Here is a 94,808-nt window from a genome sequence, read left to right on the forward strand (position 1 = left end):
GATTCCCTATTTCTGTTCGGGGTGCCCGCACAACACCTCGACCAAGCTGCCGGAGGGCGCGCGCGCCTATGCCGGGATCGGCTGTCACTTCATGGTGCAGTGGATGGACCGCGAGACGTCCGGCTTCACCCACATGGGCGGCGAGGGGGCGAACTGGATCGGCGAGGCACCGTTCTCGACGCGGGGGCACGTCTTCCAGAACCTTGGCGACGGGACCTACAATCACTCGGGGCTGATGGCCGTCCGGGCCGCCATCGCGGCGGGTGTGAACATCACCTACAAGGTGCTCTACAACGACGCCGTCGCCATGACGGGCGGCCAGAAGAACGACGGCGACCTGCCGCCGGAGCGCGTCGCGCGCGAGCTTCTGGCGGCGGGGGTCAAGGACCTGGCCGTCGTCTACGACGCGAAGGAAGAGCCCGAGCGGAGCCTGTTCCCGAAAGAAGCGAGTTGGGACGAGCGCGCCGACCTTCTGACCGTCGAAAAGCGCATGGCCGAGACCGAGGGCGTCACGGCGATCCTCTATATTCAGACCTGCGCGGCCGAGAAGCGGCGGCGGCGCAAGCGCGGCACATTCCCCGAGATCGGAACGCGGGTCTTCATCGACACCGACGTCTGCGAGGGTTGCGGTGATTGCGGAGTGCAGTCGAATTGCGTCAGCCTCGTGCCGGTCGAGACCGAACTCGGCCGGAAGCGCGCCATCGACCAGTCGTCCTGCAATAAGGACTTCTCGTGCCTGAACGGCTTCTGCCCGTCCTTCGTCACCATCGAGGGAGGCGTACCTCGCAGGGCCGAGACCGTCGACATCGACACCGGACATCTTCCCGAACCCGCGCTCCCCGGGATTGCGCTGACCCACAACATCGTCATCACCGGCGTGGGCGGCACGGGCGTCGTGACCATCGGCGCGGTGCTGGCGATGGCCGCGCACCTCGACGGCAAGGGCGTCGGCATGATGGAGATGGCGGGCCTCGCGCAGAAGGGCGGCGCGGTCCACATCCACTGCCGGATCGGCAAGTCGCCAGCCGACATCAGCGCCATTCGCGTGGCCGTCGGCGAGGCGGATACGCTGATCGGCGGCGATCTGGTGGTGTCGGCGGGGTCGAAGACGCTTCAGCTTCTGACGCCGGGCCGGACGCAGGGTGTCGTGAACACGCACGAGGTCGTAACCGGCGACTTCACCCGCAAGCCCGACCTGACGATCCCCGTCGACCGGCTGGTCCTGTCGCTGGAGCGCAAGCTGGGCGGGGGGATGGCGCGGTTCGATGCCTCGGACCTCGCGGTCAAGGTCCTTGGCGATGCCATATATTCCAACATGATCGTCCTTGGCGCGGCCTGGCAGTTTGGCCAGGTGCCGGTCTCGGGTGAGGCGCTGCGCCGCGCGATCGAGTTGAATGGCGCGAAGGTGGCCGAAAACACGCGCGCCTTCGAGATCGGCAGGTGGGCCGCGCTGAACGCCGACGAGGTCTCGCGGATCCTCGCCGCCGAAGTCATCGGGTTGCCGAAGTCGCTGGACGAGAAGATCGCCTTCCGCGAGCGGCATCTCGAAGCCTATCAGAACGCACGTCTGGCGCGTCGGTATCGTGCGATGGTCGACAGTTTCGAGGACCCGGCGATGAAGGAGGCAGTGGCAACATCCTATCACAAGCTGTTGGCCTACAAGGACGAATACGAAGTCGCGCGGCTCCTGAAGGACACGCGCGACAAGGCGTCGGCGGTCTTCGAGGGTGACTTGAAGATGACCTATCACCTGTCGCCTCCCATTCTTGCACGCGAAGGGGCGGACGGCCGCCCGAAGAAGCGGGCGTTCGGCCAGTGGATGGAGCGTCTGTGGCCGGTTCTCGCGCGGATGAAGGTGCTGCGCGGCACGCCTTTCGATCCCTTCGGATACACCGCCGAGCGCAGGATGGAGCGGCGGCTGATCCGCGACTACGAGGCCGACATGAAACGCCTGGCGACGGCCGGCGACCGCGATGCGGCGCTCGACCTCGCGAAGCTGCCCCTGTCCATCCGAGGCTTCGGTCCCGTGAAGGAAAAGGCGGCGCGTGCGGCAGCCGAACGGCGCGCGGCGCTTCTCTCGGCGCTCGACCGCCCGCCAGCTCGACACGCGGCGGAGTGACGGGCGCGCCACGGCGCGGAGGGCTTCGTCACCTGACCGTCACGAAAGCTCGTGAAACTCGGGCGCAGCCGGTAGGCAGGCGCCAGGGACAGGGAAGCGCGCATGGAGAGACAGGTCGCCCGCGACATTAGCTATGCCTTTTCGGCGCGAAGCCGGGGAGGTCGCGCGCTGATCCGGACGGTCGAGAACGCCACGGGACGCCTGCGCCTGATCCGACGCGCGGACGGGTATCACCAGGCAGTCGCCGGGGGACGCGACTTCTGGGAGGAGATGGTCAGCCGCTATGGCCTCTCGCTCGAGATCGCCGGAGGATCGCTCGACCTCATCCCGCAGGACGGCCCGCTCGTCATGGTGGCGAACCATCCCTACGGCATCCTCGACGGACTGATGATGGGCTACATCCTGAGCCGCCTGAGGTCCGGCGACTTTCGCATCCTTGCAAACAGCGTCTTTCGCAATTCGCCCGAACTCGACCGTGTGGTGCTGCCGATCGACTTCGGCGAAAGCCGCGCCGCGGTCGAGACGAACCTCGCCACGCGGGCCGAGGCGCTGCGCTATCTGGGGCAGGGCGGCGCCATCGGCGTCTTTCCGGGCGGCACGGTCTCGACCTCGGCCAAGCCTTTTTCGCGGCCGCTCGATCCGGTCTGGCGCGCCTTCACGGCAAAGATGATCCAGAAAAGCGGGGCGACGGTGATTCCGATCTTCTTCGAGGGCGCCAATTCGCGGCTGTTCCAGATCGCGAGCCATCTTCATACGACCCTGCGCCTGGCGCTTCTGATACAGGAGTTCCGACGTCGCGTGGACGAACCGGTCCGCGTGGTGATCGGCGCGCCGATCTCGCGCACCGATATGTCGCCCTACGGCGGCGACCAGAAAGCCCTGATGGACTTTCTCAGGGCCCGGACCTATGCCCTGTCGCCGGGAATGCTCGATTCACGCGCCTACGGGTTCGAGTTCGAAGCGAAGCACAAGGCCAACAACAGGCGGGCAGAGGGCGATGTCGGTCGGGATTTTCGATAGCGGACTGGGCGGGCTCACGGTCTATCGGGCCGTTGCGGCGCGGCTGCCCGATCTGCCGGTGGTCTACTACGGCGACAACGCCCATACCCCTTACGGCACGCGCGACGCGGACGACATCTATGATCTGACGACGAAGGGTGTGCAGCGCCTGTTCGAGGCCGGTTGCACCCTTGTCATCCTCGCCTGCAACACCGCGAGTGCGGCGGCCCTGCGGCGGATGCAAGAGTCCTGGGTGCCGCGCGACAAGAGGGTCCTGGGGGTCTTCGTGCCGCTGATCGAGGCTTTGACCGAGCGTCACTGGGGCGACAACTCTCCTCCCCGCGAGGTGGGCGTGAAGCATGTGGCCCTCTTCGCCACGCCCGCCACAGTCGCCAGCCGCGCGTTTCAGCGCGAGCTTGCCTTCCGCGCCATCGGCGTCGATGTCGAGGCGCAGGCCTGCGCGGGGGTCGTCGACGCCATCGAGGATGGCGACATGATTCTCGCCGAAGCGCTGGTGCGGAGCCACGTCGACGCGCTGAAGCGCAAGATGCCGAGACCGGACGCGGCGGTGCTGGGCTGTACGCATTATCCCATCGTCGAGGACGACTTCCGCAAGGCGCTCGGGCCCGGCGTGACGGTGTTCAGCCAGCCCGAACTGGTGGCGGCGAGCCTCGCCGATTATCTCGAGCGGCATCCCGCGATGAAGGGGTCGGGGCAGGTGACGATGTTCCTCACCACCGGCGACCCGGGGCGGGTCAGCGACCAGGCGACTCGATTCCTTCGGCGGCGGATCGACTTCCACAAGGCATGACGGCGACCCGACGTCTCTGAAGGTCGATGGAGAGGGCGGTTTGCCGCGTTGCATTCGCTCGCGCGGATCGCCAAATCTGTCGGGAAGGGAGAGACGTCGATGAAGAGCCTGAAGAAACAGCGGCGCATCCAGGTTCTGGCCTTGGCTGGGCTTTGCCTTCTGGGCGTGCTTGCGGTGCTCTGGTTCCTCCCGAAGGACGCCTTCCAGTTCTTCCGTTCACCGACCGAGGTGATCGCGGCCCCGCCCTCCGACGACGAGTATTTCCAGATCGGCGGCCTGGTGAAGGACGGCTCGATCACGCCCGTCGAGGGCGTGCGGTTCCGCTTCGTCGTGACGGACGGGGCGACCGAAGTGCCGGTGGCCTATGTCGGCGACGATCCTGCGCCCGACCTCTTCAAGGAGGGGCAGGGCACCATCGCCAAGGGCTATTACCGCGCCGGCGTCTTCGAGGCCTCGGAGCTTCTGGCGAAGCACGACGAGAGCTACATGCCCAGGGAAGTGATCGACGCGCTCAAGGAGCAGGGCGTGTACCAGGACCCGAACGGCTAGTTTCTCGAACGTTAACCGCCCCCGCGCACCTTCCCGCCCGCAACGATCGGGCGAGGGACCATGCGGCGCGTCGAACAGATCGCAGACGAGATCATCGCCCGCGAGGGCGGCTATGTGAACGACCCGGACGATCCGGGCGGGGCCACCAAGCACGGCGTGACAATCGGTACGCTTCAGCGGCTTGGCCTTGATCTGACGGGGGACGGGCGGGTCGACGTCAACGATGTGCGACGCGTCACCCCGGCTGAGGCGCGGCGCATCTTCGTCGAGGACTACTTCCGCAAACCGCGGCTCGACCGTCTTCCCGAGGCGCTTCAGGCGCAGATGTTCGACATGCAGGTGAACGCGGGGGCCGAAGCCGTGCGCATCCTCCGGCGGCTTCTCGCCCGGATGGGCTACCCCTGCGCGGTGGACGGGATCGTCGGTCCCGAGACCGAGCGCGCCGCACGGGCCGCCGCCGCCGCCGCGCCGGACCACTTTGCCGATGCCTACGGGATCGCCCGGCGCAACTGGTACTACGACCTTGCCGACCGTCGTCCGTCCAGCCGCAAGTACGCGCGCCGCCGCGATGGCGGCAAGGGCGGCTGGATCCTGCGGGCGGAAAGCTTCATCTCGCCGCGCTTCCATCTCACCGAAGCCCAGCACCGCGAGAGGACGTCGGCATGGGCCTGATCGGGGACCTGTTCGGCGTCGTCCTTGGCGGCGGGCGCAACGCGGTGCGCGAGACGGTCGAGGTCTTCCGGCCCAATGCCGAGGCTCAGGCCGTGCGCGACGCGGCGCAGGAGACGGCCGCGTTGGCGCAGTTCGCCTCGGAGTTCGCTTTGCCTCGACAGGGGTGGTTCGACCGTCTGATGGACGGTCTGAACCGCCTGCCGCGCCCGATGATGGCGCTCGGCACGCTGGCGCTGTTGGTCTCGGCCATGTTCGACCCGATGTGGTTCGCCGCTCGGATGCAGGGCATCGCGCTGGTGCCCGAGCCGCTCTGGTGGCTGATGGGGGCCATCGTGTCGTACTACTTCGGCGCACGCCACCAGTCGAAGTCGCAGGACTTCCAGCGCGGCCTCGCCCTGACACTGGCCGCGGCGCCGCAGGTGGTTCGGAACGTGCGCGCGCTCGAGGCGCTGGCGGCAGGTTATGGCGGACGCGACGAGGCTGAGGATACGCCGAACGCGGCCCTCGACGAGTGGAGGGCCGGAGGTGAGCGGTGACCTTCTCCTTCAACTCGTCGCCGAACACGGTCCCTGGGCGGTGATGGTGTTCTTCCTGCTGTGGCGGGATTCCGAGAAGGACAAGGCGACGCGCGTCATCCTCGACCGCAATGCGCTGATCCTGACCGAGATCTCGACCGTCATCCGCGAACGCCTGCCGAGGAGCTGACGATGAGCCTTTTCCTCGCGGCGCTCCGCCGCCGTCTCGCCGGCCGCCGCTTCACCCGCGCCGTCGAGCGCCACGCCCGAGCGGCCGACGATCTCGACCGCGCTCTCCGAGAGGTGCTGTCCCGATGACCAGACCGCTGATTCTGCTGGCACTGGCGAGCCTCGTCTTCCTCGCATCGAACGAAGCCTTCGGCTATGGGGCGGCCTACCGGATCGCCTATGGCGCCTTTACGCTGATGGCGGCGATGATCTCGCTGACCTTCCTGTGGCTTTGGGCGCGTCGCGCGACGCCGCTTGCCATCGGCATGTCGTTCGGATGGGCGGGCGCCGCGTCCGTCATGGGCTGGTGGTGGACCTTCAACGTCCTGCACGGGCCCAAGTGGATGGTCGACAACCCCCTTCTGCTGGTCTTTCTCTCGATCTACTTCGTCGGCGCGACCCTTCATTTCCAGGTGATCTCGCGGTCCTTCGGTTCTGACGGACGCGGCTGGATCTGGCCCGTCGCGGCCAGTCTCGCCGTGTCGCTGGCCGTCCACTTCCTGGCCTGAGGCTCACGGGCCCGCGACCTGTCGTCTCGCGCCCTTGGCGCGGACGAGCGGGCGGCATAGTGTCGGCGGCATGATCGTCGAGCTTGGCCATTTCACACTACTCCTCGCACTGGCCGTGGCGCTGGTGCAGACCGTCCTGCCGCTGGTCGGCGCGCAGATGCGCTGGACATCGTGGATGACGGTGGCCGGACCTGCGGCCATCGCGCAGGCCCTGCTTCTGGCGTTTTCGTTCTCGACGCTGGTCTGGGCCTTCGTGACCTCGGACTTCTCGGTCCGCCTCGTGGTCGAGAACTCTCATACGCTGAAGCCGATGCTCTACAAGGTCACCGGCGTCTGGGGAAACCACGAGGGCTCGATGCTGCTGTGGTGTTTCATCGTGGCGGTCTTCGGAGGCCTTGTCGCCTTGTTCGGCGGCAACCTGCCCGACAGGCTCAAGGCGCGTGTCCTGGGCGTCCAGGGATCGATCGGCGTCGCGTTCCTCAGCTTCCTGATCTTCACGTCTAACCCCTTCGTCCGACTGGCCTTTCCGCCGATGAACGGACAGGATCTGAACCCGCTGTTGCAGGATCCCGGCCTCGCCTTCCATCCGCCCTTCCTCTACCTCGGCTACGTCGGTCTCTCGACGTCCTTCTCCTTCGCCGTCGCCGCCCTGATCGAGGGGCGCGTCGACGCCGCCTGGGGCCGGTGGGTCAGGCCCTGGACGCTTCTCGCCTGGATCATGTTGACCATCGGCATCGCGCTCGGCTCGTGGTGGGCCTACTACGAGCTTGGCTGGGGCGGCTTCTGGTTCTGGGATCCGGTCGAGAACGCCTCGTTCATGCCCTGGCTCATCTCGGCCGCGCTCCTGCATTCGGCCATCGTGGTCGAGAAGCGCGAGGCTCTGAAAAGCTGGACCATCCTGCTGGCCATCCTCGCCTTCGGCTTCTCGCTGATCGGCGCCTTCATCGTGCGGTCGGGCGTCCTGACCTCGGTCCACGCCTTCGCGACGGATCCCGAGAGGGGCGTCTACCTTCTCGCCATCACGGCGTTTTTCATGGGCGGGGCGCTGACGCTCTATGCCGCGCGGGCGGGCGAGATGCAGGCCAAGGGCGTCTTCGGCGTCGTCAGCCGGGAAAGTGCGCTCGTCCTCAACAACGTGTTGCTTGCCGTCGCGGCCTTCGTCGTGTTCCTGGGCACGGTCTGGCCGCTCATCGCCGAGATGGCGTTCGGCCGAAAGCTGTCCGTCGGCGCGCCGTTCTTCGACGCGGCCTTCACGCCCTTCATGGTCATTCTCGCCGCCGTGTTGCCGATAGGCTCTCTCCTGGCGTGGAAGCGCGCCACGTTCGGTCGGGTGCTGCGGTCGCTCTGGCTGGCCTTCGCGGGCGTCGCGGTCCTGTCAGCCCTGGCCTGGGGGTTCGGCAGCGGCCGCGGGCTTCTGGCGCCGATTGGCGTGGCGCTTGGAAGCTGGCTGATCTTCGGCGCGGCGACCGACCTCTGGGGCCGGACAGGGCGCGAGGGGCTTGCGGTCAGGGCGCGCCGGGCGCTTCGGCTGCCGCGCGCGGACTGGGGCCGGGTCACGGCCCACTCGGGCCTAGGCGTCACCATCATCGGCATCGCGCTGATGACGGCATGGCAAGTCGAGGACATCCGGGTGGCGAACGAGGGCGACACCTTCGCCGTCGGCGGCTACGACATCACGCTTGCGTCGGTCGAGGATATCCGCGGACCGAACTATCTCTCGACCATGGCCGAGATGCGGGTGGCGAGGAACGGACGCGAGGTCGCCGTCCTTCATCCCGAAAAGCGCGTCTATCCCGTCGCCGCCATGCCCACGACCGAGGCGGCCATCGACAACGGGGTCTTCCGCGACATCTACCTCGTTATCGGCGACGCGCAGGCGGGCGGAGGCTGGGCCGTGCGGGCCTACGTAAAGCCCTTCGCCAACTGGATCTGGGCGGGCGCGATCATCATGGCGCTCGGCGGCGGTCTGTCGCTGTCGGACCGCCGCTTCCGGGTGGCCGCCGGCGCCCGGAAGGCGCCGAGCGGGGTGCCGGCGGAATGATCCGCGTCGCTGTTCTTCTGTGGCTGGCATTCGCAGGCGCGGCGGCGGCGGTCCAGCCGGGCGAGATGCTGACGGACCCGGCGCTTGAGGAGCGGGCGCGCGAGCTTTCGCGGGGGCTGCGCTGCCTCGTCTGCCGCAACGAATCCATCGACGAATCGAACGCCGACCTGGCCCGCGATCTGCGCGTCCTCGTGCGCGAACGCATCGCGGCAGGCGACAGCGATGCCGAAGTCATCGACTTCGTCGTGGCGCGCTACGGCGAATATGTCCTTCTCAACCCCACGACCTCGGGCGCGAACATCGTTCTGTGGATCGCAGGCCCCGTCCTCCTGCTCTCCGGTCTCGGGATCGCCGCGCTTTACCTGCGCCGACGCAGGTCGGACGCCCCGGCCGAAAGCCTGAGCAGCGACGAGGAAGCGCGTCTGAAGGCGCTTCTGGGCGACTGATACGCTGCGTCCGCCTTTCCTGAACCGATCCGTTCAGTTATGCCGGGCGGAAAGCAGGGAAGGACGCGCCTCATGGACTACCAGACCATCCGCCTGACGTATCGCGACGGCTATGCCGAGATCACGCTGAATCGGCCCGAGGTGAAGAACGCCTTGAACCGGCAGATGCGGGCCGAGCTTCTGCACGCCGTGCAGGCTGCCGGCAAGGAAGCGCGGGCGGTCGTGCTGACGGGGGCGGGCGGCGCCTTCTGCTCGGGGCAGGACCTGTCGGACCGCAACCAGTCGCTGGCCTCGGCCAACCTCGAGCGCACGCTGAGGGACGAATACGAGCCTCTCCTGCGCGCGATCTACGACTGTCCGGTGCCGACGATCTCGGCCGTGGGCGGGGCGGCGGCGGGGGCAGGGGCCAACATCGCGCTGGCGGCAGATGTTGTCATCGCCACCGAAAGCGCGGTCTTCCTCCAGGCCTTCACGCGCATCGGCCTGATTCCCGATGCGGGCGGCACCTACTGGCTGCCGCGCCAGGTGGGCTTTGCCCGCGCCATGGGGGCTGCCCTTTTCGCCGAACCCGTGCCCGCCCGGCAGGCGGCGGAGTGGGGCATGATCTGGGAGGCGGTGCCAGATGCCGACTTCGAGGCGCACTGGCGTGGCCGGACCGCGAAGCTCGCCAAGGGCCCGACCGTCGCCTATGCCGCCGCGAAGGAGGCGATCCGGGGCACCTACGGCAACACACTCGACGAGCAGCTTCTCCTCGAGGCGAAGCTTCAGGGCCGCTGCGGCCAGTCCCGAGACTTCCAAGAAGGCGTGATGGCCTTCCTCGAGAAAAGGCCGGCCGACTACGAGGGCCGCTGACGCCCTAGAGCCAGCGGCGCGTCCGGTCGCACAAGGCCGTGTAATCGGACCCGAACTTCGCGGACAGGTAGGCTTCCTCGCGCCGCACGACGAAGACGTCGAGGAGAATGCCGAGACCAACCGCCACGATCGGTCCCCATAGGGTGACAAGCGTCAGACCGAAGCCCGCCGTGAAGACGATCATGCCGAGGTACATGGGGTTGCGCGTGAACCTGTAGGGTCCCGTCGCGACGATCCCGAGCGCTGGCTTGTAGGGGTTCACGTTGGTTCCCCTCCGCCGGAAGGTCAGGGCGCCCGTCGCCGCGAGGGCTAGGCCCGCCGCCATCACCACCCAGCCTATGCCCGATACGTCCCGTCCAAGGACGCCGAGGGGCAGGTAGCGCGACAGGAGCCAGGTTGCTGCCAGCGCGGCAGCGAAGGCCAGGGGCGGCGGGAAGGCGATGAGGGGGTGATCGTCTGTCATGGGCCTCATCCTAACGCAAACCGGCGGCGCCGTAACGCCGCCGGTTGGTTTCGTCCGCTGACCGTCAGATCAGGTTGAAGAAGTCGCCGCCCTCGGCGTCGATCGGCGGAAGATCGATCCCGCCGCCACCGTCCCCGGCGTTCGGGGTGACGAGAATGGTGATCGTGGCGGTGTCGCCGCCCTCGATGGTGTATTCGAACGTCGTTTCCTTCTCCTCGTCGCCGAACTCTCCGTTTGCGCTGAAGTCGACGGAGCCGTTCTCGTAGACCCTCAGCAGACCTCCGGCCGAACCCGGCACCTCGACGAAATCGAGCTCGTCGGTCTGATCTAGGGTCTCGTCGTTCACGGCGAGGACGTCGCCCTCGTACATTCCGCCCGTATCGGTCATGTCGTTGTCGAGCAGGCTGAACGGGCCGGAGCCGAGTTCGAAGAATTCGTCCACGACGCCGAAGATCGCATCCGGCGAGGCGGTCAGGAAGTCGTCGATCGCGTCGTTGCCGGATTGCTCTTCACCGTCGCCGCCGTCGCCGCCGTCAGAACCGTCGCCGCCGTCGCCGCCGTCAGAACCGTCGCCGCCGTCGCCGCCGTCAGAACCGTCGCCGCCGTCGCCGCCGTCAGAACCATCTCCGCCGTCGCCACCATCCGTTCCGTCGCCACCGTCGCCGCCGTCCGAACCATCTCCGCCGTCGCCGCCGTCCGATCCGTCCCCACCGTCGCCGCCGTCCGAACCATCTCCGCCGTCGCCGCCGTCCGGTCCGTCGCCACCGTCGGACCCGTCGCCACCGTTTCCGCCATCCGAACCGTCGCCGCCGCCTTCGCCGCCGTCGGTCGGATCCTCGATCTCGTCGTCGGGCTCTTCAGGTGCCGTCGTGCCCAGCTTCAGCGAGCCGCTGCGCGACCCGTCGGGGTCGCCGACGGAAGTCAGGCGCACCGCGAAGTCCTGCAGCGCCACGTCGGCCAGCGTCAGAGGATCGTCCGCGTCGAGTGTGAAGGTGATGTCCTGAAGGTCGCCGTTGCCGAGGCCGGTCGGGTCGAGGAGGACCCCCACGTCGAAGGCGCCGAATTCCTTCAGGACCTCTCCGTTGATGTTGATGCCGCCGCCCAGGTTCGACACCGAGCCCTCGTCGACGACCGTGAACAGGCTGCCGCCGTCCTCATCAGTCGAGGACATCCCGACAAAGCCCGAGACGTCTGCGCTGAGGTCGAAGAAGAGACCGTTGATCTCTCCGATCTGGCCCGTATAGCCCTCTTCGCCGGGCTGGAGGACGTGGACGTTGAACTCGAGATTGCCGTCGATCTCGGTCACCGTCACGCGTACGTTGACGCCGCCCTCGATCAGAAATTCCATGCTTGTCATGCTGTCCCTCCGCGTGAGTCAAAGCCCCGTTCCGCGGTCAGCATTTCCTCCCGGTTCCGTCACATTCGTGACGACCGGGAGGCAAAAACATGGCGAATGTCCAGAAACCCCAACAATTGAAGGGGCTTAGAAACTATCTGTCCTCGACGTCGACATAATCTCGCCGTGTGGCGCCCACGTAAAGCTGACGCGGGCGGCCGATCTTCATCGCCGGGTCGGCGATCATCTCTTTCCACTGGCTGATCCAGCCGACGGTGCGCGCGACAGCGAAGATGGGCGTGAACATCGAAGTCGGGAAGCCGATCGCGTCGAGGATGATGCCGGAATAGAAATCGACGTTCGGATAGAGCTTCTTCTCGATGAAGTAGTCGTCCTTGACGGCGATCTCTTCCAGTTGCTTGGCGACCTGGAGCGTCGGGTTGTTCTCGATCCCCAGCAGATCGAGCACCTCGTCCGCCGACTGCTTCATCACCTTCGCGCGCGGGTCGAAGTTCTTGTAGACGCGGTGTCCGAAGCCCATCAGGCGGAAGGGGTCGTTCTTGTCCTTCGCGCGCTCGATGAATTCGGGGATGCGGTTCGGCGAGCCGATCTCGCGCAGCATCTCCAGCGCGGCCTGGTTCGCGCCGCCATGCGCCGGGCCCCAGAGGCAGGCGATGCCGGCGGCGATGCAGGCGAAGGGGTTGGCGCCCGAGGACGACGCCAGCCGCACCGTCGAGGTCGAGGCGTTCTGCTCGTGGTCGGCGTGGAGCGTGAAGATGCGGTCCATCGCGCGGGCGACGATCGGGTTGACCTCATAGGTCTCGGCCGGGACGGCGAAGCACATGTGCAGGAAGTTCGCCGCGTAGTCGAGGTCGTTCCTCGGATACACGAAGGGCTGGCCGATGGAGTACTTGTAGGCCCAGGCCGCAATCGTCGGCATCTTGGCGATCAGGCGGATCGAGGCGACCTCGCGCTGCCAGGGGTCCGCGATGTCGGTCGAGTCGTGATAGAAGGCCGACATGGCGCCGACGACGCCGACCATGGTCGCCATCGGGTGCGCGTCGCGCCGGAAGCCGCGGAAGAAGTACTGCATCTGCTCGTGCAGCATGGTGTGCTTGGTGACGCGGCCCTCGAAATCCTCAAGCTGCTCGGCGCTCGGCAATTCGCCGTAGAGCAGGAGGTAGCAGACCTCGAGGAAGTGCGACTTCTCGGCAAGCTGGTCGATGGGATAGCCGCGGTGCAGAAGCTCGCCCTTGTCGCCGTCGATGAAGGTGATCGTCGACTCGCAGGAAGCGGTCGAGGTGAAGCCGGGGTCATAGGTGAAAATATCGGCCTGGCCGTAGAGCTTGCGGATGTCCACGACGTCCGGTCCGGCGGTCGGCGACATCATGGGAAGATCGTAATCCTTGCCATCGAAGGAGAGTTTGGCGGTCTTTGTCGTCTCAGCCATGTCGTTCCCTGTCCTTGGTGTCCCGCGGAATGGCGGGCGCGTGTTCGTCGTCGCGGACCGGCTCAGGCCGCCGGAGGTCGGGCGGCGTCTTCAAGCCGGGCGACCGTTTCCTCGCGCCCGAGGACCAGCATCATGTCGAAGACACTGGGAGAGACGGAGCGTCCGGATAGAGCGGCCCGAAGCGGGCCCGCAAGCTTGCCGAGCTTGGTCTGGTGCGCCGTGGCGACGCCCCCCACCACAGCTTCGAGCGTGTCGCGGTTCCAGCTAGCATTTCGCAGGTGCGGCGTCAATTCAAGCAGTATACTACGGGATACCGCGTCGAGCGCCGCCGCCGATTTCTCGTCCGGCTCGACGGGTCTGCCGGTGAGCACAAAGAACGCCTTTTCAAGGAGTTCCGGATAGGTCTTTGCGCGGTCCTTCAGACAGTACATGGCGCGGTTCAAGTCCGATTGCTGGGTCGGCGTCAGCGCCTTTTGACCGGAAAGGCTCAAATATTCCTGAATCTGCGCTACGAGTGCAGCATCGTCGGTCGCCGCGATGTGCTGACCCGAGAGATTGGCCAGCTTCTTGGTATCAAACCGGGCGGGCGCCTGACGAATGCCGTCGAGGTCGAACCATTGGATCGCCTGCGCATCGGTGAAGAACTCGTCGTCCCCATGGGACCACCCGAGCCGCGCCAGATAGTTGCGCATCGCGGACGCGGGCCAGCCCTCGGCCGCCCACTCCTCGACCCCAAGCGCGCCGTGACGCTTCGACAGCTTCTTGCCGTCCTCACCGTGGATCAGCGGGATATGCGCCCAGACCGGCACCTCCCATCCCATGGCGTCGTAGACCAGCATCTGGCGGGCGGCGTTGTTGAGGTGGTCGTCGCCCCGGATGACGTGGGTCACCCCCATGTCGTGATCGTCAACCACGACGGCCAGCATGTAGACGGGTGTGCCGTCCGACCGCAGGACGATCATGTCGTCGAGCTGGTCGTTTCGGATGGTCACGTCGCCCTGCACGCGGTCGCGGATCACCGTCTGTCCCTCGCGCGGCGCCTTCACGCGGATGGCGAAAGGCGCGTCCGGATGATCGGCCTCGGGCACGTCGCGCCAGGGCGAGCGGAAGAGGGTGCTTTCGTTCTTCGCGCGCGCCGCCTCGCGGAAGGCCTCGATCTCGTCCTGCGTCGAGAAGCACTTGTAGGCCGCACCCCGCGCCAGCATCTCGCGTGCGACCTCGGCGTGGCGGTCCGCACGCTCGAATTGGCTGACGGCCTCGCCGTCCCAGTCGAGCCCGAGCCATGTGAGGCCCTTCAGGATCGCCTCGGTCGCCTCGGGCGTGGAGCGTGCGCGGTCGGTGTCCTCGATCCGCAGCAGGAATTTGCCCCCGCAATGCCGGGCATAGAGCCAGTTGAACAGCGCCGTCCGCGCGCCCCCGATGTGCAGATAGCCTGTGGGCGAGGGCGCGAAGCGGGTGACGACGGGACGCTCGGACATGCGGGCCTTAACCTTCTGGAAACCATGAAAGCCCTAAGGCTCGCCGTGGTGTAGCCAAGCCGCCGGGATGTCTCAAGGGTGCCGCCGAATTCGATCCTGACCGCTCTCGACCGCCAAAGGGGGCACCTTTTCCCGTGGATCGCGGTTCTCTATGCGACCGGGATCGCGATCTACTTCGGTCTGAGGGTCGAGCCAAATGCGCAGCACTGGTGGGGAATCCTCGCGTTGGCAGTATGTTGCGCGGCGATATTCAGGTTTGGGGCCGAGACGCTTCGCCTTCTGCTCATGGCCATTCTCGTCACCCTGGCCGGTTTCTCCACGGCTGGCCTGCGCGCGCACCAGGTAGCGGACGTCACGCTCGGCTGGCGCTATTACGGTTCGGTCGAGGGCAGGATCGTCGAGATCGACCGCTCGGCGTCGGACGCGGTCCGCGTGACGCTCGACCGCGTGCGGCTGTCGAGCGTGCCGCCTGCCCGGACACCCGGCAGGGTGCGTATCGCCCTCCACGGTGAACGGGTATTCGTCACGCCGGAACCCGGGCAGACCGTGATCCTGACCGCCAACCTCTCGCCGCCCGGCGGCGCGGTCGAGCCAGGCGGCTATGATTTCCGACGCCAGGCATGGTTCGACGGGCTGGGGGCGGTCGGATATACCCGGACGCCGCTTCTCCTGCTGGCCGAACCCGAGCGGGATGGCCTGACCCTTGCCCTCTACCGTCTGCGCATGAGGATCAGCGCGGCGGTCCAGGCAGCGCTGCCGGGTCGGGCCGGCGCCTTCGCCTCGGCGATCACGACAGGAGACCGGGCCGGGCTCGACCGGCCGACGCTCGACGCGCTCCGCGCCTCGAACCTTGCGCATCTGCTCGCCATTTCGGGTCTGCACATGGGCCTTCTCACAGGCTTCGTCTTCGGCGCGCTGCGTCTGACGCTCGCGGCCATTCCGGGGGCGGCGCTGCGCCTGCCGTCGAAGAAGATCGCCGCCGTGGGTGCGCTCGTGGCGGGCGTCGTCTATCTGGCGCTCTCGGGCGGGAATGTCGCGACCGAGCGCGCCTTCGTCATGGTCGCGATGATGTTCGCCGCCGTCCTGATCGACCGCCGCGCGATCACGTTGCGGGCCGTCGCGATGGCCGCCCTCGTGGTGCTTGCGTTGCGCCCCGAGGCGCTGACCGGGCCCGGCTTCCAAATGTCCTTCGCGGCCACCATTGCGTTGGTTGCGGTCTATGGCGCGCTCCGCGATCGGGCCTGGCGCGGTCCGAAATGGGCGTATTGGGCCGGGGGCGTCGTCCTGTCGTCCTTCGTCGCCGGGCTTGCGACGGCCCCCGTCGCCGCGGCGCATTTCAACCAGGTGCCGCACTACGGTCTTCTGGCGAACGTCGTGTCGGTGCCGTTGATGGGCCTCGTCGTGATGCCGGCTGCGGTGCTGGCAGCCCTTCTCTGGCCCTTCGGGCTGTCCGGGCTCGGCCTTGGCCTGATGAAGCCCGCGATCCTGTGGATCCTCGGCGTGGCCGAGACGGTCGCCGGCTGGCCGGGGGCGTTGAGCTTCGTCATCTCGCCGCCGGGCACGGTCCTTCCGCTTCTGACGGTCGGAGGTCTCTGGATCGTGCTCTGGCAAGGGCGCTGGCGGGTTTTGGGGGGGCCAGTCGTCGTCGCGGCGATGATGCTCTGGGCTGCGGCGGTCCGGCCAGAGGCGCTCGTGTCCGAGACGGGCGGGCTCGTAGGCGTGATGACGGATCAGGGCAGGGCGCTCTCGAAGGGAAAAGGCGACGGCTTCGCTGCCAAAAGCTGGCTCGAGAACGACGGTGACGGCGCGACGCAGGCGCAAGCGGCCGAGAGGCTTGCGTTCCGCACCGAAGGTCGTCTGCGCCGCTTCGAGGTGGGAGGGGGCACGATCCTCCACGCCACCGGAAAGGTCGCAGCGGCCGAGGCGCTGGCTGCCTGCGGTGAGGCGGCGCTGGTGGTTGTGAACATCCGCGCCGAGACGCCACCCGGATGCGATGTCTACGACGCCCGGCGTCTGGCACTGATCGGTGCGCTAGCCATTGAGGCGGGAGAGGACGGGCCGAAGGTCGTTTCGGCCCGGGACCGGACGGGAGACAGGCTGTGGTCGCGTCAGCCTCAGTAGGTACGGATAAGCCCGACGAGACGGCCCTGAACCTTGACCTGGTCATCGCGGTAAAGCCGCGTCTCGTAGGCGGGGTTGGCGGCCTCGAGAGCGATCGAGCTTCCGGAACGGCGGAACCGCTTGAGGGTCGCCTCCTGATCCTCGACCAGCGCCACGACGATGTCGCCTGTCTCGGCGGTCGATGTCTCGCGGATCACCACGATGTCGCCGTCGTTGATACCTGCCTCGATCATCGAGTCGCCCTTCACCTCGAGCGCGTAATGGTGCCCCTTGCCGACCATCTGGTTTGGGACAGAGACGGTGTGGCTGACCTCGCTGATCGCCTCGATCGGAACGCCGGCGGCGATGCGGCCCATGACGGGCAGGTCCATCGCCCCGGAGTCGACCGACATGGCGGATGCGGGCCGCGAGGTGGGACGGTCGCCTTCGATCACGCGAGGGCGGAACCCGCCCGGCGACCCGACCGACGACAGCGCGGCGCTCTTCCTCTCGAGCGCCTCTGGCAGCTTGACGATTTCGATGGCGCGCGCGCGGTGTGCGAGGCGGCGGATGAAGCCGCGTTCCTCGAGCGCCGTGATGAGCCGGTGGATGCCGGACTTCGAGCGGAGGTCCAGCGCCTCCTTCATTTCGTCGAACGAGGGCGGAACGCCGTCACGCTGTAAACGCTTGTTGATGAAATCCAACAAATCCAGTTGCTTGCGGGTCAGCATCGACGTGAACCTCCTCTGATCGATCCACCGGCTGTGGCCATGTGTTCAGGCGATGTTCTAGTCGCGTTCCCGTTTTGTGTCAAACTCTTTAAAGGTTTATGTACCTAACCTGCTCCCCGACGTGGCGTGCGGGATCGTGCGGCGGACGCACGATCAGCACGTTCGCACCCGCGAGGACGGTGAGAAGCGAACTGTCCTGCCGCTCGGCCGCCCGGATGCCGTCGTCGTCGCGGCAAGCGCGCATGTAATGCTGACGCGGACCGTTCGGCCCAAGCGGAGCGGACAGGATGGCCTCGCCTTCGCGCAGTCTCTCGGCGGGCAGGCCCTGCATCGCGCGCAGCATCGGCCGAAGGAAAAGATGCCCGCAGACCATGGCTGAAACCGGGTTCCCTGGCAGCCCGACCATCGCCGCCTGTCCCATACGCCCAGCCATCAGCGGCTTTCCGGGCCGCATCGCGATCTTGTAGAAGGCACGTTCCATCCCGAGGTCGGCGGCGACCTCGCCGACAAGGTCGTGGTCGCCCACGGACGCCCCACCGATGGTCACGACAAGGTCGGCGTCGCGTGCAAGGCCGAAGACCGTCGTGAGCGAGGCGCGGGTGTCGCGCGCGACCGGAAGTAGCCTGACTTCGGCGCCCTCCGCCTCGGCCATCGCGGCGAGGCCGAAGCTGTTCGACGCGATGATCTGGTCGGGACGAGGGTCTTCGCCCGGCATCACCAGTTCGTCGCCGGTGGCGATGATCGCGAGGCGGGGACGCCGCGCGACCGTCACACGGGGCACGTTCATCGACGCGGCAAGCGCCACGTCGGCGGGCGTCAGGCGGCGCGGCGCGGCCAGGCGGTCGCCCACCTTGAAGTCCGCCCCTATCTCCCTGATGTAGCGTTCTGAATCCGGACCTGCACCAAGCGAAATCCGTTCGCCGGTGACGACGACATCCTCCTGGATCACGACCCTGTCGGCACCTTCGGGCACGACGCCGCCCGTGAAGATCCGCACCGCATCGCCGTCAGCGACCGAGCCCGCAAAGGCGTGACCCGCCGCCGCCTGGCCCACGACGCGCCAGGGCCCGTCGCCCGCGACGGCATAGCCGTCCATGACCGAGGCGCGGAACGGCGGCTGGTTCCGGAGCGCCACCACATCTGCCGCCAGAACGCGGCCCGCGGCGTTCCGCAGGGGCACCTCTTCGGAGTCCACTCGCGTGACCAGCGCGAAGACATGGGCCAGCGCCTCGTCGACCGAAATCACCCGGCCGCCTCGTAGCGGCCCGATTTGCCGCCGTCCTTGAGCAGAAGGCGCACGTCCTCGATCACCATGCCCTTCTCGACCGCCTTCACCATGTCGTAGACGGTGAGGCAGGCCACGGCGACGGCGGTCAGCGCCTCCATCTCGACGCCGGTCTGGCCCGAGGTCTTGACGCTTGCCTCGACGCGGATGCCGGGCCGCGAGGGGTCGGCGGTCAGGTCCAGTGCGACCTTGGTGATCGGTAGGGGATGGCAGAGCGGGATCAGCTCGGCCGTCTTCTTCGCGCCCATGATGCCCGCCAGCCGCGAGACGGACAGGACGTCGCCCTTCTTCGCACGACCTTCGGTAATGAGATCAAGAGTTTCGGCACGCATCCTCACCCAGCCCTCTGCGACCGCAAGGCGGTCTGTGACGGCCTTGCCGGACACGTCGACCATATGCGCGTGGCCCTGTCCGTCGAAGTGGGTCAGCCCGCTCATGCTGGTACGGGGTCGGCAAGGATCGCGCGGGTGGCGGCCGTCACATCGGCCTGCCGCATCAGGCTTTCGCCGATCAGGAACGTCCGCGCCCCGACGCGGGCGAGACGTGCCAGGTCGTCCGGCGTGACAAGCCCGCTTTCTGCCACCAGCATCTTGCCCCCGGGCACGCGGGCAGCCAGCCTCTCGGTCGTGCCGAGGTCGGTCTCGAAGGTGCGGAGGTTGCGGTTGTTCACGCCGAGAAGCGGCGACTTCAGCGCAAGCGCGCGGTCGAGATCGGCCTCGTCGTGGACCTCGACGAGGACGTCCATGCCCCAGTCGGTCGCTGCGGCCTCCAGCTCGGCGGCCTGCGCGTCGGACACGCTCGCCATGATGATGAGGATGCAATCCGCGCCCCAGGCCCGCGCCTCGGCGACCTGGTAGGTGTCGTAGAGGAAGTCCTTCCTGAGGCAGGGCAACGCCACAGCGTCTCGCGCCGCCGTCAGAAAGCCAGGTGCGCCCTGGAACGACGGCGCATCGGTCAGGACGGACAGGCAGGTAGCCCCTCCGGCCTCATAGGCGCGGGCCAGCGCGGGCGGATCGAAGTCGGGCCGGATCAGGCCCTTCGACGGGCTCGCCTTCTTGATCTCGGCGATGAGGCCATAGCCGGTCCGGGAGGCCTGCACGAGCGCATGCGCGAACCCCCTCGGCGCGGAGGCGGCCCGCGCGGCGTCCTCGACGCCGGACAGCGGCCGCGCGACCTTGGCGGCGGCGATCTCGTCCAGCTTGTAGGCCTTGATGTGGTCCAGAACGTCGGTCATGGCCCGTGGATAACCTGTTCGCCGGCCCGAGGAAAGCGCCGGCGGCGCGGGACTTGTCCGCGTATTTTCGGCAAGATGAAGGGCAGGGCGCGCCTTCCGCTTCATCTTGCCCCAAATACGCATCAGTCCGATGCGTCAGGCCCAGTCGACCGGCGTCTCACCCCGCCCGTCGAGCCAGGTGTTGACCCGGCTGAACGGGCGCGAGCCGAAGAACCCGCGATAGGCCGACAGGGGCGAGGGGTGCGGACTTTCCAGGAAGAGATGGCCGTCTCCGGTCACGAACCGCCGGAAGGACTGCGCCGGCGCGCCCCAGAGGACGAAGGCGCGAGGGCGGTCCGACAGGCGCGCCATCACCTCCTCGGTCAGTCGACGCCAGCCGAGGGAGGCGTGGCCGTTCTTGACGCCTGCCGGGACCGAAAGCGCGGTGTTGAGGAGGAGAACGCCCTGGTCGGCCCAGGGCGACAGGTCTCCGCTCGCCGGTGCGCGGCCCAGATCGTCCTTCATCTCGCGGAAGATGTTCTTCAGCGACGGGGGCAGCTTCACACCCTCGGCGACCGAGAAGGCGAGGCCGTTGGCGTGGCCCGGGGTCGGGTAGGGGTCCTGCCCCAGGATCACGACGCGGGTGGCGTCGGGCTGGCAGCGGGAGAGGGCGGCGAAGCGTTGATCTTCTGGCGGCAGGATCAGTCGCGTCTCGACGGCGATCGCCGCCTGGAGCCGCGGCCAGTCGCGGTCGAAGAAGGGCAGGTCGGCCCAGTCGCCAAGGTCCGGCGAAATCACGCGCCGGAGGTGACGCGCGCCAGCCCCTCGAGCTTGCCGCGCGCCGCGCCCGAGTCGATGCTTTCGGCGGCGATCGCCGCGCCCTCGTGCAGGTCGGCCGCCTTTTCGGCGATCACGAGGGCAGCGGCGGCGTTCAGAATGACCGCGTCGCGGTAGGCGCCGGGCTGACCGTCGAGCAGCGCGCGGAAGGCGGTCGCGTTCTCCTCGGGCGTGCCGCCCAGGATGTCGCGGAAGGGGTGAACGGGCAGGCCTGCATCCTCGGGGTGGATCTCGGCCGAAGTGATCTCGCCGTCCTTCAGGATCGCGGCAGAGGTGGTGCCGGAGATCGAGATCTCGTCGGTGCCGTCCGCGCCGTGGACCAGCCAGGCGGCCTCGGACCCCAGAAGCTGCAGCGTCTCGGCCATCGGATGGATCAGGTCGATGGCGAAGGCGCCGGTAAGCTGGCGCTTGACGCCTGCCGGATTCGTCAGGGGTCCCAGGATGTTGAAGATCGTCTTGCATCCGAGTTCCTGGCGGACGGGCATGACGTGCTTCATCGCCGGGTGGTGCATGGGCGCCATCATGAAGCCGATGCCGACCTCCTGCAGCGCGCGCTCGACGACCTCGGGGCCGACCATGACGTCGATGCCCATCTGGCCCTGAACGTCGGCCGCTCCCGACTTCGACGACAGGTTGCGGTTGCCGTGCTTCGCCACCGGCACGCCCGCGCCCGCGACGACGAAGGCGGTCGCGGTCGAGATGTTGAGCGTGCCCTTGCCGTCGCCGCCGGTGCCGACGATGTCCATTGCACCTTCGGGCGCGCGGACCGCCGAGCATTTCGAGCGCATGACGGCGGCGGCGGCGGCGTATTCCGACACGGCCTCGCCCCGGGCGCGCATCGCCATCAGAAGGCCCGCCATCTGCGCGGGCGTCGCGGCGCCCTCGAAGATGATGCGGAAGGCCTCGGTCGCCTGCGAGCGGGACAGCGGCCCTTCGGAGGCGGCGTAGATCAGGGGTTTCATCGCGTCGCTCATGCGGGCTCCGGCACGCGGGAGAGGAAATTCTTCAGAAGGGTGTGACCATGCTCGGAGCGGATCGACTCGGGGTGGAACTGAACGCCTTCGATCGGCTTCTCGCGGTGACGCAGGCCCATGATCGTGCCGTCCTCCAACCAGGCGGTGACCTCGAGGCTGTCCGGCAGGCTCGCGCGCTCGACGACGAGCGAATGGTAGCGCGTGCCTTTCAGGGGGGACGGAAGCCCGGCGAAGACGCCGCGACCTTCGTGCAGGATGTGGCCCATCTTGCCGTGAACGATCTCGCCCGCGCGCACGACCTTGCCGCCGAAGGCCTGGCCAATGGCCTGGTGCCCGAGGCAGACGCCGAAGAGCGGGGTGTTCGTCTCGGCCGCGGCCTCGATCAGGGCAAGGCAGATGCCGGCGCGGTCGGGGTCGCAGGGACCGGGGGACAGGATGATGCCGGAGGGGTTCAGCGCCATCGCCTCCTGCACGTTCAGCGCGTCGTTGCGTTTCACGACGCAGTCCGCCCCCAACTCGCCCAGGTAGTGGACGAGGTTGAAGGTAAAGCTGTCGTAGTTGTCGATCAGCAGCAGCATTTCGTCACGCCTTGCGGCCCTATGCAGATATGGGGTGTCAGCGCCCGAAAGCGCGGGTATACTTCGACCAGAGGCGCCACCTTACGTCAAGGCGCCCGCGGGCATTAGAGCAGATCGGAGGAAAGACCGGTGGGACGCGGCTTTCTTGCAGGGATTTTCTGGGGCGGAATCGTCGGGCTTGGCCTGCTTCTGGTGTCGAGCCAGACGATGGAGCGACAGCAGTTGTCTTTCCCCCGGCCCGAGGCGGCCGAGGTTCAGGTGCCGGGCGGCAGCGAATTCGACCAGGCGCGGCCCGAGACCGATCCGGTCGTGCCCGCGCCCGAGACGCGGCCCGCCGCCGAGATCACGGGCAGCGTGACCGTCCCCGAGACGCCGTCCGAGACCGCGCCCTCGCTCGATACCGCGTCTCTCGACGTGCCCACACCCGCGATCGACGCGCCCGAGGCTCTGGGCGACGCGCCCGAGGCATCGGAGGCCACGGCTGAAACACCGTCGACCGACGTCGCGCCCGACAGCGGAAACCCGTCGTTGACGGTCCCCGAGACGCCGGTCGATGCGCCCGATACGCAGACCGCCGCGCCCGTCGAAGCCGATGCGCCAGGCGAGAGCGCCGACTCCGACGCGGTCGAGGCGGCTTCGTCGACGCCTCCCGTCGTCGAGACCGAGATAGCGGCCTTGCCGACTGCGCAGGCCGAAACACCGACGAGCCCGGCCGCCGATCCCGCGCCGCAGGTCTCGACAGCAGGAACCGAGCCGGCGGAGCAGGCAGCGCCCGAAGTGGGCGGCGAGCCGTCGCTTCCCGGCATGGCGGAGGTCGAGGACGGCCCCAGCCTGCCGTCGCCCGCGGTCGAGGCGGTCGAGCAGCCGGAGGCAGATATCGTCGCGGCGGCCCCAGAGCCCGCCCCGGAACCTGAACCGGAACCCGAGCCTCAACCGGAGCAGGAGCCCGCGGCGGAGCCTGTGCCCGCGCCTGCGGCGGAGCCTGCGCCCGAACCCCAGCCTGCACCTCAGCCCGTGATCGTCGAGACGGCGCCCGGCAGCGGCAACGGCGCCGCCACCGTCACCGTCGACGGAAGCGACTCCTCGTTCTTCTCGCCGGTGGATACGCTCACCGACACGGACCAGGGCGCCTCCACCAGCCGGTTGCCGCAGATCGGCGGCACGGTCGTCGCTCCGACCCCCGGCGCCGAAGTTGCCGCCGAGGTGACCGAAGACGCTGAGATGGCCGAGAGCGATGCGCCCCAGGGACCGGCTCTGGAAGCCTTCGCCGTGCCGTTCGAGAACCCCGAGAACGCCGCGCTCGTCTCGGTCGTTCTCGTGCAGGACGGGCCGATCCTGACCGAGGCGCAACTGGCCCAGCTTCCGCCGTTCGTGTCCTTCGCCATCGACGCCGCCACGCCCGACGCCGCCGAGGCCGCGCGCCGCTATCGTGCGGCGGGCCGCGAAGTCGTGCTGATCCCGTCGCTGCCCGAGAACGCGCAGCCCCAGGACGTCGAGCAGGCCTTGCGCGCGAACCTCGACCTTGTCCCCGAGGCGGTCGCGCTGATGGACGTTTCAGGCGCGAGCTTCCAATCCGACCGCGCCGCCGTGCAACAGATCGTCGATGCGATCTCGGACACCGGCCACGGCCTCGTCACCTTTCCGCGCGGGCTGAACGCCGCCCACCAGATCGCGGGACGGGCCGGGATAAAGACCGGGCTCGTGTTCCGCAACATCGACGGCGACGGCGAAACGGGCGAGCAGATCCGCCGCACCCTTGACCGGGCCGCCTTCCGGGCGCGCCAGGACGACGCGGTGATCCTCGTCGGCACGACGCGGCCCGACACGCTGGTCGCGGTGGTGGAATGGGCCATCGGCAACCGGAACGTCACGCTTGCCCCGATCTCGGCAGCGCTGGCCTCGCAGTAGTACCGGACGTCAGTGCGCGGGGGCGTCGGCGGCGTCGACGAGGGTGCGTCCGCCGTCCACGGTCAGGACGCGGCCGGTCATGAAGCCCGAGGCCTCGGAGGCGAGGAAATGCGCGACCTCGGCCACTTCCGAGGCGCTGGCGATCCGGTTCAGCGGCGTCGCCGCGAGGATCCGGCCCCTGAGGTCGTCCTGAGACTTGAGCGAAGACTGAAGCCCCGTGGTCATCACTGAGCCGAGGGCGATGCCATTGACCCGGATGCGGTGCGGGGCAAGCGACACGGCCATCGACCGGGTGAGTTGGTCGATCGCCGCCGAGGTCACCGAAAAGGCCATCAGCCCGGGCTGGGTCCGGCGCGCGGCGATGGACGACAGGTTGATGATCGAGCCCGCGGGCGCGTCGTCGTCGTCCTCCTCGGCCTGGCGGATCATCCGGCGCGCGAAGGTCTGCGTGACGCGAAGCGTGGGCAGGAGGTTCTGCTGGAGCGTCGCCTCGAAGCCGTCTTCGTCGGAATCCAGCGGATCGCCGACCAGAAGCTTGCGCGAGCCGTTCACCAGGATGTCGACACGGTCGAAGCGGTCGAGCGTCGCCGACAGAAGATTGGCCAGCGTCAGTTTCTGGCGCAGGTCGCCGGCAAACCAGGCGACGCTGTCCTCTTCGTCGGTGCCGGAGCCGAGTTCGGCCTGAAGCCTCTCCTCGTCCATGTCCGCAAACATGACGCGCGCGCCCTTCTCGACGAAGTGGCGCGCGATGGCGAGGCCGACCCCGTTGGCCGCGCCGGTGACGACGGCGGTCTTGCCCGCGATGGAGAACGACATGGAGGCTATCCTTTCCGGGGGGCGCGCGGCCGGCTTGCGGCATAAAGCTTGAACGGACCGGAGGGGTCCAGGGCACGGACCTCGCGGAAGGCCTCGTCCAGCGTCTTTTCGTAGGGCAGATGGCGGTTCGCCACAAGCCAGAGCGTGCCGTGAGGTTTCAGCATCTGGGCGGCAGCGCGGATGAAGTCACGGCCCAGTTCGGGATCGGCCCGGCGCGAGGCATGAAAGGGCGGATTGGTGACGACGTGATCGGCCGGGGTCTCGGGCCGCCAGTCGCGCGCATCGGCCCAGTGGAAGTGGGCGCGGGGATCGGTCACGTTCTCGCGCGCCGCGTCGAGGGCGGCGTGGTCCGCCTCGACGAGGTCGAGCCGGGTGACGCCCTTGCGGGTCAGGATCGCCCGCGACAGGAAGCCCCATCCCGCGCCGAGGTCGACGACCGCGCCCTTGAGGTCGGGCAGGGCGGCAGCCAGCGCTTCGGACGCAGGGTCCGGTCCGTCGGCCGAGAAGACGCCGGGCCGGGTGGCGAAGCCGCCCGCGACCCGGGCGGGGGTCTCGAGCCAATCGTCGAAGGTGCCGCCCGAGAGCGCGAAGATCTTGCCGTGCGCCTTCGAGATCGCCTCGCTCACCTCGGCCCGCGCCCGCAGGTCCTTCAGCATCGAATCGATCCCGTCGGTCTTCTGGCCGTCGACCAGCACCGGGCCATCCGTCGCCGCCGCCGTTCGCGCGATGAGATCGCGCGCCGCGTCCTTCGCGCGGGGAAGGGAGAGGAAGGCGAGGGCATAGGGCCCGCCCGGCGTCTCGCGCATCGCGAATCCCTCCGCCGCGAAGCGCCGGTGTGCGGGAAACTGGCGGGCGATCACCTCGACACGGTCGCGGGGCAGGGCCGACAGGTCGGCGTCAGCAGGCGGCTCGACGACCGCGATGGTGCCGCTCGCGGGCAGGGCGGCGAGGCCCCTTTCGAGCGCGAGTGTCAGGCGGTCGGACAGCATGGACGAGAGCGAGGCAAGGGCCTCACTCCTTCTCCATCGTGCATTGCAGCGGGTGCTGATGGCGGCGCGCGAAGTCCATCACCTGCGCCACCTTGGTCTCGGCCACCTCGAACGAGAACACGCCCACGACGGCCAGCCCCTTCTTGTGGACCGTCAGCATCAGGTCGAGGGCCTGCGCGTGGTTCATCCCGAAAAACCGCTCGAGGACATGCACGACGAACTCCATCGGCGTGTAGTCGTCATTCAGCAGCATCACCTTGTAGAGCGGCGGCCGCTGAGTCGTCGGCTTGGTCTCGGTCAGGACGCCGGAATCGTTTCCGGGCGTCGTGTCGTCGCCTTTGGCCAGTCTATGAAGCAAACGGGGGCTCACGGGCACCTTCGATCGTTGCGGGGACAGGCGCCACAATATAAGCGTTCGGGCCCAAGTGAAAAGAGGGAGGCGGGCCTCGATCTTGCCCCGGCCCCCGATCGGGGGCATCACGCGGGCCATGCTGACCGCCATCTGCTTCGATGCCGACGACACGCTCTGGCACAACGAGCGCTTCTTTCGCCTGACGCAGGAGCGCTTTCACGACCTCCTGAAGTCACACGCCGACCGCGACCATCTCGAGGCGCGTCTTCTGGACGCCGAGCGGCGCAACATCGGGCGGTACGGATTCGGCATCAAGGGATTCGTCCTGTCGATGATCGAAACGGCGCTCGAGGTGACGCAGAACCGCGTCTCGGGCGAGGTGATAGCCGAGATCCTGCGCGCGGGGCACGAGATGCTGGCGCATCCCATCGAACTTTTGCCCGGCGTCGAGGAAACGGTGCACAGGCTTGCCGAGGGCCGAACCCTGCTTCTTGTCACCAAGGGCGATCTCCTGGACCAGGAGCGCAAGCTTGCGCAATCGGGCCTGGGCGACGTTTTCGACGGGGTCGAGATCGTCTCGGACAAGTCGCCCCGCGTTTATGCAGGCATATTCACGGGACGCGGAATTGCGTCGGATCAGGCGCTGATGGTCGGCAATTCGCTGAAAAGCGACGTCAATCCGGTGATCGAGGTCGGCGGCTGGGGCGTCTGGGTTCCGCACGGCGAGACCTGGGCCCTGGAGGCCGCCCGTGAGCCTGTCGAGTCGCCGCGTTACCGCCGGATCGAAGGCCTGGGAGAATTGCCTGATTTGGTGGCGGATATCGAGCGCAACATATAGCGCTCTATTCGTCCCGCCACACGCCATCTGGTAGCATCCCGCCAACGACGTCAATTTACGGGAAATTCGTTATTTTCTGTTGATTTGACACGTGTTAGGCTTGGAAAAACGAGCATTGTTCCGGCGCCAAACGATCGGAACGCTAATATTGAGGCAAAAGGGGCAGTATGGTGTCGGGCATCCGCATCGTCTTCCAGGCGTGTATCCTCTCTTTCTTCCTTTCGGTCGGTGTGGTGCAGGGCGCACCCTACGCGGCGATGGTGATCGACGCGCGATCGGGGGAAATCATCCATTCCCGCAACGCCGACACCCGGCTTCATCCCGCATCGCTGACCAAGATGATGACGCTTTACGTCGTCTTCGACGCGATCGAGCGCGGTGAACTCAGTCTCGACACGCAGGTCACGATCTCGAACAAGGCGGCGGGCGAACCGCCGTCGCGCCTGGGTCTGAAGGCGGGCCAGAAGATTCGCATCCGCGACCTGATCCGGGCCGCCGCCGTCAAATCTGCGAACGACGCCGCGACCGCCCTGGGCGAGGCCGTGTCCGGCAGCGAAGCCGCCTTCGCGCGGCGCATGACCCGCTCGGCACAGGCGCTTGGCATGACCTCGTCGACCTTCCGCAACGCGCATGGGCTGACCGAAAGCGGGCACCTGTCGACCGCGCGGGACATGACGACGCTCGGGCGGCACCTGTTCTACGACTTCCCCGAATACTACAACCTGTTCTCGCGCCGCTCGACCAACGCGGGCTCGAAGACGGTGTCGAACACCAACCGCCGCCTTCTCGACGCCTATCGCGGCGCGGACGGCATCAAGACCGGCTACACCCGCGCGGCGGGCTACAACCTCGTCGCCTCGGCCGAGCGTGGGCAGGAGCGGATCATCGCGACGGTCTTCGGCGGAAGGTCGACGCCATGGCGCACCGCCAAGATCGCGGAGCTTCTGGATCTGGGCTTCGAACGCGCGCCGAGCCAGGTCGCCGTCGTCAAGCCGCGCAGGCCGGACCTTTCGGGTGCGGGCCGGGGCGAGGCCGCCTCGGAGCCCGCCCTTGTCGCGTCGGGCCTCATCGCACGCTCGCCACGTCCGGCGGGACGGCCCGGCGACGACGTGAGCGGCGAGACCCTGGTCGCCCTGGCGGCGGGCATATCCGACGTCCTGGCCGAGGTGGCGGTGGCGGAAGCCGCGATCCCGGTTCCGCAGCCCGCGCCTGTCGCAGTTCAGGCCGCAAGCCTCGCCGGCGCCTTCCTGCGCCCCGCGCCGCGCCCCGGCCTGGCCGAGGGATCGGAGGAGGAGCCCTCGCGCGCCATCGCAAGCCTTGCCGACGGTCCCGTCGTCGTCACCCGCGTCTCGACCTCGGGCGGGCAGCACTGGGCGATCAACGTCGGCCGCTTCAACACCCGCAACGAGGCCGAGCGCGTGCTGCTTCAGACCGCCCTCGTCGAGATGTCGACGCTCGACTCGGCGCTCCGCAAGGTCGTCCGCAGCCCGAAGGGATGGGAGGCGAACTTCGTCGGCCTGTCGGAAGCGAAGGCCGAGATGGCCTGCAAGCGGCTGACGGCGCAGAACGTCAACTGCACACCGGTCGGTCCGGGCTGAGACAGTGCGCAGGTGGGTGCTCTGCCCCGTCGCCATCGTCGCTCGGACCGATGGCGCTCCGATGGCGACCCCCGGGATATTTGCCGACCGATGAAGCCCTAAAGCTCGGCGAGCCGTGACAGCGCGGTGTCGAGGCGGTTCAGCTCCTCGCCCTTCTCCGACGCGAGAGCCTCGGTTTCCTCGATGACCTCGGGTGCGGCGTTCTCGCGAAACTTCGGGTTCTTCAGACGCCCTTCGAGACCGCCAAGCTCCTTCCGCAGCTTCTCGACCGTCTTGCCAAGACGCGCGCGCTCGGCACCGACGTCGATCAGCCCTTCGAGAGGCAGCGCGAAGGTGCCGCCGCCGACGGCGATGGTGGCGGCGCCCTTCGGAGCGGCCTCTGCCGCCGTCAGACTGTCGATCCCGGCTTCGCGGTCGCGCAGGATCAGCGCCTCGTTCCGCGCCCAGGCCGCTTCGCCCGCCTCGTCGAGCGACAGCTTCAGGAGCGGGGCCTTGACCGACTTCGGCACGTTCATCTCGCCGCGCACCGAGCGGACCTTCTCGATCACGTCGCGCACCCACCGCATCTCGGACAGCGCGTCGGCGTCGATCAGTTCCTCGCCGTAGGTCGGCCAGTCGCCGTGGACGAGCATCTTGTCGCGGGTCGCCGACAGCTCCCACAGCTCTTCGGTGATGAAGGGCATGATGGGGTGCAGCATCAGGAGAAGCTGGTCGAGCGCCCAGCCATAGACCGCGCGGGTCTCGTCCGCCGCCTCGCCGTCGAGGAGAGGCTTGGCGAATTCGACGTACCAGTCGAAGAAGGTGTAGGCGAAGGCGTAAAGCCCGTTCGCCGCGTCGTTGAACCGGAAGGCGTCGAGGGCGGCGTCGAGGTCGATGCGCGCGCGGGCGACCTCGCCCACGATCCACTTGTTCGCGGTGGCGGTGAGCGGCGTGCCCGGTTGCCAGCGGGCATGGCCGAAGACGCCGTTCATCTCGGCGAAGCGCGCGGCGTTCCAGAGCTTCGTGCTGAAGTTGCGATAGCCCGCGATGCGCTGCGGCGAAAGCTTCAGGTCGCGGCCCATCGCGGCCATCGAGGTCACCGTGAAGCGCACCGCGTCGGCGCCGTATTCGTCGATCAGCTCCAAGGGGTCGAGGACGTTGCCGAGCGACTTCGACATCTTCTTGCCCTTCTCGTCGCGGACGAGCGCGTGGACGTAGACGGTGTCGAAGGGGCGTTCGCCCACGACGGCGTATTGCATCATCATCATCCGCGCGACCCAGAAGAAGATGATGTCGAAGCCGGTGATGAGGACGGAAGTGGGGAAGTATTTCTTCAGTTCGGGCGTGTCCTCGGGCCAGCCGAGGGTGCCGATGGGCCAGAGACCGGAAGAGAACCAGGTGTCGAGGACGTCGGGGTCGCGGTAGGCGACCATAGTGTTGGCCTGAATATCGCGGAGTAGTGCCTCTGAAACTCGTCGGCCGGCTTCCTCTTCGTCCTTCCGTAGGCTTTCGACCGTCTCTTCCATCAGCGCATTGGTCAAATACGCGTCGATTGGATTGTTGTCGGCGAGTGTGAAGTCAGAAGGGATCTCGACTACGCGATCTGCTCCGAAGCGCTCCTTAGCAATGCGCTGAACTTCATCGAAGTTCGCGGCGCAAATGGTCAGCTTATCGGTTGAGGAGCCGTCTGGATTGCCTGCGGAACCGTCTGAATTCCGGCCCGGGAAATACCAAACCGGGATCTGATGCCCCCACCAGAGCTGGCGCGAGATGCACCAGGGCTCGATGCTCTCGAGCCAGTTGAAGTAGACCCGTCTGTGTTGCTCGGGCAGGATCTCGACCGTGCCGTCGCGGACGGCCTCCAGCGCGGGGCCGACAATCTTGGCGGTGTCGACGAACCACTGGTCCGTCAGCATCGGCTCGATGACGACCTTCGAGCGGTCGCCGTAGGGGGCCATGATCTTCTTGGCCTCGACGAGCGGCACCATGTCCCGGGCCTGATCCGGGACCTCGCGGGGCCCCGGCTCTCCGGCCGGGGCAGGCTCTCCGGCCGGGACAGACTTCCGCGCCCCGAGCCGCGGGTCGTCCGCGGAGGTCATCACCGCCAGACCCTCGGAGGTGATCTGCTCGACGACTCGCTTCCGTGCCTCGAAGCGGTCCAACCCGCGCAGGTCGTCCGGCACCAGGTTGATCGCGTCGGCCTCGGCTTCGGAGAGCGTGCGCTCGCCCTTGGCGACCGACAGCGCCAGCGCCGCTGCCTCGGCATAGGGAGCGCCGTCCTCGCGCATGGCCCCCTTCGTGTCCATCAGGCGGTACATCGGGATGCCGCCGCGCTTGGCCACCTGGTAGTCGTTGAAGTCGTGCGCCCCGGTGATCTTCACCGCGCCCGAGCCGAAGGTGGGGTCGGGGTATTCGTCGGTGATGATGGGGATCAGGCGGCGGTGTTCCTTCGGGCCGACCGGGATCTCGCAGAGCTGGCCCACGATGGGGGCATAGCGCGCGTCGGAGGGATGGACCGCGACCGCGCCGTCGCCCAGCATGGTCTCGGGGCGCGTGGTGGCGATGGAGATGTAATCGCGCGTCTCGGTGAAGAGGACGTTCCCGTCCTCGTCCTTCTCGACGTATTCATAGGTGGCACCGCCCGCGAGCGGGTACTTGAAGTGCCACATGTGGCCGTCGACCTCGGTGTTCTCGACCTCGAGGTCGGAGATCGCCGTCTCGAAATGCGGGTCCCAGTTCACCAGCCGCTTGCCGCGATAGATCAGGCCCTTGTCGTACATGTCGACGAAGACCTTGATGACGGCGTCGTGGAAGTTGCCCTCCTCGCCCTCTGGCGCATTCGGGGCGCCCGACATGGTGAAGGCGTTGCGCGACCAGTCGCAGGAGGCGCCGAGGCGCTTCAACTGCTCGATGATCGTGCCGCCGGACTGCTTCTTCCACTCCCAGACCTTCGCGGTGAAGGCCTCGCGCCCCATCTCGCGCCGGCCGACGTTCCCGGCTTTCGCCAATTCGCGCTCGACGACCATCTGGGTCGCGATGCCGGCGTGGTCCTGCCCGGGCTGCCAGAGCGTGTCGTGGCCGCGCATCCGGTGCCAGCGCGTCAGGATGTCCTGCAGCGTGTTGTTGAAGGCGTGGCCCATGTGGAGGACGCCGGTGACGTTCGGCGGCGGGATCATGATCGAGAAGGTCTCGTCCGACGAGGCGTTGGCCCCGGCCTTGAAGGCCTGCGCCTTTTCCCAGGCGGCATAGATCCGCGGCTCGGCCTCGCTGGCGTCGAAAGTCTTTTCCATGTCCCGTCTCGTCCTTCGCGTTCCGCGCCCCATTTAGCGGCCCGCGCGGGCAAGGGAAACCCTGCAGCGGCCTCTGGACACCGGGGGCAGGGCGGCTAGGGTTCGCACCGACACATCCCGGGAGAGACCAGATGGACAAGTTCGGCAAATCGCAGCCCGTGCGCCGCCTCGAGGACCGCCGCTTCATCACCGGGCAGGGCCGCTACATCGACGACGTGGCGCCGAAGGACGCCTGGCACGCGGTCTTCGTGAGAAGCCAGGTCGCGCATGGCAAACTGTCGCCCGTCGATCTCTCCGAGGTGCGCGACATGCCGGGCGTGAAAGCCGCCTATGCCGCCGCCGATCTCACCGAGATGGGGATCGACTACACCATGCCGACCGAGCCCGTGCGCAACCTCGACGGTTCGAAGGGGGCGCTGCCTCCCCGGCCGATCCTGGCCCGCGACAAGGTCCTGTTCGTCGGTGACGCCATCGCAGTGATCGTGGCCGAGACGAAGCGCGAGGCGCAGGACGCCGCCGAAGCGGTCATGGCCGACATCGACGAGTTGCCCGCCAAGGTCGACATGGCCGAGGGCGGCGAGACGCTGCATCCGGAAGCGCCGTCGAACCTCGCCTTCGACTGGGGCAAGGGCGACATGGAGCGCGTCGAGGGCATCATCGCCAAGGCTCCGAAGGTCGTGAAAACGCGGATCTTCGACAACCGGATCATCGTCAACTCGATGGAGCCGCGCGGCGTCTATGCCGAGTGGGACGGCACCAAGCTGCACGTCGGCTACAGCGGGCAGGGCGTCTGGGGGCTGAAGGCCGAGCTTGCGGGTTGCTTCGGGCTCGACGCCGAGAACGTCCGCGTGACCACGCCCGACGTGGGCGGCGGCTTCGGCATGAAGGGCATGGATTATCCCGAGTACTTCGTGATCGCCGCCGCCGCCAAGGCGCTGAACCATCCCGTGCGCTGGATCGCCGAGCGGACGGAGTCGATGCTGACCGACAACGGCGGACGTGACCTGTTGTCGGACACGACGCTCGCCTTCGACGACGACAACCGCATCCTCGCCTACAAGGTCGAGACGCTCTGCAACCTCGGTGCCCACAACTCGGGCTACGCCCAGCAGATCCAGACCGAGCTTTTCGCCAAGGTCGCCATGGGCACCTATGACGTGCGCGACATCGCGCTGCACTCGAAAGGGTTCTTCACCAACACCACGCAGATCGACGCCTATCGCGGCGCGGGGCGGCCCGAGGCGATCTTCGCGCTGGAACGGTCGATGGACAACGCCGCGCGCGAGCTGGGCGTCGATCCCTGGGAGTTGCGGCGGATCAACTTCATCCCGCCCTCCAAGTTTCCCTACAAGACCGCCATCGCCGACACCTACGACGTGGGCGATTTCGCCCGGGTGATGGACCGCGCGAAGATCGAGTGCGACGCCGACGGTTTTCCGGCCCGGCGCAAGGAAAGCGAGGCGAAGGGCAAGCTGCGGGGCTTCGGCCTCTGCTACTACATCGAATCGATTCTCGGCGATCCGTCCGAACACGCCCGCGTCGTCTTCGAGGAAGACGGCACCGTCAGCCTCTTCGTCGGCACGCAGTCGAACGGTCAGGGGCACGAGACAGTCTACGCCGCCTTCCTGTCCGACCAGACCGGCATCCCGGTCGAGAAGATCAGGGTCGTGCAGGGCGACACCGACCTCATTCCGTCGGGCGGCGGCACGGGCGGGTCGCGCTCGGTCACGACGCAGTCGGCGGCGACGCTGAAGACGGTCGATACCGTGACGAAGCAGTTCGCCGAGTACCTGGCGGGCAAGAACGACGGCGCCGAGGTCACCTTCGACGACGAGCGATTCCGCATCGCCGGCTCGAACGCCACGCCCTCGATGATCGAGGTCGCGGCGATGGCGCGCGAGGACGGCCGGACCGACATCCTCGACGTGCGCGAAAAGAACACGCTGCCGCAGATGTCCTTCCCGAACGGGGCGCATATCGCCGAGGTCGAGATCGACCCCGATACGGGCCTCGTGAAACTGGTGAAGTACTCCGTCACCGACGATTTCGGCAATCTCATCAACCCCATGCTGGCCGAAGGTCAGGTGCACGGCGGGGTCGCCCAGGGCGTGGGGCAGGCCTTGACCGAGCATGTCGTCTATGACGAAACCGGCCAGCTTCTGACCGCGACCTTCATGGACTACGGGATGCCGCGCGCCGACGACATGCCGATGATCCACTTCGTGACCGAGGCCGTGCCTTCGACCGCGAACCCCATGGGCATGAAGGGCTGCGGCGAGGCGGGGACGGTCGCGGCACTGGCCGCCGTCTCGAACGCCGTGGCGGACGCGCTGGCCACGCGCGGCGTCCCTCACATCGACATGCCCTTCACCGCAGCGAAGGTCTGGCACGCGCTGAACGGCTCGTCGATGGCGGCGGAGTAACGACACGAAAAGTTTCTTTTCCGCGACGCAGGCAGTCGTGGAAAAATTTAGACTGCCGTCCTATCTTCAGGACATGGCCCGGTATTGTGTGAGTGGCGTCTGATGGGGTGGGGCGAGCGTCTTAGCGGTCTTCTCGGCTTTTTCCGCCGCACCGAACGATCGGTCCAGCCGCACACCCGCGACCCCGTCGACCATGTCGTTCTTCTCGACGGCACCATGTCCACGCTGGACGAGGGCGCCGAGACGAACGTGGGCCTCATCTACAAGCTGCTTGAAGAAGCCTCGCGCACGCGTCGCCTCGGCCTTCTCTACGAGGCCGGGACGCAGTGGGAGGACTGGTCGAAGACGCTCGACATCATCGAGGGGCGCGGCATCAACCGCCAGATCCGGCGGGTCTATGGCTGGCTTGCCTCGCGCTATCGGCCGGGCGACCGGATCTTCCTCATCGGCTACTCGCGCGGCGCCTATGCGGCGCGGTCGCTGGCGGGCGTCATCGGGCAGGTGGGCCTTCTGCGCCCCGAGCAGGCAACCGAGCGGATGGTGAACGAGGCCTGGAAGCACTATCAGGCGGACACCGTGTCGGAGGTCTGCGCCGAGTTCACGCGCGAATACTGCCACGACGATACCCCGATCGAGGTTCTGGGCCTTTTCGACACCGTGAAGTCTCTCGGCTTCCGTGCGCCCTTCGTCTGGAAGTGGGCCGAGGTCAAGCACTCGTTCCATCACCACCACCTGGGCCGCCATGTCCGGCGCGGCTATCACGCCCTCGCGCTCGACGAGACGCGCGAGGCGTTCGCCCCTGTCCTCTGGGACACACCTAATGAGTTCGATGGCGAGGTCGAGCAGGTCTGGTTCCGGGGTAGCCACGGCGACGTCGGCGGCCAGCTTGCCGGCTTCGATCCGGCGCGGCCGCTGTCGAACATCCCGCTTCTGTGGATGCTTGAGCGTCTGGAACGGTGCGACCTGCCTCTGCCGTCCGAATGGCGTTCGCGCATTCAGATCGATCCGGACGCGCCGTCCGTCGGCACCTGGCGCGGTTGGGGCAAGTTCTTTCTGGCGCGGAAGCGGCGTGTCGTGGGCGCGGACGGATCCGAGTCCATTCACCCTTCCGCGCTTGGCCGGTCGCGCCGCGCCCGCGCGGTGGCGGCTGACCTCAACCCTGCTCGGGAAGCGACATGACAAGGCAGGTGGTCGACGCGGTCGCATAGAGCCGACCGTCCTCGACACCGTAGAGCTCGGCCGTGGCCACACCCGTCGACCGTCCGACGTGACCAGCCGTGGCACTGGCGCGCATGGCCTGACCCGGCCGGATCGCGCGGATCAGGTTCACCTTGTATTCCAGCGTCGTGTAGATCGTGCCCTTCGGCAGCTTCGACATCACCGCGCAACCCAGTGCGGAATCGAGTATCGCGCCATACCACCCGCCGTGGATGCTCTGCATCGGGTTCAGGTGATGCGCCTCCGGCGTGCCCTCGAAGCTGACGCGGCCCTCCTCGGCCTCGGTCACGCGAAAGCCGAAGTGCTCGAGAATGGGGGCGTGTGGCAGAGAGCCGTTCAGGACGCCCCGCATGTAATCCAGCCCCGACATCGAGGTGATGACGTCCATGCTCATGGACACGAGCCTAGACGGGCCCGCGACGTGCGCAAGGGCTCAGGCCACCTTCTCGAGCGCGGTCTCGGGCGCCAGGCCAAGGGCGTGAACCACGTCGCGCGTCATGTGAGGGTCGTTGAGCGTGTAGAAGTGCAGGTGCGATGCGCCGCCTTGCAGCAGGTGATCGCAAAGCTGGGTGCAGACGGCGGTCGCGTATAGCTCGGTCCGCCCGTCGCGTTCGGCGGTCTCGAAGCCGTGGACGAGCTTTTCGGGAATATGCGCGCCGCAGCGGGAGGCGAAGGCGTGCGCGCCCTTCCACGACTGGATCGGCAGGATGCCCGGCAGGATCTCGGCCTCGATCCCCGCCTTCACGCAGCGGTCGCGGAAGCGGAAGAAGGTGTCGGCCTCGAAGAAGAACTGGGTGATCGCGCGGGTGGCGCCCGCATCCACCTTGCGCTTCAGCCACTCGACGTCGGCATCGCCCGAGCCCGCCTCGGGGTGCGGGTCCGGGTAGGCGCCCACGGTGATCTCGAAACGCCCGGTGTCGGCCAGCGCGCGGACGAGGTCGACCGAGCTGTCGAAGCCCTGCGGATGGGGGAGGAAGCCTTGCGAGCCTTTCGGCGGATCGCCGCGAAGCGCCACGATGTGGGACACGCCCGCGTCGGCATAACGATGCGCGATCTCCAGCGATTCCTCTCGCGTAGCGTCCACACAGGTCAGGTGCGCGGCGACCTTCAGGCCGGTGTGCGCCGTGATCGCCTCGACCGCTTCGTGCGTCAGTTGCCGCGTCGTGCCGCCCGCGCCGTACGTGACGGACACGAAGGCCGGATCGGTGTGCTTCAGCGCGGTGACGGCGTTCCAGAGGCGGAACGACGCGTCCACCGAGCGTGGCGGGAAGAACTCGTAGGAGACAGTGGCGGTCATGTCGGACTCCAATGCGTTGAAGATGTTGTGTCACGCGAGGCCATGTGAGACAAATTCATAATTCTCATCACCTTCATGAGTCCGGCCGCATAATGCACATTGAGTTCCGCCACCTCCGCACCATCCGGGCGATCCACGAGGCCGGAGGTCTGACGCAGGCCGCCGAGCTTCTGAACATCACGCAATCCGCCCTGTCGCATCAGGTAAAGGGCATCGAGGATCAGGCGGGGGTAGAGCTGTTCGTGCGCCGCTCGAAGCCGCTGAAGCTATCCTCGGCCGGTCAGCGGCTCCTGAAGCTTGCCGAGAAGATCCTGCCCGAGCTCGAGGCGATGGAGGCCGAGTTCGAGGGGCTAAGGTCGGGCAAGTCGGGCCGGATGCACATCGCCATCGAATGCCACGCCTGCTTCGAGTGGCTGTTCCCGGTGCTCGAGGAGTTCCGCAAGGCCTGGCCCGACGTCGATGTCGACATCCGCCCCGGTCTCGCCTTCGACGCGCTGCCCGCGCTCCAGCGCGAGGAGGTCGACCTCGTCGTGTCCTCGGACCCCGAGACGCTTGACGGCATCACCTTCTCGGGCCTCTTCGACTACGAGCCCGTCTTCGTCGCCTCGTCCCAGCATCCGCTGGCCGCGAAGCCCTTCGTCGAGGCCGAGGATTTCCGGGGCGAGCTTCTGATCACCTATCCGGTGGAGCGGTCACGGCTGGACGTCTTCAGCCAGCTTCTGACGCCCGCAAAGGTCGAGCCCCGCGCGGTGCGGCAGGTCGAGCTGACGGCGGTGATCCTGCTGCTGGTGGCGTCGAACCGGGGCGTCGCCGTCCTGCCCGACTGGGTCGTGCGCGAGGTGCGCTACCATTCCGACTACGTGACGCGGCCGATCACGGACCGGGGCCTGACCCGCCGTCTTTATGCCGCGACACGGACCGACGACGCGACGCGCCCCTTCGTGGCGCATCTTCTTCGGCTTGCGCGCAGCATTCCCGTCAAGATGCAGCGGGGCGACCTTTAGGGCGCGCCCCGCCTTCGGTGTCTCAAGCGCCGCGCATCCTCTTGACGATCATGCCGACGATCAGCTGCACGACGAGGCCCGCGATGCCGCCGCCGACGAGGTTGCCGGCCATCGCGGCAAGGTCCACGCCGCCTGCCGCCTCGGCGCCCGCGCCAAGCAGGTTGCCGAGCAGAAGCTGGCCTCCCGCCACGCCGCCGACCGCGCCCGCCAGCATGTTGCCGACGCTGCCCATGTCGGCGCTCTTGACGGCCTTGCCGCCACCCGCGCCACCAAGCGCACCACCCACGAGTTGAGCAATGATCTGTTCCATTCCGTCCCTCCTGATACGGTCGACATCGTTCCGGTTCGACCGGTTCTTTTCATGCGACCCGCGCGGATCCTCCGCGATCTTCCCGATTTTGGCAAAGATTTGTTGACGATTGCGGCATAATCGGGGCGGGCTGTGGCCGTCCCGCTTTTCCGGTTGAAGCGCGCACGGCTTGTCAATAAACGGCGCCCATGCAGGGAAGCGCCAATCTCAACGTCATGATCAAGGCCGCACGTCTTGCGGGCCGAAGCCTCGCCAAGGACTTCCGCGAGGTCGAGAACCTCCAGGTGTCGTCCAAGGGGGCGGGCGATTTCGTCAGCCGCGCCGACATCGCGGCCGAAAAGATCGTGCGCGACGAGCTGACGGCGGCGCGGCCGAACTACGGCTGGCTGGGCGAGGAATCGGGCGGCGAGGACGGCAAGGATCCGACGCGCCGCTGGATCGTCGATCCACTCGACGGTACCACGAACTTCCTTCACGGCCTGCCGCACTGGGCGGTGTCGATCGGGCTCGAGCACAAGGGCGAGATCGTCGCCGGCGTGATCTTCGACCCCTCGAAAGACGAGATGTTCGTGGCCGAAAAGGGTGGCGGAGCCTGGTTGAACGAGGCGCGGCTGCGCGTCAGCGACCGCCGCAAGATGGGCGAGGCTGTCTTCGCGACGGGCATCCCCTTCTCGGGTCGGGGTGAACTTCCCGCGACGCTGCAGGACCTTGCGCGCCTGATGCCCGCCGTCGCGGGCGTTCGCCGGTTCGGCGCGGCCGCCCTCGACCTCGCCTACGTCGCGGCGGGCCGCTACGAGGGCTTTTGGGAGCGCGGGCTGCACGCCTGGGACATCGCGGCGGGGCTTCTGATCGCGCGCGAGGCCGGTGCCCTTGTCGAAGGAATGCGCCGGGGCGAGGACCCGCTCGAAACGGGAGAGCTGATCTGCGCCAACGGGGTCATCTTCGACACCTTCGCGAAGGTCATCCGCAACGACTGACGGCCACGGAATCGCCGCATTCGCGTGGCAGGAAGATGGCATGTCGGGACACACGATCTTTCTCTATCTCTTCGCGGGGTTCGTCGGCCTCGCCGGGGCGATGATGCTGGTCATTCCCGACCGGCCCGCGCAGTCGCTGGAACAGGGCCTCGGGCCCGAGGTCATGACCGAACCGCTCTAGCGTTCGTCGCGGAAGCGTCCCAGCAATCGACCGATCACGAAGCTTGTCCGGGGGGCATAGACATAGCGCGTCCTGCGCTCGGCGTCCCTGACGCGCATCCGCAGAAGGCCGAAGCCGATCAGGATGATGTGCGCGGCGCCTACGAAGATGAACATCGCGGCGGGCCCATAAGCCTCGATCAGCGTCGAGACGAGCCAGGGCGAGGCGATGGCACCGACGGCATAAAGAAACATCAGCGACGCCGACAGGTCGACCCGTTCGTCCTGCGTAGCGAAGTCGTGGGCGTGTGCGGCGGCGACCGAATAGATCGGGAAGGTCGAGAAGCCGAAGAAGGCGGCCGTCACGAAGGCCGCGCCGGGAAGGAAGATCATTCCCGCCGAGGCGACGATGGTCAGGATCGAGAGGAAGACGAGAACCCACCTGCGGTCATAGCGGTCGGCAAACCAGCCCGCCGGATACTGTGCCACCGCGCCGCCGAGGACATAGGCCGCGAGGAAGAGAGCGATGGTGTCGACGGACAGTCCGACCTCGATCCCGTAGACGGGTCCGACCATGCGGAAGGCCGCGCCGGTCACGCCGGACGAGATGACGCCGGCCGCCGCCAGGGGGGAATGCCGGAAGGCGAGGCCCGGCCGCAGGCGGGGCGGAACCGGGATCGCGGGCTGCTCGACCCGCGTGAGGACGAGAGGGACGAGCGCGGCGCAGCAGACGATCGCGAGGATGTTGTAAGAGACGTAGCTCGCCGGATCGAGAACCGAGATCATCAGCTGCGCCGCCAGTGAGCCAACGATGTCGACGACGCGATAGATGCCCATCGCGCGGCCGCGCGTCTCGTTCGTGACCTTGGCCTGAAGCCAGCTTTCGACGATGGTATAGCAGCCGGCGACGCAGAGGCCGGACAGGCCGCGCATCACCATCCAGGCATAGGCGTCGACGACCAGCATGTGGCTGAGGATGCCGATGGTGCCGACGGCAGTGAAAGCCGCGAAGGCGCGCGAATGGCCGACCGATCCCATCAGGCGCGGCGCCCACCAGCAGCCGACGAAGAAGCCCAGGAAATGCGCCGATCCCAGAAGGCCGACCTGCGCTGTGGTGAAGCCCAGGTCGATGCCTGAAATGGCGTCGAGCGGCGCGACCCCGCCCGCGCCGAGCTGCAACAGCACGACGGAGGTGAAGAGGGCCGCGAATGAAATCAGGAGGCGCATGTGACCCGTCCGGGATGCCTAACGCCTTGACCCATTACAAGGGGCGACAGCCGTCCGAAAGCGACATGGCGCCGCCGTTTTCGCGGGACCGCGTCTGCGGCGTCTTTCAGGTCGGCGGCGCGAGGTGGAGGACGGAGGCGGACTGCATGGTCGTCACCCGCCGCGCCTCGGCCCGGAAGTCGGGCAGGGCGCCCCACAGGCGGTCGATGTCGCGCTCGATCCCGCCGAGCCCGGTCGTCAGCGCCTCGGTCCCCTGGGCCACATGCGACCTCAGGCCCCGAACCCGCCGCAGCGTGGCGGACAGGATCGACCGCATCTCGGCGGTACAGGTGCTGGCGTATTCCTGGATGGCGCGTTCCAAGGCGGCGCGGGTCGCGCGTTCTTCGTCGATGGCGGCCACGATCATGCAGCGTTCCAAGGCCGTCGCGATGGATTTCTGCAGCGTCTCGACGGTCATCATCGCCTTCGTCAGGTAGTCCGAGCAGCCGCGCCGCATCGCTTCGACCGCGACGGCGATCTGACCATCGCCCGCCAGCATCGCGGCCGCCGCCGCGCGCTGGTTGGGATGCGAGGCGACAAGGTCGATGGCGTCGAGCCCCGTTTCGCCGCCGAGATGGTAGTCGACGAAGATCAGGTCGAAGGCGGTTTCGGCAAGGGCGCGCCGCACTTCGTCCAGCGTCGATGCCTCCCTGCTTTCGAACCTGAGGCCCGCGCGCTGGCAAAGCCGCAGCACGCGCTGGCGATCGAATTCGTTGTCGTCGATGACGAGTATCCGCATTTCGCGGGTCTCTGTCGCCCCTGGGGCGATCTTCAGCGCCTGGTCCGCCATGCTGGTCCTGTCCCTGTGCTGCAACTGTGGTTCGCTGAACCTAACCCGACAGACTTAGGCGAGGGTTAATGGCAAAACCCTGTATGCCCGACCTCGCGTCCCCCCTCCCGCGGGTTCACCTGTGCTTAACGCGCTCCGGCCTAGGCAAGACGGCGGGGCGCAGAGACGAGGGACACCGATGAACGCGAACCTTTCCTTCGACCCGACAATTCCCGTCGTCCAGTCCGACAGCGAGACCGATGAACTGGTCTATCGCCTGTCCCACGACCTGCGCGCCTCGGTGCGGGCGCTTCAGGAACTGCCCGGCTGGATCGCCGAAGATCTGGACAAGGCCGCGCTGCGCGTGCCGGCCGCCACGGAACGGCACCTGAAACTGATCTCGTCGCACGCCTGTCGGCTCGACCTCATGCTGACGGGCCTTCTGGAGCATTCGCGCGTGGGACGGATGCAGCCCATCGCGGCCGTCCAGCCAGCGCGTGTGCTGGCCGAGGTCATCGACGATCTCGGTCTCGACGATGACGTGTCGGTCGCCGTGGGCATGGATCGCGGCAACATCCAGATGGGCCTCACCGACCTTCAGCGCATGTTCTCGATCCTGATCCTGAACGCCGTCCGTCACCACCCGACGCACGCGCCTCGGATCGGCATCACCGGCGGCCCGCAGTCGAGTCGCGTCTGGGTGCTGGAGGTCGCAGACAACGGGCCCGGCATCCCCGAGGCGAAGCGCGAACACGTGATGCGCCCGATGACGAAGCTCGTCTCGCGCGACATCGACCCCGGCGCGGGCATGGGCCTCGCAATCCTGCGCAAGATCGCCTTCACCTACGGCGGCGGCGTCGAGATCGAGACGCCGAAGTCGGGCGCGGGCACGCTGGTGCGCGTAACGCTGGCCGTCAACTGAGGGTCAGGCGATCCACTCGCTGACCGGGGCGTGCGCGTCCTGAAGCGGTTGGCTGATGATGTCGACGAGGCTTGGCCCCGGATGCGCCAGCGCGTCGCGCAAGGCGTGCTCCAGCTTGTCGGGATCCTCGACGGTAAACCCCTTCACGCCAAAGGCCTCGGCCACGCGGGCATGGTCGGTGCGGCCGAAATCGACCGAGTAGTAGCGCTCCTCGAACTTGGTCTTCTGACCGGCCTTGATCCAGCCGTAGACCGCGTTCGAAAAGACGATGTAGGTGATCGGCAGGTTCAGCCGCACCACGGTTTCCAGCTCGCCGCAGGTGAAGCCGAAACTTCCATCTCCCATCAGCCCCACGACCTTCTTGCCCGGCGCGCCGACAGCGGCGCCGACCGACGCCGACAGGGCATAGCCGAGCGCGCCGTGCGCCCGGTTCGAGAACAGCCGCCGCCCCGTCGCGTTCAGCTCGTAATAGGCCGAGATATAGGGGCAGGGCGTTCCGGGGTCGCCCACGACGATGGCGTCGTCGTCGAGGAGCCTTCGCAGGGTCGCGATGGTGCGCTCGGGCAGGATCGGGGCGGCGTCGCTCTCGGCCAGCTTGCGGAACGCGGCCCATTTCTTCGCCTTGGGCTTCTCGATGGCCTTCGCCCCGCCGAAGCTGGGCAGCCGGTCCCGGCAGGACAGGGCGTCGTTCATCGCCGCGAGAGCCAGGCGCGCGTCGGACACCACGCCCACCTCGGTGCGGTAGGAGGCTCCGATCACCTCGGGGTCGCTGTCGACGTGGACGATGCGCGTGCCCTTCTTCGGGTGCCGCCACAATTCGGTCGTCACCGACCCCGCGCGGCATCCGATGAAGGCGACGAGGTCCGCCTTGTCGACGACGCTCCGCGTCTCGGCCACGCCGCCGTTCGAGCCGACGACGCCCAGGCAATTCGGATGCGTCTCGGCGATGGAGCCCTGGCCCGAGATCGTCGTCGCCACCGCGATGTCGAGCGTTTCGACGAAGGTGCGGAACTCCTCCTCGGCGCGGGACAAGACGATGCCGCCGCCGCAGATCACCAGCGGGAACTGGGCCGAGAGGATCGCGTCGAGCGCGGCCTCGACCGCTGTCGGATCGGGTGCGGAGGGATAGGCGGGGAAGGCCGCGTGCGCGGGATCGGCCCAGATCTCGTCGGGGTTCGCCTCGCCCCTTTGGACGTCGATCGGGAGACCCAGGTGCGCCGAACCCGGCCGACCCGTCATCATCGCGCGGAAGGCCGTTCGCACAGCGTCCGGCACCTGGTCGGCGTGCTGGATAGTGCGCGCGTGCTTCGTCAGGGGCCGCATCAGCCCCTCCTGGTCGAGCTCGGTCAGGGGATAGTGCCCGCGCGAACGGGTGCCGACGTCCGAGGTGATGGCGAGGATCGGGATCGAGCTTTCGTTCGCCTCGACGAGCCCCGGAAGGATATAGGTCGCACCGCCGCCCGACGGCCCCTCGCAGACGCCCGGACGCCCTGTCACGCGGGCATATCCGTCGGCCATGTAGGCGGCCGAGCGTTCGTCGCGCGTCAAGATGTGCGTCATCCCGTGGTCGAGGCGGTAGAGCGCGTCGTAGAACGGCAGGGTGGTGTCGCCGCAAAGACCGAAAATGTGCTTCACGCCATGCGCCTGAAGCATCCGCACCATCGCCTCGGCGCCCGTCATCCTGTTCGTCCGGTCCATGCGTCTCCCCGTCTGCCCGCGCGATTCCCTTCTGTCCATGCAAGGCCCGATCCCCGGCAATGGCAAGCCGCCGCCCTTTCCTTCGCAGCACGGCGGCGCATATCCTCCGGGGCGAGTCGCGGCGGGCAACGCCGCACCGAACCGGGAGGACCCATATGACCATTCGCCTTGGCCTCATGGCCGCCGCCGTCGCGCTGACAACGCTTCCCGCCGTGGCGCAGGAGCTGAAGTTCGCCAACTTCACGCCGCCGTTCCACACCATCAACGCAAGCGTCATGGAGAAGCTGAACGCCGATCTCTCCGCCGCCACGAACGGGGCGGTGACGGTCAAGGGCTATCACGGCGGAGAGTTGGGCGCAGGCCCGGCCGAGCAGTACGTCCGCGCCGTGCAGGGCGTGGCCGATATGGTTTGGGGTCTGCCGGGGTATACCTCGTCGCAGTTCGGCAAGACCATGATCGCCGAGCTTCCGGGCGTGATCCCCGAGGGCAAGACCGGCTATGACGCGCTGTATGACGCGTTCGACACCTTCCAGGACGAGTTTCCGGGCACCGTGCCGCTGGCGCTCTGGACGTCCGAACCCAACATCATGATCATGAAGGACAAGGAGATCCGCACGCCCGCCGATCTTCAGGGCCTGAAGATCCGCGTCGCCGGCGTCACCGCCGCCGAAGTCGCCGAGGCGCTTGGCGCGACCCCCGTGCAGATGCCCATCAACCAGGTCTACAACGCGCTTCAGACCGGATTGATCGACGGCGTCTTCACCGGCGCCTCGACGCTGTCGGACTTCAAGCTCGACGAGGTCGCGTCCAGCTACACGCTCGGCGCGCCGCTCGGCCAGATCGTGTTCTACGCGGTGATGGGGCAGGGCACCTATGACGCGCTGTCCGACGAGGCGAAGACCGCGCTCGACGGCGTCATCGGCCGCAGCCTGTCCGAAAGCGCCGAGACCGCCTGGAACGCCACTGCGGATGCGGCGCTTCAGGCCGCGCGCGACTCGGGCGACAACACCGTGATCGAGCTGACGGAGGAAGAGGCGCAGCCCTTCGCCGACGCTGTCGCGGACGTGACGCAGGCCTATGTCGACAGCGTGGGCGGTGCGGACGCACTCGCCGCGATGCAGAAGTGACCCTGACGGGACGGCGGACCCCGCCGTCCCTCCGACTTGAAGGACGAAGCCAAATGCCCGACACGCACCGGATCGAAGACGCCCTGAAGACCGACCTCTGGATCGGGGGCAAATGGCGCGACGGCGCGGACGGCGACCGCTTCGACGTCCTCAATCCCTTCGACGAGAGCGTGATCGCGAGCGTGGCTTCGGCCGGGGTGGCGGATGCGAAGGCGGCCCTGGACGCCGCCGAAGCGGCCTTTCCCGACTGGGCCGCTCGCCCGCCGCGTGAGAGGGGTGAGGTGTTGCGCAAGGCCTGGGAGCTGATGACCGCGCGGCTCGACGATTTCGCGCGGCTCATCACGCTGGAGAACGGAAAGGCCAAGGCCGACGCCAAGGGCGAGGCGACCTATGCCGCCGAGTTCTTCCGCTGGTTCTCCGAGGAAGCCGTGCGGAACGAGGGCATGATAACGCGCGGGCCTTCGTCCAACGCGCGCATCGTCGTCCACCACAAGCCCGCGGGCATCGCCGTCCTCGTGACGCCCTGGAACTTCCCCGCCGCCATGGGCACGCGCAAGATCGGGCCCGCGCTCGCCGCTGGCTGTCCGGTCATCGTCAAGCCCGCCTCCGCGACACCTCTGACCATGCTGGCCCTTGCCGACCTCCTGGAGGAAGCGGGCGTCCCCCCCGGCATCGTCAACGTCCTGCCTTCGAAGAAGACGGGCGAGATCGTCGAGGCGCTGCTTCAGGACCGCCGCGTGCGCGTCATCTCCTTCACCGGCTCGACCGAGACGGGGGTGAAGCTGCTCAAGACCGCCGCGCCGAACGTGCTGAAGCCCGCGATGGAGCTTGGCGGCAACGCGCCCTTCATCGTCTTCGACGACGCCGACGTGGATGCAGCCGTGGCTGGCTGCATGATCGCCAAGATGCGCAACGGGGGCGAGGCCTGCACGGCGGCGAACCGCATCTTCGTCCACGAGGCGGTCGAGGCCGAGTTCATCGAGAAGTTCACCGCGAAGATGCGCGCGCTCAAGGTCGGCAACGGTCTCGAGGACGGCGTCGACCTCGGCCCCCTCGTCGACCGAGACACGCAGGAAAAGGTCGCCTGCTTCGTCGAGGACGCCTTGGAAAAGGGCGCGAAACTCCACCTCGGCGGCGAGCGGAGTGAGGGGAAGGGCTTCTTCTATCCCGCCACCGTCCTGTCGAACATCCCGCCGAACGCCGACTGCGTGACGGACGAAATCTTCGGCCCCGTCGCCGCGATCCAGAGCTTCACCGACACCGACGACGTGGTGAGGCGTGCGAACGACACCGAATACGGCCTCGTGGCCTACGTCTTTACCAGGGACCTCAAGAAGGGGATGCAGGTCTCCGAGAGGCTGGAGTACGGGATGGTGGGCCTCAACCGCGGCCTCGTCAGCGACCCGGCTGCCCCCTTTGGCGGCACCAAGCATTCGGGCCTTGGCCGCGAGGGTGGGCACGAGGGGATGCTGGAGTACATGGAGACGCAGTTCATCTCGACGGACTGGTAAGGGCTCAGGTCAGCGCCGCCGCCGCCAGCCAGCCTGCGGCCTCGCCCGCCTTCTGCGCCGCCCCCATGACGTCGCCGGTCTGCCCGCCGATCTGACGGAGGGCGACGACTCCGACGATGGCCGCCGCCGCCCAGGCCGCGAGGAGCGGCAGGAGTGCTCCGGCAAGAAGAGCCACGACCAGCGCGATGCCGAGCGACGCCCAAAGACGCCATCCCCCTGACAGCGCCGCGCTGTGGCCGAGGCCATCGTGGCGCGCTGGCGGCAGCCAGACGAGAAGCGCCGGCAATGCCGCCCGCGTCCCCGCGCCAAGCGCCAGGAAAAGGCCAATCCGTCCGGCCTCGGCAATGCCGCTGGCGATCAGGCCGAGGCAGAGGACCAGTGCCACCGCTCCATAGCTCCCGATCCGGCTGTCGCGCATGATGTCGAGCTTCCGCGCCCGGTCGCGTCCGCCGCCAAAGCCGTCGGCGACGTCGGCGAGACCGTCTTCGTGCAGCGCGCCGGTCAGCAGGGTTGCGGTCGCGAGCGCCAGAAGGGCCGAGGCGAGGGGCGGCAGGGCGGAGGTGGCGAGGAAGACGGCGCCCGATATGCCTCCGACCAGAAGCCCGGCAACCGGAAAGGCCCAGCTCGCTTCCGCCAGCGTCGGCACCTGTCGTGGCAGGCCTCCTGCGGGCAGGCGGGTCAGGAACATGACCGCCGCCTGCACTTCGGCGAGCCTTTGGCGCGCGTCGCTCACCCGCCCGACACTCCGGCATCGGCGAAGGTCGCCATCCCGTCGTGACAGGCCAGAGCCGCGCGCAGGACGCCGAGGGCCAGCGCGGCCCCTGTGCCTTCGCCAAGCCGCATGGCGAAATCGAGCACGGGCTCCTTGCCGAGCGCCTCGAGAAGCCGGCGGTGCCCCGCCTCGGCGCTTCGATGACCGACGAGGCAATGCGAAAGGAACGCGGGGTCGGCGGCGTGGAGAGGCGCTGCCGAGGCCGTGCAGATGAAGCCGTCCAGGATCACCGGCACCCGCGCGATCCGCGCCGCCAGCACCGCGCCCGCGATGGCCGCCTGCTCGCGCCCGCCGAGGGCCGCGAGAATACCGAGCGGTGGCAGGTGGCCGTGCAGCGCAAGGCCCTCCGCCACGACGCGCGCCTTCAAGGCGCGGCCTTCCGCGTCCGACCCGGTGCCCGCGCCGACCCAGTCCGAGGCCTCCCCGCCGAAGAGCGCCGCGCAGAGGGCGGCCGCGACGGTCGAATTCCCGATCCCCATCTCGCCCAGGATCAGCACGTCCGCCCCGAGGTCCACCGCCTCCCAACCCGCGCGCATCGCCTGAAGGCACTCGGCCTCATCCATCGCCGGACCCGCCGTGAAATCCCGCGTCGGCCGATCGAGGTCGAGCGCCACGACCGACAACTCTGCCCCCGCCACGCGGCAAAGCTGGTTGATCGCCGCACCGCCCGCGTTGAAGTTCGCGACCATCTGCGCCGTCACTTCCTGCGGAAAGGGGTTCACGCCGCGCGCGCACACGCCGTGGTTGCCCGCGAAGACCAGCGCCTGCGCCTGTTCGATCCGCGGACGCTCCACGCCCTGCCAGCCCGCCATGAAGACCGCCAGATCCTCGAGCGTCCCAAGCGATCCCGGCGGCTTCGTCAGGCTGTCCTGCCGCGCGCGCGCCGCACGGGCCGCGTGCTCGTCGGGGCCGGGCAGGGCGGAGGCGAGGGCGGCGACGTCGTTGAGTGACGTGAAATCAAAGTCTTGCATGGGTTTACTTCACCTTCAGGGGGCAGCCGGACACGGCCAGATACACGTCGTCCGACGCCCGGGCAATCATCTGGTTCAGCTCGCCCGCCGCATCCCGGAACGCCCGGCCGAGGGCGTTGTCCGGCACGATCCCCGAGCCGACCTCGTTCGTCACGAGGATCACCGGCGCCCTCTGCGCGGCCAGCGCGCGAGCCAGCGCCTCGCCCTCCGCCACGGGATCCTGGCCCGCCTCCATCAGGTTTGACAGCCACAGCGTCAGGCAGTCGACCAGGCGCGCCCCGTCGCCGTCCGTGGCCTGCAAGACGCCCACGAGATCGAGCGGTTCCTCCACGGTCCGCCACTCGTCCCCCCGCCGCGCGCGGTGCCGCAGGATGCGCTCCGACATCTCGCCGTCGCGCGCTTCGGCCGTGGCGATATAGACCGGACGTCCTGGCAGCTTGAGCGCCAGACCCTCGGCGATGGCGCTTTTTCCCGACCGCGCGCCGCCGGTGACGAGTATCGACTTTCCCATGCCGCCATGACATTGCAGATTGCTCGGACGATGGAAAGGCGGGGGGTGCTGCGCATGTTTTCGGCCGGAGATCTCATCCTGATCCGGCACGCCGAGGCCGGGACCGGGGACCGTCTCGCCGGGCGGAGTGAGACCGATCTGACCGAGGCCGCGCGCGCCAGCCTGGCGGCGCTTTCGGGCCGGGTGCCCGAGGTCGCCGCCCTGCGCATCAGTCCCGCCCGCCGCTGCCGCGACACGGCGGAACTTCTCTGGCCCGGACGCGTGGTCCAGGCCGACGAGCGGCTGCGCGAACAGGACTTCGGCGACTGGGACGGCCGTTCCTGGGCCGACATCCCCGATCTCGGTCCCCTCGACCGCGACGCGCTCGCCGACCACGCGCCGCCCTCGGGCGAAAGCTTCCGCGCGATGTCGGACCGCGCCGCCCCCGCTCTCCGCGACGCCGCCCGCGAGGCTGCGAACGCCCCCGTCGCGGTCGTCGCCCACGCGGGAACGGTGCGTGCGGCCCTCGGGATCGCGCTCGGCGACGCGGCGCAGGGTCTCGCCTTCGAGGTTGATCCCCTGTCCGTCACGCGGTTCCGCGCGCTGGCCGACGGCGGTCTCGCGATCCGCTCCGTCAACGGGAGGTTCGCATGACCCGCATCACCGGCCACTTCGGCGAATGGCTGCAGGGCCGTCTGGGGCCGGACGGTCCCGTGGCGCTCGTCACGCTCGCCTGCGATGTGCTTGGCGTGACGGCGGAGGCCGCAACGTCCGACCGCTTCTCGATCGACGACGGCGGACTTCTGGGCGAGTCGCGGGCGCGCGCCTTCCTGCACGAACTGGGCGGGCTGCCGCTGTTGCGGGTGACGCTCACCGCCGACATGCCCGCGGGCGGAGGGGCCGGGGCCTCGACCGCCGGCCTCCTTGCACTCGCCGCTGTTGCGGGACGCACACCGGGGGAAGAGGCGCTGGCCACCGCCTGCCGGCGGGCGGAAGGCGCGGTGGACCCGCTGATGATCGATGCGCCCGACACCTTCCTTTGGGCCTCGCGCGAGGCGCGCGCGCTGCGCCGGTTCGAGCCGCTGCCGGCCTTCGACGTGATCGGAGGCTTCTGGGGCGCGCCGATTCGCACCGATGCGGACGACACGCTTTTCCCCGACATCGCCGACCTCGTACCGATGTGGGAGCGCGCCGCCCGCGATGCCGACCGTGGCGCACTGGCCGGGATCGCCTCCGAAGCCGCCCGCCACACGACGGCGCTGAGGGGACCGGAGGGCGACCCGACCGAGGAGCTTGCGCGCGAGATCGGCGCGCTCGGCTTCGTGCGCGCGCATACCGGCTCGGCGAGAGGCCTCGTCTTCGCGCCGGGGCGGGCGGATGCCTCGGCGGCCGACCGTCTGTCCGAGGCCGGCTACGAGGGCATTGTCGGATTTCGCACCGGCGGTCGTCCGTGACAGCGGCCGGGGCGATGCTGGTGGCGCTTGCGATCGACGCGGGCGTCGGCTGGCCGGATCGCCTCTACCGCGCCATCGGCCACCCGGTCGGCTGGTTCGGACGGCTGGTGTCCCTGGCCGAGGCAGCCCTCAACCGTTCGCATCACACGCCATCTTTCCGACGCGCGGCCGGGGCCGCCTCCGCGATCGCGCTAATTCTTCTCGCGGCGCTTCTCGCCTGGCTCGTTCAGTCCCTCCTCCCGAATGGCGCGGCGGGCGTCCTCCTCGCCGGTCTCCTCGCATGGCCCCTTGTCGCGGCACGGTCGCTTCACGACCACGTCGAGCGCGTGGCGACGCCTCTCGTCACCGGCGACACCGCCGCCGCCCGCGCCGCCGTCGCCATGATCGTGGGCCGCAACCCCGAAGCGCTGGACGAAGCGGGCGTCGCGCGCGCGGCGCTCGAGAGCCTTGCCGAGAATGCCTCGGATGGTGTCGTAGCACCGCTGTTCTGGGGCGCTCTTCTGGGACTGCCGGGCATCGCCGCCTACAAGGCCGCCAACACCCTCGATTCGATGATCGGGCACCGGAACGAGCGCTACCGTGACTTCGGCTGGGGTGCGGCGCGGATCGACGACGTCCTGAACCTGATCCCGGCGCGGCTGACGGGGGCGCTGATCGCGGTCGCCTCCCGCGCGCGCGGCCCCGCCTTCCGCACCATGCGCCGCGACGCGGGCCTCCACCGCTCGCCGAACGCGGGCTGGCCCGAGGCGTCGATGGCGGGCGCGCTCGGCGTGCGGCTGTCGGGCCCGCGCATGTATGACGGTGTCCCTTCGAACGACCCCTGGCTCAACCCCGTCGCAGGCGATCCCCGGCCCGAGGACCTGTTCCTCGGCCTGCGCATCTTCCGGCGGACGGTGCTCTTTACGGCTGCGCTTCTCCTTCTCGCGGCGCTTTTCTGATGCGCGATCACGGCGGCAACCTCGATGCGGCAATGGCGAGGTGGGGCGGCGGGCCGGACGACTGGGTCGACCTGTCGACCGGCATCAACCCGACGCCGTACCCTCTGCCCGACATCCCTGCGCGCGCCTGGGGCGCCTTGCCGACGCGGGCCGACTTCGACGCCCTTTCGGACGCGGCGCAGGCGGCCTATGGCGCGGCGGGAGCGGTCCTGCCGGTCGCGGGGGCACAGGCGGCGATCCAGCTTCTGCCCCGCGTCCTGCCACGGGGCCGGGCGAGGGTGCTGGGGCCGACCTACAACGAGCACGCGGCCAGCTTTGCGGGCGCAGGGTGGGAGACGGAGACCGTCGCGTCGGTCGAGGCGCTGGAAGGTGCCGACGTCGCCGTCGTCGTGAACCCGAACAACCCCGACGGACGAAGGTTGTCTCGTGAGGCTCTGTCGGCGCTCGCAAGCAAGGTCGGTCTCCTCGTCGTCGACGAGAGCTTCGCCGATCCTGAACCGGAGCTTTCGATGGCGGACGAGGGAACGCCCAACATCCTGATCCTGCGCTCCTTCGGCAAGTTTTACGGCCTCGCGGGTCTGAGGCTGGGCTTCGTCCTTGGCTCCCCGGACCGCATCGCCGCTCTGGCCGAAGCGTCTGGCCCCTGGCCGGTCTCCGGTCCCGCCATCGCCATCGGTCAGGCGGCGCTCGCGGATTCAACTTGGCGGGACGAGACGGTCGTCAGGCTGGCGCGGGACGCCGACCGTCTCGACAGCCTCGCGACCGGCATGGGCTGGACGGTCGAAGGCGGTACCACGCTTTTCCGCCTCTACCGCACGACCGACGCCCGCGCGGCGCAGGAGCGTCTGGCACAGGCGCGCGTCTGGAGCCGCATCTTCCCCTATTCCACGAGCTGGATCCGTCTCGGCCTGCCGGATGGCGCGGATTGGACGCAGATCGAGGCGGCCTTACGCGCCTGACCTACTCCGCCGCCGCGAAAAGCGCATCGAGGTCGAGGTGCGCCTCCATGTGCGCCGCGAGCGCATCGAGCGTCCGCTCCACCGTCTCGCCATAGGCGAAGTCCGACGACCGTGCCCCCTCGGCCGCCAGCCACGCCTGCCGGAAGGCATCGTCGCGGAACATGCCGTGCAGGTAGCTTCCCGCGATCCGCCCGTCCGCCGAGACGGCGCCCTCGGGCCGCCCGTCCACATGCGCGAAGGGCCGCGCCCGGTCCGGACCCTCGGTCGCACCGATGTGGATCTCGTAGCCCCGGAACGCCACGCCTGTCCCTGCATGAACGGCGTCCGTCTCGGTCAGCCGCTTGTCGGGCGTCATCACCGTCTCGACGTCGAGAAGCCCGAGGCCCTCCGTCTCGCCCGCCGGTCCCTCGATGCCCTGCGGGTCGCGCACCACGCGGCCCATCATCTGGAAGCCGCCGCAAATGCCAAGGATACGCCCGCCGCGCCGGACATGCGCCGCAAGGTCCACGTCCCAGCCCTGCGCCCGCAGATAGGCCAGATCGCCCCGCGTCGACTTCGAGCCCGGCAGGATCACGAGATCCGCGTCTCCCGGGAGAGCCGCGCCCGCGCGAAGCATCGTCAGGCGCACGCCGGGCTCGGCCGCGAGAGGGTCGAGGTCATCGAAGTTGGCGATCCGGCTGAAAGCTAGGCAGACGATGTGGAACTTGCCCGACCCTCCGGACCGCAGATCCAGCGCATCCTCCGCCGGCAAGCGCGCCGCCTCCGCAAACCACGGCAGCACGCCGAACCCGCGCCAGCCGGTGTGTGCCTCGATCAGCCGGTAGCCGTCGTCGAAAAGCGACGGATCGCCGCGAAACTTGTTGATGAGAAAGCCTCTCACCCGCGCGGCGTCCTCGGCGTCCAGCACGGCCTGCGTGCCGACGATCTGCGCGATGACGCCGCCCCGGTCGATGTCGCCTGCCAGCACCACCGGCACCCCCGCCGCGACGGCGAAGCCCATGTTGGCGATGTCGCCCGCACGCAGGTTCACCTCCGCCGGAGAGCCGGCACCTTCGACCAGCACCAGACCATGCGCCGACCGAAGCCGCCCGAAGCTCTCCAGCACGGGCGCCATCAGCGCGGGCTTCATCCCGGCATAGTCCCGCGCCTTCACCGTCGCCACGCGGCGTCCCTGCACGACGACCTGCGCGCCCACCTCGGTCTCGGGCTTCAACAGCACCGGGTTCATGTCGGTGTGGGGCGCGAGGCCACAAGCCAGCGCCTGAAGCGCCTGCGCCCGCCCGATCTCGCCCCCGTCCGAGGTGACGGCGGCGTTGTTCGACATGTTCTGCGGCTTGAAGGGCGCCACCGACAGTCCGCGAAGCCGCGCGGCCCGGCACAGTCCCGCCACCAGCACCGACTTGCCCACGTTCGAGCCGGTACCCTGGATCATCAGCGCCCGGCTCATCCCCGGCGAAGGACCGAGGGGCGCGTCGCCCCCTCGGGCTCCCCCGAGAGTATTTCGGCCAAGAAGAAGGATCGTGGCATCAGAACTCGATCCCCGCCTGCGCCTTGATCCCGTCCCGGAACGGGTGCTTCACCTGCTCCATCTCGGTCACGAGGTCGGCGGCCTCGATCAACTCGGGCCTGGCGTTCCGCCCGGTCAGCACGACATGGGTCATCGGCGGCTTCTCGGTCAGCAGGAAATCCACCACCTCGTCGATCTCCAGGTAATCGTAGCGCAGCGCGATGTTGATCTCGTCGAGAAGGACGAAGCGCATGGCGGGGTCGCGGATCATCTCCTTCGCGCGCTCCCAGCCGGCCGTCGCCGCCGCGATGTCGCGGTCGCGGTCCTGCGTCTCCCAGGTGAAGCCCTCGCCGGAGGTCACCCAGGTGACGCCGCTCATGCCCTCGAAGAAGTCGCGCTCGCCCGTGCCCCAGGCGCCCTTGATGAACTGCACGACGCCCGCCGGCATCTTGTGCGCCACGGCGCGCGTCAGCATCCCGAAGGCCGAGGACGACTTGCCCTTGCCCTTGCCGGTCAGCACGACGATCAGGCCCTTTTCGCCGGTCTTGCTCTCCATCATCCGGTCGCGGGCGGCCTTGATCTTCTTCATCTTCTCGGCGTGGCGGGCGGCGTCGTCGGTCATCGGATCTGGCCTTCGGCTTCTTGACAAGGGACACGTTCCGGCAGAGGGTCGCCGCCGTGCTGGTGCCTGTCTAGTGCAGGTGAAAAGGGAATGCGACAGGGGGCGACGTCCCCTCAAGCGCAGCCGCCCCCGCGACCGTGACCGGAGAGGCGATCCGATTGGCCACTGGACCAGATGTCCGGGAAGGCCGGATCGCCGCGAGGAAGACCTCACATCCGCAAGCCGGGAGACCTGCCAGCGCGAGAAACGTAACCGGACGGGGGGTTCCGGTGGCGGGTCCGGCATGCTTGCCCGCTCGTTGTCTTCCCTCCGGCCAGACCGAACGGGACGACCGCGTGACCGACCTTCCAACCGTCGAGCTTCTGGTCTGCACGACCTGCCGCAACGGCGTCCTCCCCGACCCCGAGGCGCCGCGCCCCGGCGCGCTCCTCCACGCCGCTCTCGACGAAGCCGACCTGCCGGAGGGCGTGACGCTTCGCGCCGTCGAATGCCTGTCGAACTGCGACCAGGGCTGCTCGGTCGTGCTGAGGGGCGGCCCCCGCCGCTGGACCTATGTCTACGGACGCCTCGACCCCGAGAAGGTCGCAATCGTCCTCGAAGGCGTCGCGCGCTACCGCGCCACCCCCGACGGCCTCGTGCCATGGCGCGAGAGGCCGGAACACTTCCGCAAGAACTGCATCGCCCGCATCCCGCCCCTGGAGGCTTCCGAATGACCGACCTCGCCAAGATCCCCGTCACTGTCGTCACCGGCTTTCTCGGCGCAGGGAAAACCACGCTGATCCGCCATCTGATCGCCACCACGCAGGGCCGCCGGCTGGCGGTCATCGTCAACGAGTTCGGCGACGTGGGCGTCGACGGCGAGATCCTGAAGTCCTGCGCCATCCCCGACTGCCCCGCCGAGAACATCATCGAACTTGCGAACGGTTGCATCTGCTGCACGGTGGCCGACGACTTCATCCCGACGATCGAGGCGCTCCTCGCCCTCGATCCGCGCCCCGATCACATCCTGATCGAAACCTCGGGTCTCGCCTTGCCGAAACCCTTGCTGCGCGCCTTCGACTGGCCCGCGATCCGCAGCCGCGTCACGGTGGACGGCGTCATCGCGCTGGCCGATGCCGAGGCCGTCGCGGCGGGCCGCTTTGCGCCCGACGTGGCGCGGGTGGACGCACAGCGCGCAGCGGACGAGAGCATCGACCACGAAACGCCCCTTTCGGAGGTCTTCGAGGATCAGATCGCCTGCGCCGACGTGGTGCTGCTGACGAAACCCGACCTCGCCGGTCCCGAGGGCGTCGCGCGGGCGAAGGAGATCATCGCCGCAGAGGCGCCGCGCCCGCTGCCGGTGATCGAGGTCGCCGAGGGCGCCATCGACGCCCGGGTGATCCTGGGCCTTGGCGCGGCCGTCGAGGACGACCTCGACGCGCGCCCCTCGCACCATGATGGTGCCGACGACCACGACCACGACGACTTCGACACCGTCGTCATCGAGATCCCCGAGGCCGAAAGCGCCGAGGCTCTGGCCGACCGCGTCCGCCGCCTCGCCGAACGGCAGAACATCCTGCGCGTCAAGGGCTATGCCGCCGTGAAGGGCAAGCCCATGCGCCTGCTCCTGCAGGGCGTCGGCACCCGCATCCGCCATCAGTTCGACAGGCCCTGGGCTCCCGGCGAGGCGCGAGTGGGCCGTCTCGTCGTCATCGCCGAACACGACGACATCGACGCGCAAGCCATCCGCTCGGCACTCCTGCCCGAGGCCGTGACGACGTGAAACCCCGCTTCATCTTGCTCCAAATACGCACTCCGGTGCCCCCGCGCTGCGCGACGCAGGGCTGACGCAGATGCACGTCGTCTTCCGGGAAAGCCACGGCCTCGAGGAAAGCGACACGCCGAGGGACCTCGGCCAGAGCCCGGGCGACCTCGTGGTCCTGTCCTTCTCGGACAGCGACCTCTCGGCCTTCCGCGCGGGCTGGCACCGGGCGCGCGACGCGGGACGGCCGCTGCCGTCGCTGCGTCTGGCGAACCTCTCTGCTCTGACGCACCCGGTTTCGGTCGACACCTATGCAGACGCCACGCTCGCAGGCGCGAAGGCGGTCCTCGTGCGGCTGATCGGCGGGCAAAGCTACTGGTCCTACGGCCTCGCCCGCCTGCGCGAGATGGCGGACCGGCAGGGCCTCGTCCTCGCCGTCCTGCCGGGCGACGGACGGCCCGATCCGGCGCTCGAGGCGCTCTCCACAGTACCCCGCGCCACGCTGGCGCGGCTGAATGCGCTGGCAGGCGAGGGCGGCGCCATCGCGGCCGAGGCGGCGCTGGCGCAACTGGCGCTGGCGGCGGGGTTCTATGCCGGTCCGGTTGTGGGCGAGAAGCGCCTGCCGCCCTTCGGCTGCTGGACGGCAGGCCGAGGCGCGCAGGGTGGCACAGCCTGCAACACCTGCGCGGCGGGTTGCCCCGGTCAGCCCGACACGCGCCCGCTGGCGCTTGTTGTCTTCTACCGCGCCTACCTCGCCGCCGCCGACACCGCTCCCGTCGAGGCGCTTATGGCGGCGCTCGAGGCGCGGGATTTCCGGGCCCTCGGCCTCTTCGCTCCGTCCCTGAAGGAGCCCGACGCGGCGCGCTGGCTCGCCGCCCGCATCGCCACGCTGAAACCCTCGGCCATCGTGAACGCAACCGCCTTCTCGGGCAAAGGGGTCGAGGGTGCCTCGCCCCTCGACGCCGGGGGCGTCCCGGTGTTCCAGGTCGCGCTCTCGACCGCGACGCGGCAAGCCTGGGAGGAGGCAGCCAGAGGCCTCTCGCCCGCCGATCTCGCGATGCATGTCGTCCTGCCCGAGGTCGACGGTCGCCTCTTCGCGGGCGTGGCCTCGTTCAAGGCACCGGGAGATTGGGACGCCGACTGCCAGATCGCCGTCGCCGGCCATGCCGCGCACGCGGGCAGGGTGGAGGCCGCAGCCGACCGCGTCGCAGCCTGGGTGAGGCTCTCCGCGACGCCCTGCGCTGAGCGGCGCGTGGCCTTGGTCCTGTCGACCTACCCCGGCAAGGACTGGCAGATGGCGCACGCCGTGGGCCTCGACGCGCTGGCCTCGGCGGGGGCGATCCTGCGTGACCTCTCCGGCGCGGGTTATGGCGTGACGGTCCGGGACACGGCCTTCGCCGCCACTCTGACAGGCGACGCACACGCGGCGCCCGAGAGCATCCGCTGGCCGCTCGAGGTCTATCGCGCGGCCCTGGAGACGCTGCCCGAGGTCCTGCGCGCCGACCTTCACGCAGCCTGGGGCGACCCCGAGGACGACCCCGACGCGACGGACGGCGCCTTCACCTTTGCCGCCGAACGGCACGGCAACGCGCTCATCGCCCTCCAGCCCGAACGCGGCACACCCGGGACCCGCGCCGACGACTACCACGACCTTTCGCGCACCCCGCGCCATGCCTACGTCGCCTTCTATCTCTGGCTTCGGACGCAGGCCGACGCCCTTCTTCACATCGGCGCGCACGGCACGCTCGAATGGCTGCCGGGCAAGGCCGTGGCGCTGTCCGAGACCTGCTGGCCCGAGGCGCTGACCGGGGCGATGCCCGTGATCTATCCCTTCATCGTCAACGACCCCGGCGAGGCGGCGCAGGCCAAGCGGCGGATCGGGGCGGTGACGCTCGGCCACGTCCCGCCGCCGCTCGCCGTCTCGAAAACACCGGACCGGCTCGCAACGCTCGAGGCGCTGCTCGACGAGTTCTCCAACGCCGACGGCCTCGACCCCCGCCGCCGCGATCGGCTGCAATCCGACATCCGGGCCGAGGCACGCGCGCTTGGTGTCGAGGACGACCTCGGGCTCGACCGCGCCGCGTCCGCCGCCGAGGCGATCACTCGCATCGACCGTTTCGTCTGCGACGTGAAGGAAAGCCAGTTCGGCGATGGCTTGCACATCTGGGGCGACGACGTCGCCGGGGCCGAACGCCCCGCACTTCTGGCCGCGCTCGACGGCCGTCGCATCGAGGCCGGCCCCTCCGGTTCACCCTATCGCGGTCGCACCGACGTGCTGCCCACGGGCCGCAACCTCTACACCACCGACCCCCGCGCCGTCCCGACGCGAGCCGCCCAGGCTCAAGGCGTCAGGCTGGCCGAGGAACTGGTCCGCCGCCACCTCCAGGACCAGGGCGACTGGCCGCGCGCGCTGGTCGTCGATCTCTGGGGGTCGGCCACCATGCGCACGGCGGGCGAGGAATTCGCCATGGCGCTGCACCTCATCGGCGTGAAGCCGGTGTGGGACAAGGGCTCCGAAAGAGTCTCGGGCATCGAGATCCTGCCGCTTGCCGAACTCGACCGGCCGCGCCTTGACGTGACGCTGCGGGTGTCCGGTCTCTTCAGGGACGTCTTCCCCTCGCTCACGGCGCTCTTCGCCCAGGCCGTCCGCGCCCTGTCGGCGCGTGACGAGGCCGAGGACTTCAACCCCTACGTCGGGCAGGGCGAGGCACGCGTCTATGGCCCGCGCCCCGGTCACTACGGCCTCGGCATGGATCACGCCGAACTCGACCTGACGCACGGGGGCCGTGCGCGCGCAGGCGACGCCTGGCTTGACCACAGCGCCTTCGCGCTCGACGGCCCGGACACGGCGCGCGACCGGGACGGCATCGCGGCGCGCGTCGCCGCCGCCGATGCCTTCGTTCACCTTCAGGATCTGCCCGAGACCGACATCCTTCTCGCCGCCGACTATGCCGCTCACGAGGCGGGCTTCGCCGCCGCCAGGGCGCGGGCTGGTGGGGGGAGAGTGGCGCTCTATCATGTCGACAACACCGACCCCGCGCGCCCCCGCGCCCGCACGCTGCCCGAGGAGGTGGCGCGCGTCGTTCATGCCCGCGCGGCGAACCCCGACTGGATCGCCGGAATGCGCCGCCACGGCTTCCGGGGCGCGGCCGAGATCGCGGCGACGCTCGACCACATGGCCGCTTTCGCGAACCTCGCCGACGCTGTCGGCCCGCATCTTTTCGACAGCTTCTGGGATGCGACGCTTGGGGACGACGCCGTGACGGCCTTTCTCGAGCAGGCGAACCCCGCCGCCCTCGCCGCCATGCGCGACCGCTTCGCCGCCCTTGCCGCGGCTGGGCTCTGGGTCACGCGGCGCAACTCGATCCGGGCGGAGATGGTGCCGTGAGCGCGCCCCTCGTCCGAGGCTGGTGCCCCGGCGCGCACCGTCCCATGATGTCTGGCGACGGGCTGGTGGTCCGCGTGAAGCCGCGCCTGGGGCAGCTGACGGCGGATCAGGCTCTTACGCTCGCACAGCTTTCAAAGTCGCACGGCAACGGCATGATCGACGTGACGAGCCGCGCCAATCTTCAGGTCCGGGGTGTGAGCGAGGCCTCGCACCCTCGGCTTCTCGCTGCGCTCATCGACGCCGGTCTGGTCGACGCCGATCCCGAGATGGACGCCCGCCGCGCCATCGTCGCCGCGCCCGGATGGTCCGGGGGCGACCAGACCGACCGTCTTGGCACGGCCCTTGAAGCGCGGCTTGGCGACCTGCCCGCGATGCCCGCCAAGATCGGCCATGTCATCGACACCGGACCGGCGCGCATCCTCGACGGCGTATCGGGGGATTTCAGGCTCGAAAGCGGGGAAAGCGGGCTGATCCTGCGCGCCGATGGCGCCTTGCGCGGGCGTCCCGTGACCGAGGACGAGGCGGTCGACGCCCTGATTGAGATGGCATGGTGGTTTGTGGAAACGGGCGGACGGGAAAGCGGGCGTATGAAGCGGCATATCGCATCGGTCGAACTTCCCTCGGGTTGGACTTGCGCCGACCCGGGCCCCGTTGCGCCGCGCCTGGACGTCGGCCCGCATGGTGGATCGCTGTCCGTCGGCGTGGCCTTCGGCCAACTGAGGGCGGACGATCTTTCGGCGCTGTGCGCCTCGGGCTGTAGCACGCTCGACGTGACGCCGTGGCGGATGATCGTGTTGAATGACGCCACGCAGGCATATGATAAACTTATAGAAAGTCATTCTCACGTCCTCATAACCACACCCGGCAACCCCGTCCTTGCGAGCCACGCCTGTCCCGGCGCCCCTCTCTGTCCGCAGGGCACGGTCGAGACCCGCGACATGGCCCGCCGACTTGCGTTTCAGGTGCCCCCCGGCCTCCACGTCTCGGGCTGCGCGAAGGGATGCGCACATCCCGATCCGGCGCCGTTGACCGTTGTCGGTTGCGACGGGCTCTACGATGTGGTCAGGGACGGGCGCGCGTCCGATGTGCCGGAAGCGCGGGGGCTGACGCGGGCCCAGGTTCTGGAGCGGTTCGGGGCATGACATACACCTACGAAATGGACGGCGCCGCGATCTATGCGGAGTCGTTCCGCACGATCCGCGCCGAGGCCGACCTGGCACGGTTCACTGCGGACGAGGAGCCTCTGGCGGTCCGCATGATCCATGCCGCGGGCATGGTTGGTCTTGCGGAATTCATACGGTTCTCCAAGGGTTTCGCAACCGAAGCTCGCTCGTCCTTGAACGCGGGCGCGCCGATCCTCTGCGATGCGCGGATGGTCAGCGAGGGCGTCACGCGCCATCGCCTGCCAGCGCAGAACGAGGTCATTTGTACCCTGCACGACCCGCGTGTGCCGGAGATGGCGCGGGAGATGGGGAACACGCGATCCGCCGCCGCGCTTGAACTCTGGCGTCCGCATCTGGAGGGCGCACTCGTCGCAATCGGCAACGCCCCGACCGCTCTCTTTCATCTCCTCAACATGCTCCAGGACCCCGACTGCCCCCGGCCCGCCGCGATCATCGGCTGCCCGGTCGGCTTCGTCGGTGCGGCGGAGTCGAAGGCTGCGCTCTGGGCCGACCAACCCGTGCCGTGCTGCATCGTCGAGGGCCGTCTGGGAGGAAGCGCCATCACCGTCGCGGCCATCAACGCCATCGCGAGCCGCGCCGAATGACCGGCACGGTTTACGGCGTCGGTCTCGGCCCGGGCGATCCGGAGCTGATGAGCGTCCGCGCGTATCGGCTTCTGACCAACGCCCGTCACGTCGCCTACTTCCGCAAGGCCGGTCGTGCAGGACAGGCGCGGACACTTGCGGGCGACCTCGTGCCGGGCGGTGCGGTCGAGTTCGCGATGGAATACCCGGTCACGACCGAAATCCCGCTTTCCGACCCCGCCTACAACGAGACGCTCTCGCTTTTCTACGCCCAGGTGACGGACCACCTCGCGGCCCTTGCCCTGGCGGGCGAGGATATCGTGGTGCTGTGCGAGGGCGATCCTTTCTTCTACGGCTCCTTCATGCACCTCCACGCGCGTCTCCGCGACCGCGTCCCGGTCGAGGTGGTGCCCGCGATCACCGGCATGTCCGCCGCATGGACGGCGACCGGTCAGCCCATCACCTGGGGAGACGACGTTCTGACGGTTGTCATGGGGACCCTGGCCGAGGCGGACCTCGCGCGCCATATGGAGGCTGCGGACGCCTTGGTCGTGATGAAGATCGGGCGAAATTTCCCAAAGATCGTCAGGGCGTTGCAGGCCGCAGCTAAGGCCGACAGGGCCTGGCTCATCGAATATGCCGCGATGCCCGGTCAGACCGTGCGGCGCCTGTCTGACGTACCCGCCGACCACGTCGCGCCCTATTTCTCGATCGTCGTCGTCCACGGACAAGGACGGCGTCCGTGACCGGCTGGCTCGTCATCGCCGGGCTGGGACCAGGCGGCGAGGGCCTCGTGACGCCCGAGGTCTCGGGCGCTCTTGCGCAGGCGACCGACGTCGTCGGTTACGTCCCCTACGTCGCGCGCGTCCCGGACCGCGGCGGACTGACGAAGCACGCCAGCGACAACCGCGTCGAGATCGACCGCTCGCGCCACGCTCTCGACCTGGCCGCCTCTGGTCGCAGAGTCGTGGTTGTGTCCTCGGGCGATCCGGGCGTGTTCGCCATGGCCTCGGCCGTATTCGAGGCGTTGGAGGAAGGGCCAGATGCCTGGAAACACATCGACATCAGGGTGTTGCCCGGCGTTTCTGCCATGTTCGCGGCTGCCGCGCGAGCCGGTGCGCCGCTTGGTCACGACTTCTGTGCGATCAACCTGTCGGACAACCTCAAGCCCTGGGCGCTGATCGAAAAGCGCCTGCGTCTCGCCGTCGAGGCCGACTTTGCCTGCGCCTTCTACAACCCGCGCTCCAACTCCCGTCCCGAGGGTTTTGCCCGCGTTCTGGAGCTTCTGCGCGATGTCTGCGAGCCCGAGCGCCTGATGATCTTCGCCCGCGCCGTCTCGACGCTGGACGAGGACCTGCGAACGGTCACGCTCGCCGAGGCGCGACCCGAGATGGCAGACATGCGCACGCTGGTCATCCTCGGCTCGTCCCTGACCCGGCGCATCGCGCGTCCAAACCGGACCGAGATCGTCTACACCCCGCGTTCGGTGCCGGAATGAGCGAGCCAGTCGATCACATCGTCCACCGTCGCGACCTCGTGCCGGGGCGGCATGGGTGGCCGGTCGATCATCACGACCGGCAGCCCAAGCGCGCGCGCCGCGTCGAGCTTCGCGCGTGCGCCGTCGCCCCCCGCATTCTTCGAGACGACGACCTCGACGCCGTGCTCCTCGAGCAGCCGACGGTCGCTGTCGACGTCGAACGGACCGCGCGCGACGACGGCGGTGTAGTCGTCCAGCGGGAAGCGTTCCATGGGCGGTTCGACGACGCGGAGGAGATAGCGATGTGGGCTCCCGGCGAAGGCGGCGAGATCTTGGCGTCCGATGGCAAGAAAGACGGTTTTCCGATCTGTTCCAAGATATTCGCGTGCGGCGTTCATGTCGACGGCGTGCCGCCAGTCATCCCCGTCCACCGGCGTCCAGGGCGGACGGACCAGCGCGACCAAGGGAACGCCAGCGATCCGCGCCGCTTCGACGGCATTGGCGCTAATTCGGGCTGCGAAGGGATGGGTGGCGTCGACCAGATGGGTCACGGCCCTCTCGCGCAGGTAGGCCGCCAGCCCCTCCACCCCGCCGAAGCCGCCCGAGCGGGTCGGGATCGGCTGTTCCATCGGGCGCGCGACGCGTCCGGCATAGGACAGGGTGGCGTCGACCTCCATGCGCGCGACGCGCAGGGCGAGGCTGCTCGCCTCGGTCGTGCCTCCCAGGATCAACAGGTTCGGGCGCATGGCTGACCCCTGGCTCACCATCGTCGGTCTGGGCGAGGATGGCCCGGATGGCCTCTCAGCCGCAAGCCTGCGGGCGATCGAAGAGGCTGAGGCGATCGTGGGAGCCCCTCGTCACCTGTCCCTTCTCCCGGCGTCACGGGCCGAGCGCATCGAATGGCCGGTGCCTTTCGCAGACGGCTTGCCGGTCCTGCTGCGGCTACGCGGACGCCGCGTGGTCGCATTGGCGTCGGGCGATCCCTTCTGGCACGGCGCGGGGTCCGTGATCGCGCGCGCGCTGTCACCGGCCGAGTGGACCGCATTGCCGGCGCCGTCGTGCTTTTCGCTGGCCGCGTCGCGGCTGGGATGGGCGCTGGACGAAACGACCTGCCTTGCGCTGCATGCTTCGCCATTCGCGCGCCTGGTTCCGCATTTGCACGAGGGCGCACGCCTTCTCGTCACCCTGCGCGACGGCGCTGCGGTCGACGGACTGGCGAGGTGGCTGGCGGAAGCTGGGGTCGGCGAAAGCCGTGTCCATGTCCTCGAGGCTCTTGGCGGCCCGAGGGAGAGGGTGCGGAGGTTCATCGCGTCCAGCGGGGCGCCGGCGGATGTCGTCCACCCGGTCCTCGTGGCGGTCGAGGTCTCGGGCGCAGCCGGCCTGGCCCTCGCTCCCGGCCGCCCTGACACGACTTTCGCGAACGACGGCCAGATCACCAAAGCCCCGGTCCGCGCCCTGACGCTCGCTGCCCTGGCGCCGAGGCCGGGCGAAACTCTGTGGGACATCGGTGCGGGGTCGGGGTCCGTGGCGCTGGAATGGCTGCTGTGCCATCCGTCTATGACGGCGGCAGCGGTCGAAGCGCGCCCCGACCGTGCCGCGCGCATCGAGGAGAACGCCCGCGCCCTCGGCCAGGACCGTCTGCACGTCGCCCTGGGCCGGGCGCCCGAAGCGCTGGAGGGTCTTCCCGAGCCGCAGGCCGTCTTCGTGGGCGGGGGGCTCGACGAAAGGCTCCTCGACCATCTCGAGGCGCGGTTGTCACCCGGCACCCGCCTCGTCGCCAACGCCGTGACGCTCGAGACCGAGGCGCTGGTGACACAGGCGCAGGCGAGGCTCGGCGGGCAACTTCTGAGGATCGACCTGTCCGAACCGCAGCCGCTCGGCCGCTTCCGGGGCTGGAAGGCCGCCTATCCCGTCGTCCAGTGGAGCGTGACGCTGTGAGCCTCTTCTGTCCCCAAATACTCCGGGGGGGGGCCGAGCGCGAGCGAGGCGGGGGCAGCGCCGCTTCGGACGCCATCAGGGTCGCGGGCTTCGGGTTCCGGTCGCAGGCCACGGTCGAAAGTCTTCTCGCCGCGCTCGACGCGGCAGGCGGGGCGGGGGGCGTCGTCCGTCTCGCCACCGCCTCGCGGAAGGCGAGCGAAAGCGCCTTTACCGGCCTCGCCTCGCGTCTCGGCCTTCCGGCCGAAGCGGTGTCGCCGGAGCGTCTGACCTCCACCGCGACCGCGACCGAGGGCCGAAGCCGCGAGACCGACGACACGGGCAGCCTCGCCGAAGCGGCAGCACTTGCCTCTGCGGGGCCGGGGGCGAGGCTCGTCGCCCCTCGCGCGGTGTCGCCCGACCGTCTTGCCACCTGCGCCATCGCCATCACGGGAGAGACCCCATGACCGTTCATTTCATCGGTGCCGGCCCCGGAGCGCCCGACCTCCTGACGCTCAGGGCGCGCGACCTGATCGCGGCGTCGCCGGTCTGCCTCTACGCCGGGTCGCTGGTGCCGCGGGCGATACTCGCGCATTGTCCGGAGGGCGCGCGGATCGTGAACACGGCGCCCCTCGACCTCGACGCCATCATCGCGGAGTGCGAGGCGGCCCATGCCGAAGGGCTGGACGTCGCACGGCTCCATTCGGGCGACCTGTCGGTCTGGTCGGCCATGGGCGAGCAGGTGGCGCGGCTGAAGGCGCTGAACATCCCCGTCAGCGTGACACCGGGCGTTCCGGCCTTCGCGGCGGCGGCGGCGGCACTTGGGGCCGAGCTGACGCTTCCCGGCGTCGCGCAGTCGGTGGTGCTGACGCGGACGTCGGGGCGGGCCTCGGCGATGCCCGAGGGCGAGACGCTGGAGGCCTTCGGCGCGACTGGGGCCACGCTGGCCATTCACCTCTCGATCCACCGGCTCGACGGCGTCGTGGCACGGCTTGCGCCGCACTACGGCGCGGACTGCCCGGTCGCGGTCGTCTTCCGCGCAAGCTGGCCCGACGAGCGGATCATCCGGGGGCGCCTGTCGGACATCGCCGGCCTCGTGCCCGAGGAGGTGACGCGCACCGCGCTCATTCTCGTGGGCCCCGCGCTCGGCGGCGAGACGGAGGTGCGCTCGGCGCTCTATTCCGCCGACTATGACCGGCGCTACCGGCCGCAGAGTGCCGACAGCCCCTTCACCTCGGTCGGGGACGAATGACGCGCGGCCTTCTCATCTCGGCGCCCTCCTCGGGCACCGGCAAGACCACGGTGGCGCTCGGCCTTCTGCGGGCCTTTCGCGACGAAGGGCTGACGGTGCAGCCCTTCAAGTCGGGCCCGGACTACATCGACCCCGCCTTCCACGAGGCGGCGGCGGGGCGGCGGTCGTTCAACCTCGACACCTGGGCGATGGCGCCGGAACTGCTGGGGGCGGTTGCGGCGGAAGCGGAGGGCGCGGATCTGGTGATCGCGGAAGGCTCCATGGGCCTTTACGACGGCGTCGCGGGGAAGGGCGCGACGGGCTTCGGCTCCTCGGCCGAGACGGCGCGGCTGATGGGCTGGCCGGTGGTCCTTGTCCTTGACGTGGGCGGGCAGGCGCAGTCGGCGGCGGCGACGGCCATGGGATTTCGCGCCTACGACCCCGAGTTGCCCTTCGCGGGCGTGATCCTGAACCGGGTCGCCAGCCCCCGGCACGAACGGCTGGCGCGGCTGGGGATGGACCGTGCGGGCGTCGAGGTTCTCGGCGTCCTGCCGAGGCGCGGCGACCTCGCGCTGCCCGAGCGACACCTGGGCCTGATCCAGGCGGTCGAGCATCCCGACCTCGATGCCGCCATCGCCTCCTATGCCGTCTTCCTGCGCGATCACGTCGACATGGCGCGACTGCACGCCGCCGCCGCAGGCGGGCCGCCGCCTGCACCGGGTCACCTGCCCAAGCCGCCCGCGCAACGGATTGCCCTGGCGCGGGACGCGGCCTTCTCGTTCGCCTACCCGCATGTCCTCGAAGGCTGGCGGCGGGCGGGAGCCGAGATCCTGCCGTTCTCGCCGCTGGCAGATGAGCCGCCCGCGCCGGACGCCGACCTCGTATGGCTGCCGGGGGGATACCCGGAGCTGCACGCGGGGCGCATCGCTTCGGCGCAGCGCTTTCTTGCGGGCCTGCGGACGCATGCCGCGACGAAGGCGGTCCACGGCGAGTGCGGCGGCTACATGGCCTTGGGCGCGGGGCTGATCGACAAGGAGGGCGCGCGTCACGAGATGGCGGGGCTTCTGGGCCTCGTGACCAGCTACGAGACGCGGAAGTTCCACCTGGGCTACCGCCGCGCGGTGCTTGGCTCGGCCATGCCCGGCTTTGCGCCCGGCGCGGCGCTGAGGGGGCACGAGTTTCACTATTCGACCATCCTCGATCAGCCCGACGCGCCGCTCGCTACCGTCACCGACGCCGACGGCACTCCCGTTCCCGAGACCGGATCGCGCCGGGGCAACGTCACCGGCACCTTCTTCCACCTGATCGCGGAGGATGCGGCATGACGGGATTCGTCAGCTTCGTGGGCTCGGGTCCCGGTGATCCCGAACTTCTGACGCTGAAGGCTGTGGACCGGCTGTCGCGCGCGGACGCGGTCCTTTACGACGACCTGTCCGCTGGCGACATCCTCGGCCACGCCAATCCCTCGGCCGACCTCGTGAGCGTCGGCAAACGCGCTGGCCGCGCCTCTCCCAGGCAGGACCACGTCAGTCGGCTTCTCGTCGACTATGCGCAGGCGGGCGGGCGTGTCGTGCGGCTCAAGTCGGGGGACGGCGGCGTCTTCGGGCGGCTCGAGGAAGAGATCGAGGCGCTGCGTGCGGCAGGCATCCCCTTCGAGATCGTCCCCGGCGTGCCCTCGGCCTGTGCGGCGGCGGCGGCGGCTGGCATCCCGCTCACGCGCCGCCTGACCGCCCGGCGGCTTCAGTTCGTCACCGGGCACGACCTGACGGGACGTCTGCCCGAAGCGCTGAACCTCGCCGCGCTCGCGGATGCGGAAGCGACGACTGTGGTCTACATGGGGCGGCGCACCTTCGCGGACCTCGCCGACCTTCTGATCGCCAGCGGCCTGCCGGGAGAGACGCCCGCGCTGATGGCGGTTGGCGTGTCGACGCCGGAGGAGAGCCTGACGCGCACGACGGTCGCTGGCCTGGCTGCACGGCTGCGCAACGAGGATCCGGACAGGGCGCCGACGCTGATCCTCTACGGCGCGCTGACGGGCACGCCCGATGCGTGAGTTGGTCCTCGTCGGCATCGGCACGGGCAACCCCGACCACCTGACCCGCGCGGGGGAGGCGGCAATCCGGGCGGCGGAGGTCATCCTCGTGCCGCGGAAAGAGGGAAAGGGCGACCTCGCGGATCTGAGGCTGGCGATCTGCCGGGACCTCGGCGTCGAGGCGAAGGTGCGTCTCTTCGACCTGCCGGTGCGCGATGCCTCGGGCGACTACCGCGCGGGCGTCGACGCCTGGCACGACGCCATCGCCGCGGCCTGGGTCGCGGCCTTGCCGCCCGAGGCGGGGACGGTCGCTCTGCTGGTGTGGGGCGACCCGTCGCTCTACGATTCCACACTGAGGATCGCCGACCGGCTTTCCCCCGCGCCGAGGATCCGCGTCATCCCCGGCATCACGGCGCTTCAGGCGCTGACGGCGGCGCACGCCATTCCGCTCAACCGCATCAACGCGACCGTGCTCATCACCACGGGCCGGCAAGTCCGCGACCACGGATGGCCTGAAGGCGCCGATCGTGTCGCGGTCCTCCTCGACGGCGAGACGAGTTTCCTGTCGCTCGATCCGGACGGCCTCACCATCTGGTGGGGCGCCTTCCTCGGGATGGAGAACGAGATCCTGGTCCACGGGCCGTTGTCCCAAGTCGCCGAGACTATCGTCCGCGTCCGCGCCGAGGCGCGCGCCGCGCACGGCTGGATCATGGACACCTACCTTCTCGAACGCGGCTGACCTTCATCTTGCCTGAAATACGCAAGCCCTCCCATCCGTCCCACGCAAGGTCGCGGACGAGGCGCGAAGCGTCGCCGAAGGCGATGGACAAGGCGGACGGCGGCGCGTTACATGACCCCATGTCCGGTTCCGGCGGAACACCCGTCTGGACTGGAGGGAATGCGGTGCGGGGAGAGCCCCAAGTCCGCAGCCGCCCCCGCGACTGTAAGCGGTGAGCGCCTGCCCGTCGAACCACTCCCGCGACTTCGGGGGGAAGGAGGGCAACGCGCCACGACCCGCAAGCCAGGAGACCTGCCGGGCATGAAACGCAACCCGCCGTCGGGAAGGGCGGCAAGGAGGGACATATGACCACTCACGCGATTTCCGCCGCAAGGCCGGCAACGGCCCTCACGCTTGCCTTCACGGCGATGCTGGGTGTCGGCATCCTCTGGATGGCCGGGCACGCGCAAGCGGCGGCGCTGCACGATGCGGCGCACGACGTCCGTCACGCGACCGGCTTCCCCTGCCACTGAGGCGATGTTTCCAAGACTTCTGACCAGCGCGCTGATCGCTGGTGCCGGGGCAGGCCTTCTGGCCGCGCTTCTTCAACTCATCTTCGTGCAGCCCCTGCTTCTCCAGGCCGAGCTGTACGAGACGGGACAGTTGACGCATTTCGGCGCGGACGGGTCTCCCGCAGGGTCGCTTCGGTTCGCCGGCATCGACCCGCTGCGGGACGGCCTGACGGTCGTGTTCTCGATGCTGGTCTATTGCGGATACGCGCTGATCCTCGTCGCGCTGATGGCGCTGGCCGAGATGCGGGGCGCAGGCGTCGACGCGCGGCGCGGGATTCTGTGGGGCGTCGCGGGCTTCGTGGTGGCGCAGATGGCGCCGGCCGTGTCTCTGGCGCCCGAACTGCCCGGATCGCTCGCGGGCGAGGTCGAGGCGCGGCAGGTCTGGTGGTTCGCCTGCGTGATCTCCGCCGCAGTGGCGCTGTGGCTGATCGCCTTCGGCAGATCCTGGCCTGCATGGGCTGCGGCGGTAGTCCTTCTGCTGGCGCCGCACCTCTGGGGCGCGCCGATGCCGGAGGCCTTCGGCGGGCCGGTGCCGCCGGAACTGGCGGCGCTTTTTGCGGCGAGGGTTCTTGGCGTGGGCCTTGCGGTCTGGGCCGTCCTGGGCGTCCTCGCGGGCGCTTTATGGAACGGAGAAAGAGACGGATGAACCGCGCCATAGCCATGCTTCTGATCGGGCTCGCTCTCGGCTTCGGGATCGGCTTCGTCGTGGCGGCGTCGAATGGCGTCACGCTGGACGGGCACGACCACGCCCTCGATCACTAGCCCTCAGGCCGGCACCCGCGTGACGAGGCGGTGGCGCAGTCGGCCGCAGGGGCGCGCATCCTCGATCCAGCCCGCGTCGGCCTCGAGCACGGCCTTGCAGGTCGCGGCGATGTCGGCGGCGTCTGTCTCGACGTCGATGCCGTCGAAGAGATAGGCGGCAAGGCTCCGACCCTCGAGAGCCAGCGCCTGGGGCGCGTCGCAGCGGCCGAGGCAATCGGCGAGGCGCATGCGCACGGGCAGGTCGCGAAGGGCCTCCGTCAGCGTCTCGGGCACCGAGCCCAGGCAATCGCGGCAGAAGGACAGGATGAGACGGGCCATGCCAAAGCTCTCCGCGATTTCCGCGTGGAAGGGAACCGGGTTTCGCCCTAGCTTCCGGCCATGCCCTCGCTGTTTCGCAAGTTCTCCGCCGCCGTCTTCCTGATCCTCTCGGCCTGCGGGCTGACCCGCTGTGCGCCCGAGCCGATCGACTCCGCCCAAGTCGAAGCGCTGTATTCCGCGCCACTGCCGCCGCCGGAGGGGCCGCTGTCGGTCTACTTCATCGGCCATTCGCTGGTCGGGCGGACGATGCCCGCGATGCTGGCGCAGCTCGCGGGCGAGGGGCACCGCTATGACAGCCAGCTTGGCTGGGGCGCAGAGTTGCAGGCGCACTGGGAGCCGGATGTCCCGCTCGAGGGTGGCGAGACCGAAAACGCCCATCCCCGCTTCCGCGAGGCGCATGAGGCCGCCGACAGCGGCGACTATGATGCGGTGGTGCTGACCGAGAAGATCGGGCTCGAGTCCTCGATCAAGTATCACGACAGCTGGCGGTATCTGGCCCTCTGGACCAAGGCCGCGCGGGAGGCGAACCCGGGGGTGCGGGTCTATCTCTACGAGACCTGGCACGACCGCGACCGGGACGACTGGCTGGCGCGGCTCGATGGCGATCTGGCGCGCCTGTGGGAGCGCGAGATCATCGACCGGGCGCTGGCGGACGAGGAGATCGGCGGGCCGATCCACGTCATCCCCGGGGGTCAGGTCATGGCGGCGATGGCGCGGGCGCTGGAGGCGGAGGGCGGTGTCGAGCGGTTGGCGGACGTCTCGGAGCTTTTCAAGGATGCCATCCATTTCAATGACCTGGGCGCTTACTTGATGGCGTTGACACATTATGCGGTGCTGTACGGCCGGTCTCCCGAGGGTCTGCCGTTCAGGCTGATGCGCGAGGATGGCACACCCGCCGACGCGCCCTCCGAGGAGGCCGCGCGGCTGATGCAGCGGGTCGTCTGGGAGGTGGTGAGGGGGTATGCGCGGACTGGGGTGGCTAGCGGCTAGACGTGCCCTGAACCTGATCCGGGGCCTCGCCAAGCTTGGTAGTCCGCCTGTGGTTCGAGGCCCCGGATCAAGTCCGGGGCTTTCAGCTTCCCCGGCGTTGCCTGAGAGCGCGGCGGGCGTCGGCCATGCTGGCGCTCGCGGCTTCGGACAGGGGGGAGGGCTGGTCGGGCTTCGGGCCGTCGCCGCCGCCCGAGAGCGTCTCGATCCGCTGGACGAGACCCGAGAGCGTGGGCGCGCGGAAGATGTCGGCGATGGACAGGGCCTTCAGCCCGAGTTTCGCGCGGAGCGCGCGGTGCGCCTCGACCGCCAAAAGGGAGTGGCCCCCGAGGTCGAAGAAGTTGTCGCTGGGCTGGATGGGGCCGACGCCCAGGATCTCCGACCAGACGCCGCCCACGGTTTCCAGCAAGGCGCGACGGTCGAAGGGGATGGCTTCGACGGGTGCTGTCGGTGCATTCGCGGCGGCGGGCTGCACCACTTTCGGTGCGGGCTTCGCCTCGGCCCTGGCTTTCACGGCGGCAGGCAGGGCCTTGCGGTCGACCTTGCGGTTCGGCGTCAGCGGGAAGGCGTCGAGCGTGAACATCCGCGCGGGCACCATGTGGGCCGGAAGCTCGGCGGTGAGGCGGCTGCGAAGGGCAGCAGTGTCGGCCTCGCCCATGATGTAGGCGGTGAGTTGCGGCACGCCGCTGGCGTCCGGCTCGGCGGTGACGACGGCCTGCCGGACCGAGGCGTCGGCCTCGAGCGCGGCCTCGATCTCGCCCAGTTCGATGCGGAAGCCGCGCACCTTCACCTGCGCGTCGTTGCGGCCGAGGAAGTCGAGCTTGCCCTGAGCTGTCCATCGCGCGAGGTCGCCGGTGCCGAACATGCGCTCGCCCGCTACGAAGGGATCGGCGCGGAATTTCTCGGCGGTCAGGGCGTCGCGCTTCCAGTAGCCGCGCGTGACGCCCGCGCCCGCGATCCAGAGCTGGCCTGTGACGCCGACGGGGCAGGGCCGCATGGCGTCGTCGAGGACGTAGCAGCGGGTGTTGGCAATGGGCGTGCCGATGCCGACGGTGGTTTCCTCCGCCGTGGCGGGCGCGGTCGTGGACCAGATCGTGGTTTCGGTCGGGCCGTACATGTTGGTGATCGTCGCGCCCGTGACCCGGTTCAGCTCGGCCACCAGCGTCCCTGCCAGCGCCTCGCCCCCGATCATCAGGTGCTTGACGCGCGAGAGCGCCGCGCGGGCATCGTCGTTCGAGACCAGCATCCGCGCCATGTAGGGCGTGCACTGGAAGTGGGTGACGCCGTGCCGTTCGATCTGCGCGGCGATGGACCAGTCCTGCGCATGACCTTCATTTGCGCGGCGCACGACCTCGGCCAGGGTGCGCAGGCCGTCGAGGACGGTCTGGCGCTCGATGCCGTAGTCGATGAGGCAGGCGACCTCGGTTACGCCGAGCGCCTTGACCTCGGCCACGCGGGCCATGGCGTCGTCGATGGTGCCGAAGAGGCCCGACCGCTCGAAATAGCGCTCGAAGGCGAAGTCGAGGATCGCGTCCATCTCCTCGGCGTCGAGACCGGACAGGTCGATCTGGTGCGCGCTTTCGGTGCCGGCGGGACGCTTGAAGGCGGGGAAGGCCCAGGCGTACTGCTTGATGAGGTCGGCGGCCGACCGGAGGTAGTTCTTCATCGGCTCGCGCGCGATCTCGCGCGCCGTCTCGCGGTCGGCGGCAAGGTAGGTGTGCAGCATCAGCGTGACTGCGAAGTCCTTCGGGTCATGCCCGGCCTCGCGGAGTGCTTCATGGTAGATGGCGATCTTCTGGCCGACCTCGTCGACCGTCTGGCCGAGGAGGTGGGTCAGGACGTTGGCGCCGATCTGGCCGGCCTGCTTCCAGGTCTCGGGGTTGCCGGCGGTGGTAACCCAGACGGGCAATTTCGACGAAACCGGACGGGGCTGCGTCACACGCGACACGGTGGTGCCGTCGGCCTTGGTCATCTCGATGGCTTCGCCCGCCCAGAGCTTCCGAAGGTCCTCGATGGCGCGGAACATGGCGGGCTTGTTTGCGGGCGGCGTGTTGGCGGGGTTGAGGACGAAATCGTCCGGCTGCCAGCCTGAGGCGATGGCGAGGCCGGCGCGGCCTCCGGTCAGGTTGTCTATGACGGCCCATTCCTCGGCGATGCGGGCGACGTGGTGGAGGGGGGCGACGCAGGACCCGGCGCGGACGCCGATGTTCTTCGTGACCGCCGCCACGGCGGCGCCGGTGACCGACGGGTTCGGGTAAAGACCGCCGAAGGCGTGGAAGTGCCGCTCGGGCGTCCAGACGGCGGTGAAGCCGTGGTCGTCGGCGAATTTGGCCCCTTCGAGCAACATGGCGTACTTGTCGCGGCCGACGCCGTCGTCGTTGCCCCAGTAGAACAGGCTGAAGTCCATGCCACCCGCGACGGGTTTCGGGTCCGAAACCGCGCCCGCGACCAGCTTTTCCTCGCCCGAGAGCACGACCTTGAAGCCGCGCGCGAGGGTCCAGAACAGTTCGAGGACCGAGATGTCGAAGGAGAGCGAGGTGACGGCCATCAGGACGCTGCCCGGCTCGTGCGGGAGGCGCGCGTCCATGCCCGTGAAGAAGTTCGAGACGTTCCGATGCTCGACCATGACGCCCTTGGGGCGGCCGGTGGAGCCCGAGGTGTAGATCATGTAGGCGAGGCTATCGGGCGCGACAGTGACGCCGGGATCGGTGTCGGGCGCGGTGGAGAGGCGCGGGTCGGCGTCGATGGTCAGCATCTCGGCCGAGGTTTGGAGCGGCAGGGCGGTCTCGCCCACGATGACGCGGGTCTCGCTGTCCTCGATGTAGAGCGCGATGCGGTCGGCGGGATAGGCCGGGTCGAGCGGCAGGTAGGCGCCGCCCGCCTTGAGGATGCCGAGCGCGCCGACGACGAGGTCGAGCGAGCGCCGGACGTGGAGGCCGACGGGCTGGCCCTCGGTCACGCCTATGCCGCGCAGGGTGTGAGCGACGCGGTTCGCGCGGGCGTTCAGGTCAGCGTAGGTCAGGCTTTCGCCTTCGAAGACCAGCGCGGTGACGTCGGGCCGGGCGCGCACCTGGGCTTCGAAAAAGCCGTGGACGGGCGTCGCGGGGGCATAGTCGGTCGCCGTGACGTTCCAGTCCTCGATGACGAGTTTGCGCTCGACCTCGGGCAGGATCGGCAGGGCGGCAATCGGCGTCGCGTCGTCCGCCGTGGCAAGAGCCTCGGCGAGGTGACGGACGCGCGCGGCGAAGAGCCCGGCCTCGGACTCGGTGATCCGGGCGAGGTCGGCGTGAAGCGTGGGCGTGCCGTCGAGAGTGAGCGTCAGGGCAGGGCCGGGTATCGCTCCGACGTCCGAGATCGCGGCGTCGGGCAGGCGGCGCTCGGACAGATCCGGGCAGCGCGCGGGCAGGTCCGTGGCGAAGCCGGGCGCGGTGCGTGCGGCCTCGAGGGCGGCGCGGAAGGCTGTGGCGGCGGTGCCGAGTTTGCCCGCGGGGTCGGCGCGGAACGGGCGCCAGGGCGACAGGCCGGGTGCTGTTGGGCCGACGTAAGCGAGGTCGACCGCGGTGCCGTCGGCGCGCGCCGCGACGATCAGCGCGAAGGCCAGCGCGGCGCTGTCGGTGTCGAGGCCGTCGAGCGTCTCGGACCACTGACCGGAGGCGCCGGTGTCCGCGCACCAGAGTGCCGGGCGATAGTCGGCGAGGCGGCGCATCCAGCGGCCTTCGGCGCGCACGACCCCGGCGATGGCGGCATCGATGTCGGTGGCCGAGACGGTCGTGCCGGGGGCGACGGGCAGGACGAGGGGAGCGCCGAGCGGATCGGTGAGGCCGGAGAGGCGCAGGCGACCCGCGCCGGTCGCCAGCGTCAGCCAGCCTTCGCCTGAATCGACGACCTGGCCGGGGGTACCGGAGCCCTCGGTCACCTCGGCCTCGCGTACGAGGATCATGCGGCTGCCGATCATCAGCTTCGCCGTGGCGACGGGGTTGCGATAGTCACCGTGGTTCAGCGCGCGGACGATGCGGGCGAGATCGACGGCCGGTTGCGACGGATCGAGGACGCCGCTGCCTGCCGGGCGGTCATGGCGGCCGAAGTAGGTGCGTTGTGACAGGTCCTGTGCACGGGCCTGCGGCGCGCCAGAGGACAGCGCGTCCAGCACCTCGTCGAAACTTTCGATGGCGGCGGCGAAGCAGCGGGCGTTCAGCGTGAGCGCCGTGTCGCTGTCGGTGACGTTGACCTGCCGCTGAACGAGGATGCGGCCCTCGTCGACGGCGCCCTCGATCAGGTGCCAGGTGATCCCGTGGGACGTCTCGCCGTTCAGGATCGCCCAGACCGGCGCATTGAGGCCGGCGTAGCGCGGCAGCGGGCCGTCGTGGAAGTTGACCGCGCCCTTCGTGGCGGCGGCCAGGACGGAGTCGGACAACATGTCGGTGTTGGCGACCGAGAGGAACCAGTCGACGCGATCACCGGCCAGGAGTGCCACCATCGCCTCGTCAGTCACGGCGACCGGAAGACCGGCCTTTTCGGCCCAGGCGGAGACGCGGGAATCATGGGTGAGGACGGCGCGGATCCGGTTGCCGGCGTCGAGACACATCGCGCCACACTGAATCGTCAGATTGTCGTTGCCAGCCAGCAGGCAGTCGAACGCCATCACCTTTTACCCCCTCCGGTCAAAAAAACCCCACCCGGAACGGCGCGACCCTATGGTCCGCGCCCGATCCGGGAAAGCCCCTGCAGGTCAGAAATCCGCGACGTTGCCGAATCGTCGCGTCGCGTCGCGAAGCAAGGATCACTCCGCGGCGCGCAGATGCCGTCCGACGAAGGTACGCTTCTTCGGTTCGGACGCTTCGAGCACGGCGCGCATCCGTGCGGCCAGAACCCGAACGTTCGGCTCGAGCACCATCGAATCGTGGTCGCCCGGCACCTCGAAGACCTCGATCTTCGGCGCGTGCGGCCGCCAGTCATTGGCCTCGTCGATCAGGGTGCGGTCGGACTTGACCCAGCGGCCCGGTGCAACCTCCCACCGCTTGTCGAGCGGCGGGCGGAAGAGCGTCATCGCCCCGGCCCAGTCGCTGACCTGGTAGGTCGAGATCGCCTTGCGGAAGGCGGCTTCGATCTCGGCGTTGTGGAATTCGGTCGACGAGGTCTCGAAGTCCTTTGCCCGGCGCTTCTCGATTTCCCAGGCGACGCGGCGCGCGGCCCAGTTCCAGAGATACCGCGGACCTTCCTCGCGCAGCCTGATGCGCTGAAGTGCCATCCGGTCGCGCCGCGTCATCTGCCGCTCCTGCGGCAAGGGCGTGTCGAGCAGGATCAGCGAGGCGATCTCTTCGCCGTCGCGGGTCAGTTGCTGAGCCATCTCGAAGGCCGTCAGACCACCGCCCGAGAACCCGCTCAGCATGTAGGGGCCCGAGGGCTGGATCTGGCGGATCTCGGCGATGCAGTCGGTCGCCGCCTCGACAAGGTTGTCATGGGGCGCGTCGCCGCCCAGGAGGCCACGGGCCTGGAGGCCGTAGACCGGGCGGTCGGGCGACACGAGGTGCGCGAGGTGCCGCAGGTTCAGGACGTTGCCGAACATGCCCGCCACGATGAAGAGCGGGGTCTTCTCGCCGCCCTGACCGTGGTGCATCGGCACGAGGTGGGTGAACCGGCGCGCGGGGGTTGCCGTCGAGCCCGGGGGCGCTTCCGCCCCGTCCTCGCCTTCGGCGCCGCCGCCGTGCTGAACGATCAGGACCGCGCATTTGCGGATCGTCGGCGCCTCGAAGAGGACCGAAATCGGGAAGTCGACGTGGAAGGCCGACTTGACCATCGCGAAGAGACGCACCGCGATCAGGCTGTGGCCGCCGAGGTCGAAGAAATTGTCCTCGGCGCCGACGCGGTCGATGCCCAGAAGGTCGGTCCAGAACTTCGCCAGCCGCCGTTCGATGGCGCCTTCCGGCTCGACGTAGTCGCTGTCGAGGTCGGGCCTCTCGAAGGTCTGGCCTTCGGCCTGGCGTGGGCGGGCGTCATGCTCGACCTGGGCGATGAGACCCTTGAGGTCGAGCGAGGAGACCAGAACCTGGGCCTGGGGCGAGGCGAGGGCGCGGAGAAAGAACTGAGCGCCGTCAGCGGGTTGGATGCCCTGGCTCACGTTGTGGCGCAGCCGCTCCTCGGCAGGCGACAGGGTGCGGGCCGCGGCGCGGGCCGGTTGCGCCTTGCGCGCGGCGGCGAACTTGATGCCGCCGGCAAGACGGCGGATCGTGAAGCCGCGGATCTCGGCGCAGACGACACCGTCCGGGGCGCAGAGGGTGATGTCGAAGGTCGCGGTGCCGGAGCCGGCGTGATCCTCGGGCAGGCGTGCCCAGCTTACCACCTGCGAGGGCAGCGCGCCGAAGACGCGGACCGAGCCATAGGAGACGGGCACCCAGAACTGGTCGGGGGCATAGCCTTCGATCAGTTCGACGGCCCAGCCGGTGGCGATGTCCATGAGACCGGGGTGCAGGTGATAGGCGGTGTCGCCCTGGGGCAGGACGAGATGTGCGACACCCTCATGCTCGCCAAAGTGCATCGAGCGCAGGACCTGCCAGCGCGGTCCGAACCTGAGGTGATGTGCCTGCGGCGCGTCCAGAGTGCCGGCGCCGTCCGGGAAGACGCTGCGCGGGCAGCGCGCGCCGATCTCGTCGAGATCGAGTGAGGCGGGCGGGATCATCGGCAGGAGACGAAGCTGCGCCTCGGCGTTCAGCTCGAAGGTCTTGCCGTCGAGTGCCGAGCGGATCTGCATCCCGTACCCGCCGTCCTGCCGGGGCAGGGTGACGCGGACCGAAGTCTCGCCCTCGTCCTCGACGCGAAGCGGCGTCAGGAAGGTCAGGTCGCGGATTTCGAAGGCCGCGTCGCGTCCGTCGGCGGCCAGCGCCTGCGCTGCGAGTTCGAGGTAGCCCGTGCCCGGCAGGAGGGAATCGCCCGCCTTGGTGCGGTGCTCGTCCAGCACCCACTGGTCGCGGGTGCGCCAGCGCGAGACGAAGGTGCGGTCGCCGTTTTCGTCGCGGGTCGCGCCGTCGAGGAGCGGCTGCCGGACGGGTTCGGGCGTCTTCTCGACATGGGTGTCGCGCGCCTCGATGGCTTCTGCCGCCATGCCGACCTCGGCCCAGACGCCCCAGTCGATGGCGAGCACGCGTGTGCTTCCGCCCTGGCGAGCGTTGGCGAGGGTGTTGAGGTACTCGTTCGCGGCGACGTAGTCGACCTGACCCGCCGGCGCGGTGGCGGTCGAGGACGACGAGAACAGCACCATCCAGTCGAGCGAGCCGTCGGGGAACAGATCCTCGAGGACCTGGGTGCCATAGACCTTGGGCGTGAAGACCTCGGAGATGCTCGCGGTCGTCTTCGACAGGATCGGCGCGTCGGCGATGGCGCCGGCGGCGTGGATCAGGCCCGATGGCTTGCCCCAGGTCTCGGTCACCGTGGCGACGGCGCGGGCCATCTCCTCGGGGTTCGAGACGTCGGCGGCTAGGCCGAGGAACTGGCCGCCTTCCTTCTCGAGCCGGATCAGGGTCGACAGGCGGCGGGCAAGGGTGTTGCCCTCGGGCGAGCGGCGGATGATGCCCTCCCAGTCCGCGCGCGGCGGCAGGGCGGTGCGGGCCACGTAGGCGATGCGGGCACGGGAGCGGCGCACCAGCGCTTCGGCCAGGGTCAGGCCAATGCCGCCCAGGCCGCCGGTGATCATCACGACCGACCCTTCGGCGATGCTCATCTCCTCGGTGGCGGGCAGGGCGGTATGCGCCCAGTCCTGCACGAAGCGCTTCGAACCCCGGACGGCGGCGACGGTGTTGGCGGGCGTCGAGAGAAGCTCTTCCAGGACCGGCACGATCAGCGCGCGGGCGCGGTCGCGACCCGAGTTGCGCAGGTCGAGAAGGCTGCACGTCAGACCCGGAAACTCGCGCGGGATGACGCGGAGGGGGCCGAGCACAGTAGCTTTCGCGGGATAGCGGATATCCTCGTCGCGGGTGCGGAAGGTGTCGGATGTGAAGACCGAGAGGTGCAGCTTGCCGCCGTCGACCGAGGCCCAGGCGCGGGAGAAGTGGAAAAGCGACCAGAAACCCTCTTCCTGGAGCCGGTGGAAGAACGACGAGCCGGGGCGGTACTTCTCTTTCCCCGTCACCATCCAGAAATGCGCGAGACGGGTCGGCATCCGCTCGCGGGAGGCGAGGTCCCGCACCAGGCTTTCATAGGTCGTTTCGCCCAATTCGGGCGCGACGACATAGGATTCGGGGCCAGTTCGGGCGAAGGTGTCGCCCGAGCGGACGTCGATCACGCGGTGGCCGGCCTGGCGCAGACGCTCGACCACGGTCGAGCCGAGCCCGGTGTCGTCGACGAACACCAGCCAGTCCTCGGCCGGGGCCTCGTCGAGGCCGGTCGAGACGTCGATGGCGCAGTCGGCGTAGGTCGGTTTCCAGACCGGCTTCCATCCCCACTGTTCGCGGTCCTCGATCCGCATCAGCCAGTCGCGCGCGGCCGTGGCCTCGACGCGGTTGCCGGGCTCGATGAAGTAGCGCTTGCGCTGGAACGGGTAGGACGGCAGGCGCACGCGGCGGCGCGCGGCACCGGCCCAGATCTGCGACCAGTCGAAGCGACCGCCGGCGGCCCAGACGCGGCCCAGCATGGTCACGAAGAAGGTGTCGTCGGTGACGGCGTCCTTCGGATCGCGCAGGGTGCCGATGACCTGGTTGCGCGAGACGTCGGGATTCTGGGCGGCGAGCGAGATCATCGCGCGACCAGGTCCGACTTCGAGGTAGAGGCGGTTCTTCTGCTCGGCCAGCGTCGAGATGCCGTCGGCGAAGCGGACGGTTCCCCGAAGGTGTCCGACCCAGTAGTCGGGATCGGTCGCCTCGGCCTCGGTGATCCACGTGCCGCTGCGGTTCGACACGAAGGGGATGGCGGGCGCCTTCAGAGTGATCGAGCGCAGGTAGGCACCAAAGTCGGCCAGGATCGGTTCAAGCATCCGGCTGTGGGCTGCGATGTTGATGGCGATGCGCTGGCAGTCGATGCCGTCGAGCTTCAGCGCCTGCTCCAGCCGGTCGAGCGCGGCCATGGGGCCGGTGGCGACCGTCAGCGAGGGCGCATTGATCGACGCGATGTCGAGGTCGGGCGACAGCCGCTTGCGCAGATCCGCCTCGGGCAGAGCCACCGACAGCATCCCGCCGTCGGGCACGGTGTCGAAGAGGCTTCCACGCAGGTGGACGAGGCCGATGCAGTCCTCGAAGCTCATCACGCCGGCGAGGCAGGCGGCGGTATTCTCGCCCATGCTGTGGCCGATGAGGGCCGAGGGCTTCACGCCCCAGCTCATCCAGAGCTGCGCCAGCGCGTATTCCACGATCATGATGAGTGGGAGCTGGACCGAAGGCGTCTTGAGGCGTTCGTCGGCCGCGCGGAGCGCGTCCGCTTCCGGCAGCCAGAGCGCACGGACGTCGTAGTCGAGCTTCGGCTCGAGGACGGCAAGGCCCTTGTCCATCCATTCACGGAACACGGGTTCGGTGTCGTAAAGGTCGCGGGCCATGCCGGCGTATTGCGCGCCACCGCCGGGGAACATGAAGACCACCTCGGGATCCTCGCCCACGACCGACTGCGTGAAGACGCGGCGGGGATCGTTTTCGCGCAGGAGCGTGGCGGCTTCCTCGGCGCTTTCGGCGACGACGACGCGGCGCTTGTCGAAGGCGTGGCGGCCTTCCTTCAGCGTCCAGGCGATGTCGGCGAGGTCGTCGTCGGTCGCACGCAGGTGGTCCGACAGCCGCCCGGACGCGGCGTCGAGCGCGGTTTCGGAGCGGGCGGACAGGGTCAGAAGTTGGAACGGCCAGGCGCTTTCCTCGGAGGCCGGCGCCTGGGGCGCTTCCTCGATCACGGCGTGGGCGTTGGTGCCGCCGACGCCGAGAGAGTTGACGCCCGCGCGGCGCGGCGTGGCGCCCTTGGGCCAGGGCGTCAGCCTGTCGTTCACGCGGAACGGCGAGGTGTCGAAGTCGATGGCGGGGTTCGGCGCCTCGTACCCGAGCGTGGGCGGCATCGCCTCGTGGTGCAGAGCGAGCGTTGCCTTGATGAGCGAGGCGACGCCCGCCGCCGTGTCGAGGTGTCCGATGTTGGTCTTGACCGAACCGATGCGGCAATAGCCGGTGGCATCGGTCGAGCGGCGGAAGGCCTCGGTCATCGCAGCGACTTCGATCGGGTCGCCGAGGTAGGTGCCGGTGCCGTGGCATTCGACATAGCCGATCTGGTCGGCGGTGACGCCTGCGGCCTCTTGCGCCATCGAGATGGCGTCGGCCTGTCCGGACACGGAGGGCGCAAGATAGCCCGCCTTGTCGGCGCCGTCGTTGTTGATCGCGGTGCCGCGGATCACGGCCCAGATCGGGTCGCCGTCGCGGATCGCGTCCTCGAGCCGGCGGAGCGTCACGACGCCCGCGCCCGATCCGAAGACGGTTCCCTGTGCGCGGTGATCGAAGGCGCGGCAGTGCCCGTCGGGCGAAAGGACCTCGTTTTCCTTGTAGAGATAGCCCTGGCCCTGGGGCAGCTCGATGGTCACGCCGCCGGCCAGCGCCATGTCGCACTCGCCGTTCAGAAGCGCCTGCGCCGCATAGTGGACCGCGACGAGCGAGGTCGAGCAGGCGGTCTGCAAGTTCACCGACGGACCCTTCAGGTCCATGAAGTGGCTCACGCGTGTCGACAGGAAGTCCTTGTCGTTGCCCGTGTGCCGAAGCAGGAACATGCCCGTGCCGTCGACGAGGTCGGGGTTCGAGCAGACGTTGAAATAGAAGTACGACCCCATCCCGCAGCCGGCGAAGACGCCGATCTTGCCGCCGAAGGTATCGGGGGCGTGGCCCGCGTTCTCGAGCGCCTCCCAGGCGGTCTCGAGGAACTGGCGATGCTGGGGATCCATGATCGCGGCTTCCTTGGGCGAAAGCCCGAAGAAGTCGGCGTCGAAGTGGTCGAACTCGTCCAGCGGCGCGGCGTAGGGGACATAGTCCGGTCGCGCGGCCAAGTGCGCAGGCACGCCGGCCGCCTCGAGATCTTCCCTGTCCAGCTTCCGGATGGCGCAGGTGCCATCCCGAAGGGTTCGCCAATAGCTTTCCGCCCCCACGATTCCTCCCGGAAGCCGCATGGCCATGCCGGTGATCGCGATGCCCGTTCCAATGTACCCGCTCACGCTTTCCACACTCAATAAATCAACCGAGAATCATCCTACCAAACATTGAAACCAAAGTCGGGCGGAAATGGAACAAACACCGTCCACAAAAGGGAAAAGTCGTCGCAGAGACACAGGTCCCTCAAAAGCGGCATCTAATCAGGGGATTAGGAAACCGGGCGCCGGTCCACCTCGTGAAAAGGCCGTGATCCGGGCGGCCTTGCAGTTCCCGGCGGCGGGGACCATGCATGGCGCCACGACCGCAGAGGACGACGCGCCCGCATGATCGAAATGCTTCTGGACTCTGGGAAGATCGTCGTCGCCGACCTGATCCTGTCGGGAGACAACGCGCTCATCATCGGCATGGCAGCGGCAAGCCTGAGTCCGGACCTGAGGAAGAAAGCCATCCTCTATGGCATGGTCATGGCGGCGGGGCTGAGGATCCTCTTTGCGGTGGTGGCGACCAGCCTTCTGGACGTGAAGGGTCTGCTGTTCATCGGGTCGCTTCTGCTTCTCTGGGTGTGCTGGCGGCTTTTTGTCGAGATCCGCGCAGGTACGGAAGACGCGGCGGCCGACAGCATGGGCGCGGCGGACGATCCGCAGTCAGGCTATACCGGCGCGCCGCGCCGCAGTCTGCGCCAGGCGCTCTTGTCGATCGCGGTGGCCGACGTGTCGATGTCGCTCGACAACGTGCTGGCGGTCGCGGCGATCGCGGACGGCGACGAGATCATGCTGATCCTGGGTCTTGGCCTCGCCATCCTTTTGATGGCCTTCGCGGCGACGCTGATCATGAAGCTTCTCACGCGGTTTCCCTGGATCTCGTGGCTGGGACTCGCCGTGCTGCTCTACGTCGCCTTCGAGATGCTCTATCGCGGTACGGTCGACCAGACGCTTGGCGTCGGGCCGATGCTGGGTCTGATGGAGGGCTGGCCCACGGGCAAGCACTGAGGCCCGAAGCCGCCCCGGTCACACGCTGTCGAGATAGAGATCCGTCTGTTCGGCCTCTGTCATCCCGTCGAGTTCGGCCACCTCCTGCCGCTTGGTCATCACATAGTTCCGGATCAACTCGGGCGGCAGGATGCGCTTCATCATCGGGCTTTCCTCGAACTGCTTGATCGCGTCTTCCCATGTCGTGGGGATTTGCTCGAGGTCGCGTTCGTAGGCGTTGCCGGTGATCGGCTCGGGCGGCTCCATCTCGTCTTCGATGCCGATGAGGGCCGCGCCGAGGATGGCGGCGAGGATCAGGTAGGGGTTGGTGTCGCCGCCCGCGACGCGGTGCTCGATCCGCCGGGCCGAGTGAGGGCCGGAGGGAATGCGGATCGCGGCGGTCCGGTTTTCGTAGGCCCAGGCGACGCCCGTGGGGGCGTGGGCCTCGGGGACGAGGCGCTCGTAGCTGTTGGCGTGGGGCGCGAAGACCAGCGTCGAGGGCGGCATCGCCGCAAGGCATCCCGCGACGGCGTGGCGCAGCATGTCGGTCCCGCGCTTGGTGCCGTCGTCGAAGACGTTCCGGCCATCCTCGAGAAGCGAGAAATGGACGTGCATCCCGTTGCCCGAGGTGTCGCGATAGGGCTTGGCCATGAAGCTGGCCGCGAAGTCGTGCTTGCGCGCCAGACCCTTGATGAGAAGCTTGAACAGCCAGGCGTCGTCGGCGGCGCGAAGAGCGGGGCCGTGGATCAGGTTGATCTCGTATTGTCCGAGCCCGGCCTCGGAGATGGCCGTCTCGGCGGGAATGTCCATCTCCTCGCAGGCGTCGTAGAGCTCGGAGAAGAAGGTGTCGAAGCTGTCGAGGGCGCGCAGCGACAGGATCTCGCCGCCAAGCCGGCGCTTTCCCGATCGCGGCGACCGGGGCGGGCGCAGGACCTCTTCGCTGTCGTCGATCAGGAAGAACTCGAGTTCGGTCGCGCAGACGACCTCGAGGCCGCGCTCGCGGTAGCGGGAGAGAACCGCGTCGAGCGCGTGGCGCGGGTCGCCCCGGAAGGGTCCGCCCTCGTCGGTGAACATCCACATCGGAAGCATGGCCGAGGGCGCATCGAGCCAGGGCGTGGTGACGAACCCCCGGTCGGTCGGACGCAGCACGCCGTCGCGGTCGCCGGATTCGAACACCAGCGGGCTGTTCTCGATGTCGTCGCCCCAGATGTCGACGTTGAGCGCGGACAAGGGCATCCGCACCCCGTCATCCAGCGCTTTCGCGCCAAAGCCCGAGGGCATCCGCTTGCCGCGCGCCTGCCCGTTCAGGTCGGCCACGGCGGTCGAGATCATGCGGATGTCGGGTCGGGATCTAAGCCAGTCCTTCATAAGTCACCGGATCACTTTCGGTCTGTAGCGGATGCGTCCCGCCCGGTCCGGCATGTGCCGGTTCAGCCGCGCGTTGGCCATCGAGAAGACCTGGATCACGCAGAGCGTCAGCAGGATGAAGAATGCCGCCACGATCGGGTAGGGGACGAAGGGGTTGAACGTCTTGTCTGCGAAATACTTCGCATAGTAAAGCGCGTCGCCTTGCTGCTGCCACGCCGGAAAGCCCGAGAAGAAGACGAGCGTGGTCGCGTGGAAGAGAAAGATCGCCTCGTTGGTGTAGGCGGGCCAGGCAAGCCGCAGCATGGTGGGGAAGGTGATGCGGCGGAAGCGCGCGAAGCCCGAGAGGCCATAGGCGTCGGCCGCCTCGACATCGCCTTTCGGGACGGCGCGCAGTGCGCCGTAGAAGATCTCGGCCGAATAGGCCGAGGTGTTGAGGAACAGAACCACCAGCGCGCCCGCCCAGGCCCGCGTCAGCCATCGCGTCTCGGCGGTGATGCCGAAGATCTCGATGCCCTCCTTGGGCAGAAGGACGAAGGCCTCGTAGGCGAGGAAGAACTGGATGAAAAGCGGCGAGCCCCGGAAGACGAACACGAACCACTCGCAGGGCTTTCGGATGAAGGCGTTGCGCGAGAGCTTTCCCACGGCGATGGCGGTGGCGAGGAAGAAGCCGAGCATCAGCGCCAGCACACCGAAGTAGATGTTCCACAGCATCCCCGAGCCGATGAGCACGACCTGGTCGCAGAGGGTGAAGTCTGACCTGGGCAGCAGCCTCTCGCCGAAGCCCAGCGAGCGAAGCCCGTAGCTTCCGAGGGTGTCGAGGCAGCTCATGCGCCGCGCCTTCTCGCGGCGCTTGCGTCCTGGCGCGGCGCGGCTAATCTCGCGCCGACGGGGAGATTCCGCCGATGCTTGTCGTTCTGAAGGTCGTCCACCTTTACGCGCTGATCCTTGGGTCGCTTGGCGGCATGGGGACGGGCATCCTGATGTCGCGCGCCGAGGGACCGCCGACGGTGCAGATCACATCCGTCCTGAAGCTGTTCAAGACTTTCGGCATGGTGTCCATCGCGCTTCTCTGGCTGACCGGTCTTCTGCTCGTCTGGATCGAATTCGGCACGCTGACGCTCGGGCCGGCGTTCTACGTCAAGCTCGTCGCGGCGACGGTGCTGACGGCGCTGATCTTCGGCTCTGCGTCCATTGCCGCCAGGGCGCGGGGTGCCGGTACGCCGCCGGACCGCGCACTCATGGAGAAGCTCGGCAAGGCCTCGGCGCTGATGTCCCTCGTCGCCATCGTCTGTGCGGTGATCGTCTTCAACTGACGTCATGCCGCGTGTCCCAGGGACTGGCCGTGCGACAAGCGGCGGTTCAGGCGGCGGAAGGCGATCTCGGAGATCTGGGTCAGCCCGAGGTAGAACACCAGGAGCGCCAGGAAGTACCAGAGGCGCCAGTCGGGGTGCGGATACTCGAACATCCCGCCCTTGGTGCCGCCAAGTTCGCGCGCCCAGTAGACGATGTCCTCGACGCCCAGCAGGAACAGAAGCGGCGTCGCCTTGACGAGGATCTGCCAGAGGTTCGACAGGCCCGGCAGGGCATAGACCCACATCTGCGGCACGAGGATGCGCCAGAAGGTCTGCCGCTCGGACAGGCCATAGGCCTCCGCGGTCTCGAGCTGCGTACGGGGAACGGCGCGCATCGCGCCATAGAGGACGTTGGCCGCGAAGGCGCCGAAGACGATGGCGAAGGTCAGGACGGCGATGAAGAAGTTGTAGGTCTCGTGGACCCACTGCGGCGAGGTCGAGAGCGGCAGCTTCGCCGCCGGGCAGACGATGAAATCGCTGCCGCGCCGGATCGGCTCGGTCCAGTCGGGACAGAAGGCCTGGTGGCGCAACCATTCCAGCCCTTGGTCGAGGGCGAAGACGAAGAACAGGAAGAAGACGATGTCGGGCACGCCCCGCACGATGGCGGTGTAGCCCTGACCGAGCCAGCGCAGGGGCGCGATCCGGCTGCGGGCCGCGACCGCGCCCGCAAAGCCGAAGGCCAGCGAGGCGGGGGCCGTGATGGCCAGAAGGACAAGCACCGTCAGGATCGACAGATAGGCGGCCAGGTGCTTTCCGGTCGTCAGATAGCAGGCCAGCCAGGCCAGGCCGTCGATCGCGGAAGGGTCGGTGCAGAAAGAGAAAATTTCGCCTGTCTCCGGGCCGTGACGCTCGTCGGCAGAGTTTAGCCGATCGGGACAAGGATACTAGGGCCGAGATGCCGGGTGCCCGAGGCAGGTCGTCCGGGGCGGCGCCGGAAGGGCCGCCCCAAGCGTTCCGCCTACCAGGCGGAGCTGACTTCCCATTTGGCGATGAGCTCGTTCAGCGAACCATCGTCCTTCATGGACTGGATCGCGGCGTCGAACTTTTCCTTCAGCTCGGTGTCGGACTCGCGCAGGCCCATGCCGACACCACCGCCGAGAGCCACGGGGTCGCCCACGGCCATCAGGTCGGGGTTCGCCTGGATCGAGGTCTGGATGAAGCTGTCGTCCGCAAGGACCGCATCGGCCTCGCCGTTCATGACGGCCGCGATGGCTTCGTCCGGCGAGGCGAACTCGACCAGGGTAGCTCCGCTTTCGGCGATGTAGCCGGCCTGGATCGTCCCGGTCTGGGCCGCGATGATGCCGCCGGCGAAGTCGATATCCTCGGACAGCGCGGCATAGGTCGACGGGTCAGGCGGCGTGTAGGGCTGGGTGAAATCGATGACCTCGTCCCGTTCCTCGGTGATCGACATGCCGGCGATGATGGCGTCGTAGTTGCCCGAGACGAGGTTCGGGATGATCGAATCCCAATCGTTCGTCACCCATTCGCAGGTCAGCTCGGCGCGCGTGCAAAGCTCGTCCCCGAGCGCGCGCTCGAAGCCGTCGACCTCGCCCGCGTCATTGATGAAGTTCCACGGAGGGTAGGCACCTTCGGTACCCATTCTTATGACGTCCTGCGCCAGCGCGGGTCCGGCCAGCGCAAGAAGCGTGGCCGTCACGATCGCGGTCTTCATTGGTTCTCTCCCATTCGTTCAGCGATACGATAGGGTTAGTCGATCCGCGAAGATTGACAAGACTGCCGCTACGGAAACGCGCTCAGGCCGAGACGTGAGACAGGAACTGCCGAAGCCGTTCGCTTTCCGGCTGGCTGAAGAGGCGATCGGGGGCGCCTTCTTCCTCGACGAGCCCTTGATGGAGGAAGACGACATGGTCCGACGTGTCGCGGGCGAGGCTCATGTCGTGGGTCACGATCACCATGGTCCGGCCTTCCTCGGCCAGCGCCTTGATGACGCGGATCACCTCCTGCTCGAGCTCGGGATCAAGGGCGCTGGTGGGTTCGTCGAAGAGAAGTGCGCGCGGCTCCATGCAGAGTGCGCGGGCGATGGCGGCGCGCTGTTGCTGGCCGCCTGACAGCTGGGCCGGCCAGGCCTCGCACTTGTCGCCGATGCCGACCTTGGCGAGGTAGCCGCGCGCGGCCTCCTCGACCTCGGCCCGGTCGCGTTTCAGCACAGTGACGGGCGCTTCCATCACGTTCTGGAGCACGGTCAGGTGGGACCAGAGGTTGAACTGCTGGAACACCATCGAGAGGTTCGTGCGGATGCGCAGCACCTGGGCGCGGTCGGCCGGATGCCGGGCGGCGCCCCGGCCCTTCCAGCGCACCGCCTCGCCTTCGAAGAGGATGTCGCCCTCCTGGCTGTTCTCGAGGAGGTTGGCGCAACGAAGGAGCGTCGACTTGCCGGACCCTGACGAGCCGATGAGCGAGATCACCTGGCCCCGGTTCGCCCTCAGGTCGACGCCCTTGAGAACCTCGAGCGCGCCGAAGCTCTTGTGGAGGTTCCTGATCTCGATGACGGCATTGGTGTCGGTCAAGGGCGGGCCTTCGGTCCTGTGTCGCCCGCGAGTTAGACGTGATCTGCGGGCAAGCGCAACGGCTTAGGCGGCGGGCACATCCTGCGAGGGCGGGGCCGGGATCGGCACGGCGAGGTAGTCCGCCGCGGGAATGCGGACGAATCCGCGGATGTGAAGCGCGTCGAGCGTCGAGGGTTCCGCGGCCGCGAGGGCGCTTTCGACGGCCTCGGCGAGACGGTCGGGATCGTGGCTGCGGGCCGCGATCAGGGGCAGGCCGGGTGTCGGGCGTGTGGTGCCGATGACGCGGAGGCGTCCCGTGGTGCCGGGCAGCGAGCGGCAGGCGAGGCGCCAGGTCTCGGCGTCGATGGCGGCGATATCGGCGCGGCGCTCGGCCACGGCGCGGAGGCTGGCGCGATGCGCGCCGGTGTGGAGCGAGCGGGTGAAGCGGAAGCCCGCGTCTGCGGCGGCGGCCTGAGGGGCGGCCCAGCCCGACTCGCTGTCCTGCCCGTTGTAGGCCAGCGTGCGGTCCGAGAAGTCGGCGAGGTGTCCTGCGGCGTCGCGGTGGACGACGAGGACGGAGTTGTACCAGCCGGGCGGCGCGTCGGGCAGGCCGTGGTCGAGGGCGCCGACGAGGGCGACCTTGCCGTGAAGCCGGGTGCGGTAGGGCATGCCGCAGCTTTGGCCGAGGACGAGGTCGGAGCTTTGCCAGTGATCCCAGAGACTTCCGTGGCGGGTCAGGGCGTCGGGCGCGTCGATGCCGCGGGCGCGGATGGCGTCGCGGAGGTGATCCCAGAGCCTGTCCCAGTGATGCTGCTGGTGGGGCCAGTCGTACATCGCGAGGGAGGCGATCATCCCCTGTTTTCAACGCGTTGGCGGGCAAGCGCGCTGTCGCGGTCGTTGATCCCCAGCATCGGCGCCACGAGGCGCATCAGGGCGTCCTCCTCGTGGTCTCGTTCGCCGTCGGCCAGGACGATTTCCCACAGCGCCTCGACCACTCCGGCGCGGTCGTCGTGGGGCACGGCCTCCTTGATGGCGCGGGTGAAGCGGACTGTGTCGGGCGCTTCTTCCTCGAGGATTTCCGCGTCTTGTCTGAGGTTTACGACCTCGAACGGCCCGAGCCCGAAGCGGCTGGCGAGGATGCGGTCGATGCGCGAGACCTCGTGGGGCGAATAGGTGCCGTCGGTTCGCGCGATGCGAACGAGGAGCGCCGCGAGGGCGATACGCGCGTCGGGCACGGCGAGTGGGGCGGGGTCTGGCGCCGTCAGGCGGCGGAGGAGGTCACCGAACATGCGGCTCATATAGCGCGGCCCGGCGCGGGTTTCGAGGGCATCGGCATCACGTCGGTATCACGTCGGTATCGCGTCGGTGCGACGCACCCCTGATCGAGGGAACGTCACTGGACCGGCGGACCGCGCCACACCATCTATGAAGCGACAACGCCGGGCGGTCCGGCGGCAAGGGGAGACGGCAGGATGAAGCGGACGATATTCCTGGGCACGGGTGCCCTGGCGGTGGCGGGCGGTCTGGCGATGGCGCAGACCGGGCACGAGGGCCACACGATGGCGGGCGATGAGACGCCGGCGACCATCGCCTACATGGAAGCCAACGCGCGGATGCACGAGGGCATGGCGATCGAGTTTTCGGACAACGCCGACGCGGACTTCGTGCGCGGCATGATCGCGCATCACCAGGGCGCGGTCGACATGGCGCGGATCGTGCTGGAGCACGGGAAGGACGCGGAGGTGCGGACTTTCGCGCAAGGCGTCATCGACGCGCAGGAGGCCGAGATCGTCTGGATGGAGGACTGGCTGGCGCGGAACGGCGGGTAGCGTTGGGGGAGGGGCGCGCAACGGGCGCGCCCCCTTTTGGTTCGGATCAGTCGCGGACGCCGGCGGCTTCGGTGTCGAACGTTTCCGCTCCGGCCGTCGAGGTGCCATCCATGTAGAAGGCTGTCCCGTCGTCGCCGTAGAGGAATCCGTCAATGTCGACTGTATAGGCGGCAGAGGCAGTTCCATTGGTGAGGGTCCCGTCGCCGCTGACAGCGACGCCCGCGCTCGTGAGAACATCGCTGACCTCGCCGTCGAGCCCGATCACGCCATTCCAGCCGCGAGCATCCGTCCAGTAGAAGTTTGCGATCTGACCATCCACGTCACCCGTCTCGAGGTCGGCGCGCATCCCGAGGTCGGCGTAGTAGTCGGCGTCGAGACCGACTCCCTCGATGGTGCCGACGTAGGATACACGGCCGGAGCTCGGCAGCTCTCCGAGGACAGTGGTGCCTTCAACTGCTTCAACGGTCAGAGCATCAGCGACCGCGTCATCATGCGCGATGCCAGCCGCCGTGACGTCCGCGCCGGAGCCGATGTAGAGCGACTCATTGCCGGGCAGGCCGTAGTCGTCGTTGCTGCCGCAGGCCGCGATGAGGGGCAGGATCGCGAGGGGTGCAAGTGCTGTGAGTTTCATGGGTTTCCTCCAGTTGGGTGGGGCCGGGAACGACCCTTAAGAGGGAGGATGTAGGGCGGCCCGGAGGGCGGTCATTCAACTGAGACATAGGAGCGACGAGGTCGGCGGAGGGTTGCCGAGGGGGGGTGGGGCGGGGTTCAGCCCACCGTGGCGTGGAGGGTTGGAGGGAGATTTGGTGGGGTGGAACCCCACCCTACGGGTGCTTGTTACACTGGACGAAATCGCTCGTAGGCTTCAGTTGTAACCCTCAATCCAACAAAATCATGAGGTTCGATGGTATGAGGGAGCGGAAAGTCGCGTGGCGGCATGCCAGAGAAATAATCCGCGAACGAGTCGCTAAGCCTCGGATAATGACGCTTAGATATTCTATTATTGACGAATACTAGTTGCTTGTCATCGGTCGCGAATACATATTTAACGGCGTTTTCCGTCACAAACATATTTACGAACCTCACCAATCCTTCCCCATCAATATGAATATCCTGATTGATCTGTTTTCTCTTACGGTGTGGTGTGAGAAACGCGTGAGGGCTTATGTTGCCTCGATATCCTAGCAGACACGTGCGAGGGCCGAGCGGCAGCAAAAAGGTTGAGAAATGGTGTCGTGTAGAGTAGGTTCTCAACAAGGGTCTGTCTGACGTCAGCAAAGTCAATCGCGTTTCTGGTAAGCTAATCACCCGCCAATTGAATTCCTCGTAGGATTTGGCGTGTGCTTCCATGACCTCTTTCAGGCTGGAGTACATGCTATGTTCAACGCCGGCTTGTGCCACTTTATCTGTGGCGGGGGTGAACGGGAAACTCTTTTCGAGAACGAAGGGTTCCGCGCGATTTGCGACATAGACCGCTTCAGTCCAATCTTTCCGAAGTCTCGCGATATCTTCGGGGCATCTGATTTCTAGAGATATGATAAACCTTGAAAAGTCTTTTATACACTCTCTGCTTAGCACACCCTTGTTATTCTCCAGCTCGAAAAGCGAGGATGCCCCTTTGTCATCAATATCCTTGAAAAATCTCTCCTCGACCGTCTGCTTATTAGGCTCAGAGGAGTACAGAAAGCTATAGAGGCCAAGCTGATAACCGGTAGCATTGGGATGAACTCTTCTGGGCCGAACTTGTGTCTTCCAAGGCCTACTGAACTCGCAAATCCTATCGTCGACCCCTGCCCACCTCTTTAGATAGAAGCTAGGAATGTAGTGATGTTTCTTTGGCTGTGGCACTCAAACCAACCTACTCACCTCAACCGCCGCCCTGACGAAATCCGCGAACAACGGATGCGGCGCAAACGGCTTGCTCTTCAGCTCCGGGTGGAACTGGACGCCGATGAACCAGGGGTGGTCCTTCCACTCCACGATCTCGGGCAGCCGGCCGTCGGGCGACATGCCGGTGAAGCAGAGGCCCGCGGCCTCGAGCTTGTCGCGGTATTTCACGTCGACCTCGTAGCGGTGGCGGTGGCGCTCTTCGATGACCGTCTCGCCATAGACCTGCGCGACCTTCGAGCCGGGCTTGAGGTTGGCGGTATAGGCGCCCAATCGCATCGTCCCGCCCTTGTCGTCGCCGACCTTGCGGCGGGCGACGTGGTTGCCCTGGACCCATTCCTTGAGGTGATAGACGACCGGCTCGAAGCGCTTCTTGCCGGCCTCGTGGTCGAATTCCTCGGACCCCGCAGTCTGGACGCCGGCCACGTTGCGGGCGGCCTCGATGACGGCCATCTGCATCCCGAGACAGATGCCGAGGTAGGGGATCTTCTTCTCGCGCGCGAATTGGGCGGCCTTGATCTTGCCCTCGGTCCCGCGCTCGCCGAAGCCGCCGGGGACGAGGATGGCGTGGAAGTTCTCGAGATAGGGGGCGGGATCCTCGCGCTCGAAGATCTCGGCGTCGATCCACTGCGCCTTGACGCGGGTGCGGTTCGCCATGCCGCCGTGGGTCAGGGCCTCGGCGATGGACTTGTAGGCGTCCTCGAGCTGCGTGTACTTGCCGACGATGGCGACGCGGACCTCGCCCTCGGCGTTGTCGAGCCGGTCCATCACGTCCTCCCACCGCGCGAGGTTGGGCTTCGGCGCGGGCGAGATGGCGAAGGCGTCGAGGACGGCCTGGTCGAGCCCGGCCTTGTGATAGGCCATCGGCGCCTCGTAGATCGACTTGAGGTCGTAGGCGGGGATGACGGCGTCGGGGCGGACGTTGCAGAAGAGCGCGATCTTGGCACGCTCCTTCTCGGGGATCGGCTGTTCGGAGCGGCAGACGAGGACGTCGGGCTGGAGGCCGATCGAGCGGAGCTCCTTGACGCTGTGCTGGGTGGGCTTGGTCTTCAGTTCACCGCTGGCGGCGAGGTAGGGCAGGAGGGTCAGGTGCATGAACACGCACTGGCCGCGCGGCTTGTCCTGGGAGAACTGGCGGATCGCCTCGAAGAAGGGCAGGCCCTCGATGTCGCCGACGGTGCCGCCGATCTCGCAGAGCATGAAATCGACCTCGTCGTCGCCGATGTGGAGGAAGTCCTTGATCTCGTTGGTGACGTGGGGAATGACCTGGATCGTCTTGCCGAGGTAGTCGCCGCGGCGCTCCTTCTCGAGAACGTTCGAATAGATGCGGCCGGACGAGATGCTGTCGGTGGCGCGGGCGTGGACGCCGGTGAAGCGCTCGTAGTGGCCGAGGTCGAGGTCGGTTTCGGCGCCGTCGTCGGTGACGAAGACCTCGCCGTGTTCGAAGGGGCTCATCGTGCCGGGGTCGACGTTCAGGTAGGGATCGAGCTTCCTCAGCCGGACGGAATAGCCGCGCGCCTGGAGCAGCGCTCCGAGCGCCGCCGAGGCCAGGCCCTTGCCGAGCGAGGAGACCACACCGCCGGTGATGAAGACGTACCTTGCCATGTGCGGACTGCTCCCGTGATGTGTGCTCGGTCGTGCCGCGTCCGGGGTCCGGATTTCGCAGCATCACGGGGCTCTACCCGTAGAGGATTCGCCCGGAAGCCGCAAGGGTTCGCCCGCAACATCTTGCGGGCATCCGCGTGGCGTTTCTAGTTCTTGTGGCGTCAGTCGGCCGGCGGCAGGGCCGCGCCGCCCGAGGTGCCGGGAGTGGCGTCGCCCGCGCCGGGGACCGGCGGCAGGAGCGAGCCGCCCGCAGGCAGGTCCGGCGTGCCCGAGGTCGACGGCGTGTCGACGCCGAAGCGATCGAGGACCGATCCCGAGGCGGACTTCTGCGCCGCGACGATGGTGAGCGCGATCGAGGTCGCGATGAAGGCGATGGCGAGGGCCCAGGTGACCTTGCCGAGCGCCGTCGCCGCGCCGCGCGCCGAGACGAGCCCGCCTCCTCCGCCGCCGCCGAGGCCCAGCCCGCCGCCTTCGGAGCGCTGCAGGAGGACGACGCCGATCAGGCCGAGCGCCAGGATCATGTGGACGATGAGGAGGACGTTTTCCATGTCTGGGCCGGGTCTCGTGTCAGGGTCGGGCGGTATCTATGCGAGGGGCCGGGGCATGGCAACCCCGGACGGGGAGGGAAGGGGGACGGGATGTGGGGACACGGCCCCGACGGTCCCGAAGCGCCGGCGAAGGTTCGAGACCATACTTCGTTGACTTTGTCCGTTGAGTGCCGAACGGTCTGACGCGTGAAATTTCCCGATGATGATAAACCGAGACGCCGGCTCGACCTGCGACTGCTCGTGATCGTCTCGATGATCCCGGTCTCGACCGGGGCGTCCGCCGAAACGGTCACACATCGGTACGAAAAGGCGAGCAAAGCCATATGCCTGTCGCATGAGGCCGGCGATGTCGACTTCTACCTCAAAGGTCGAGCGAGCCCATTTGGCAACGCACCCCGTTTTTTGGTTCCGGCGCCT

At 68.3% G+C, this 94,808-nt stretch carries 89 protein-coding genes and 2 riboswitches (1 of these 91 cut by a window edge); of the genes, 48 read left to right on the forward strand and 41 right to left on the reverse strand.

Annotation, left to right across the window (positions count from 1 at the left end; all coding sequences use genetic code 11):
• From C8D95_RS08130 to C8D95_RS08180, 12 genes are all read left to right on the forward strand, one after another.
• Positions 1-2,119 carry the 3' portion of an indolepyruvate ferredoxin oxidoreductase family protein gene (locus C8D95_RS08130; RefSeq protein WP_109758676.1) on the forward strand. Its footprint begins 1,277 nt before the window's first position, so 2,119 of the gene's 3,396 nt are visible here — the last part of the coding sequence; the start codon falls outside the window, past its left edge; it ends in the stop codon at positions 2,117-2,119.
• 102 nt (positions 2,120-2,221) lie between these two features.
• Positions 2,222-3,139, forward strand: a complete 918-nt coding sequence (locus tag C8D95_RS08135; RefSeq protein ID WP_109758677.1) for a lysophospholipid acyltransferase family protein — start codon at positions 2,222-2,224, stop codon at positions 3,137-3,139.
• Positions 3,117-3,929 (forward strand): glutamate racemase, encoded by an 813-nt coding sequence (locus C8D95_RS08140; protein WP_109758678.1) that lies wholly within the window; start codon positions 3,117-3,119, stop codon positions 3,927-3,929. Before C8D95_RS08135 ends, C8D95_RS08140 begins: the two co-directional genes overlap by 23 nt.
• A 99-nt stretch (positions 3,930-4,028) precedes the next feature.
• Positions 4,029-4,478 carry a cytochrome c maturation protein CcmE gene (gene ccmE / locus C8D95_RS08145; RefSeq protein ID WP_109758679.1) on the forward strand — a complete coding sequence of 150 codons (450 nt, stop codon included), beginning with the start codon at positions 4,029-4,031 and terminating at the stop codon, positions 4,476-4,478.
• Positions 4,479-4,538: 60 nt separating this feature from the next.
• Positions 4,539-5,150 carry a holin-associated N-acetylmuramidase gene (locus C8D95_RS08150; RefSeq protein ID WP_109758680.1) on the forward strand — a complete coding sequence of 204 codons (612 nt, stop codon included), beginning with the start codon at positions 4,539-4,541 and terminating at the stop codon, positions 5,148-5,150.
• Entirely contained in the window at positions 5,141-5,686 is a 546-nt protein-coding gene (locus C8D95_RS08155; RefSeq protein ID WP_109758681.1) for a holin family protein, read from the forward strand. Before C8D95_RS08150 ends, C8D95_RS08155 begins: the two co-directional genes overlap by 10 nt.
• Positions 5,676-5,855 carry a hypothetical protein gene (locus C8D95_RS08160; protein ID WP_109758682.1) on the forward strand — a complete coding sequence of 60 codons (180 nt, stop codon included), beginning with the start codon at positions 5,676-5,678 and terminating at the stop codon, positions 5,853-5,855. Before C8D95_RS08155 ends, C8D95_RS08160 begins: the two co-directional genes overlap by 11 nt.
• Before the next feature lie 2 nt (positions 5,856-5,857).
• Positions 5,858-5,983 carry a hypothetical protein gene (locus C8D95_RS22745; RefSeq protein ID WP_277601040.1) on the forward strand — a complete coding sequence of 42 codons (126 nt, stop codon included), beginning with the start codon at positions 5,858-5,860 and terminating at the stop codon, positions 5,981-5,983.
• Positions 5,980-6,402 (forward strand): hypothetical protein, encoded by a 423-nt coding sequence (locus C8D95_RS08165; protein WP_109758683.1) that lies wholly within the window; start codon positions 5,980-5,982, stop codon positions 6,400-6,402. Before C8D95_RS22745 ends, C8D95_RS08165 begins: the two co-directional genes overlap by 4 nt.
• Before the next feature lie 70 nt (positions 6,403-6,472).
• Positions 6,473-8,443 carry a heme lyase CcmF/NrfE family subunit gene (locus tag C8D95_RS08170; RefSeq protein WP_109758684.1) on the forward strand — a complete coding sequence of 657 codons (1,971 nt, stop codon included), beginning with the start codon at positions 6,473-6,475 and terminating at the stop codon, positions 8,441-8,443.
• Complete coding sequence (locus C8D95_RS08175) at positions 8,443-8,889, forward strand: cytochrome c-type biogenesis protein (protein WP_164721790.1); 447 nt, start codon at positions 8,443-8,445, stop codon at positions 8,887-8,889. The genes C8D95_RS08170 and C8D95_RS08175 overlap by 1 nt, the downstream gene beginning before the upstream one ends.
• Positions 8,890-8,961: 72 nt before the next feature.
• Positions 8,962-9,741 carry an enoyl-CoA hydratase-related protein gene (locus tag C8D95_RS08180; RefSeq protein WP_109758686.1) on the forward strand — a complete coding sequence of 260 codons (780 nt, stop codon included), beginning with the start codon at positions 8,962-8,964 and terminating at the stop codon, positions 9,739-9,741.
• Between the two features lie 4 nt (positions 9,742-9,745).
• Here C8D95_RS08180 and C8D95_RS08185 read toward each other — a convergent pair whose 3' ends face one another.
• The 4 genes from C8D95_RS08185 to gltX form a co-directional block, all read right to left on the reverse strand.
• Positions 9,746-10,204: a methyltransferase family protein gene (locus tag C8D95_RS08185; RefSeq protein WP_164721633.1), complete on the reverse strand. Its 459-nt coding sequence runs from the start codon at positions 10,202-10,204 to the stop codon at positions 9,746-9,748.
• A 64-nt stretch (positions 10,205-10,268) separates the two neighbouring features.
• Positions 10,269-11,561 carry a hypothetical protein gene (locus tag C8D95_RS22255; protein ID WP_206508479.1) on the reverse strand — a complete coding sequence of 431 codons (1,293 nt, stop codon included), beginning with the start codon at positions 11,559-11,561 and terminating at the stop codon, positions 10,269-10,271.
• Between the two features lie 133 nt (positions 11,562-11,694).
• Positions 11,695-12,990, reverse strand: coding sequence for a citrate synthase (gene gltA, locus C8D95_RS08195; RefSeq protein ID WP_109758688.1), 1,296 nt, complete (start codon positions 12,988-12,990; stop codon positions 11,695-11,697).
• A 62-nt stretch (positions 12,991-13,052) separates the two neighbouring features.
• Positions 13,053-14,468 (reverse strand): glutamate--tRNA ligase, encoded by a 1,416-nt coding sequence (gene gltX, locus C8D95_RS08200; RefSeq protein WP_109758689.1) that lies wholly within the window; start codon positions 14,466-14,468, stop codon positions 13,053-13,055.
• 78 nt (positions 14,469-14,546) lie between these two features.
• Here gltX and C8D95_RS08205 point away from each other — a divergent pair, with 78 nt between their 5' ends.
• Positions 14,547-16,589, forward strand: coding sequence for a ComEC/Rec2 family competence protein (locus tag C8D95_RS08205; RefSeq protein ID WP_109758690.1), 2,043 nt, complete (start codon positions 14,547-14,549; stop codon positions 16,587-16,589).
• Here the strand turns inward: C8D95_RS08205 and lexA are convergent.
• The 7 genes from lexA to C8D95_RS08240 form a co-directional block, all read right to left on the reverse strand.
• Positions 16,583-17,299, reverse strand: coding sequence for a transcriptional repressor LexA (gene lexA, locus C8D95_RS08210; RefSeq protein ID WP_109758691.1), 717 nt, complete (start codon positions 17,297-17,299; stop codon positions 16,583-16,585). The two genes, C8D95_RS08205 and lexA, sit on opposite strands and share 7 nt — an antisense overlap.
• Before the next feature lie 88 nt (positions 17,300-17,387).
• The gene (locus tag C8D95_RS08215) at positions 17,388-18,545 is read right to left on the reverse strand and encodes a molybdopterin molybdotransferase MoeA (RefSeq protein WP_109758692.1); all 1,158 of its coding nucleotides are present in this window, start codon (positions 18,543-18,545) and stop codon (positions 17,388-17,390) included.
• Positions 18,542-19,021 carry a cyclic pyranopterin monophosphate synthase MoaC gene (gene moaC / locus C8D95_RS08220; protein ID WP_109758693.1) on the reverse strand — a complete coding sequence of 160 codons (480 nt, stop codon included), beginning with the start codon at positions 19,019-19,021 and terminating at the stop codon, positions 18,542-18,544. The genes C8D95_RS08215 and moaC overlap by 4 nt, the downstream gene beginning before the upstream one ends.
• Entirely contained in the window at positions 19,018-19,818 is an 801-nt protein-coding gene (gene trpC, locus C8D95_RS08225; protein ID WP_109759010.1) for an indole-3-glycerol phosphate synthase TrpC, read from the reverse strand. The genes moaC and trpC overlap by 4 nt, the downstream gene beginning before the upstream one ends.
• Positions 19,819-19,953: 135 nt before the next feature.
• The gene (locus C8D95_RS08230; protein WP_420902663.1) at positions 19,954-20,595 is read right to left on the reverse strand and encodes a uracil-DNA glycosylase; all 642 of its coding nucleotides are present in this window, start codon (positions 20,593-20,595) and stop codon (positions 19,954-19,956) included.
• On the reverse strand, positions 20,592-21,608 hold the full coding sequence (gene trpD / locus C8D95_RS08235) for an anthranilate phosphoribosyltransferase (protein WP_109758694.1): 1,017 nt from the start codon (positions 21,606-21,608) through the stop codon (positions 20,592-20,594). The genes C8D95_RS08230 and trpD overlap by 4 nt, the downstream gene beginning before the upstream one ends.
• Positions 21,605-22,186 carry an anthranilate synthase component II gene (locus tag C8D95_RS08240; protein ID WP_109758695.1) on the reverse strand — a complete coding sequence of 194 codons (582 nt, stop codon included), beginning with the start codon at positions 22,184-22,186 and terminating at the stop codon, positions 21,605-21,607. The genes trpD and C8D95_RS08240 overlap by 4 nt, the downstream gene beginning before the upstream one ends.
• Before the next feature lie 129 nt (positions 22,187-22,315).
• Here C8D95_RS08240 and C8D95_RS08245 point away from each other — a divergent pair, with 129 nt between their 5' ends.
• On the forward strand, positions 22,316-24,094 hold the full coding sequence (locus tag C8D95_RS08245; protein ID WP_109758696.1) for a divergent polysaccharide deacetylase family protein: 1,779 nt from the start codon (positions 22,316-22,318) through the stop codon (positions 24,092-24,094).
• A gap of 9 nt (positions 24,095-24,103) precedes the next feature.
• Here the strand turns inward: C8D95_RS08245 and C8D95_RS08250 are convergent, their stop codons facing one another.
• From C8D95_RS08250 to clpS, 3 genes are read right to left on the reverse strand one after another with little or no spacing between them, the layout of a single operon-like run.
• Positions 24,104-24,910 carry an SDR family NAD(P)-dependent oxidoreductase gene (locus C8D95_RS08250; RefSeq protein ID WP_109758697.1) on the reverse strand — a complete coding sequence of 269 codons (807 nt, stop codon included), beginning with the start codon at positions 24,908-24,910 and terminating at the stop codon, positions 24,104-24,106.
• Positions 24,911-24,915: 5 nt separating this feature from the next.
• Positions 24,916-25,899: a class I SAM-dependent methyltransferase gene (locus tag C8D95_RS08255; protein ID WP_109758698.1), complete on the reverse strand. Its 984-nt coding sequence runs from the start codon at positions 25,897-25,899 to the stop codon at positions 24,916-24,918.
• Between the two features lie 22 nt (positions 25,900-25,921).
• Positions 25,922-26,257 (reverse strand): ATP-dependent Clp protease adapter ClpS, encoded by a 336-nt coding sequence (gene clpS, locus C8D95_RS08260; RefSeq protein WP_420902668.1) that lies wholly within the window; start codon positions 26,255-26,257, stop codon positions 25,922-25,924.
• Positions 26,258-26,387: 130 nt separating this feature from the next.
• Here clpS and C8D95_RS08265 point away from each other — a divergent pair, with 130 nt between their 5' ends.
• Together C8D95_RS08265 and C8D95_RS08270 are read left to right on the forward strand one after the other, a co-directional pair.
• The gene (locus C8D95_RS08265; protein ID WP_109758699.1) at positions 26,388-27,089 is read left to right on the forward strand and encodes an HAD family hydrolase; all 702 of its coding nucleotides are present in this window, start codon (positions 26,388-26,390) and stop codon (positions 27,087-27,089) included.
• Between the two features lie 167 nt (positions 27,090-27,256).
• On the forward strand, positions 27,257-28,687 hold the full coding sequence (locus C8D95_RS08270) for a D-alanyl-D-alanine carboxypeptidase family protein (protein ID WP_109758700.1): 1,431 nt from the start codon (positions 27,257-27,259) through the stop codon (positions 28,685-28,687).
• 98 nt (positions 28,688-28,785) lie between these two features.
• On the opposite strand, the gene C8D95_RS08275 is transcribed toward C8D95_RS08270, so the two are convergent.
• Positions 28,786-31,956: a valine--tRNA ligase gene (locus tag C8D95_RS08275; RefSeq protein ID WP_109758701.1), complete on the reverse strand. Its 3,171-nt coding sequence runs from the start codon at positions 31,954-31,956 to the stop codon at positions 28,786-28,788.
• A 131-nt stretch (positions 31,957-32,087) separates the two neighbouring features.
• Here C8D95_RS08275 and C8D95_RS08280 point away from each other — a divergent pair, with 131 nt between their 5' ends.
• Together C8D95_RS08280 and C8D95_RS08285 are read left to right on the forward strand one after the other, a co-directional pair.
• Positions 32,088-34,379 (forward strand): xanthine dehydrogenase family protein molybdopterin-binding subunit, encoded by a 2,292-nt coding sequence (locus C8D95_RS08280; protein ID WP_109758702.1) that lies wholly within the window; start codon positions 32,088-32,090, stop codon positions 34,377-34,379.
• Between the two features lie 84 nt (positions 34,380-34,463).
• Positions 34,464-35,558, forward strand: coding sequence for a T6SS phospholipase effector Tle1-like catalytic domain-containing protein (locus C8D95_RS08285; protein WP_420902664.1), 1,095 nt, complete (start codon positions 34,464-34,466; stop codon positions 35,556-35,558).
• Here the strand turns inward: C8D95_RS08285 and C8D95_RS08290 are convergent.
• Positions 35,533-35,991, reverse strand: coding sequence for a PaaI family thioesterase (locus C8D95_RS08290; protein WP_109758704.1), 459 nt, complete (start codon positions 35,989-35,991; stop codon positions 35,533-35,535). The two genes, C8D95_RS08285 and C8D95_RS08290, sit on opposite strands and share 26 nt — an antisense overlap.
• Before the next feature lie 39 nt (positions 35,992-36,030).
• Positions 36,031-36,894: a methylenetetrahydrofolate reductase [NAD(P)H] gene (gene metF, locus C8D95_RS08295; protein ID WP_109758705.1), complete on the reverse strand. Its 864-nt coding sequence runs from the start codon at positions 36,892-36,894 to the stop codon at positions 36,031-36,033.
• A 92-nt stretch (positions 36,895-36,986) separates the two neighbouring features.
• Here metF and C8D95_RS08300 point away from each other — a divergent pair, with 92 nt between their 5' ends.
• Positions 36,987-37,898: a LysR family transcriptional regulator gene (locus C8D95_RS08300; RefSeq protein ID WP_109758706.1), complete on the forward strand. Its 912-nt coding sequence runs from the start codon at positions 36,987-36,989 to the stop codon at positions 37,896-37,898.
• A gap of 22 nt (positions 37,899-37,920) precedes the next feature.
• Here the strand turns inward: C8D95_RS08300 and C8D95_RS08305 are convergent, their stop codons facing one another.
• The gene (locus tag C8D95_RS08305) at positions 37,921-38,208 is read right to left on the reverse strand and encodes a hypothetical protein (RefSeq protein WP_109758707.1); all 288 of its coding nucleotides are present in this window, start codon (positions 38,206-38,208) and stop codon (positions 37,921-37,923) included.
• Between the two features lie 188 nt (positions 38,209-38,396).
• On the opposite strand from C8D95_RS08305, the gene C8D95_RS08310 reads away from it, so the two are divergent.
• Positions 38,397-39,185: an inositol monophosphatase family protein gene (locus C8D95_RS08310; RefSeq protein WP_109758708.1), complete on the forward strand. Its 789-nt coding sequence runs from the start codon at positions 38,397-38,399 to the stop codon at positions 39,183-39,185.
• A gap of 40 nt (positions 39,186-39,225) precedes the next feature.
• A complete protein-coding gene (locus C8D95_RS21995; protein WP_164721634.1) occupies positions 39,226-39,366 on the forward strand; it encodes a hypothetical protein in 141 nt (46 codons plus the stop codon).
• On the opposite strand, the gene C8D95_RS08315 is transcribed toward C8D95_RS21995, so the two are convergent.
• Both C8D95_RS08315 and C8D95_RS08320 read right to left on the reverse strand, forming a co-directional pair.
• Positions 39,363-40,571 (reverse strand): MFS transporter, encoded by a 1,209-nt coding sequence (locus C8D95_RS08315; protein WP_109758709.1) that lies wholly within the window; start codon positions 40,569-40,571, stop codon positions 39,363-39,365. The genes C8D95_RS21995 and C8D95_RS08315 overlap by 4 nt on opposite strands.
• A 106-nt stretch (positions 40,572-40,677) precedes the next feature.
• Entirely contained in the window at positions 40,678-41,400 is a 723-nt protein-coding gene (locus C8D95_RS08320) for a response regulator (protein WP_109758710.1), read from the reverse strand.
• 178 nt (positions 41,401-41,578) lie between these two features.
• Between C8D95_RS08320 and C8D95_RS08325 the strand changes: the two genes are divergently transcribed.
• A complete protein-coding gene (locus C8D95_RS08325) occupies positions 41,579-42,301 on the forward strand; it encodes a sensor histidine kinase (protein WP_109758711.1) in 723 nt (240 codons plus the stop codon).
• A gap of 3 nt (positions 42,302-42,304) precedes the next feature.
• Here the strand turns inward: C8D95_RS08325 and C8D95_RS08330 are convergent, their stop codons facing one another.
• Complete coding sequence (locus tag C8D95_RS08330; protein WP_109758712.1) at positions 42,305-43,999, reverse strand: thiamine pyrophosphate-binding protein; 1,695 nt, start codon at positions 43,997-43,999, stop codon at positions 42,305-42,307.
• Between the two features lie 155 nt (positions 44,000-44,154).
• Here C8D95_RS08330 and C8D95_RS08335 point away from each other — a divergent pair, with 155 nt between their 5' ends.
• Complete coding sequence (locus tag C8D95_RS08335; RefSeq protein WP_109758713.1) at positions 44,155-45,126, forward strand: TRAP transporter substrate-binding protein; 972 nt, start codon at positions 44,155-44,157, stop codon at positions 45,124-45,126.
• A 53-nt stretch (positions 45,127-45,179) separates the two neighbouring features.
• Positions 45,180-46,637, forward strand: a complete 1,458-nt coding sequence (locus C8D95_RS08340; protein ID WP_109758714.1) for an NAD-dependent succinate-semialdehyde dehydrogenase — start codon at positions 45,180-45,182, stop codon at positions 46,635-46,637.
• Positions 46,638-46,641: 4 nt separating this feature from the next.
• Here the strand turns inward: C8D95_RS08340 and cobS are convergent, their stop codons facing one another.
• The 3 genes from cobS to cobU are packed head-to-tail and all read right to left on the reverse strand — an operon-like array spanning position 46,642 to position 48,891.
• Positions 46,642-47,370, reverse strand: a complete 729-nt coding sequence (gene cobS, locus C8D95_RS08345; RefSeq protein ID WP_109758715.1) for an adenosylcobinamide-GDP ribazoletransferase — start codon at positions 47,368-47,370, stop codon at positions 46,642-46,644.
• On the reverse strand, positions 47,367-48,380 hold the full coding sequence (gene cobT / locus C8D95_RS08350) for a nicotinate-nucleotide--dimethylbenzimidazole phosphoribosyltransferase (RefSeq protein WP_109758716.1): 1,014 nt from the start codon (positions 48,378-48,380) through the stop codon (positions 47,367-47,369). Before cobT ends, cobS begins: the two co-directional genes overlap by 4 nt.
• Positions 48,381-48,384: 4 nt before the next feature.
• On the reverse strand, positions 48,385-48,891 hold the full coding sequence (cobU, locus tag C8D95_RS08355) for a bifunctional adenosylcobinamide kinase/adenosylcobinamide-phosphate guanylyltransferase (RefSeq protein WP_109758717.1): 507 nt from the start codon (positions 48,889-48,891) through the stop codon (positions 48,385-48,387).
• Positions 48,892-48,897: 6 nt separating this feature from the next.
• Here cobU and C8D95_RS08360 point away from each other — a divergent pair, with 6 nt between their 5' ends.
• The 4 genes from C8D95_RS08360 to cobD are packed head-to-tail and all read left to right on the forward strand — an operon-like array spanning position 48,898 to position 52,221.
• Complete coding sequence (locus C8D95_RS08360) at positions 48,898-49,524, forward strand: histidine phosphatase family protein (protein WP_241239858.1); 627 nt, start codon at positions 48,898-48,900, stop codon at positions 49,522-49,524.
• Positions 49,521-50,324, forward strand: coding sequence for a propanediol utilization protein (locus C8D95_RS08365; protein WP_109758719.1), 804 nt, complete (start codon positions 49,521-49,523; stop codon positions 50,322-50,324). Before C8D95_RS08360 ends, C8D95_RS08365 begins: the two co-directional genes overlap by 4 nt.
• Positions 50,325-50,338: 14 nt before the next feature.
• Entirely contained in the window at positions 50,339-51,262 is a 924-nt protein-coding gene (gene cbiB / locus C8D95_RS08370) for an adenosylcobinamide-phosphate synthase CbiB (RefSeq protein ID WP_109758720.1), read from the forward strand.
• Positions 51,262-52,221, forward strand: a complete 960-nt coding sequence (cobD, locus tag C8D95_RS08375; RefSeq protein ID WP_109758721.1) for a threonine-phosphate decarboxylase CobD — start codon at positions 51,262-51,264, stop codon at positions 52,219-52,221. The genes cbiB and cobD overlap by 1 nt, the downstream gene beginning before the upstream one ends.
• A 1-nt stretch (position 52,222) precedes the next feature.
• On the opposite strand, the gene C8D95_RS08380 is transcribed toward cobD, so the two are convergent.
• Positions 52,223-53,668: a cobyric acid synthase gene (locus C8D95_RS08380; protein WP_109758722.1), complete on the reverse strand. Its 1,446-nt coding sequence runs from the start codon at positions 53,666-53,668 to the stop codon at positions 52,223-52,225.
• 79 nt (positions 53,669-53,747) lie between these two features.
• On the reverse strand, positions 53,748-54,350 hold the full coding sequence (cobO, locus tag C8D95_RS08385; protein ID WP_109758723.1) for a cob(I)yrinic acid a,c-diamide adenosyltransferase: 603 nt from the start codon (positions 54,348-54,350) through the stop codon (positions 53,748-53,750).
• A gap of 43 nt (positions 54,351-54,393) precedes the next feature.
• Positions 54,394-54,603: riboswitch (cobalamin riboswitch) on the forward strand.
• An 82-nt stretch (positions 54,604-54,685) separates the two neighbouring features.
• On the opposite strand from cobO, the gene C8D95_RS08390 reads away from it, so the two are divergent.
• The 7 genes from C8D95_RS08390 (at position 54,686) to cobJ (ending at position 62,724) form a co-directional block, all read left to right on the forward strand.
• Positions 54,686-55,063: a DUF1636 family protein gene (locus tag C8D95_RS08390; RefSeq protein ID WP_109758724.1), complete on the forward strand. Its 378-nt coding sequence runs from the start codon at positions 54,686-54,688 to the stop codon at positions 55,061-55,063.
• Positions 55,060-56,112, forward strand: a complete 1,053-nt coding sequence (gene cobW, locus C8D95_RS08395; protein WP_109758725.1) for a cobalamin biosynthesis protein CobW — start codon at positions 55,060-55,062, stop codon at positions 56,110-56,112. The genes C8D95_RS08390 and cobW overlap by 4 nt, the downstream gene beginning before the upstream one ends.
• Positions 56,113-56,182: 70 nt before the next feature.
• Positions 56,183-59,479, forward strand: coding sequence for a cobaltochelatase subunit CobN (gene cobN / locus C8D95_RS08400; protein WP_109758726.1), 3,297 nt, complete (start codon positions 56,183-56,185; stop codon positions 59,477-59,479).
• On the forward strand, positions 59,476-60,621 hold the full coding sequence (locus C8D95_RS08405) for a cobalamin biosynthesis protein CobG (protein WP_241239859.1): 1,146 nt from the start codon (positions 59,476-59,478) through the stop codon (positions 60,619-60,621). The genes cobN and C8D95_RS08405 overlap by 4 nt, the downstream gene beginning before the upstream one ends.
• Positions 60,618-61,247 carry a precorrin-8X methylmutase gene (locus C8D95_RS08410; protein ID WP_109758728.1) on the forward strand — a complete coding sequence of 210 codons (630 nt, stop codon included), beginning with the start codon at positions 60,618-60,620 and terminating at the stop codon, positions 61,245-61,247. The genes C8D95_RS08405 and C8D95_RS08410 overlap by 4 nt, the downstream gene beginning before the upstream one ends.
• Positions 61,244-61,972, forward strand: coding sequence for a precorrin-2 C(20)-methyltransferase (gene cobI / locus C8D95_RS08415; RefSeq protein ID WP_109758729.1), 729 nt, complete (start codon positions 61,244-61,246; stop codon positions 61,970-61,972). Before C8D95_RS08410 ends, cobI begins: the two co-directional genes overlap by 4 nt.
• Complete coding sequence (gene cobJ, locus C8D95_RS08420) at positions 61,969-62,724, forward strand: precorrin-3B C(17)-methyltransferase (RefSeq protein ID WP_109758730.1); 756 nt, start codon at positions 61,969-61,971, stop codon at positions 62,722-62,724. Before cobI ends, cobJ begins: the two co-directional genes overlap by 4 nt.
• Here cobJ and C8D95_RS08425 read toward each other — a convergent pair.
• Complete coding sequence (locus C8D95_RS08425; protein WP_109758731.1) at positions 62,697-63,449, reverse strand: cobalt-precorrin-6A reductase; 753 nt, start codon at positions 63,447-63,449, stop codon at positions 62,697-62,699. The two genes, cobJ and C8D95_RS08425, sit on opposite strands and share 28 nt — an antisense overlap.
• Here C8D95_RS08425 and cbiE point away from each other — a divergent pair.
• The 8 genes from cbiE (at position 63,448) to C8D95_RS08465 (ending at position 69,816) form a co-directional block, all read left to right on the forward strand.
• Positions 63,448-64,641, forward strand: coding sequence for a precorrin-6y C5,15-methyltransferase (decarboxylating) subunit CbiE (gene cbiE, locus C8D95_RS08430; protein WP_109758732.1), 1,194 nt, complete (start codon positions 63,448-63,450; stop codon positions 64,639-64,641). The two genes, C8D95_RS08425 and cbiE, sit on opposite strands and share 2 nt — an antisense overlap.
• On the forward strand, positions 64,638-65,084 hold the full coding sequence (locus tag C8D95_RS08435; protein WP_338143058.1) for a cobalamin biosynthesis protein: 447 nt from the start codon (positions 64,638-64,640) through the stop codon (positions 65,082-65,084). Before cbiE ends, C8D95_RS08435 begins: the two co-directional genes overlap by 4 nt.
• Complete coding sequence (cobM, locus tag C8D95_RS08440) at positions 65,081-65,869, forward strand: precorrin-4 C(11)-methyltransferase (RefSeq protein ID WP_109758733.1); 789 nt, start codon at positions 65,081-65,083, stop codon at positions 65,867-65,869. The genes C8D95_RS08435 and cobM overlap by 4 nt, the downstream gene beginning before the upstream one ends.
• Positions 65,866-67,173, forward strand: coding sequence for a cobyrinic acid a,c-diamide synthase CobB (locus C8D95_RS08445; protein WP_109758734.1), 1,308 nt, complete (start codon positions 65,866-65,868; stop codon positions 67,171-67,173). Before cobM ends, C8D95_RS08445 begins: the two co-directional genes overlap by 4 nt.
• Positions 67,170-67,901: a uroporphyrinogen-III C-methyltransferase gene (gene cobA, locus C8D95_RS08450; protein ID WP_109758735.1), complete on the forward strand. Its 732-nt coding sequence runs from the start codon at positions 67,170-67,172 to the stop codon at positions 67,899-67,901. Before C8D95_RS08445 ends, cobA begins: the two co-directional genes overlap by 4 nt.
• Positions 67,894-68,619, forward strand: coding sequence for a precorrin-6A synthase (deacetylating) (gene cobF, locus C8D95_RS08455; protein WP_109758736.1), 726 nt, complete (start codon positions 67,894-67,896; stop codon positions 68,617-68,619). Before cobA ends, cobF begins: the two co-directional genes overlap by 8 nt.
• Positions 68,620-68,726: 107 nt before the next feature.
• Positions 68,727-68,932, forward strand: a riboswitch (cobalamin riboswitch).
• 31 nt (positions 68,933-68,963) lie between these two features.
• Positions 68,964-69,131 (forward strand): CbtB domain-containing protein, encoded by a 168-nt coding sequence (locus C8D95_RS08460; RefSeq protein ID WP_109758737.1) that lies wholly within the window; start codon positions 68,964-68,966, stop codon positions 69,129-69,131.
• Between the two features lie 4 nt (positions 69,132-69,135).
• Positions 69,136-69,816 carry a CbtA family protein gene (locus C8D95_RS08465; protein ID WP_109758738.1) on the forward strand — a complete coding sequence of 227 codons (681 nt, stop codon included), beginning with the start codon at positions 69,136-69,138 and terminating at the stop codon, positions 69,814-69,816.
• Between the two features lie 119 nt (positions 69,817-69,935).
• On the opposite strand, the gene C8D95_RS08470 is transcribed toward C8D95_RS08465, so the two are convergent.
• On the reverse strand, positions 69,936-70,250 hold the full coding sequence (locus C8D95_RS08470) for a DUF1636 family protein (protein WP_164721636.1): 315 nt from the start codon (positions 70,248-70,250) through the stop codon (positions 69,936-69,938).
• 60 nt (positions 70,251-70,310) lie between these two features.
• Here C8D95_RS08470 and C8D95_RS08475 point away from each other — a divergent pair, with 60 nt between their 5' ends.
• Positions 70,311-71,240: an SGNH/GDSL hydrolase family protein gene (locus tag C8D95_RS08475; protein ID WP_241239860.1), complete on the forward strand. Its 930-nt coding sequence runs from the start codon at positions 70,311-70,313 to the stop codon at positions 71,238-71,240.
• Positions 71,241-71,322: 82 nt separating this feature from the next.
• Here C8D95_RS08475 and C8D95_RS08480 read toward each other — a convergent pair whose 3' ends face one another.
• Together C8D95_RS08480 and C8D95_RS08485 are read right to left on the reverse strand one after the other, a co-directional pair.
• A complete protein-coding gene (locus C8D95_RS08480; protein ID WP_109758739.1) occupies positions 71,323-75,879 on the reverse strand; it encodes a MupA/Atu3671 family FMN-dependent luciferase-like monooxygenase in 4,557 nt (1,518 codons plus the stop codon).
• A gap of 138 nt (positions 75,880-76,017) precedes the next feature.
• Positions 76,018-82,389, reverse strand: coding sequence for a type I polyketide synthase (locus tag C8D95_RS08485; RefSeq protein WP_282957628.1), 6,372 nt, complete (start codon positions 82,387-82,389; stop codon positions 76,018-76,020).
• A 261-nt stretch (positions 82,390-82,650) separates the two neighbouring features.
• Here C8D95_RS08485 and C8D95_RS08490 point away from each other — a divergent pair, with 261 nt between their 5' ends.
• Positions 82,651-83,316 (forward strand): YjbE family putative metal transport protein, encoded by a 666-nt coding sequence (locus tag C8D95_RS08490; protein WP_109758740.1) that lies wholly within the window; start codon positions 82,651-82,653, stop codon positions 83,314-83,316.
• An 18-nt stretch (positions 83,317-83,334) separates the two neighbouring features.
• Here C8D95_RS08490 and C8D95_RS08495 read toward each other — a convergent pair whose 3' ends face one another.
• The gene (locus tag C8D95_RS08495; RefSeq protein ID WP_109758741.1) at positions 83,335-84,663 is read right to left on the reverse strand and encodes a glutamine synthetase family protein; all 1,329 of its coding nucleotides are present in this window, start codon (positions 84,661-84,663) and stop codon (positions 83,335-83,337) included.
• Between the two features lie 3 nt (positions 84,664-84,666).
• The gene (locus C8D95_RS08500) at positions 84,667-85,491 is read right to left on the reverse strand and encodes an ABC transporter permease (RefSeq protein ID WP_109758742.1); all 825 of its coding nucleotides are present in this window, start codon (positions 85,489-85,491) and stop codon (positions 84,667-84,669) included.
• Between the two features lie 74 nt (positions 85,492-85,565).
• On the opposite strand from C8D95_RS08500, the gene C8D95_RS08505 reads away from it, so the two are divergent.
• A complete protein-coding gene (locus C8D95_RS08505) occupies positions 85,566-85,976 on the forward strand; it encodes a hypothetical protein (protein ID WP_109758743.1) in 411 nt (136 codons plus the stop codon).
• Positions 85,977-85,978: 2 nt separating this feature from the next.
• Here C8D95_RS08505 and C8D95_RS08510 read toward each other — a convergent pair whose 3' ends face one another.
• From C8D95_RS08510 to C8D95_RS08530, 5 genes are all read right to left on the reverse strand, one after another.
• Entirely contained in the window at positions 85,979-86,839 is an 861-nt protein-coding gene (locus C8D95_RS08510) for an ABC transporter permease (protein WP_109758744.1), read from the reverse strand.
• 134 nt (positions 86,840-86,973) lie between these two features.
• On the reverse strand, positions 86,974-87,687 hold the full coding sequence (locus C8D95_RS08515) for a transporter substrate-binding domain-containing protein (protein WP_109758745.1): 714 nt from the start codon (positions 87,685-87,687) through the stop codon (positions 86,974-86,976).
• 82 nt (positions 87,688-87,769) lie between these two features.
• Entirely contained in the window at positions 87,770-88,543 is a 774-nt protein-coding gene (locus C8D95_RS08520) for an ABC transporter ATP-binding protein (protein ID WP_109758746.1), read from the reverse strand.
• Positions 88,544-88,606: 63 nt separating this feature from the next.
• Positions 88,607-89,374 (reverse strand): phosphate/phosphite/phosphonate ABC transporter substrate-binding protein, encoded by a 768-nt coding sequence (locus C8D95_RS08525; RefSeq protein WP_109758747.1) that lies wholly within the window; start codon positions 89,372-89,374, stop codon positions 88,607-88,609.
• Positions 89,371-89,811: a tellurite resistance TerB family protein gene (locus C8D95_RS08530; protein WP_109758748.1), complete on the reverse strand. Its 441-nt coding sequence runs from the start codon at positions 89,809-89,811 to the stop codon at positions 89,371-89,373. The genes C8D95_RS08525 and C8D95_RS08530 overlap by 4 nt, the downstream gene beginning before the upstream one ends.
• 183 nt (positions 89,812-89,994) lie before the next feature.
• On the opposite strand from C8D95_RS08530, the gene copM reads away from it, so the two are divergent.
• On the forward strand, positions 89,995-90,351 hold the full coding sequence (gene copM / locus C8D95_RS08535; RefSeq protein ID WP_109758749.1) for a CopM family metallochaperone: 357 nt from the start codon (positions 89,995-89,997) through the stop codon (positions 90,349-90,351).
• A gap of 46 nt (positions 90,352-90,397) precedes the next feature.
• Here copM and C8D95_RS08540 read toward each other — a convergent pair whose 3' ends face one another.
• The 4 genes from C8D95_RS08540 to secG all read right to left on the reverse strand — a co-directional run bounded on the left by C8D95_RS08540 (position 90,398) and on the right by secG (position 94,391).
• A complete protein-coding gene (locus C8D95_RS08540) occupies positions 90,398-90,982 on the reverse strand; it encodes a hypothetical protein (RefSeq protein ID WP_109758750.1) in 585 nt (194 codons plus the stop codon).
• Positions 90,983-91,188: 206 nt separating this feature from the next.
• Positions 91,189-92,199 (reverse strand): DUF4238 domain-containing protein, encoded by a 1,011-nt coding sequence (locus C8D95_RS08545; RefSeq protein ID WP_109758751.1) that lies wholly within the window; start codon positions 92,197-92,199, stop codon positions 91,189-91,191.
• Positions 92,200-93,843: a CTP synthase gene (gene pyrG, locus C8D95_RS08550; protein WP_109758752.1), complete on the reverse strand. Its 1,644-nt coding sequence runs from the start codon at positions 93,841-93,843 to the stop codon at positions 92,200-92,202.
• Between the two features lie 161 nt (positions 93,844-94,004).
• Positions 94,005-94,391 carry a preprotein translocase subunit SecG gene (secG, locus tag C8D95_RS08555; protein ID WP_109758753.1) on the reverse strand — a complete coding sequence of 129 codons (387 nt, stop codon included), beginning with the start codon at positions 94,389-94,391 and terminating at the stop codon, positions 94,005-94,007.
• Between the two features lie 186 nt (positions 94,392-94,577).
• Between secG and C8D95_RS22260 the strand changes: the two genes are divergently transcribed.
• The coding region (locus tag C8D95_RS22260) for a hypothetical protein (protein ID WP_211312619.1) at positions 94,578-94,808 on the forward strand (231 nt) is incomplete at its 3' end.

The sequence above is a fragment of the Silicimonas algicola genome (assembly GCF_003148765.1).
Classification (GTDB): domain Bacteria; phylum Pseudomonadota; class Alphaproteobacteria; order Rhodobacterales; family Rhodobacteraceae; genus Silicimonas; species Silicimonas algicola.

Excerpts from the sequence above, each read along its gene's own strand:
- C8D95_RS08135 (WP_109758677.1), top strand. The coding sequence starts at position 2,222 with ATGGAGAGACAGGTCGCCCGCGACATTAGCTATGCCTTTTCGGCGCGA.
- C8D95_RS08140 (WP_109758678.1), top strand. The coding sequence starts at position 3,117 with ATGTCGGTCGGGATTTTCGATAGCGGACTGGGCGGGCTCACGGTCTAT.
- ccmE (WP_109758679.1), top strand. The coding sequence starts at position 4,029 with ATGAAGAGCCTGAAGAAACAGCGGCGCATCCAGGTTCTGGCCTTGGCT.
- C8D95_RS08150 (WP_109758680.1), top strand. The coding sequence starts at position 4,539 with ATGCGGCGCGTCGAACAGATCGCAGACGAGATCATCGCCCGCGAGGGC.
- C8D95_RS08155 (WP_109758681.1), top strand. The coding sequence starts at position 5,141 with ATGGGCCTGATCGGGGACCTGTTCGGCGTCGTCCTTGGCGGCGGGCGC.
- C8D95_RS22745 (WP_277601040.1), top strand. The coding sequence starts at position 5,858 with ATGAGCCTTTTCCTCGCGGCGCTCCGCCGCCGTCTCGCCGGCCGCCGC.
- C8D95_RS08165 (WP_109758683.1), top strand. The coding sequence starts at position 5,980 with ATGACCAGACCGCTGATTCTGCTGGCACTGGCGAGCCTCGTCTTCCTC.
- C8D95_RS08170 (WP_109758684.1), top strand. The coding sequence starts at position 6,473 with ATGATCGTCGAGCTTGGCCATTTCACACTACTCCTCGCACTGGCCGTG.
- C8D95_RS08180 (WP_109758686.1), top strand. The coding sequence starts at position 8,962 with ATGGACTACCAGACCATCCGCCTGACGTATCGCGACGGCTATGCCGAG.
- C8D95_RS08185 (WP_164721633.1), bottom strand. The coding sequence starts at position 10,204 with ATGACAGACGATCACCCCCTCATCGCCTTCCCGCCGCCCCTGGCCTTC.
- C8D95_RS22255 (WP_206508479.1), bottom strand. The coding sequence starts at position 11,561 with ATGACAAGCATGGAATTTCTGATCGAGGGCGGCGTCAACGTACGCGTG.
- gltA (WP_109758688.1), bottom strand. The coding sequence starts at position 12,990 with ATGGCTGAGACGACAAAGACCGCCAAACTCTCCTTCGATGGCAAGGAT.
- gltX (WP_109758689.1), bottom strand. The coding sequence starts at position 14,468 with ATGTCCGAGCGTCCCGTCGTCACCCGCTTCGCGCCCTCGCCCACAGGC.
- lexA (WP_109758691.1), bottom strand. The coding sequence starts at position 17,299 with ATGCTGACCCGCAAGCAACTGGATTTGTTGGATTTCATCAACAAGCGT.
- moaC (WP_109758693.1), bottom strand. The coding sequence starts at position 19,021 with ATGAGCGGGCTGACCCACTTCGACGGACAGGGCCACGCGCATATGGTC.
- trpC (WP_109759010.1), bottom strand. The coding sequence starts at position 19,818 with ATGACCGACGTTCTGGACCACATCAAGGCCTACAAGCTGGACGAGATC.
- trpD (WP_109758694.1), bottom strand. The coding sequence starts at position 21,608 with ATGAGCGACGCGATGAAACCCCTGATCTACGCCGCCTCCGAAGGGCCG.
- C8D95_RS08240 (WP_109758695.1), bottom strand. The coding sequence starts at position 22,186 with ATGCTGCTGCTGATCGACAACTACGACAGCTTTACCTTCAACCTCGTC.
- C8D95_RS08250 (WP_109758697.1), bottom strand. The coding sequence starts at position 24,910 with ATGTCGTTCTCCATCGCGGGCAAGACCGCCGTCGTCACCGGCGCGGCC.
- C8D95_RS08255 (WP_109758698.1), bottom strand. The coding sequence starts at position 25,899 with ATGCTGTCCGACCGCCTGACACTCGCGCTCGAAAGGGGCCTCGCCGCC.
- C8D95_RS08265 (WP_109758699.1), top strand. The coding sequence starts at position 26,388 with ATGCTGACCGCCATCTGCTTCGATGCCGACGACACGCTCTGGCACAAC.
- C8D95_RS08270 (WP_109758700.1), top strand. The coding sequence starts at position 27,257 with ATGGTGTCGGGCATCCGCATCGTCTTCCAGGCGTGTATCCTCTCTTTC.
- C8D95_RS08275 (WP_109758701.1), bottom strand. The coding sequence starts at position 31,956 with ATGGAAAAGACTTTCGACGCCAGCGAGGCCGAGCCGCGGATCTATGCC.
- C8D95_RS08280 (WP_109758702.1), top strand. The coding sequence starts at position 32,088 with ATGGACAAGTTCGGCAAATCGCAGCCCGTGCGCCGCCTCGAGGACCGC.
- C8D95_RS08290 (WP_109758704.1), bottom strand. The coding sequence starts at position 35,991 with ATGAGCATGGACGTCATCACCTCGATGTCGGGGCTGGATTACATGCGG.
- metF (WP_109758705.1), bottom strand. The coding sequence starts at position 36,894 with ATGACCGCCACTGTCTCCTACGAGTTCTTCCCGCCACGCTCGGTGGAC.
- C8D95_RS08300 (WP_109758706.1), top strand. The coding sequence starts at position 36,987 with ATGCACATTGAGTTCCGCCACCTCCGCACCATCCGGGCGATCCACGAG.
- C8D95_RS08305 (WP_109758707.1), bottom strand. The coding sequence starts at position 38,208 with ATGGAACAGATCATTGCTCAACTCGTGGGTGGTGCGCTTGGTGGCGCG.
- C8D95_RS08310 (WP_109758708.1), top strand. The coding sequence starts at position 38,397 with ATGCAGGGAAGCGCCAATCTCAACGTCATGATCAAGGCCGCACGTCTT.
- C8D95_RS21995 (WP_164721634.1), top strand. The coding sequence starts at position 39,226 with ATGTCGGGACACACGATCTTTCTCTATCTCTTCGCGGGGTTCGTCGGC.
- C8D95_RS08315 (WP_109758709.1), bottom strand. The coding sequence starts at position 40,571 with ATGCGCCTCCTGATTTCATTCGCGGCCCTCTTCACCTCCGTCGTGCTG.
- C8D95_RS08320 (WP_109758710.1), bottom strand. The coding sequence starts at position 41,400 with ATGGCGGACCAGGCGCTGAAGATCGCCCCAGGGGCGACAGAGACCCGC.
- C8D95_RS08325 (WP_109758711.1), top strand. The coding sequence starts at position 41,579 with ATGAACGCGAACCTTTCCTTCGACCCGACAATTCCCGTCGTCCAGTCC.
- C8D95_RS08330 (WP_109758712.1), bottom strand. The coding sequence starts at position 43,999 with ATGGACCGGACGAACAGGATGACGGGCGCCGAGGCGATGGTGCGGATG.
- C8D95_RS08335 (WP_109758713.1), top strand. The coding sequence starts at position 44,155 with ATGACCATTCGCCTTGGCCTCATGGCCGCCGCCGTCGCGCTGACAACG.
- C8D95_RS08340 (WP_109758714.1), top strand. The coding sequence starts at position 45,180 with ATGCCCGACACGCACCGGATCGAAGACGCCCTGAAGACCGACCTCTGG.
- cobT (WP_109758716.1), bottom strand. The coding sequence starts at position 48,380 with ATGCAAGACTTTGATTTCACGTCACTCAACGACGTCGCCGCCCTCGCC.
- cobU (WP_109758717.1), bottom strand. The coding sequence starts at position 48,891 with ATGGGAAAGTCGATACTCGTCACCGGCGGCGCGCGGTCGGGAAAAAGC.
- C8D95_RS08360 (WP_241239858.1), top strand. The coding sequence starts at position 48,898 with ATGACATTGCAGATTGCTCGGACGATGGAAAGGCGGGGGGTGCTGCGC.
- C8D95_RS08365 (WP_109758719.1), top strand. The coding sequence starts at position 49,521 with ATGACCCGCATCACCGGCCACTTCGGCGAATGGCTGCAGGGCCGTCTG.
- cbiB (WP_109758720.1), top strand. The coding sequence starts at position 50,339 with ATGCTGGTGGCGCTTGCGATCGACGCGGGCGTCGGCTGGCCGGATCGC.
- cobD (WP_109758721.1), top strand. The coding sequence starts at position 51,262 with ATGCGCGATCACGGCGGCAACCTCGATGCGGCAATGGCGAGGTGGGGC.
- C8D95_RS08380 (WP_109758722.1), bottom strand. The coding sequence starts at position 53,668 with ATGAGCCGGGCGCTGATGATCCAGGGTACCGGCTCGAACGTGGGCAAG.
- cobO (WP_109758723.1), bottom strand. The coding sequence starts at position 54,350 with ATGACCGACGACGCCGCCCGCCACGCCGAGAAGATGAAGAAGATCAAG.
- cobW (WP_109758725.1), top strand. The coding sequence starts at position 55,060 with ATGACCGACCTCGCCAAGATCCCCGTCACTGTCGTCACCGGCTTTCTC.
- cobN (WP_109758726.1), top strand. The coding sequence starts at position 56,183 with ATGCACGTCGTCTTCCGGGAAAGCCACGGCCTCGAGGAAAGCGACACG.
- C8D95_RS08410 (WP_109758728.1), top strand. The coding sequence starts at position 60,618 with ATGACATACACCTACGAAATGGACGGCGCCGCGATCTATGCGGAGTCG.
- cobI (WP_109758729.1), top strand. The coding sequence starts at position 61,244 with ATGACCGGCACGGTTTACGGCGTCGGTCTCGGCCCGGGCGATCCGGAG.
- cbiE (WP_109758732.1), top strand. The coding sequence starts at position 63,448 with ATGGCTGACCCCTGGCTCACCATCGTCGGTCTGGGCGAGGATGGCCCG.
- C8D95_RS08425 (WP_109758731.1), bottom strand. The coding sequence starts at position 63,449 with ATGCGCCCGAACCTGTTGATCCTGGGAGGCACGACCGAGGCGAGCAGC.
- cobM (WP_109758733.1), top strand. The coding sequence starts at position 65,081 with ATGACCGTTCATTTCATCGGTGCCGGCCCCGGAGCGCCCGACCTCCTG.
- C8D95_RS08445 (WP_109758734.1), top strand. The coding sequence starts at position 65,866 with ATGACGCGCGGCCTTCTCATCTCGGCGCCCTCCTCGGGCACCGGCAAG.
- cobA (WP_109758735.1), top strand. The coding sequence starts at position 67,170 with ATGACGGGATTCGTCAGCTTCGTGGGCTCGGGTCCCGGTGATCCCGAA.
- cobF (WP_109758736.1), top strand. The coding sequence starts at position 67,894 with ATGCGTGAGTTGGTCCTCGTCGGCATCGGCACGGGCAACCCCGACCAC.
- C8D95_RS08460 (WP_109758737.1), top strand. The coding sequence starts at position 68,964 with ATGACCACTCACGCGATTTCCGCCGCAAGGCCGGCAACGGCCCTCACG.
- C8D95_RS08465 (WP_109758738.1), top strand. The coding sequence starts at position 69,136 with ATGTTTCCAAGACTTCTGACCAGCGCGCTGATCGCTGGTGCCGGGGCA.
- C8D95_RS08470 (WP_164721636.1), bottom strand. The coding sequence starts at position 70,250 with ATGGCCCGTCTCATCCTGTCCTTCTGCCGCGATTGCCTGGGCTCGGTG.
- C8D95_RS08475 (WP_241239860.1), top strand. The coding sequence starts at position 70,311 with ATGCCCTCGCTGTTTCGCAAGTTCTCCGCCGCCGTCTTCCTGATCCTC.
- C8D95_RS08480 (WP_109758739.1), bottom strand. The coding sequence starts at position 75,879 with ATGGCGTTCGACTGCCTGCTGGCTGGCAACGACAATCTGACGATTCAG.
- C8D95_RS08490 (WP_109758740.1), top strand. The coding sequence starts at position 82,651 with ATGATCGAAATGCTTCTGGACTCTGGGAAGATCGTCGTCGCCGACCTG.
- C8D95_RS08495 (WP_109758741.1), bottom strand. The coding sequence starts at position 84,663 with ATGAAGGACTGGCTTAGATCCCGACCCGACATCCGCATGATCTCGACC.
- C8D95_RS08500 (WP_109758742.1), bottom strand. The coding sequence starts at position 85,491 with ATGAGCTGCCTCGACACCCTCGGAAGCTACGGGCTTCGCTCGCTGGGC.
- C8D95_RS08505 (WP_109758743.1), top strand. The coding sequence starts at position 85,566 with ATGCTTGTCGTTCTGAAGGTCGTCCACCTTTACGCGCTGATCCTTGGG.
- C8D95_RS08515 (WP_109758745.1), bottom strand. The coding sequence starts at position 87,687 with ATGAAGACCGCGATCGTGACGGCCACGCTTCTTGCGCTGGCCGGACCC.
- C8D95_RS08525 (WP_109758747.1), bottom strand. The coding sequence starts at position 89,374 with ATGATCGCCTCCCTCGCGATGTACGACTGGCCCCACCAGCAGCATCAC.
- C8D95_RS08530 (WP_109758748.1), bottom strand. The coding sequence starts at position 89,811 with ATGTTCGGTGACCTCCTCCGCCGCCTGACGGCGCCAGACCCCGCCCCA.
- copM (WP_109758749.1), top strand. The coding sequence starts at position 89,995 with ATGAAGCGGACGATATTCCTGGGCACGGGTGCCCTGGCGGTGGCGGGC.
- C8D95_RS08540 (WP_109758750.1), bottom strand. The coding sequence starts at position 90,982 with ATGAAACTCACAGCACTTGCACCCCTCGCGATCCTGCCCCTCATCGCG.
- pyrG (WP_109758752.1), bottom strand. The coding sequence starts at position 93,843 with ATGGCAAGGTACGTCTTCATCACCGGCGGTGTGGTCTCCTCGCTCGGC.
- secG (WP_109758753.1), bottom strand. The coding sequence starts at position 94,391 with ATGGAAAACGTCCTCCTCATCGTCCACATGATCCTGGCGCTCGGCCTG.